The organism is Streptomyces flaveolus, from assembly GCF_000716535.1.
Taxonomy (GTDB): domain Bacteria; phylum Actinomycetota; class Actinomycetes; order Streptomycetales; family Streptomycetaceae; genus Streptomyces; species Streptomyces flaveolus_A.
In genome coordinates this window covers 172146-285340 of sequence record NZ_JNWV01000001.1, presented here as the reverse complement: position 1 = coordinate 285340, position 113195 = coordinate 172146, and the positions used below count along the sequence as shown (strand labels likewise).

The following is a 113195-nucleotide window of genomic DNA, read 5'->3' as shown; positions in this document are numbered from 1 at the left end:
GTGGCCGCCGAGACGGCCGAGCACGACGTCCTCGACACGCCGCTGCGGCCGCCCGCCCGCGCGATCCACCGGGCCGACGCGCCCGAGCGCCTCGCGCCCCTCCCCACCCCCGCGCCCGCCCGTCCGGCGGCCCGTCCGGGCCCCGGCGCGCCCCGGGCGCCGTACACCGCGCCCCTGCTGCGCACGGTGGTCCTGCGCTGCTGACAGACCCGCGTCCCCGTGAGGTCAGTCGGTTCGACGCAAGGAGCACAGCCATGCCCAAGGATCCCTACGCCGTCCTGCGTGCCCTGCTGCGCGCGGAGGCCCGGCGCGGTGCGGCCCCCCGGCCGGACCAGCGGACACCGGAACCCCAGCGGTCCCCCGAGGAACGGGACCGTTGACCCGGCACCGGCGGGGGCGGGCTACCGCCTCCGCCGGGCGGTGCCGAAGAGGGAACGGGTGATCTCGCGGCCGAGCTGGGTGCCGACCGAACGGGCCAGCGACTTGAACATCCCGCTGCTGACGACCTGTTCGACCAGCGACGGCTCCTCCTGGGGAGCGCGCGCGGCGGCCGGCTCCGGCGTCCGCGGCGCGGGCCGGGCGGCGCTCAGCCTCTCGTACGCCGACTCGCGGTCCACAGCCTGTGCATAACGGTCGTGGAGCGGGGAGTCCCGGACCGCCCGGTCGAGTTCACCGGGGTCCACCGGACCCATCAGGGACGCCGGGGCGCGCAGCCGCGTGGCGGCGACCGGGGTCGGCGCGCCGGCTTCGCCGAGCACGGTCACCACGGCCTCGCCGGTGCCCAGCCCGGTGAGCAGTTCCTCCAGGTCGTACGCCGATCTCGGGAAGGTCTGCACGGTCGCCCTCAGGGCCTTCTGGTCGTCCGGGGTGAAGGCGCGCAGGGCGTGCTGGACGCGGTTGCCGAGCTGGCCGAGGACGTCGCCGGGCACGTCCTTGGGGGTCTGGGTGACGAAGAAGACGCCGACGCCCTTGGAGCGGATCAGGCGGACGGTCTGGGTGATCGACTCCAGGAACGCCTTGGACGCGTCGTCGAACAGCAGGTGCGCCTCGTCGAAGAAGAACACCAGCCTGGGCTTGTCGGCGTCGCCGATCTCGGGCAGGTCGTGGAAGAGGTCGGCGAGCAGCCACATCAGGAACGTCGAGAAGAGCAGCGGTTTGTCCTGCACCGCCGCGAGTTCCAGGACCGAGACGATGCCCCGCCCGTCCTCCGCCGTGCGCAGGAAGTCCGCCGTGCGGAACTCCGGCTCGCCGAAGAAGTCCGTCATGCCCTGCGCCTCGAAGGCCGTCAGGGAGCGCAGGATCACCCCGGCCGTGGCGCTGGACAGGCCGCCGATGTTCCTGAGTTCGGCCCTGCCCTCGTCGGAGATGAGGAAGGCGACGACCGCCCGCAGGTCCTTGAGGTCGATCAGCTCCAGGCCCTTGGTGTCGGCGTAGTGGAAGATGAGGCCGAGGGACTGTTCCTGGGTCTGGTTCAGCCGGAGCACCTTGGCCAGCAGCACCGGGCCGAAACTGGTGACGGTGGCCCGCACGGGGATGCCGTGGCCGAGGCCGCCGAGCGCGAAGAACTCGGCCGGGAAGCCGGCCGGGGCCCACTCCTGGCCCACGTCGGCGGACCGCTTCCGCACCCGCTCGTTCGGCTGCCCCGGCCGCGCGATGCCGGACAGGTCGCCCTTGACGTCCGCGAGGAACACGGGCACGCCCTGCGCCGACAACTGCTCGGCGATGAGCTGGAGGGTCTTGGTCTTCCCGGTGCCGGTGGCGCCCGCGACCAGCCCGTGCCGGTTGAGCACGGGCAGTGGGATGCGGACCGGCGCGTCGGCGCGACACGCCCCGTCCCACAGGAGGGCGCCGAGATCGAGCGCGGGGCCGGCGAAGGCGTACCCGGAGGCGATCTTCCGGGCCTCTGCGGGAAGTGCGGGCGCCCCCTGCGGGCCGGCGGGCGGCGCGGTCTCGCTGTCACTCATCTCCGACCCCTGTCACCGTAGTAACCCGTATGCCCGATTTGATCCATCTTTTCAAGCGTCGCACTCCGCCGCCATGGCTGCGCCCGGAACGTCTTGACCGGTAGGCTTTCCGTGTGATCTTCAAGCGCATCGGAAACGGCCGGCCGTACCCCGACCACGGCCGGGAGAGCACCCGGCAGTGGGCGGACGTCGCGCCGCGCCCGGTCCGCCTCGATCAGCTCGTCACCACCAAGCAGCAGCTCGATCTGGAGACCCTGCTGGCGGAGGACTCGACGTTCTACGGCGACCTCTTCGCGCACGTCGTGAAGTGGCAGGGCGACCTCTACCTGGAGGACGGCCTGCACCGCGCGGTCCGCGCCGCCCTCCAGCAGCGCCAGGTGCTGCACGCGCGCGTGCTCGAACTCGACTGACCCGACGCACACGGCCGTTGGCCCTTTCGGGTTCGCTGAGCGGCATCGACTGATCATCTGATAGGCATCGCCGCTCGGGCGCACTACGCTGCGCCCATGAGCATGCTGACTCCCCCCGGCATGGGCGGCCAGTACCGCATCACGGGGGACAAATACCCTCGGATGCGTCCGCCCCGGCGGCGCGGCAGGCTCGTGGCCGTCGTGGTGGCGTCCGTCGCCGCACTCGGCCTGACCGGCTGGGGCACGCTCCAGCTCATCGACGTCTTCACCGGCGGCGGCGACAAGTACACGGCGAACGCCTCCGCGACAGGCTGCCGGACCAAGTCCGCGGCGGCCCCGGCCGCCCAGGTGCACGCCCTGCCGAAGCCCGGCCAGATCACCGTGAACGTCTACAACGCGACCAAGCGCACGGGGCTCGCCAAGACCACCGCGGACGAGCTGAAGAAGCGCGGCTTCAAAATCGGCAAGGTGGGCAACGCCTCGCAGCAGTACGACAAGAAGGTCAAGGGCACCGGGATACTCCTCGGCCCTCCCTCCGCTCAGGACACCTCGCTGCGCGTCCTCGGCACCCAGCTCGGCGGCGCCCAACTGCGCGCCGACGGCCGCAAGGGGGCCGACCTCGACCTCGTCATCGGCGACGCCTTCAAGGGCCTGTCGAAGCCGGCGGCCGCGGAGCAGGCGCTGACGACCCTGACCGAACCGAAGCCGACGGCCTCCCCGAAGAAGGGCTGCTGAGCGGCGCCCTGAAGCGGCGCGGTGGACCGCGCCGCCGGCCACGACGCACCCGTTCCCGCGGACGGCGCCCAGGCGGCGTCCCTCCGGGCGCGGAAACCTACTCGGCGGCTCCGTAGAGCCGGTCCCCCGCGTCCCCCAGCCCCGGCACGATGTACCCGAGCTCGTTGAGGTGGTCGTCGACAGCGGCCGTGACCACGGTGACCGGCGTCCCCGCCAGCTCCCGCTCCATGACCTCGACGCCCTCGGGGGCGGCCAGCAGGACCACCGCCGTGACGTCGTCGGCGCCGCGCTTGATCAGTTCCTGGATCGCCGCGACCAGGGTGCCGCCCGTGGCCAGCATCGGGTCCAGGACGTACACCTGGCGGCCCGAGAGGTCCTCCGGCATCCGCGAGGCGTACGTGGACGCCTGCAGCGTCTCCTCGTTGCGGATCATGCCCAGGAAGCCCACCTCGGCGGTCGGCAGCAGCCGGACCATGCCGTCCAGCATGCCGAGGCCGGCCCGCAGGATCGGCACCACCAGCGGGCGGGGGCGGGCGAGCTTGACGCCCGTGGTCGCCGCGACCGGCGTCTGGATGTCGACGGCCTCGGTGCGCACGTCCCGCGTGGCCTCGTAGGCGAGCAGGGTGACCAGTTCGTCGGCGAGTCGCCGGAAGGTCGCGGAGTCGGTGCGCTGGTCGCGCAGCGTGGTGAGCTTGTGGGCGACCAGGGGGTGGTCGACGACATGGAGACGCATGCCCCTAACGGTACCTGCGCCCCGGGCCGCCCTCGCGCTGGCGTCAAACCGGCCATCCGGGGGAAAGTGGGAGGGACGGACTGGGGTGGTGTGACGTGTCTGACCTGCCTGACCTGCCCGCGGACGCCTCCGGGCCCACCGGTGACACGACCGGCCCCGCTGCGCGGTCCGCGCGGACCGATTCCGACAAGCCCGAGAGCGAGAGCGAACGCCGGCGCCGGCGCGCGCAGTTCCTGCGTGATCTCGCCGAGGCCCGTGCGCTGCGCGCCCGGGTCCAGCCCCGACGCGCCAAGGCCGCACGGCTGCGCCACGCGATGCGCATGCGGACGTTCCGCTGGTAGTTCCGGGGCCAGTTCCCGGGACGGAGCAACCACGCTCGCGCCGGTGTTGGGAGGTGGGCGTGCGTGAGCGCCGGGAAAAGCCGCGTACGATCCGCAGGTGGCGGCAATGAGCGCGCTGGTGAGCCGATCACGGATCCACGATCGAAACAGCCAGACACAGGGAGCCGAAGACGTCCCCTGGAGGCCTTGTTTCTGCCACGATTCCGAGTGGGTGGGGCTCGGAGCCCAGCTCTCTCCGCCCAAGTACCTCCGCCGGGGGGACCCCCAACCGGCACGCCTATGACCAGTGGGAGAGTCACGGTGTACTTCGCCGCACTGCTCGCGCGCACCGAAGACGGGTGGGAAGCGAGCGACACAGAGCTCGACGATGTGGAGACCCTGTCGGATCTGGCCGACCTGGCCCGGGAAGCCTCTCCCGACGAGGACACGGTGCTCGTCCTGATCGAGCAGGAGGACGCCTGGTTCGGCGTCGTCCGCGTGGACGGCGAGGACGACCCTCGCATCTACGTGTCGGATGCCGCCGCCGCCCAGCGCAGCGCGTACGGGGAGCTGCTGCTCACCGACGAGCTGCTCGGCCGGGAGCCCGGCGCGGACGACGTCCCGGACCTGGACTCCCTGGACCTCGACGGCACCGAGGACGGCGAGTCCGAGGACGACGACGAGGAGGGTGCCGCCGGCGACGCGGTGCCGCACAGCCCGGTGGGCGACAGCGAGATCCTCGACGACCTGGGCATCAGCGAGAAGGAGCTGCGCGCCCTGGACGCCGACGACGCGCTGAACACGATCGCCGAGGCCCTGGGTGCCTCGGAGGTGCTGGAGACCGTCCGCTGACCACGCCACCGCGAGCGCAGGGCACGCCGGACCCGGTCCGGGACCCCTGGCGGGCCGCGATGCGGCTCGCGCTGGACGAGGCCGGGCTGGCCGTCCGGGGCGGGGACGTCCCGGTCGGCGCCGTCGTGCTGTCCCCGGACGGTACGACGGTGCTCGGTGCCGGGCACAACGAGCGTGAGGCCACCGGTGATCCCACGGCCCACGCCGAGGTCCTCGCGATCCGGCGGGCCGCCGCCCGGCTCGGGGAGTGGCGGCTGACCGGCTGCACGCTCGTCGTCACGCTGGAGCCGTGCACGATGTGCGCGGGCGCGCTCGTCCAGTCCCGGGTGGACCGGGTGGTCTACGGCGCCCGGGACGAGAAGGCGGGTGCGGCCGGTTCCCTGTGGGACGTGGTGCGCGACCGCCGGCTCAACCACCGGCCGGAGGTCATCGAGGGCGTGCTCGCGGCGGAGTGCGCGCGCCTGCTCACCGAGTTCTTCCGTGCCCGCTGAACCGCCGCCGGATACCGATTTCGAACCACGGCCCCCCGTGTTGTAGGGTCTCCCTCGGTAGCGTGTCCGAGCGGCCGAAGGAGCTCGCCTCGAAAGCGAGTGTGGCGCAAGTCACCGAGGGTTCAAATCCCTCCGCTACCGCAGAGAGAAGGGGCGCCCGGTTCATCGAACCGGGCGCCCCTTCGGTTCTCGGCGCGGGGACTCGGTGCCGCGGCGCGTGACCGGATGAGACGATCTTCCTTTACGGCAATCCCGGGGGGGACCGTGTCGGGGAGACCGCAGCAGGGTGGGGACGACGGGACGACCAACGACGTCGCGGGGTGCGGCTGCTCGGTCGTCCTGCTCGCGATCGGCTGCTTCACAGCCGCGCGCTTCGGCGACGATCCAGCGAACACGGGCAGGTCCGCCATCGCTCTGCTCGGCGGGTTCTGCATGCTTCTGGCGCTCATGGTGGCCCGGCAGACCTGGGCCGAACGCCGGGCACGCAGACGCACGTGGGTCGCGCCGGTGATCGGGCAACGAGCGGGCGTCAGCACGTGGCGCGATGCCGAGCTACTGGCTGTGCGGCACATGCGCGCCCTCGGCTTCCTCGACGCTCGTGACACCGGGCCCGGCAGTGACGGGGGCATCGACGCGATGGCCACGGGGGCGGTGGCGCAGGTGAAGATGCACAACAAGCCCGTCGGCCGTCCCGACGTTCAACGCCTCGTGGGCGCTGCCGGGGGCCAACCGGTGCTGTTGTTCTACAGCCTCAGCGGATTCACCAGCACAGCGCACACGTACGCCGACGAGCGGGGCATCCTGCTCTTCGGCTTCGACCGCGCCGGCACCGTGCGCGCCCTCAACGGTGCCGCGACACGAGCTCTCCGCTCCGTCTGACCAGCACCTCACAGCGTGGCGCAGGCCACCGGGGGTTCAAGTCGCTCCGCCGGCGCGGGGATACGAGTCGTGCGGCGTGGGAGCCGTGGCTGCGCGCCCCCACCACTGGACGCGACCCTTGTGCGATTATCAACAGCGCTTTCGGCAGTCACGACAGGGAGGCCGCGGTGGCGGTGAACGCCAAGAAGATCGCCGTGTACGTGCTCGTGGTCTTCGCGCTGTACGTGATCATCACGGATCCGGCCAAGGCGGCCGACTACGTGCAGATAGGCTTCGAGGGCATATCGGACGCCGCGAAGGCCATCGGCGACTTCATGACCTGGGTCGCCCACGGAGCAAAGAGCTGAGGTACACCCCATGATCCGCCACCTGGTCCTCTTCAGGCTCAACGAGGGCGTCGAGCGCGACGATCCGCGGGTCGTGGCGGGGGTGGAGGCCTTCCGGGCCCTCGGCGGCCAGATCGAGGAGCTGCGCTTCTGGGAGTGCGCCTGGAACATCAGCGACCGGCCGATCGCCTACGACTTCGCGATCAACTCGGCCGTCGAGGACGCCGACGCGCTCAAGCGCTACCTGGAGCACCCGGCCCACCAGGCGGGTGTCGCGCTGTGGCGCGAGTTCGCCACTTGGGTGATCGCCGACTACGAATTCTGAGCCCCGCGCCCGCCAGAACCCCTCGCCGTTCCGGCGAGGGGTTTTTCGTGCGATGCGTACCCAATTTGTCGGTGTTTGAACCACAACACGGGGTTATTGGGTGCTTGCACACAGTGCACATGTCTTGTGATGCTATGACCGCTTTTGACGGATGATTGACCGATGAAGAGGTGGCGTTGACCGTGTCGGCCAGTACTGCGCCGCCCCAGGAAGAGGCGCCCACTCCGACCCCGCCGGCCCCCGAGAAGCGCCGCGGCGCGGACACCCGGGCCCTGACCCAGGTGCTGTTCGCCGAACTGAAGGAGCTCACCCCCGGCACGCCGGAGCACAACCGGGTGCGGGGAGCGCTGATCGAGGCGAACCTCCCGCTCGTACGCTACGCCGCCGCCCGCTTCCGCTCCCGCAACGAGCCCATGGAGGACGTCGTCCAGGTCGGCACCATCGGACTGATCAACGCCATCGACCGCTTCGACCCCGACCGGGGCGTGCAGTTCCCGACCTTCGCGATGCCCACCGTGGTCGGCGAGATCAAGCGGTACTTCCGGGACAACGTCCGCACGGTCCACGTCCCGCGCCGGCTGCACGAGCTGTGGGTGCAGGTCAACAGCGCCACCGAGGACCTGACCACGCTCCACGGCCGCTCGCCGTCCACCGCCGAGATCGCCGACCGGCTCCGGATCAGCGAGGACGAGGTGCTCAGCTGCATCGAGGCGGGACGCTCGTACCACGCCACCTCGCTGGAGGCCGCCCAGGAGGGCGACGGGCTGCCCGGGCTCCTCGACCGCATCGGGTACGAGGACCCCGCTCTGGACGGCGTGGAGCACCGCGACCTGGTCCGCCATCTCCTCGTCCAACTCCCCGAGAGAGAACAGCGAATCCTTCTCCTGCGCTACTACAGCAATCTCACCCAGTCACAGATCAGCGCGGAACTCGGCGTCTCCCAGATGCATGTCTCCCGTCTCCTCGCCCGTAGCTTCCAGCGGCTGCGTTCCGCAAATCGGATCGACGCATAGCCGCAGCAGAGGCCGGGGCGCCTGATGCATAGCGGGCGCACGGAAGCACGCCCCGAACGCCATTGCATCGCAAACCCGATCGAGCGGTAACCGGCGCGAGCGAATCGCCCACCAGGGCTGTTGCCGACAGTTCCGTTCCGAAATGCCGTCAGACCCCTTGTTTGCAGGGCCGATTCGGATCTCACATGTCGACATGTCGGTACAGCGCGTTGCCGACATGTGACATTCTGCGGGAAGCGCGTTTGCCGTGGCTCCGGCTCCGGTATTCAGGTGAAGGCTGCGTTGCTCGAAAGAGACAGGCGCCGCCGCGACCGTCCCGCGACCCAAAGGGGGTGGCATGTCCGCAGACCAGGGCAGCTCGAAGGTGCTGACGCCCACGAAGAGCGAGGCAGCGCCCAAGGAGCTCGACGCTCTCGACGTCCTCGACGGCTTCGAGGGTGTCACGGCCCTCGAAGCCGTGCCGTCCCCGGCCGCCGAGCCGGCCGCCGAAGCTGTCCCGGCCGCGCAGGTCACGGCCAACATCGACACCCGCACCCTGTCCCGCTCGCTGTTCCTGCGCCTGGCCGCGCTGGGCGAGGACAGCCCCGAGCGGGCGTACGTCCGGGACACCCTGATCGAGCTGAACCTGCCGCTGGTCCGCTACGCGGCGGCGCGGTTCCGCTCGCGCAACGAACCGATGGAGGACATCGTCCAGGTCGGCACCATCGGCCTGATCAAGGCGATCGACCGGTTCGACTGCGAACGGGGCGTGGAGTTCCCGACGTTCGCGATGCCGACGGTCGTGGGCGAGATCAAGCGGTTCTTCCGCGACACCTCCTGGTCGGTGCGCGTCCCGCGCCGGCTCCAGGAGCTGCGCCTGGCCCTCACCAAGGCCAGCGACGAGCTGTCCCAGAAGCTGGACCGCTCCCCCACGGTGACCGAGCTCGCCACCGTGCTCGGTGTCTCCGAGGAGGACGTGGTCGACGGCCTCGCGGTCGGCAACGCCTACACCGCCTCCTCCCTCGACTCCCCGGCCCCCGAGGACGACGGCGGCGAGGGCTCGCTCGCCGACCGGCTCGGCTACGAGGACACGGCCCTGGAGGGAGTGGAGTACCGCGAGTCCCTCAAGCCGCTGCTGGCCAAGCTCCCGCCCCGGGAGCGCCGGATCATCATGCTGCGCTTCTTCGCCAACATGACCCAGTCGCAGATCGGCGAGGAGGTCGGCATCTCCCAGATGCACGTCTCCCGTCTGCTGACCCGGACGCTGGCGCAGCTGCGGGAGGGTCTGATCTCGGACTGAGGCTTCCCGGTCGCTTCCCATCTGACGAAGCGTCAGTCACCATGGCCGGATGCTTCGGGCCGGGATGCTTCGTACGACGACATGGACGCGTGGCCGCCGAGGCGCCGTTACGGCAGCGTCGGCGGCCGTCGTCTGTCTGGGCGGGGTGGTCGCCGCGTGCGCGGGCGGTGGTCCGGGCGGCGGCTACACCGCGGTCGGCGCGGGACCGGGCGGCCCGACGGCCGTGGCGCCGTCCGGGTCGGTGGTCCTCGTACCGCTCGACGGGGACAGGGGCCGCGGCGGACGCGACGGCGCCCCGCGCAGGGCCGGCTCCGCGGCGCACGCGCGGGGACCGACCCCGTCCGGTGATCCGCACTCCGCCACACCGGTACCGGCGCCGACGCCCACCGACGAGGACAGCCCCGGCACCTCGCGGCCCCGCGGCGGCCCGGACGGTCGTACGACTCCGCCGGCGGCCTCGCCGAGCCCGGCCCCCGCTCCGAGCCGTACGACGACCCCCGCCACACCCGCCGACCTCTCCTGGGGCGATCCGGCGACCGAGGACACCGACGAGCGGTGGTGCCAGAAGGTGACGGTCGCCTTCCACAACTCGGGCGGTACGGCGGTGCGCTCGGGGTCGGTGACCTTCGGCACGCACGTCACCGGCGCGCTCGGCACCGACTGGGGGACGGTCGAGTCGACCGTGGAACTGCCGGTGCCAATCGCGCCGGGTGCGCGCAGACGTCCCACGTGGGCGGTGTGCGTCGACGCCTGGCATGCGCCGATCGGCATGCACATCGAGACGCGGGACGTGTCCGTCCGGTGGGAGTGAGTCCTACCGCATCGCCAGCCAGGCGACGCCGGCCACCACCACGAGCGCCACGACGACGCCGATGATCAGACCGACCCGGGGGCCGGAGGAGGCCGCCTGCTGCTGGGGGCCCTGGGGGGCCTCGTCGACGAACGCGCGGAACATCTGGGTGCTGCCTGCGGGGTCGTAATTGCCCTGGGGGCCCTGGGTGTTAGCCATGGCCCGAGACCCTAGCGAATCCCGGTGACCGACCCAAGTGCGGGGCCACCGGGACAGACGGGGGCACGCCACCCGCAGCCACCTGCCTGTTTACGTTCGCAATACTTGCCTTTGCCAAGTTTTTGCGCCGCCGGACCCCTGTTTGTTTGCCTTCAGCAACCAAGCAGTCCTATGGTTGCCCCAAGCAACGAATACGGGAGGTGTGATGGCCGAGCAGGCGCAGTTCGAAGAGCTGGCGCGTCAGCTCAGTGCCGTCGGAGCCGTGAAACGGGACATGGGGCGGATCCTGCCGCCCGACTGTCCGGCCGGCTCGGCCGCCGTGCTGACTCTGCTCGGCCGCCACGGCGACATGCGCATGAGCAAGCTCGCGGAGCTGCTCGCCGTGGACATGTCGGTCACCAGCCGCCATGTCGCGCACGTCGCCGCGCGCGGCTGGATCGAACGGCACCCCGACCCGGCGGACAAGCGCTCGCGCATCCTGCGCCTGACGCCCGCGGGGTCGCACCAACTCGACGACCTGTCCCGGCGCACCACGCATCTGCTGGCCGAGCGGCTCGCGGACTGGACCGACGAGGACGTCGACGAGCTGATCCGGCTGATGACGCGTCTGCGCGCGTCCTTCGGCGACTGCCGGTCCGCCCCGCTGCGGCTCCCCGCTCCCGTAGACGCAGAGACCACCCGTACACCCGCAAGCACGTAAGAAAAGGAAGCCCATGGCAACGACCACACCAGCCGGTGTGCGGGCTCACGCCAAGCACGGGGGAGGCTCCCACGGCGACGCCCCGATGACCCACCGGCAGATCATGGAGGCACTGTCCGGGCTGCTGCTCGGCATGTTCGTGGCGATCCTGTCGTCCACGATCGTCTCCAACGCCCTGCCGCACATCATCGGGGACCTCGGCGGCGGCCAGTCCGCCTACACCTGGGTGGTCACCGCCGCCCTGCTGTCGATGACCGCGGCCACTCCCCTGTGGGGCAAGCTCGCCGACCTGTACAGCAAGAAGGCTCTCGTCCAGATAGCCCTGATCATCTACGTGGTCGCCTCGATGGCGGCCGGTCTGTCGCAGAACCCCGGCATGCTCATCACCTTCCGGGTGTTCCAGGGCATCGGCGTCGGCGGTCTGTCCGCCCTGGCGCAGATCGTCATGGCGGCGATGATCTCCCCGCGCGAGCGCGGCCGGTACTCCGGCTACCTGGGTGCCACCTTCGCCGTGGCCACCGTCGGCGGCCCGCTGCTCGGCGGTGTCATCACCGACACCTCCTGGCTGGGCTGGCGCTGGTGCTTCTACGTCGGCGTCCCCTTCGCCGTCGTCGCCCTGATCGTGCTGCAGAAGACCCTGCACCTGCCCGTGGTCAAGCGGGAGGTCAAGGTCGACTGGGGCGGCGCGACCCTCATCTCCGCCGCCGTCTCCCTGCTGCTGGTCTGGGTCACCTTCGCCGGTGACAAGTACGACTGGGTGTCCTGGCAGACCTACGCGATGGTCGGCGGTTCGATCGTCCTCGGCGCGCTGTTCGTGCTCGTCGAGTCCAAGGCGAGCGAGCCGATCATCCCGCTGCGCCTGTTCAGGAACCGCACGATCACGCTGGCGTCGCTCGCCTCGCTGTTCGTCGGTATCGCGATGTTCTCCGGCACCGTCTTCTTCAGCCAGTACTTCCAGCTCGCCCGCGACAAGTCCCCGACCATGTCGGGAGTCCTGACCATCCCGATGATCGGCGGTCTGTTCGTCTCCTCGACCGTCTCGGGTCAGTTCATCACCCGTACCGGCCGCTGGAAGGCGTGGCTGGTCAGCGGTGGCGTGCTGGTCACGGCCGGCCTGTTGCTGCTCGGCGGCATCCGGTACGACACGGACTACTGGAAGATGGCCGTCTTCATGGCGCTGCTGGGTCTCGGCATCGGCATGATGATGCAGAACCTGGTCCTCGCCACGCAGAACCAGGTCGCCCCCTCCGACCTCGGCTCGGCCAGCTCCACGGTCACCTTCTTCCGCTCCCTCGGCGGTGCGGTCGGCGTCTCCGCGCTGGGTGCCGTGATGTCCCGCCGGATCACCCACTACGTCCAGGACGGCATCGCCGACCTGAGCCCGAAGTACCAGAAGGCCCTGGCCGGCGGTTCCGGTTCGACCGACAGCATCCCGGACATGAACGCGCTCCCGAAGCCCATCCGGACGCTGCTGGAGAGCGCCTACGGCCACGGCATCGCCGACGTCTTCTTCATCGCCGGCTGCCTCGCCGCCGTCGCCTTCCTGATCACGCTGTTCATCAAGGAGGTCCCGCTGAAGACCAAGGGCGCGCTGGCGCAGGCCGCCGAGGGCGAGGCCCCCGTGACCGACCCGGCCGCCGCGCCGGCCGTCGCCGAGGCCCAGGTCCCGGCCGCCGCGCCGGTCCCGGCCGCGGTCGCCGCCAGCACCGAGGCCGCCGCCGACGGCACGGCCACCGCCACCCGGCCCATGGCGGCCGTCGCCACGATCGCCGAGCCCGGCGGCTCCGGCGGCACCCCGCTGCACGGCTTCGTCCGCGGCGCCGAGAGCGCCCCGGTCCCGCAGGCCGCGATCACCCTGATCTCGCTGTCCGGCCGGCAGCTCGGCCGCGCGGTCGCCCAGGCCGACGGTTCCTACGCGCTCGACGCCCCGGGCACCGGCAGCTACGTCCTGATCGCCTCCGCCGACGGCTACCAGCCGCAGGCCTCCACCGTCGTGGTGGGCGAGGAACCGCTGTCGTACGACATCCTGCTCAGCGGCACCAGCGGGCTGACCGGTGTCGTCCGGGCCGCCGGGAGCGCGCTGCCGGTCAAGGACGCGATGGTGATCGTCACCGATGTGCGCGGTGACCTGCTGGCCACCGCCGCCACCGGTGAGCAGGGCGACTTCGCCCTCACCGACCTGGTGCCCGGCACCGTGACCGTCGCGGTCAACGCGAGCGGGTTCCGGCCGCGCGCCCTGCCGGTCGAGGTCGGCGTCACCGGCGTCACCCGGATCGAGGTCGACCTGGACGCCGGCGCCCGGCTCCAGGGTGTCGTCCGGGCCCCGCACGGCCCGCTGGCCGACGCCCGGGTGACCCTGGTCGACCAGGCCGGCAACGTGGTCGGCACCGCCACCACCGGCACGGACGGGGCGTACGCCTTCACCGACCTGGACAGCGGCGAGTACACCGTCATCGCGACGGGTTACCCGCCGGTGGCGACGGCCCTGACCGTCTCCGGCACCGGAGTCGACGGCCACGACATCGAACTCGCCCACCCCGGCGAGTAGTTCACCCCGGCCCGTGGCGGCGCGCGCCCTGAGCGGAGGGCGCGCCCGCCACGGGCCGGTCTCATACGACCATTTTTTGAGCTTTTTTCAGGGAGAAACGGGATGGGACTGACCGCGAAGATCCGTACGCGGGACGGGTGGGCCGTGTCGCACGCGGTCGTCACGGTGACCGACATGACCGGCACGCAGGTGCTGCGGGCCGAGGCGGACGCCGAGGGGGCCGTACGGGACACCACCGAGCTGGCGCCGGGGGCGTACACCGTGATCGTGACGGCCGTCGGCTACGCGCCCACCGCCTCCAGCGCGATCGTCACCGCGAGCGGCCGGGCCGAGGTCGGCACGGTCACGCTGGCCCGGCAGGGCGGCACCGAGCTGCCGCCGCCCGGCCCCTGGACCATCGACCCGGCGCACTCCTCCGTCGCCGCGGTCGCCCAGCACCTGGGCATCTCCAGCGTGCACGGCCGGTTCACGCAGTTCGGCGGCACGATCGAGATCGCGCCCGACGACGTCACCAAGTCCCGGGTGGAGGCGGTGATCAAGGCCGCGTCCATCGACACCGGCAACGGCATGCGCGACACGCACCTGCGCTCCGCGGACTTCCTCGACGCCGAGAACAACCCCGAGATCGTCTACCGCTCGACGGGTCTGACGCAGGCCGGCTCCGACCGCTGGACCGTGCACGGCGAGCTGTCCCTGCACGGGGTCGTACGCCCCGTCGACCTGGACCTGGCCTACCTGGGCACCGGCGCCGACCCGTGGGGCGGCACCCGGGCCGCGTTCCGGGCCACCACCGAACTGCACCGCGAGGACTTCGCGATGAACTACAACCAGGTCCTCCAGGCCGGGATCACGGCGATCGGCACGACGCTGAAGGTGGAGCTGGACATCCAGGCCGTCCAGGGCGACTCGCTGCCCCAGGCGTAGACATAGGCACAGCAGGGTCAGCCACAGGGGCACCCGCTGCCCCTAGGCTGCCCCCATGGCACCGAACATCGCTACCAACACCCGTGTGTCGCTGGACGAGCTGCTGGACTTCGTACGTCCCCGGCACCGCGCCCTGCTGATCACGCGTCGGGCCGACGGCTCCCCCCAGGCGTCCCCGCTGACCTGCGGCGTCGACGACTCCGGCCGGATCGTCGTCTCGACCTACCCCGAGCGGGCCAAGACCCGCAACGCCAAGCGGGACCCCCGGGTCGCCCTGGTCGTCCTCAGCGACGACTGGAACGGCCCCTGGGTCCAGATCGACGGCACGGCCGAGGTCATCGACACGCCCGACTCGGTGGAACCGCTGGTCGAGTACTACCGCAACATCGCCGGCGAGCACCCCGACTGGGACGAGTACCGCCAGGCGATGGTCAAGCAGGGCAAGTCCATCATCCGGGTGACCCCGCAGCGGTGGGGCCCGGTCGCGACCGGCGGCTTCCCGGCGCGACTGGTGGCGGAGGGGTAGTCAGCCGCGGGCCACCATCGCCTCGATGCCGGCGACCAGCAGGTCCAGGGCGAAGGTGAAGTCGCGGTCCAGCATCTCGGCCACCGTGTCGCCGCCGCGCGCCGCCATGAGGTCCTTGGACTCCTTCATCACGTCGGCGGTTCCGGGGACCTCGTCCACCATGGACATGGCCTGCTCGAAGTACTCGTCGGGGCTCAGCCCGGTGTCCGCGATCCGGGTGCGGAAGTGCCCCTCGATCGTGCCGAAGCCGTACACGAACTGGAAGACGGCCGAGATCGCCCCGGTCACCCCGTGCGCGGGCAGCCCGGCCCGGCGGACGACCCGCTGGACCACCCGGGAGAACGCGAGGGAGTTCGGGCCGATGTTGAGGAAACGCCCGGCCAGCGGGGACAGCCAGGGGTGGCGGACCAGCAGCGCCCGGTACGCGGTGGCCAGCGCGCGCAGCTGCTCCCGCCAGTCCTCGTCCGCGTTCTCCGGGTCGGGCAGCCGCAGCTCGGCGTAGGTGGCGTCCAGGGCGAGTTCGAGCAGGTCGTCCTTGGTGTCGACGTACCAGTACAGGGACATCGCGGTGACGTTCAGCTCGGCCGCCAGCCGCCGCATGGAGAACTTGGCGAGGCCCTCGGCGTCCAGCAGCCGCACGGACGCCGCGGTGATCCGCTCCCGGTCCAGCCCGGACGGCTGCCCACTGCGGCCACCGCGCCGGGTCCTGCCCTCCAGCCACACGCTGTCCCGCGCCGACCGACCTGCTGCCTTCGCCACCGGCGGCCCTTCCTCGATTCCGCTCACGGTTCCAACCTAAGGGGCACGACTACCCACCGGCCCGGGCCATTAGGCGGACACCCGCTCCGCCCGTCGAAGCAACCCCGCTGCCACGAACCCGCCGACCAGCACGGCGACGGCCCCGACCAACTGGCCGGACCCCAGACCGGCGGACAAGGACTGCCCCGACGCGACCGAAGAGCTGAGCACCGCACCCAGTACGGCCACACCGAGCCCGTTCCCGAATTCGGCGAGGGTGCCGTTGATCCCGGCCCCCACCCCGGCCTTCTCCGGAGGGATGGCGCTCATGATGGCGTGCGCCATCGCCGGGTTCGCCACCGCGCACCCCGCGCCGATCAGCAACAGCCCGAGCAGCGTCCCCGGATACCCCCCGGAGTCCACCTCCGCGATGGACACCAGGCCCCCGGCCATGCACACCATTCCCAGCGCGATCGACACCGGCGTGCCCAGCCGTGCCGACCACTTCGCCGACAGCCCGCTGAAGTTGAGCGCCACCACGGTCAGCGCCAGCGGGGCGGTCCGCAGGCCGGCCTCCAGCGGCTCGTACCCGAGCACGAACTGGAGGTGCTGTGTCAGCAGGAACAACGCGCCGCCCATGCCGAACACGATGAGCACGGCCCCGGCGACCGCGCCCGTGAACCGCGGGTCCCGGAAGAAGTGGAGGTCGAGCATCGGCTCGTCGGCCCTGCTCTCCCACCAGGCGAAGGCGCCCAGCACCAGCACCGCCACGGCCGCCGTGCCGAGCACGCGCGCCGACGTCCAGCCGTGCTCCGGCCCGGAGATGATCGCGTACACCAGCGAGGCCATGCCGATGGTGGACAGCACCGCGCCCGGCAGGTCCGGGCGGTCGCCGCGCGGGTTCTTCGACTCCGGTACGAGAACCACCACCGCGACCAGGCCGAGCGCGGCGACCGGGATGTTGATCAGGAAGATCGCGCCCCACCAGAAGTGGTCGAGCACGAAGCCGCCGATCAGCGGGCCGCCGGCGAAGCCCAGCGCGTTGACCGCGCTCCAGATGCCGATCGCCTTCGGCTGCTCCTCGGGGGAGAAGATCTGCATCGCCACGGCCAGCGTGGTGGTCACCAGCAGCGCGCCGCCGATGCCCATCCCGGCCCGCGCGGCGATCAGTCGGCCGGTGCTGTCGGCGAGTCCGGCCACGAGCGAACCGACGCCGAACAGGGCGAGCCCCGCGATCAGCATCTTCTTGCGGCCGTAGCGGTCGGCGGCGCTGCCCGCGGTGAGCAGCAGGCCGGACTGCACGAGGGAGTACGCGTTGATCATCCACTGGATGTCGGAGGTCTCCGCGTGGAGTTCGCGGGTCAGGGAGGGGATGGCCACGTTCAGGACCGTGTTGTCGAGCAGCACGGTGAGCTGCGCGAGACAGATGACGCCGAGGATCAGCCAGCGTTGGGGGTGGCCTTGGGGGGTGGACATGCCGTACACCGTATAGCTGTCGCTATACGGTGTACAACGCGTTTGTCGGTCAGTCGCTCGCCTTCTGCGTGAGGTCGTAGAACGTCGCCGATCCCACCGTCACCTTCTTGAAGGTGCTCTGGATCCAGGAGCTGATCTGCGAGGCCGTGCCGCTGTTGCCGCCGCCCATGCCACCGCCGGCGATGAAGTAATGGATCCTCCCTTCCTCGACGTACTGCTTGAACTCGGCGAGCGTCGGTGACGGATCGGTGCCGTTGAAGCCGCCGATCGCCATCACCGGGTCGCCGGTGGCGAGCTGGTAGCCGGCCGCGTTCTGGGAACCGATGGACGCGGCCACCCACGTGTACGTCGAGGCGTCCTTCTCCAGCAGCTTCCTGGCCTCGGACGACACGCTCGCGCCGTTCAGCAGGCCACCGGCGCCACCGGCCCCGCCCATGCCGCCCTCACCCGTGCGGCCACCGCCGGGGAAGCCGAAGCCGTTGCCGTTCTGCTGCCCCTGCTGCCCCGGCTGACCCGGCTGTGTCGGGGTGCCCCCGCCGAAGCCGCCGCCCGGGAAGCCATCGCCCTGCTGACCCCGCTGGTTCTGCTGCCCCTGTCCGCCCGGCATGCCGCCGCCGAAGCCGCCTCGCACCCCGCCCCCGGCACCACCGGGACCTCGGCCGCCCATCATGCTCGCGCCCGCCGGGCCGGCCGTGACGATCGAGCCGGTGTGGCCCTCCTGGAGCGTGCTCAGGGTGTACGCCGTGGGCCCGGCCAGCGCGGCCACGAGTCCCACCGCCGCCGCGCCCAGGGCCAGTCGCCGGGAGATCCGGCCGGCGAAGACCAGGCCGAGCGCCGCGGACAGCCCGCCGACCAGAACCAGCCACTTCAGCCAGGGCAGATAGTCCGGGGTGCGGTTGAGCAGGACGTACCCCCAGGCCGCCGCCGCGACCACGGACGCGGCGAGCGTGACCGACGCCCACGGCTCCCGCCGCCGCTCCCACAGCAGCCCGGCACCCATGCCGACAACGGCCGCCAGATAAGGGGCGAGGGCCACGGTGTAGTACTGGTGGAAGATACCGGCCATGTAGCTGAAGACCACCATGGTCATCAGCAGCGAGCCGCCCCAGACCAGGAACGAGGCACGGGTGACGGACGTCCTGCCCGCCTTGCGCGTGGCCACCAGGCCGGCGACGAGCAGGAGCAGCCCGGCGGGCAGCAGCCAGGAGATCTGGCCGCCGATCTCGGAGTCGAACATCCGGTCCCAGCCGGTCTCGCCCCACATGCCGGTGCCGCCCGCGCCGCCACCGCCGCCGCCCACACTGCCGGTCTCCTCGCCGTTGAGGCGGCCGAGACCGTTGTAGCCGAAGGTCAGTTCCAGGAAGCTGTTGTTCTGCGAGCCGCCGATGTACGGGCGGGACGACGCCGGCCACAGCTCGACGATCGCGACCCACCAGCCACCCGAGACGACCAGCGCGAGCGTCGCCGCGGCCAGTTGCCCGAACCGCTTCCTGAGCGACACCGGCGCGCACACCGCGTACACGACTGCCAGCGCGGGCAGGATCAGGAACGCCTGGAGCGTCTTGGTGAGGAACGCGAAGCCGATCGCGACCCCGGCCCACACCAGCCACTTGGTCCGGCCGTCCTCCAGGCCCCGGACGACCAGGTAGCAGGCCACCGACATCAGCAGGGCCAGCATCGCGTCCGGGTTGTCGAACCGGAACATCAGCGCCGCGACCGGCGTGAGCGCCAGCACCGCGCCCGCGATCAGACCGGCCACCGGGCTGAACCGGCGGCGCACGGCCGCGTACACGACGGCGACCGTCGCCACGCCCATCAGCACCTCGGGGGCCAGGATCGCCCACGAGTTCAGGCCGAAGACCCGGACCGACAGCTCCATCGGCCACAGCGAGGCCGGCGGCTTGTCCACGGTGATGGCGTTGCCCGCGTCCAGCGAGCCGAAGAAGAACGCCTTCCACGACCTGCTGCCCGCCTGGACGGCCGCCGAGTAGAAGGAGTTGGCGTAACCGGAGGCGCTGAGGTCGTAGAGGTACAGCAGGAGGGTGGTGGCGAGCAGGCCGAGGAGGGCCGGGCGGACCCAGCGGGGGTCCTCGGGCCGGCCGCGCCACAGTCTGCGTACGAACGGCTGCCTGGGCTCACCGGCACCGGGGCCCCGCGGGGGCGCGGTCGGCGGCGGCCCCCAGTCGGCCGGGGTGCCGTGCTCTGTCGTCGACGGGTCGGAGTGGGTGGTCATCGGGCATTCCCCGGGTCGGTGTCATCAGGGCGCACCGGCTGCGACCGCACGGTCGCGTCGGTGACGCCGCTCCAGCGGCTGTCCGCGGCTTCACCGGCGCGGAACCGGGTGGTCTGGTACGGCTGCGGCGGCGCGACCGGCCGCCGCGGGAGCGGTGCGTACGGAGTCGTCGTGCGGTGGGCCGGCGCGTACGGAGCCGTCGTGCGCCGGCCCGGGACCGCCGGGGTGTGCGCGGTGGCCACCGGGGACAAGGCGGGCTCCCTCCGCTCCGGGAAGACCCAGGCACGGAAGAGCAGGAACCGCAGCACGGTCGCCGCCAGGTTGGCCGCGATGAGCACCGCAAGCTCGGTGGAGTGCGCCGGGCTGTCCGTGGCCGTGTTCAGGGCGGCGAGCGAACCGCTGGTCAGCGCGAGACCGATGCCGAACACGACCAGGCCCTGCGCCTGGTGCCGTACCGCTCCGCCCCGGCCGCGCACCCCGAAGGTGAGCCGGCGGTTGGCGGCCGTGTTGGCCACGGCCGAGACCAGCAGCGCGAGCGCGTTGGCGAGCTGCGAGCCGCAGAACTGCCGGAAGGCGCTGTACAGCAGCAGGTAGAAGAGCGTGGACAGGACGCCGACCACGCAGAAGCCGACGAGCTGACCGGCGAGCCCCCTGGGCACGCCGGTCAGTTCACGGTCGCGCGGGTCGTCACCGAAGGGCCGGGTCAGCCGGTCCAGCGGCAGCGAACCGGTGGTCAGCGCCCTGCCGATCCGCCACACGCCCTTCAGGTCGTCGGTCGCGGTCCGCACGATGTGCACGGTGGAGTCGGGGTCGTCGACCCAGTCGACCGGCACCTCGTGGATCCTGAGCCCGGCCCGCTCGGCGAGCACCAGCATCTCCGTGTCGAAGAACCACCCGGTGTCCTCCACCAGCGGCAGCAGCACCTGCGCCACATCGCGCCGGATCGCCTTGAACCCGCACTGCGCGTCCGAGAAGCGGGCCTGGAGCGAGCCGCGCAGGATCAGGTTGTAGGCCCGGCTGATGAACTCCCGCTTGGGGCCGCGCACGACCCGGGAGGTGCGGGCGAGCCGGGAGCCGATCGCCAGGTCGGAGTGACCGGAGATCAGCGGCGCCACCAGCGGCAGCAGGGCGTTGAGGTCGGTGGACAGGTCGACGTCCATGTAGGCGAGGACCGGGGCGTCCGACGCCGACCACACGGCCCGCAGCGCCCGCCCCCGCCCCTTCTGCTCCAGGCGGACGTTCCTGACCTCCGGGACCTCCGCCTCCAGCCGCGCCGCCACCAGCGGGGTGGTGTCCGTGGACGCGTTGTCCGCGACCGTGATGCGGAACGTGTACGGGAAGGTGCGCGTGAGGTGCTCGTGCAGTCTGCGGACGCACGGCTGGAGGTCCTTCTCCTCGTTGTAGACGGGGATCACTACGTCCAGGACAGGCGTTCCGGCGTCTCCGGCCGGGAGGTGCTCCCGCGCCGGCAGGGTGCCGGGAGAAGAGTCGGTTCGCATGGCACCGACTTTTCTCAAGTGCCCTGTCGCACCCATGTGGTGGCACTGTGCTGTGCCTGTGAGTCCGGTCGCCGGCTCGTTTCGGACGCCGGCCGGGGAACGGCCGGGCCGAGGGCGGGCAGATGCACGGTGAACACCGTGCGGCCGGGAGCGCTGTCCACCGTCACGGCACCGCCGTGGGCGGCGGCCACCGCCTGCACGATCGCCAGCCCGAGCCCCGTGGACCCGGTGGCGCGCGAACGCGCGGTGTCCCCGCGCGCGAACCGCTCGAAGACGTGCGGCAGCAGATCCGGCGGAATCCCCGGCCCGTTGTCCTCGACGTCCACGCACATCCACGGCCCGCGCCGCCGCACGCGCGCGGTGACGGTCGTACCGGGCGGCGTGTGCTTGCGGGCGTTGCCCAGCAGGTTGACCAGCACCTGCTGCAACCGGGCCGCGTCCGCCGGCACCGGCGCCGGCTCGTCGGGCAGGTCGAGCCGCCAGACGTGGTCCATGCCGGCCGCGCGGGCGTCGCTGACGGTGTCCACGACGAGCGGGACGAGATCGGTCTGCTCGAACTGCAAGGGCCGCCCGGCGTCCAGCCGGGCGAGCAGCAGCAGATCCTCCACCAGCAGGGTCATCCGCCCCGCCTCCGACTCGATCCGCCCCAGCGCGTGCCGTGTGTCGGGACCGACCTGCTCCCGCCCGCGCCGGGTCAGCTCGGCGTACCCCCGGATGGAGGCGAGCGGCGTCCGCAGCTCGTGGCTGGCGTCGGCGACGAACTGCCGTACCCGCGTCTCGCTCTGCTGCCGGGCGTGCAGGGCGCCGTGGACGTGGTCCAGCATGCGGTTGAGCGCAACGCCGACCCGCCCGACCTCTGTGTGCGGATCGCACTCCGACTCCGGGACCCGCTCGCTGAGGTTCACCTCTCCGGTGTGCAGCGTCAGTTCGGACACCCGGGTGGCGGTGGCGGCGACCTTGCGGAGCGGGCGGGTGGCGACGCCGACGAGTACGTACCCCGCGATGCCGGCGGCGACGAGACCGGCGGCGGTGACACTGATCTCCACCAGGATCAGGGTGTTGATGTTGTCGTCGGTGTCCTTGGTGGGCAGCGCGACGTAGAAGGCGTCGCTGCTGTCCCGGCTCGCCATGTACTTGGCGAGGTAGTTCCCGAGCCCCGGGATCTCCACGGTGTGCGCCTTGCCGTCCTTCGGCACCGTGTCGAGCGCCTTCTGCTGCGCCGTGCTCAGACCGACGGCCCGCGACTCCTTGAAGAGGCCGTTGTCGTCGTTCTGCATGCGGGCGACGGCCGCGTTCGTGATCGAGGAGTCGCGCACATAGGCGGCGACGGTCCCGAACGGCGTCGGCCCCTTCGTCAGCAGGTTCTCCACCTTGGTGCTCGGCGTGGTGGCCTCCGGCACTCCGGGCGGTCCCGGATCGGCGCCACCGCCCGGTTGCTGCCGCGTGTGCCCGACCCCCCGGAGGGCGATCTCGGTGACCTTGCCGTCCAGTTGTTCGTACAGATGCGAGCGCAGCGCCAGCGTGGTGACCGTGCCGATCACGGCACACACCACGGCGATCAGCGTCACGGACGCGACGACGAGCCGTGTCCGCAGCGTGCGCGGCTGTCCCGCTCGTCGCTTCCGCCGCCGCCGCGGACCCGGCCGTCGCCGCCCGCTCACGACACGGCGGGCTTGATCAGATAGCCGGCCCCACGCCGGGTGTGGATCATCGGCTCCCGCCCGGCGTCGATCTTCCGCCGCAGATAGGAGATGTACAGCTCGACCACATTGGCCTGACCGCCGAAGTCGTACGACCACACGCGGTCCAGGATCTGGGCCTTGCTGAGCACCCGCCGGGGGTTGCGCATGAGGAAGCGCAGCAGCTCGAACTCGGTGGCGGTCAGATGGATGTTCTCGCCGCCCCGCGACACCTCGTGACTGTCCTCGTCCAGGGTCAGATCGCCCACGACGAGCACGGAGTCGGAGCGGCGGTCGGCGGCCCCCGACCGCCGGATCAGCCCGCGCAGCCGCGCGACGACCTCTTCCAGACTGAACGGCTTGGTGACGTAGTCGTCCCCGCCGGCGGTGAGTCCGGCGATACGGTCCTCCACCGCGTCCTTGGCGGTGAGGAAGAGGACCGGCACATCGGGCAGTTCACGCCGCAGCCGGCCGAGGACGGCCAGCCCGTCCATGTCCGGCAGCATCATGTCGAGCACGACGGCGTCGGGCCGGAACTCACGGGCCGTCTGGACGGCCCCCTGTCCGTCCCCCGCGCTCCTGATCTGCCAGCCCTCGTAACGAAGAGCCATGCTCAGCAGTTCGGTGATCGACATCTCGTCGTCCACCACCAGCACGCGGACGGGGCTCCCGTCCGGCCTCAGCAGTTCGGTGCGCCCCTGGGGCGAGGTCGTGGTCATGGTGGACACCTTGTCGGGGCCCTCTGAGAACACGCTTTCCAGAGTCTGTGATTTCTCTGAGAAACACACAGGCGTCTCTCAGGGAACGCCCGGGTCAGAACAACCCGTCCGGTTCCCTCCTGAACTCCCGCACAGGGAAGGCACATCCATCCGCCGCCGACTCCGGCGGCACGAGCTCCCAGCCGGTCATCAGCCGCGTGTCCAGCACGACGACGCCACGACCGCCGGCCGACAGATGCAGATCGGGCCCGGCAACCGCGACCAGCTCACCGCCCACACCCCCGCCGGGAACGAGTTCGACCACCTCCCCGAACGCCTCCGGAGCCCCACCGAGCCCGAAAACCCCTAGGTGGTCGACCACTTCGCAGGGTTCGGGCCGCAGGGACTCCGGCCACCCGGCGAGCGCGACGGCCCGCGCGTGCAGCTCCCGCACCTCGGCGGCCCGCTCCGCCTCCGTCCCCGGCAGCGCCGACCGCACCGCCCGCTTCTCGGCGTACGGAATCCGGTCCGGCACCCGCAACGCGGCCCGCAACAGCTCCTCGGTGCGCCGGGCGGCCATCAGCGGACCGGTGCCGAGCCAGCTGAAACAGACCGCGCCCTGCTCCAGCAGCCGCGCCGGACCCCGCTCCACGGCGGTGATGCCGACCTTCACCATCCCCGGCCCGAACCACGCCAGATACACGCGGTACGGCCGTGGATCGTCCGCGATCGTGTCGGCGGCCACGGAGTGCGCCCGGTCCAGCCGCGCGCACTCCTCGCACCGGGCCCCCGTACTCCGCCCCGGCACGGCGGCCCGCACCGGACAGACATGGCCCCGCGCCCCCACGCACGTACGCCGTCCCTCCTCCGGCACCGCGAAGGCGACCCGCTTCCCCCGGGGCAGCGCACTGCGCCGCCCGCCGTCCCACTCCAGCACCGGACCGCCTGCCGCCCACCGCAGTCCCGCGCACTTCCAGACCTGTGCCATCACCCGTGAGGGTAAAGGGTGGCTCTGACAGCGGCTGTGGGTGATGAGCGGGGGTCCTCGGCTACGGCAGCACGTACACCGGCCCGCCCCCGGCCCCCACTCCCACCTGCCAGGTCGCGAGGAGCGGCTGAGAAGTGACCCTGAGCGGACGGGACGGGTCCATCGGCATGTGCCGGACCAACGACCACCTCGGTCGCGCCACCGACCATCTCGGTGCTCTCGCCGACCGCGCCGGTGGTGTGCACGACACCCTCGATCTCATCGCCGGCCGGCTGCGGCCCCCCGGGCCCGGCGGTGGACGTGGGAGTGCATCTCGGCTACGCGAACACGAAGTCGTTGATGTCGACCGCGTCCCGGTTCGCTCCCGTCGGCTGCTCCGACGGGGTGTCGTCCTGCTCGTTCATCGAGCAGCACCTCCACCCCGGAAGCCAGGGTCGGCGATCAGCAAGTGTCGTTCGAGGAAAGCTCGTTCACTCGACAGGGGACAGAGGGATCGATGCGGCAGGAATCGCACCCGGCGCCGAAGCCGAGAGCGAGGCCGGCGCCTCGGCCGGCCGCCCCCGCCCCGCCAGCCGGCACCCGACGCACCCCGGGTGCCCCTGCCGCGCCTGCGTGTCCCGGACCCGCATCCCCCACTGTTCGCGCGGCCGCACCCCGGGCGGCTTGCCCCAGCCGGACAGATGCAGGGCCCAGGTCACCAGGACGCTCAGCACCACCACGGCCAGGCCGGCGCCGACCAAGGGGAGGGAGGCCGTACACACTCCCAGCCCCACCACGGTGCCTCCCGCGGTCGCGATGGCGACGCCGGTCCAGCCGGCGATCGTGTGACCCTCGTCGTACAGACTCATTGGAACCGCCTCCAGGGGACGACCCAGTTCCCTCACGGGCTAAGAAATTTACAACCCGAATATCTCACGAACTAAGGGATTCCGAAAGATGCACGGCACGCCGCGCCCGCCCGCCACCCCGGCCCAGGCGCTGTCGGCGATGGACCACCTCATCGCCGCCCACCTCATCGGACAGCAGGAGCTGGCCCGGCGGCTGGGCCTGAACGTCACGGACCTGACCTGTTTCGCCTTCGTCCTGGAGGCCGGCGACGATCTGCTGACGGCGGGCGACCTCGCGGCCCGCGCCCACGTCACCACGGGCGCGGTGACCGGCATCCTCAACCGCCTCGAACGCGCCGGCTACGTCACCCGCCGCCCCGACCCCACCGACCGCCGCCGGGTCCGCGTGGCCGCCGTGCCGGACGCCGTCACCCGCGTCGAGGCGGTGTACGCGGGCCACTACAAGCGCCTGACGGCCCTCTTCTCCGACTACTCACCGGAGGAACTGGCGATCATCACCGACTGGTTCACCCGCGCCACGGCCCTGGCCCACGAATACCTGGAGAAGCTGAACCGCGACGACCCCGCCGAGGAGTGCTGACTCCCGGGGAGGCGCCGAAGGCACCGGAGTGATACGGGATCAGGCGCGTCCGTGTGCCGTCATTGCCGTGATCGGACGGCACGCCCGGCACGGGGCCGTCAGGAGGTGATGACGGAGATGCCGTCCCCGACTAGTTTCAGCCCGAGAACGAAGAACAGGACGGCCATCACGGCGACATTGTGCTGAGCTGCCCAGTCCTTCCAGTTCCCCAGCGTGGTCCTGGCCCGCTCTCCTCCGAGGAGGAAGACGCCGAGCGGGACCAGCAGGCCGAGCGTGGCGATCACGACGAAGATCGCCAGTGATGCGATCTGCTGCCCGACCGGAAGACCGGCCGAACCGATGGCGGCCCCCGCAGCGATGGTCAGCGGGGCGTTCTTGGCGTTGAGCGCGGCCAGGGCCGTGCCGAGTCCGAAGACCTTGACCGGCGTGAGGCGGTCGATCGCGCCCATCCACTTCGGCAGCTTCGCCTGCGAGGGATCCTTCGGACGCCGCCGCCACTGCCGGGCACCGAAGAAGAGGAGGAGCAGGCCGAGAGCGAGCTTGAGGGCCCCTACCCAGGTGGCCGGGTGCTTGTGCGCGGAAGCACCCGCTGGGGAGGCGACCGCCAGCATCACGGCGCCCAGTGCCGATAGTCCGAGGATCCAGCCGACGGTGAAGAGGATGCCGTTGAGACGTCCCCGTGGCGTGGCGAGGATGAGGATGACGGCGATGACCGGAAGCGGGCTGATCGCGACGCCGGCCGCGAAACCCAGCACGTCACCAAGAACTGCGCCCATGGCTGCCTCCAGCTGGGGGTCAGGGTGGCGGTCCCGTTGAGCAATGGTCCGGCGGGGGGAAGGAGTGCCCCGGCCGCCTGCCCGGCGCGGGGGTTCTCGTGCGAAAGGTTGCGCCGCGGCTTCACGGACGCGTGGGAACGGCAGACCGAGGAGGTGACGGCCCCGTGCTCGGCAGGCACGGCCCAGTCCCATCTTCCTGCGCCCGGCTCGATCTGTCCTCGGCAGCTTCGACTCGTACCGCGGTCATCGGCGGCCGAGATGCGAGGCTGCGCATCCGGTGGTGAGGATGGAAGGGTGAGGGCGATGGCGCCTTGGGTTCGGGTGCTTGGTGACCCTCACACCGATCCGTGGCAGGGGAGTCCCACGATGACTGCATCGGCACGAGCGAATCAGTCGGCTCACCCCGAGCGTCCGGGCAGGTCGGACGGGGTCTGCAGCGAGTTCACCGTGTACACCGAGATCAAGCCCGGTCATGCGGACGCGTTGCGAAAGGACCTCGCCGCAATGGCCGACGCGGCGGAGGCCGACAGGGTCCACGCGGCGGTGCGCCAGATCGGCACCCTGCATGACGCACGGCACGTGATCTTCGACAACGACACCCGGTTCATGTTCGCCAGCGTCTTCGACGGCTCGTGGGACGCGTACATCGACGACTTCGCCAAGACGGTGGTCGGAGAGCGCTTCGACAAGGTCTTCTCGCACAGCGTGGGATTCCCCGGTGTCAAAGATCCCCGGGTGAAGGACTGGTTCATCGCTCACCAGGCGCCCGCGAGTGTTTTCGTCAGCGCCTATCCCGACCTGACCGTTCAGCAGATCTACAAGGACCACCGCGTGGAGGAGGCGTTCGAAGAAGTACTGGACACCCCCGAGTTCCGCGCGGCGCTGGAGAACCCGGCCAACGAGGATCTGGTGAACACGCCTGCCTTCCGGAAGCTGCTGGAAGAAGCCTCGGCCTAGAAACCGGGCACAGCTGCCCCGCAGGCCTGTGCCCACCTCGGTAAAACAGCGTCGGCGAGCGCGAACCAGCCTCTGCGGAGCTGTCCGGACAGGAACCGATGCGGAGGCGCACACGATCATGAGCACGGCAGACAGCGGCAGCGCGACCGGTGTACGCGTCGAAATCGAGGACGTCCAGAGCGGGGCGCTGCGCCCGCGACCCGTCCCCTACGAGGGGAAGTTCGTCTTCCTGCGTGTCGACGACCGCCACGCCGGACGCGCCCTGCTGCGGCGGCTGCTGCCGCTGACCTCGGGCGGCCTGCCGAACGTGGACCGGAGCCGGGACGCCTGGGTGGCCGTGGCGCTCACCCATCAGGGACTGAGGGCCCTCGGGGTGCCCCAGGAGTCGCTGGACAGCTTTCCGCGGGCGTTCCGTGAGGGCATGGCCGCCCGGGCGGAACTGATCGGTGACGTGGGCGAAAATGCCCCGGCCCACTGGGAGAAACCTTTCGGGACGGGCGACGTCCACATCGCGTTGAGCGCCCTCGCCTCAGACACGGCGCAACTCGAACGGGAACTGGAGCAGGCCCAAGTCGCCTACCGGGAAACCCCCGGTGTCCAGGTGATCTGGGAACAGGACGTCCACCAGCTCCCGACCGGACGGACCACGTTCGGCTTCCGGGACGGCATCAGCCATCCGAACATCGAGGGTGTCGGGCTGCCGGGCTCCAATCCGCAGGAAGCCCCCATCAAGGCCGGCGAGTTCATCCTCGGCTATCCGGATGAAACCGGCAATGTGCCGCCCATGCCCAGCCCCGATGTGCTGGGGCGCAACGGAACCTACGTGGCCGTTCGCAAGATCCACACCAACGTGGCGGCCTGGCGGCGGTACCTGCGCGCCAACAGCTCCAACGCCGAGGAGGAAGCACTCCTGGCGGCGAAAATGGTCGGACGCTGGCCGAGTGGCGCGCCACTGACCCTGACGCCGGAGCACGACGACCCGGACCTGGCGGCGGACCCGCAGCGCGTCAACAACTTCCTGTACCGGGAGCACGACGACCGCGGCCTGCGCTGCCCCGCCGGCGCGCACATCCGTCGGAACAACCCCCGCGACGCCACCATCATCGGCGACGCACGGATGCACCGGATCATCCGCCGCGGCACCACCTACGGTCCGCCGCTCCCCGAGGGGGTGCTGGAGGACGACGGTGCCGACCGGGGCCTGGTGGGAGTCTTCATCGGGGCCCACCTCGAACGACAGTTTGAGTTCATCAAGTCCGAATGGGTCAACGACGGCAATTTCATCGGCTACCCCGGCGAGCAGGACCCGGTGGCCGGCCATCACGACGGGACCGGCAACGCCACCATTCCCGGCAAGCCGGTCCGGCGCCGCCTGCGGAACCTGCCCAGCTTCGTACTCACCCGCGGCGGTGAGTACTGCTTCGTACCGGGGTTGCGGGCCCTGCGCTGGCTCGCCGAACTGGAGGACTGAAGGGAAACCCCGTCCCTGAGGCCCGATCTCGCTCTCCGAGGAGAGGTCGAAGTCATGGCAGCACAGTTCGTCCGCTACACGCCTGACGTCGAGGTGCAGGACCCGGACTTCGACCAGCACGTGCAGACGGTGATCGAGAAGACCGAGAACTACGTCGCCGAGTCCGTCGAGGCCGGCGGCACCGGACAGGCCCTGCGCGACGCCCACGCCAAGGGATACGGACTGATCCGCGGGGAAGTCGAGATCCTGGACGGGCTGCCCCCCGAGTACGCCCAGGGCATCTACGCGACGCCCGGAACCCACGATGCGCTCATCCGCTTCTCCAACGGCTCGCCGCACGCCGGAGCCGACGCGCGACTGGGCGCCGCCACCGGACTGGCACTGAAGATGTTCGACATCCCCGGCCCGACCCTGCTGGAAGACGAACCGGACACGGGCACCTTCGATTACGCCAACATCAACGGACCGATCTTCTTCTGCAACACGGTCGAGCACTACCTCTTCATCCAGGAACTGTTCCTGGACGCGCCGGCCTACTTCTCCCAGGGCCGACCCGGCGCGCACCGCTTCTTCACCGAGTTCGTGACCGGCAAGGGGACACTGGACCAGGACAACTGGGCATGGGACGAGTTCCTGGCCTTCCTCCGCCTGTCGAAAACCCCTCCGGCGAACCTGCTCCTGTCGAGCTACTGGACGATGGGCGCCGTCAGGCACGGCGACTACATCGCCAAGGTGCGCATCACCCCCGACCCGGACTGTGCCGCCGCCGTGGTCCGACGCGCCATCGACCCGTCCTCCGCGCAGGAGGTCTTCCGACCGGCCCTCCAGGCCGAGTTGCAGGAGCGGCCCTACACCTTCGACATCCAGGTCCAGCTCTGCACCGACCTGGAACGCATGCCGGTGCAGGACACCACCGTGGAGTGGCCCGAGAAGCTGTCCCCGTCCGTCACCGTGGCCAGGCTGCGGCTCCCGCAGCAGGACATCTCCGGCCCGGAGAACCTGGCGAAGATGGACTCACTGTCCTTCACACCCTGGAGGGTCACCGCCGAGCACGCCCCCCTCGGCGAAATCATGCGGGCCCGCAAAGAGGTCTACCGCCACTCCTCCATCGCCCGCCACAAGCTCAACCAACAGCCGCGAACAGAGCCGCGCAGCGCCGACGAGGTACTTGGCCCGGCTCCCTGACAAGCAGGGCAGCCCGGCCGGCTCCCCCGCCGGAGGAATCGCGGCTCCGTGGATGCGTCCGAGATCGCCAGTCGTCAGTGACCACCGCGGACGCCGCAGGACAAGATCGCCGGGCTTGGGGGCATGCAGATCGTCGTGGTACTCGATCCGTGCATGATCACCCCTCCCGACGATGACGACGGCAGAGGCCCTGTGGAGTGATCCACAGGGCCTCTGGTGTGCTGCGCACTCGGCAGGATTCGAACCTGCAACCTTCTGATCCGTAGTCAGATGCTCTATCCGTTAAGCTACGAGTGCTTGTTCTTTTGTTTCGCCCCCGCTCCCGGTCCTTTCGGCCCGCTCGCGGCGACAGGAAGAACATTACATGACTGCCGCCGTCATGTGAAATCCGATCCGCACACCCCTTGCGACCTGCGAAAACGCCCCCGGAGTGCCGACGGGCGACAGAGTCCGGTGAACGCCGAAGCCCCGGTCCTGGGGACCGGGGCTTCGGGATCGGGGCGGAGGCGGAGGGATTTGAACCCTCGATGGGCTTTAAGACCCAAACCGCATTAGCAGTGCGGCGCCATAGACCGGACTAGGCGACGCCTCCAGCACAACCGCTCACGCGAGCGCGCGAGTGGTGCGTGCAGATGATGACACAGTCGAGCGCCGTGTCACCAATCGCCCCCCACGGTACTAGGCACTCGGGTCGCAGGGCAAAGAGGAAAACGAGGAGGGCAGGGGGCCGGGCGCAACGTCTGGGGCGCGGCCGCGTTGGAAGGGGCATGGATTCCGTGCTGCCGGGCGCCGGGCGGCGCCTTCTGTTCGCGTCGCTCTCCGCCGTCGCCTCCCTCGTCCCCCTCACCGCCGTGCCCGCCGCCGCGGCCGGCGCCGTGCCGCCGCCCGTCCGGCCGGAGGACCAGGGTGATCACCTCACCGTCGTGGTCCGGCACGCCGGGGCGGGGCGGGACGGGACGTACGAGGTGCGCTGCCATCCCAGCGCCGGGCGGCATCCGGACGTCGCCGAGGCCTGCCGGGTGCTCGACGCGAACACACGGTGGGGGCGGGACCCCTTCGCTCCGGTCGCTCCCGGCACCACCTGCACCATGCTCTACGGCGGCCCGGCCACCGCCCGGGTCACCGGGACCTGGGCCGGGCGCCCGGTCGACGCCTCCTACGACCGCAGCGACGGGTGCGAGACCGGGCGGTGGGACCGGATGGTGCCCCTGCTGCCGGGCATGGGCGGACCGGCGTAGCGAGGAGTGGGCGGACGCATTGGTTCCGTAAAGGTCCCGGGGAGGACTCGGGGAGCCGACGCATACGGTCACCCGTTCGCCGTCACTTCCTCGTGGGACCTCCCTCTCATCCGGCGCCGCCGACGCGACCCGTGCCCTTAGACTCCCTCGCGTGACACGTCGCGGGCCGGTTGGCAAGATGGCCCGAGCGGTCGGCAAGGTGCGGTAACAGGGAGGAAGGCGTCTCGTGAGCAGCAGGCCATCCCGAGGCGCTGCTCGCCTCGCAGCCATACTCGACGCGCTGCCGGACGCGTTGGTCCTGGTCAACGCCAACGGAACCGTCGTCAACGCCAACACCATCGCCCTGGAGGCCTTCGAGACGCCCGGCACGGCTCTCGTGGGACGCGGGCTGCTCGATCTGCTGCCCGAGTTCGACTCCCGGCTCATCCCCGGCTCCATGCGGCGGCCCGATCACATGGACCCGCGGGGCCGGACCAAGCCCACCCGGATGGTCGCGCGGCGGACCGACGGGACCGAGTTCCCGGTCGAGGTCACCAGCGCGAACCTGGAGAACGGGCAGCAGGCGTACGACGGTTACGGCTACACCGGCGACGAGCTGCTGATGATCGTGGTCCGGGACCTGTCCGGGACCGTGGACACCGAGGCCGAGCTGGCCCGGTCGCAGCGGCAGACCGAGATGATCCTGCGGGCGGCCGCGGAAGGTGTCGTGGGCACCGACACCGACGGACGGATCGTGCTCGTCAATCCGGCCGCCGCCCAGATACTGGGGTACCGGGCCGGTGAGCTGGGCGGCAAGGAACTGCACACGCTGGTGCTGCACTCCCGCGCCGACGGCTCGCCCTTCCCGTACGACGAGTCCCCGCTCGCCGACACCCTGCGCTCCGGGCGCAAGCACCGGGTGCGCGGGCAGGTGCTGTGGTCCAAGGGCGACCAGAAGGTGCCGGTCGATCTGACCACCGCGCCGGTGCGCGACGGCGACCAGCTCGTCGGCGCCGTGATGACCTTCACCGACCGGCGGCCGTACGACGCCCTGGTGGAGGAGAAGGCCGCGCTGGAGAAGGCGCACGCCGAGGAACTGGAGCGGCTCTCCGAGGAACACGCCTCCGACCTGACCGCGCTGCGCCAGCAGCACGTCACCGAGGTCGAGGAGCTGCGCGAGAAGCACGCGGAGGAACTGGCCTCGGGCGAGGAGCGGTACGCGGCGCTCGCCGAGCGGGAGAAGGACCGGTACGAGGCCCTCGCCGGGCGGCACGAACAGCTGCTCACGCTGCTCGGGCAGTCGCTGCGCGGGCCGCTGGACGAGCTGCGCCGCGAGCTGTCCGCGCTCGCCGCCGACGACGCGGGGCAGCTGTGGCCCGAGGCCAACCAGGTGCTCCACCACCTCTCGGCCGGCTACTCCCGCATCACGACCCTCATCGACAACGTCCTCGGGTACCAGCGGCTGGACGCGGGCGGCGAGGACATCACCCGTACGAAGGTGATGCTGGACGCCGTCGTCGCCGCGGGTGTGGACGGGGCCGTCGAGCTGATCGGGCCGGGTCGCGTGCAGTTCGCCGTCCACGCGCCGCCCATCGAGGCCGAGGTCGACCCGCAGCGGCTCGCCACCGCGCTCGCGCATCTGGTGGCGGACGTCGCCGGGGTCGACGCCACCGGCAACACGCCCGTCTCGGCGGGCGGTTACCTGGACAACACCGTGGTCGTGGCCGCGGCGCAGCGCGGTGAGGTCGCGCGGATCGAGGTGCGCGGCCCGTACGCCGGCGGGGACCCGGTGCACGAGCCGATCGTGCGCGGGATCGTGCGGGCCCACGGCGGTGTGCTCCAGACGCACGAGGTGCCGGGCATGAGCGGCAGCGCGTACGTGCTCGAAGTACCGCTCGGCGGCGGGGCGGGCGCGGTCGCGGCAGGAGCTGCCGGTGCCGCCGGGACGGCGGTCGCGGTGCGGGTGCCGGACGGCGGTGAGGGCGGCGCGGACGACACCGGTGCGGCCGGACAGGGTGCCGGTGCCGGCCGGCGGCGGGCCCGGCGGGCCTCCACGGACGCCTTCCTGGACAGTGACGCGGCCGGCGCGGGTGACACCGGTGAGGCGGAGGCGCCCGTGCCGACCGGACGGCGCCGGCGGCGTGCCGCCGCACCCGCCGAGGAGGGTGCCGCGGTTCCGGCCGAGGGCGCGGAGAGCGCGTCCGGCGGGACCGGACGCCGCCGCGGTCGGCCCGCGGGCAACGCCGAGGCCGGTGAGGGCAACGCCGAGGGTGTGTCCGAGGGGTCCGTGGTGACCTCGGCCGAGCAGGGCGCGGGGGCCGCCGCCTCGGGTACGGGACTCGGTGGCACCGTGCCGCCGCAGGGCGTACCCGCGCCGACGGGCCGACGCGCCCGCCGTGACTCCGGTGCCCCGCAGGCCGCGCTGCCTCCGGCGCTCCCGGCGGCAGGCGGCGAGCCGGGTGCGCCGGCCGTTCCGGCCGAGGGCGGCGCCTCCGTGGTTCCGGCGCAGGGTGGCGAGGCGGTTCCGGCCGACGGTGCGCAGCCGACCGGACGGCGCCGACGGGCGCTGGCCGCGGCGGCGGAGCGAGCCGCTGCGCAGGAAGCGGGCGGCGCGCGTACCGTCTTCGCCCTGCCGCCGGCCGAGGCGGACCGTTCCCCGGAGAGCCCGGACAGCCCGGACACCCCGGGCGCGGGCGCGGCTGTGCCGGTGCCGCCGGGTGGCGGCATGCCTGCGGGCCCGGGTGCCGGGGTTCCTGTCGTCCCCGAGACCGGGGTGCCCGTCGCCCCAGGTGCCAGTGCGCCCGTCGGCCCGCACGCCGGTGCCCCGGCCGGTGCTCCTGTCGCCCCCGGTGCCGTCGCGCCCACCGGCCCCGACGCCGGTGTGCCCGTGGCTCCCGGTGCCGTTGCCCCGGTCGTCCCCGGTGCCGGGCCGCTGCCCGGTCAGGTGCAGGTTCCGGCCCGGATGCCGGTGTCCGTCGAGGGCATCGCGGGTGACGACGGCCGGCACGACGCCGTACCGCTCGACCAGGCGGAGGACCACACCCCGCCGCAGCCGCATCCGACCAGCGCCCCGACCGGCCGCCGCCGCCGGGCCGTGACCCAGCCCGCCGAGGCCGCCCAGGCGATGGCGCCCGTGACCGGGCAGACCCCGTCGCAGCCCCTTCCGGCGCCGCCCGCTCCGGGCCAGGTCCCGCAGGGCGCGGCCGTACCGCCGGCCCCCGGCCAGGGGACCCCGGCGCACGGTGTTCCGGCGCAGGGCACGGCCGGGCAGGGCACCCCCGTCCAGGCCGGTCCCGGCGCACCGGCGGGGCAGCCGGCCGCTCAGCCACAGGGGGCCGTGCCCGCGGGCCCCGGCGCCCAGCCCGGTGCCGTCGCCCCGGGTACGCCGGGCCACCCCGCGCCCGCCGCCCACGGCACGCTTGGTCAGCCCACGCCCGCCCCGGCGGCACCGGCCTCGGCCACGCCTGCCCACGGCATGCCGGCGCAGGGCGCGCCCGCCCAGGCCGCCGTGGCGCAGCCCGTTCCGCCCACGCAGGCCCCGCAGCCCTCGGCCGTGTCCGGGCAGGGCACCGCTCCCCACCTCGTCCCGGGACAGCCGAGCACCCCGGCCGCCGGTACTCCGGTGGCGTCCCCGGGTGCGCTGCCGTTGCCCGCCGAGACCGGCACCGGTCAGGTGCCCGCCGGGGCGCGGGGGGCCCCAGCCACCCCGGTGCCGCCCGGTGGCAACCCCGCCGCCGGTGTCCCGCAGCAGTGGCCCGGCTCCGGCGACACCTCCGGCGCGGGGACTCCCGCCCCGGCCCCGGGCGCCCCGGCGGCCGCCGTTCCGCAGCAGTGGCCCGGTACCGGGGACACCTCCGGTGCGGGGACTCCCTCCGGTGGCCGGCCGCAGCGGGTCGCGATGCCGCTGCCCGCCGAAGCCGCCGGTGGCGCCCCCGCCGACCCGGACTCGACGCAGGGGCGGGCGATCAGCGTCCGTACGCTCGGGCAGGGCGTGCCGTTCTCGCGGCAGGCCGCCCAGGTGCAGCAGCCGACGGCGACCCCGCCGCCGCACGCGCCGGGCGGTTCGGGCCGGCGGCGCAAGCTGGGCACGCGTCCCGACGCGGGACCCACCGGCCAGGAGCCGCGGCCGGACCAGGCGGCCCGGCCGCACCCGTCCGCCGAAACCGCGCCCACGCACCCCGCGCCGACCGGACAACCGTCCCTCGGCGGCCAGAACTCGCTCGGCGGCCAGGCGTCCCTGCCGCACCCCTCACCCGCCGCCCCGGCGCCCGCGCCGCAGCCCTCGCTCGGTGGGCAGGCGCGGCCGGCGCAGGGCACCGAGGGGGGCGGGCGGTCGTACGCCATAGGCGCCCCGGAGCCCGATGCCGCCGAGGGTCCGGAGCCGCTGGACGGTCCCGGTGGGGCCGTGGAGGTGGCGGACACCCCGCGTCCGCAGCCGCTGGACGACGAGCTGCCCCCGGAGCCGCTGGACAACCCGCGCCGGCTGCTGGTGTGGCCCGCGCCGGACGTGACGACCCAGCAGGCGCTCAGCGACCGTGGCTACCGGCCGGTGATCGTGCACTCGCGCGAGGAGGTCGACGCCCAGATCGCGGCCTTCCCCGCCGCGCTGTTCGTGGACCCGCTGACCGGGCCGATCACGCGGACGGCGTTGCAGTCGCTGCGTCAGGCCGCGGTGGCCGCCGAGGTACCGGTGCTGGTCACGGCCGGGCTCGGACAGGCGACGCGCGAGGCGGCGTACGGCGCCGACCCCGCCGTACTGCTGAAGGCGCTGGCTCCCCGGGACAGCGAGCAGCATCCGCCGCGGGTGCTGCTCATCGAGGAGCACGCGGAGATCGCGCTGGCGCTGACCTCGACGCTGGAGCGGCGCGGGATGCAGGTGGCGCGGGCCGCGAACGACAACGACGCAGTGACGCTGGCGGGGCAGTTCCGGCCGAACCTGGTGGTGATGGACCTGATGCAGGTGCACCGCCGGCGGGCCGGGATCGTGGACTGGCTGCGGGCGAACGGGCAGCTCAACCGCACCCCGCTGGTCGTCTACACCGCCGCCGTGGACCCGGCCGACCTGCCCCGGCTGGCCTCCGGCGAGACCGTGCTGTTCCTCGCCGAGCGGTCGACCAGCGGTGAGGTGCAGTCGCGGATCGTGGACCTGCTGGCCCGGATCGGCACCAACTAGCGGTACCGGTCCGGCAGGCGATCAGTCCCCCGGGCCGCCTCCTTCCCGGGAGGCGGCCCGCGGGGGCCGTCAGAGCCGGGTGACGTCCAGCCGCCCGTCCGCGTACCGCCTGCGCAGCACCTTCTTGTCGAACTTGCCCACGCTCGTCTTCGGTACCGACTCGACGACCGTCCAGCGCTCGGGGAGCTGCCACTTGGCGATGCGGCCCTCCTCCAGGAGGAAGGTGCGCAGGGTCTCGAAGTCGGCGGTCGCGCCCGGCCGCAGGACGACCGTGGCCAGCGGGCGTTCGCCCCACTTCTCGTCCGGTACGGCGACCACCGCGGCCTCGGCGACGTCCGGGTGGGACATCAGCGCGTTCTCCAGCTCGACGGAGGAGATCCATTCACCGCCGGACTTGATGACGTCCTTGGCGCGGTCGGTGAGGGTGAGGAAGCCGTCGGGGGAGATGGTGCCGACGTCCCCCGTCTTCAGCCAGCCGTCCTCGCTGAACTTGTCGGCGGGGCGCAGGGGTTCGGCGTCGGGGCCGTTGTAGTACGCGCCCGCGATCCAGGGGCCGCGCACCTCCAGCTCACCCGCCGACGCGCCGTCCCAGGGCAGGCGTTCGCCGCCGGGGCCGGTGAGGCGGGCCTCGACGCCGGCCGGGAAGCGGCCCTGGGTGAGGCGGTAGGCGAACTCCTCGTCGGTGCCCGCCGCGTGGGCCGGCGGGCGGGCGACCGTGCCGAGCGGGGAGGTCTCCGTCATGCCCCAGGCGTGGCAGACCCGCATGCCCAGTGCGTCGAAGGCCTCCATCAGGGAGGGCGGGCAGGCCGAGCCGCCGATGGTGACCTGGGTGAGGGCGGAGACGTCGCGGGGTGTGGCGTGCAGCTCGCCGAGGAGGCCCTGCCAGATGGTCGGGACGGCCGCCGCGTGGGTGGGCCGTTCGCGTTCGATCATCTCGGCGAGCGGGGCGGGCTGGAGGAAGCGGTCCGGCATCAGCATGTTGACGCCGGTCATGAAGGTGGCGTGCGGCAGGCCCCAGGCGTTGACGTGGAACTGCGGGACGACGACGAGCGAGGTGTCCTGGTCGGTGAGGCCCATCGACTGGGCCATGTTGACCTGCATGGAGTGCAGGTAGATGGAACGGTGGCTGTAGACCACGCCCTTGGGGTCGCCGGTGGTGCCGGAGGTGTAGCACATGGCGGCGGCCCGGCGTTCGTCCAGCTCGGGCCAGTCGTAGCCGGCCGGCCGGCCGGCGATCAGTTCCTCGTACTCGTGCACCTGGGCGGTGGCGCCCTGGAGCGGGGTGCGGTCGCCGGGCCCGGACACGACGATGTGCTCGACGGTGGGCAGCTTGGGCAGCAGCGGCGCGAGCAGCGGGATGAGCGAGCCGTTGACGAGGACGACCTTGTCGGCCGCGTGGTTGACGATCCACACCAACTGCTCGGCGGGCAGGCGCAGGTTGAGCGTGTGCAGCACCGCGCCCATGGACGGGATCGCGAAGTAGGCCTCGACGTGCTCGGCGTTGTTCCACATGAGCGTGGCGACCCGGTCGTCGCCGGTCACGCCCAGTTCGTCCCGCAGGGCGTGCGCCAGTTGGGCGGCGCGGGCCCCGACCTCGGCGAAGGTGCGCCGGTGGGGCTCGGGTTCTCCGGTCCAGGTGGTCACCCGCGACGAGCCGTGGACCGTCGACCCGTGGGTCAGGATCCTGGAGATCAGCAGCGGTACGTCCTGCATGGTGGCCAGCACGGCGTTCCTCCCGGGCGACATTGCCTACGCGGTAGTAGGGGGGTGCGCTGATTCTGCGCACATACCGCGCGGTATGTCACTAGGGGGCGTGTCACTGAGGCAGGAAAATCCCGGCCGGTGGCGAGGAGATCCCGGCCGGCGGGCCGGTGACCGGACTGCGGCTAGCGGGCCAGCACCAGTTCGGGGTCCTCGCGCAGCTTGCCCAGCGCGCGCGACACCGCCGACTTCACCGTGCCCACCGACACGCCGAGCACCTCGGCGGTCTGGGCCTCGCTGAGGTCCTCGTAGTACCGCAGGACCACCATCGCCCGCTGCCGGGCCGGCAGCCGGAGGACCGCCCGCCACATCGCGTCGCGCAGCGCCTGCCGCTCGGCCGGGTCGTCGCCGCCGGGGGCGGGCTCCGGCTCGGGCAGTTCCTCGCAGGAGAACTCGTCCACCCTGCGCTTGCGCCACTGCGAGGTCCGGGTGTTCAGCAGCGCCCGGCGCACATAGCCGTCGAGCGCGCGCTGGTCCTCGATCCGCTCCCAGGCCACGTAGGTCTTGGCGAGCGCGGTCTGCAGCAGGTCCTCGGCATCGCTCGGGTTGGCGGTCAGCGAGCGCGCGGTGCGCAGCAGGACCGGCTGACGGGCCCGCACGTACGACGCGAACGACGGGTAGGCGGGAGTCTGCCGCCCGGGTGCGGCGGCGGCCGAGGCGCTGGTGCAGACGGGTGTGGTCATGACTCCACGCTAGGAGTGCGGCCCACGGCGGCGGATCGGCCGCAGGTCCCGGAGGCACGTCCCCCTCAGGTTGTAGGGGTGGGGCTGCCTCCACCTCCTGAAGGTGGAGTGCGGGTGTGCCCCGTCTGCGGGTACGACCCTGAGGAGGTCAGCCGTCCGCCGTCAGGACCAGCCCCGATGTCGGCACCCCGGTACCGGCCGTCACCAGGGTGCGGGCCGCCCCCGGGACCTGGTTCACGGCCGTGCCCCGCAGTTGGCGGACCGCCTCCGCGATGCCGTTCATGCCGTGCAGGTACGCCTCCCCGAGCTGGCCCCCGTGCGTGTTCAGCGGCAGTCTCCGCTCCGCCACGTGGTCCGCCGCTTCACCCCTCCCGCAGAACCCGAACTCCTCGAGCTGCATAAGCACGAACGGGGTGAAGTGGTCGTACAGGATGCCCACGTCGATGTCGTCCGGGCCGAGTCCGGAGGTGCGCCAGAGCTGGCGGGCCACCGCGCTCATCTCGGGCAGGCCGGTCAGGTCGCCCCGGTAGAAGCTGGTCATCTGCTCCTGCGCCCGGCCCGCGCCCTGGGCCGCCGCCGCGATCACGGCGGGCGGCCGCGGCAGGTCCCGGGCCCGCTCCACGGAGGTGACGACGACCGCCTGTCCGCCGTCGGTCTCCTGGCAGCAGTCCAGCAACCGCAGCGGCTCGGCGATCCAGCGGGAGGCGGCATGGTCGGCGAGCGTGATCGGGCGGCCGTGGAACCAGGCGGCCGGATTGGTCGCCGCGTACGCGCGGTCCACCACGGCCACGTGCCCGGACGCCTCCGGTGTCAGCCCGTACGCGTGCAGGTACCGCCTTGCCGCCATCGCCACCCAGGAGGCCGGGGTGAGCAGCCCGAACGGCAGCGTCCAGCCGAGCGCCGCCCCCTCCGCCGACGGCTCCCGGTGCTGCACCCCCGCGCCGAACCGGCGGCCCGACCGCTCGTTGAAGGCCCGGTAGCAGACCACCACCTCGGCCACGCCCGCGGCCACCGCGAGGGCCGCCTGCTGGACGGTGGCACAGGCCGCCCCGCCGCCGTAGTGCACCCGGGAGAAGAAGGACAGCTCGCCCATCCCGCAGGCCTGGGCGACGGTGATCTCCGGGCTGGTGTCCATCGTGAAGGTGACCATCCCGTCCACGTCGGCCGGGCCGAGCCCGGCGTCGTCGAGCGCGGCCCGTACGGCCTCCACCGCGAGCCGGAGTTCACTGCGGCCGGAGTCCTTGGAGAACTCGGTGGCGCCGATGCCGGCGATCGCCGCGCGTCCGCCGAGGGTGTCGCGGGTGCGCAGGCTCATGATCGCACCAGTGCCGGATCATCGGCGCGTTCACCGGGTCCTTGCCGACACCCGCGACGGCGGCGGGCAGGCCCTCGAACGCCTTGAGCCGCGCGCCCAGTTCGTCGTGCACCTGCTCGTCGCTCACCGGCACCCCCTGATCCCGTCGGACGCTTTCTGACTGTCCGTCAGATGTCGGGAGGTGTCAAGGTCGGCAGCGGTCGGACCGGACCGGGAACACGCCGACGCGGCGGCACCGAAGCACCGCCGCGCCGACGTGTGACGACCCCGAAGCACACCCCGCGAGCGCCCTCCTCATGAGGACACTCGCCCCCGGCTCACCAGAGCTGGGTGAAGTTGACGTCGATGTTCTCGTTGCCCTGCCGGATGGCCGTGAACGCGGAGCCGTTGACCTGGGCGGTGTTGCTCTGGTTCGAGGCACCGGAGCCGACCGCGTTCTGGTTCGTGGTGGACGAGTTGCCGTTGTTGTCGTCGCCGACCCCGCTGCCGAGGACGGCCGCCACGCCCGAGTTCGATCCGTCGTCCGCGAGAGCGCCGTTGTCCGCCGTCGCTACGCCGGCGAAGAGTGCGGCTGCGAGCGGGAGAGCGGAGACGGCGGCGAGAACGCGGGCGGTACGGATGCTTGCCATGTGTTCCTCCAGAACCAAGCACTCTGCGGCCCTAGGGCCGGAAGTACGTGAACTACGGCTGGCGTCAGGGCGGTTGGCCGACCGCCTTGACTGTCGTGGACGACGTCGCGCCTCCAGAGTTGCCCACCGAATCCCCGGCGAACCATCCCGGAAGCCGCGATTCGCACGCAAGCGTGATGACAAGTCGATAAACCCCTATCGCCACCTTTGGTCACATCGGCTCCGATGACAACGCCGACCCGGGCATCCCGGCCTCAAGCGACACAAGGGAGGAATCGTTTAGGCACCCTTCCGGCCAATCTCCCCCGTACCGGCACGCCACGCCTGCCCGCCCTTCCCATCTTCGAACGTGTGTACGAACATGGACGCATGGCCACCATCGACCGGCAGGCCACGACGCTGGCCCTCGCACACGCCCTGTCAGTCGCCGAACGCGGACTGGCCGTGATCCCCCTGTCCCGGACGAAGCTCCCGGCCCTGCGCTCCCCGCACCACGACGACCCGAGCCCGGCGGGGCGGCCCTGCCACGGCGAGTGCGGCCGCCTCGGCCACGGCGTGTACGACGCCACCACCGACCCCGTCCGCATCCGCGAGCTCTTCACCGCCGCGCCCTGGGCCACCGGCTACGGCATCGCCTGCGGGCTGCCCCCGTACCACCTGATCGGCGTCGACCTGGACACCAAGTCCGGGACGGACTCCTCGGCGGCCCTGCGGGAACTGGCCCTGCGCCATCTGTTCACGATCCCGGAGACGGTCGTCGTCCTCACCCCGAGCGGCGGCCGTCACCTGTGGCTGACCGGCCCGTCCGACACCGTCGTACCGAACTCGGCCGGCCGGCTCGCCCCCGGCATCGACATCCGGGGCGCCGGCGGCTACCTCGTCGGCCCCGGCTCCCGTACCGACCACGGCGTCTACACCGCCGCGCCCGGCACCGCCGACCTCGCCCCGGCCCCCTGCCCGCCGTCCCTCCTGCGGCTCCTGCTCCCCCCGCCCCGGACGCCCCACCCCACCCGTCCGGCGGTGGGCGGCCACGGGCAGGGGCTGGTCCAGTTCGTGCTCGCCGCGCACGAGGGGCAGCGCAACACCCGCCTCTTCTGGGCGGCCTGCCGCGCCTACGAGAACGGCATCGGACCCGCCCTGACGGACCCCCTCGTGGCCGCCGCCCGCGACACCGGGCTGACCGAACGCGAGGCCCGCGCCACGATCGCGTCGGCGGCCAGGCTGACCGGGCACCGGCCGTGAGAGGAGCGGCGCCGGCAGGACAGGGCGAGGGGCGGGGCCGGGAAGACCTTCACCCCACCGGCTAGGCGAGCAACGGCCAGAGGTAGACGACTCCCGCGATGCACCCCGTGGCCGACCAAGCCATCCAGTACAAGGAGAAGGTGTCGAGGGGCACCTTGGCCCAGGGTTTCTTCTCCTGTTCCGCGATCTCGGACGCGACCCGTTTCGCCACCGGCACCAGCATGACGACGAACATCAGCAGGGCACAGCTGTAGAAGTACAGGGTGTGCGAGACGGAATAGCCTTTCACCACGGCGTTGGGCAGCAGGAACACCCAGCCCGCCAGTGGGGCGATGACCATGCGCCGCTTCGCCTTCGGCGTCGGCATGCACCAGTACATCGCGGCCAGGTAGACGACGGTGACGCCGACCGCGATGAGCCACCAGTCGTCCGTGGTCAGGTGGGCGTGCATGATCGGGGCTCCTCCTGAGGCGGAACGTACGAGCACGGTCGCGGCGGTGGCCGGACGGGTCGCGATGCGGTGGCGAGGCCGGCCTCCTGCTTCGGACCACAGGCCGGCGTCTTCGGTTCCAGGCCGACGCCCGACGGAATCGCCGACGGGATCGGCCCCTGACCGTTTCACCCGGTCAGGGGCCGTTCACTGCGCGGTGGGTGTGGGATTTGAACCCACGGTGACTCGCGCCACGACGGTTTTCAAGACCGTTCCCTTAGGCCGCTCGGGCAACCCACCTCGTCCCCGTCCCACCTGGGGCGGAGCGGGTACAGCGTACCGGGCGCGGGACGGGGTGTGGGGGCATGGCCCCCACGGGTCGGTTGTGGCCCACGGGTCAGCTGTCGCCCACCCGGGACCCCAGCGTCAGTTCCACCGTGTGCTCCTGGCCGCCCCGCTTGTAGGTGACCGTCACCTTGTCGCCCGGCTTGTGGGTCCAGATCTCGCCGATCAGGGTCGGCCCGCTGTCGATCACGTGGTCGTCCAGCTTGGTGATGACGTCACCGGGCTTGAGGCCGGCCTTGTCCGCCGGACCGCCCGACTCGATCGCGGCGGAGCCGTCCGTGCCCTGGTCGGTGATCAGCGCGCCGTCGCCCGAGTCCTGCAGGGAGACGGAGGCGCCGATGCGCGCGTACACCGGCTTGCCGGTCTTGATCAGCTGCTGGGCGACGTACTTGGCCTGGTTGATCGGGATGGCGAAACCCAGGCCGATCGAGCCGGACTGGCCGGTGCCGAAGCCTCCGCTGCCGGTGGACTGGATCGCGGAGTTGATGCCGATGACCGCGCCGGAGGCGTCCAGCAGCGGGCCGCCGGAGTTGCCGGGGTTGATGGACGCGTCGGTCTGCAGGGCGCTCATGTACGACGCCTTGCTGTTGGAGCCGCCGTCGCTGGAGGCCACCGGGCGGTTCTTGGCGCTGATGATGCCCGTGGTGACCGTGTTGGACAGGCCGAAGGGGGCGCCGATGGCGATGGTCTCGTCGCCGACGGCCACCTTGTCGGAGTCGCCGAGGGCGAGCGGCTTGAGGTCGGAGGGGGCGTTCTTGAGCTTGATGACCGCGACGTCGTAGCCCCGCGCGTGGCCGACGATCTCGGCGTTGTACTTCTTGCCGTCCGGGAAGGTGGCCGTCAGCTTGCCGCCGTCCACGGCGTCCGCCACCACGTGGTTGTTGGTGACGATGTGGCCCTGGGTGTCGAAGACGAACCCGGTGCCCGTGCCGCCCTCGCCGTTGGTGCTCTCCGCCTCGATGGTCACCGTGCTGGGCAGCGCCCTGGCGGCCACGTTGGCGATCGTGCCCGGCGCGCGCTTGACCTGCGTGGCGCCGCTGTCGGACGCGGAGACCGTGGTGGAGCCGCTGTCGTCCCGGTCCTTGGCCAGGGTGTAGCCGAGCCCGCCGCCCAGGCCGCCCGCCACCAGAGCGGCCACCAGGACCGCCGCCACCAGACCGCCGCGTCCGCCGCGCGGCTTGGAGGCGGGCTGCTGGTAGGTGCTTCCCCAGCCGGTGCCCGCACCGCCGGAGGCGCCGTCCGCGTAGGCCGGGGTGGCCGGCGGCGGAGGCGGCCAGGAGCCGTCGGGGGCCGGGCCGGGCTGGTGCGCGGGGCCGTGGCCCGCCGCGGCGGAGGCCGCCGGGGCCTCGTGGGGCACGGGCGGGAGCGGAGCCGTCGGCTCGCTCCCCTCGGGCGCGGGGCCCTGCGGGGGAGCGGTCGGAGAGGCCATCGGCACGGGAGGTGCGGACGGCGCCGGGGGTACCGCGTTGCCCTCGTTCTCGGTGCTCACAGGTCTTCTCCTCGATCCACGCCTGGTGTCATCGGTCGCACTGGTCTGCAGTCAGCTTTTCCCACGGGCCGTCAGAGCACCATAAGCGGTGGCTGTGGGTCCGGCAGCCGTCTTTATATAGGTTTATATAGGATCTTCCGAGCAAAAGTTTTATAAGGTGCGCGCTGGATGCCCCCGTTCGTCGCACGGACGCGCCCGCGCCGCCACGTGTACCCGGCGACGGTGGCACCATGACGCGGTGACCCACGCACGACAGCACTCCCTCCAGGTCGTCGCCCACCGCGGCGCCTCCGACGACGCACCCGAACACACCCTCGCCGCCTACCGGAAGGCGATCGAGGACGGCGCGGACGCCCTGGAGTGCGACGTACGGCTGACCGCGGACGGCCATCTGGTCTGCGTCCACGACCGGCGGGTGAACCGTACCTCCAACGGCCGCGGCGCGGTCTCCGCGCTGGAACTGGCCGATCTGGCCGCCCTCGACTTCGGCTCCTGGAAGACGCGCGAGGCCTGGCGCGGGCGGGACGAGGAGCCCGACTGGGAGCACCGGCCGGAGGACCGCGAGGAGACCTCCGTGCTCACTCTGGAGCGGCTGCTGGAGCTGGTCGCGGACGCCGGGCGGCGGGTGGAGCTGGCAATCGAGACCAAGCACCCCACGCGCTGGGCGGGTCAGGTCGAGGAGCGGCTGTTGAGCCTGCTGAAACGGTTCGGGCTGGACGCGCCGGCCTCCGCCGCCGAGTCGCCGGTCCGGGTCATGAGCTTCTCGGCCCGTTCGCTGCACCGCGTGCGGGCCGCGGCGCCGACGCTGCCGACGGTGTATCTGATGCAGTTCGTCTCGCCCCGGCTGCGCGACGGGCGGCTGCCCGCGGGCGTGAGCATCGCCGGCCCCTCGATCCGCCTCGTGCGCGGTCACCCCGCCTACGTCGAGCGGTGGAAACGGGCCGGTCACCAGGTCCACGTGTGGACCGTGAACGAGCCCGAGGACGTCGACCTCTGTGCCGGGCTGGGCGTCGACGCCCTCATCACCAACCGCCCGCGCGCGGTGCTGCGGCAACTGGGCCGCTGAGCCGGCCGGTCCGCCACGCCGACGGCCCCTCGTCCCGTGCGGTCCCGTCACGGGGTGTGCTCCGGCGCGTTCGCTGCGTGTCCGCCCGTGTCGAATGCGTCACCGGAAGAGGATTGGCCGGTTTCCGGCACAGACCAAGAGGGCATCCACTCCGTGGCGTGGGGCGAAGGAGGTCTCGGGGGTGGCGTTGGTGGTGGCACAGGAGGTGCCCACGTCGTCGAGCATGGCCGTACCCCATGGCCCTGCGGGCGTGGGGAAGGCGCGGCACCGGATGCGGGCGCAGCTACGCAGCGGTGGCGTATCCGAATCGGTCATCGACGACGCCGTACTGATCCTTTCCGAACTGTTGAGCAACGCCTGCAAGCACGGGCGGCCCCTGGGGGACGCGCCGGCTGGGGACGGGGACGTCCGCGCCGCATGGCGGGTCGACGCGAGCGGGCGGCTCGTCGTGGAGGTCACGGACGGCGGCGGCCCGACCCGCCCGGCGCCGGCCACACCCTCGGTGACCGCGCACGGCGGTCGCGGGCTGAACATCATCACGGCCCTCGCCGACGACTGGGGCGTCCGGGACGACGTCCAGGGCGAGGTGACGGTCTGGGCACTGGTCCACGAGGACGTCCACGATCCCGATGCCGGGTGCCGCCGCGACGGTTTCGCTACGCGCGTCACCCGCTCCGCGCCGCTGCCCGGCCTGTCCGGCCTGGACTTCGCCGACGCGTTCGACGACCTGGACTGAACCGGGACGGCCGGCAGGCGTCGCCCCCGGGCATCCAGCTCCCCCGGATTCACCCGCCGGCGTCGAGCGCGCGTGCGTTGTCCACAGGTTCCCGTCGGGCATGGTCCGAACGGCTAGGCTCCCGACGTACGAGAAGAGCCGTAACCGGGAGACGCCCACCATGGCCAAAAAGCGACCCCAGACGAAGGCCAAGCCGCAGCTGATCGACGGGGAGATCCCGGTTGTCGGCGCCCGCGAACCCTGCCCCTGCGGCAGCGGCCGGCGCTACAAGGCCTGCCACGGCCGGGCCGCCGCGCACGCCGCGACCGAGCTGGTGCAGCGCCCGTTCGAGGGACTGCCCGGCGAGTGCGACTGGGTCGCCCTGCGCGAGCTGGTCCCGGCCGCGACGGCCGAACTGCCGCTTCGGGGCGGCCTGCCCGAGGGCGTCCCTTCGGTCACCCTCGCCACCGTGCTGCCGATGGCCTGGCCGGCGCTGCGCCGCGACGACGGCTCGGTCCTGCTCGGCCTGCAGAACGACACGGCGTCCGGCGACATCAGCCGCGACCTCGCCGACACGCTGCTGCGCGCGCTGGAAGCCGCGCCCGGCACCCCGGTGCAGGGCCGCCGGGCCCCCGCCGAGGGTCCGCGACTGCAGGATCTGCTCGACCCCGAGGGCGCGTTCGAGCCGGTTGTGCACAGCGGCTTCGAGTTCTGGGTGCCGGACGCGGAGAACGCCACCCCGGAGGTGGCGGCCTCCCTGGAGCGGGCCAACGCCGCCGCCATCCCGACCGTGAAGCTGTCCGGCGTGGACGCCGCCTACTGGTGCGAGACCCCGGAGAAGAACCACCTGCGCTGGGTCATGCCCCACCCGGAGGAGCAGCTTCTGGACGCCCTCGCGCGGTTGCACGCGGCGGGCCGGTCCAGCCTCGGCGAGGGCACCCGGCTCGTGGGCTCCTTCCGTGCCCACGGTCTCATCGTGCCGGTCTGGGACCTGCCGACCGGGGTCACCGCCGAGGACGTGGAGAAGCCGGCCGCCGAGTTCGCCGAGCGCCTCGCCGCCGCCCTCGCCGTCCAGGAGCCGCTGACTCCGGACGAGCGCCGGGCGCGCGGCGGCCTGACCAACCGGCAGGTCACGCTGAGCTGACGCCCGCGCGCCGGTGTCACGGCTGACCGGTCGGTCAGCCGTGGCACCGGACCGTGCGGCAGGTGACTCCTGTCACAACTCCCGGTTCCGACAGGGCAATCGATGTCCGAATAGCCAACCCGGAATTTGCGAACCGCCGATCTCTTGTTACCGTTCCAGTAGCCCGGTTGCTGGTGCATCCCCCGTCGCCAGCAACCGGGCCTTTCCATGCCCGCGTACGGCGGCCGCCGCGCAGCCGGTCGTCAACTCCGCCCGACGGCTCAGGAGTTGCTGCCGGAGCGGAGCAGCAGCGCCCCGTCCGGGTCGCGCTCGGCGAACTCGGTGACGGCCGTGTAGGAGTCCGGCCCGCCCCGGCTGCGCTCGCGCGGAGTCTCACAGGTGGCGGGCTCGTCGTCGGCCCCGGTCGCACAGCGCATCTGCACGGTCCGGTCGCCCGGTCCCATCAGGCTCAGCACCGAGTCCAGCGACCGGCCGGTGGCGTTGCGGTAGTAGGTACGCGCCCAGGTGTCCTCGCCCTGCGTCAGCACACAGGTCTGCGCCTCGATGCCGTCGGGCGAGGTGAGTTCGGGGCCGCAGCGGGAGGAGGTGGCGAGCCCCGGGCCGGGCAGCCGGGGGGAGCCGTGGCCGGTGTCCTGGCGGGCCTTGGCGTCGTGGCGGGGGGCGGCCGGTGCGGCGGCGCGGGCGGCGTCGCCAGCCTGCCGCGCGGAGGCCACGGCCAGCGGCAGCGCGACCATGGCCGCCACGAAGCCCGCGAGGGCGAGCAGACGGAGCTGCCGGGGGTCGGGCCGTCGGTGGTTGCGCCGACCGCGGTGCGGCCGTGGGGCGCGGTGGCCGCCGTGTTGACGCTGCATATGCGGACGATAACGAGCGAGCGGGGCTCGCCGGCCCCGCTCGCGCCCGACACCCCTACAACTCGGGCGCGCTCACACCCGTACGAGTGAGGGCGTCGACCACGGCGTCCACCACGGCCTCCACATCGGGCACCCAGGGCGCGGCCGAGCCGGGCAGCGGCGCCCGCTCCCAGCGGACGGCGCCCTGGCCGGTCTCGGACGGGGGCAGCGCGAGATAGCCGCCCTCGCCGTGGAAGCGCAGGGAGCCGGGGACGAAGTCCTTGGCGTAGAGCAGTTCGCCGAGCTGCTCCATGGAGTACGGCTTGACGAGCAGCGCCCAGCGGGTGGGCGCGGCGATCACCGGTCCGAGCCGCATGCCGCGCCGGTCGAGCAGGGCGAGGGCGCGGGAGGCGGCGAGCGCCGGCAGGCTGACCGCGCAGGGCGCCTTGCCTCCGGTGGCCAGGATGATCGGGGCGGCCGGCCGGTTGGTCCACCACCAGCGCACCATGCGCGCGTCGGTGGTGGCGGCGAGCAGGCCGGGGTCGAAGGGGTGCGCGCCGGGCACCGTGCACTCCGGGTCGGGGCAGGCGCACTGGGCCCGCCCCTGCGGGTCCGGCGCCACACCGGGGAGTACCGGCCACTGCCATTCCGTCGCGAAGCTCAGGGCCGCGCCGATCAGTTCAGGCCTCCCGCCGTTCCGCCTGGACAGAAGCCTGCGTCGCCTTCCGAGGATCTCGCGCATGAGCGCTCGTTCCTTTCCGTTGCACCGCTGGCAACACCGTGGGCCACATCACACCATGTGTCGATCACTTCACTGTGCGTACCTGTTGGCGCATCACACCCCCGCGCACGGCGGGGGGAACCCCAGGGGGTCGAGCGTTGGCCGCGTCCGCGTCCATAGTGCGTCTATCAAAAGCACGGCTGCGGCGCGGGGGTGGCGAAGTCTGGCGTTTTGCCGTCGCGCGTATTTCTCTCCGCCTCCGCCACGGGAGGATGGGGCTCGGCCGTCGGTGGCTATGACGCCCGGGTCCGTCGCCAGGTTCCGGGTGGCCCCCAACCACCCCTGGCCTTCTCCGAGTACGTACCCATCACGACCGCTGTGACGCTCTGTGGAGCAAGGCCAGTCGACCGCAATGAACCGATACCTAAGGCAGTTTTGAGCCAACTTGGCGGTAAGGCAAGGGGTTCGGGAAAAACCCTCACCAACCTCATGGACACCAGGAATCCCCGCAGGACAATGCTGGACATCCCCTTACGAGTGCGTGTACATGTGGAGACACTGCTAGCGGCGCAGAATGACATGGGGGTTTGCGATGCTTTTCAGCAATACGCACCGGTCTGAAGGCCGGACGCCATGAACGCCCCGCACCCTCCGAAAGTGGCTGGAATCGATCCCACGGTTCCCACATCAGCACACACTGCCGCACCCGCCTCCCCCGTCCCCGCGGTCCCCGCGCCGCACAGCCCCGCCCCCGGCACCCTGCTCCAGGACCGGCTGGCCGGATGGGTCTCCGATCTCACGACCCTCCACGAACTCACCGAGCGCCTCTCCCGCACCAGCGCCCTCGACCCCGCCCTGCACGAACTCCTGCGCGCCGGCGCCGCCCTGGTCGGCGCCCGCCGTGGCCTGGTCGTCCTGGAGCCCGCCGACGGCGACGGCCCCCGCACCACCCTCGGCCTCGGTCTGGGCCGCGCGGACCTCGGCCACATCGAGACCGTGCCGCGCGGCGCCCTGCCGTACGACACCGGCGGCACCGCCGAGATCGTCCATCCCGACCTGTTCGCCGAGGACGGCCTGGACCCGCGCCACCGGGAGGTGGCGGCCCGCCTCGGATACGCCGCCAGCTACGCCCTCCCGCTCGCCACCGAGTCCGCCGGCCGCCTCGGCGCCGCCGTCTGGCTCTACGACGAACCGGCCGAGCCGCACGAACGCCGGCGCCACCTCGCCGGCCTGTACATCCGGCACGCCACCGAGCACCTCGCCCGGCTGCTGGAGGTGGAGCGCACGCGCGCGTGCGTGGCGACCATCACCGACGAACTGCTGCCCGCCCGGCTGCCCCGGGTGGCCGGCGTCCAGCTCGCCGCCCGGCACCGCACCGGCCCGCGCGGGGGCGGCGACTGGTACGACGCCCTGCCGCTGCCGGAGGCCGCCCTCGGCCTCTCGGTCGGCTCGGTCACCGGCTCCGGGCCGAGCGCCGTGGCCGCCATGGGCCGGCTGCGCGCCTCCCTGCGCGCGTACGCCGTGATGGAGGGCGAGGATCCGGTCGCCGTCCTGTCCGACCTGGAGCTGCTGCTGCGGCTGACCGAGCCCGCCCGTTCGGCCACCGCGCTGTTCGCCTACTGCGAGCCCGCCGTGCGCAAGGTCACCCTGGCCGGTGCCGGGCACAGCCCCCCGCTGCTGATCGGCGAGCGGCGCACCGAGTTCGCCGAGACCTCCGTCTCCGCGCCGCTCGGCATGCTCGCCTGCTGGGAGGCGCCCAGCGTGGAGATCCAGGCGGAGGCCGGGGAGACGGTCCTGCTCTACACCGACGGGCTGCTGCACCGTACCGGTGACCCGATGGACCGGGCCTTCGCCCGGCTGCACGCCGCCGCCGCGGGGGTCCCGCGCGCGATGCGGCAGGATCCGGGAGCCGTCGCCGACCACGTCCTGCGCGCGGTCCTGCCGGACGGCCTGGACGCGGCCGACAGCGAGGAGGACGTGGTCCTGCTGGCGGCCCGCTTCGACTGATCCCCGCGCCCGGGCGGCTGGCATGACCGGGCATAACAGGTCATCCGCCCCCGCCCGCTCCTGGTACGACCGTACGATGATGGTGGTCCCCGCTCGGCCACAAGCAGGAGCGCCGCGGGCCCCCGGGGGAGATCAATGGCGTATCGAGGAGGATCACGTGTCCGACGAGCTCAACCCGGCTGTCCCCGACTCCGCTACCGCGGAGGGCCCGGAGACCGAGGCCGAGGAGACCGTCAAGCAGCGGAAGAACGGCCTGTACCCGGGCGTCTCCGACGAGCTTGCCGAGAACATGAAGTCCGGCTGGGCCGACACGGAGCTGCGTGACCTGAAGCCGATCCCGCAGGCCGCCGAGACCGCGCGCCGCCGTGCCGCGCTCTCCGCCCGCTTCCCGGGCGAGCGCCTGGTGATCCCGGCGGGCAACCTGAAGACCCGCTCGAACGACACCGAGTACCCCTTCCGCGCCTCCGTCGAGTACGCGTACCTCACCGGCAACCAGACCGAGGACGGCGTCCTGGTGCTGGAGCCCAGGGGCGACGGCCACGAGGCCACCATCTACCTGCTGCCGCGCTCCGACCGCGAGAACGGCGAGTTCTGGCTCTCCGGCCAGGGCGAGCTGTGGGTCGGCCGCCGGCACTCCCTCGCCGAGTCCGAGGCGCTGTACGGCATCCCGGCCGCCGACGTGCGCGAGCTGGCCGACAAGCTCCGCGAGGCCACCGGCCCGGTCCGCGTGGTGCGCGGCTACGACGCCGGCATCGAGGCGGCCCTCACCGACAAGGTCACCGCCGAGCGCGACGAGGAGCTGCGCGTCTTCCTCTCCGAGGCCCGTCTCGTCAAGGACGAGTTCGAGATCGGCGAGCTGCAGAAGGCCGTCGACTCGACGGTCCGCGGCTTCGAGGACGTCGTCAAGGTCCTCGACAAGGCCGAGGCGACGAGCGAGCGCTACATCGAGGGCACGTTCTTCCTCCGCGCGCGCGTGGAGGGCAACGACGTCGGCTACGGCTCCATCTGCGCGGCCGGCCCGCACGCCTGCACCCTGCACTGGGTCCGCAACGACGGCCCGGTCCGCTCCGGCGACCTGCTGCTGCTCGACGCCGGCGTGGAGACCCACACGCTGTACACCGCCGACGTCACGCGCACGCTGCCCGTCAACGGCACGTACAGCGAGATCCAGAAGAAGATCTACGACGCCGTGTACGAGGCCCAGGAGGCCGGTATCGCGGCCGTGAAGCCGGGTGCCAAGTACCGCGACTTCCACGACGCCGCGCAGCGCGTGCTGGCCGAGAGGCTCGTCGAGTGGGGCCTGGTCGAGGGCCCGGTCGAGCGGGTCCTGGAGCTGGGCCTGCAGCGCCGCTGGACCCTGCACGGCACCGGGCACATGCTCGGCATGGACGTGCACGACTGCGCCGCCGCGCGGACCGAGACGTACGTGGACGGCACGCTGGAGCCGGGCATGGTGCTCACCGTCGAGCCGGGGCTGTACTTCCAGGCCGACGACCTGACCGTGCCGGAGGAGTACCGGGGCATCGGCGTCCGGATCGAGGACGACATCCTCGTGACGGAGGACGGCAACCGGAACCTCTCCGGGGGTCTGCCGCGTCGCTCCGACGAGGTCGAATCGTGGATGGCCTCTCTGAAGGGCTGATCTGCGTTTGAATGGCCGGGCACCGGGGAGGTGCCCGGCCGTTTCGTCTGCGGGTGGAACCGTGGCCGGTCGCGCTGTTCCCCGCGCCCGCTCGGGGCGCGTGCAGTGACGGGGGTGGAAACGTGGACGACTTCTGGTCGGGCGTCGGTGTCGACCTGCACCTCGAACCCGACTCGGCCGACGGGCGGCGGGTCGGGCTCGAACGGGCCCTCAGGGACGCCGTACGCGACGGGCGGCTCGCGCCCGGTACCCGGCTGCCCGCCACCCGGCGGCTCGCGGCCGACCTCGGGATCTCGCGCGGCACCGCGAAGGCCGCCTACGACCAGCTCGTCGCCGAGGGATATCTGACGGCACGGCAGGGCTCGGGCACCCGGGTCGCCGAACTGCCGTCCGTCCAGGCGGAGGAGCCGGGGACGGACACGCGCGCGCGTGCGCCGCGTCTCGATCTGCGTCCCGGCAGCCCGGACGTCGGCGCGTTCCCGGCGGCGGCCTGGCTGCGCGCGCTGCGCCGCGCCATAGCGACGGCGCCCTCGCTGGCGTACGACTACGGCGACCCGCGCGGCCGGATCGAGCTGCGCACCGCGCTCTCCGGCTATCTGGGGCGGGCGCGCGGGGTGCTGGCGCCGCCGGAGCGGATCGTCATCACCTCGGGCTACGTGCAGGGCCTGGCGCTGCTCACGCGGGTGCTGGACGGCGCCGCCGTCGCCATGGAGGACCCGGGGCTGCCCTTCCACCGGGAGGTGGTGCGGCACAACGGCGGAACGGTCCTGCCGGTGCCGGTCGACGCGCGCGGGGTGCGCCCCGAGGAACTGGGCGGAGCGGCGGCCGTGGTGGTCACGCCGGCCCACCAGTACCCGACCGGGGCGACCCTGCACCCCGAGCGGCGCCGGGCGCTCACCGACTGGGCACGCGCGCGGGGCGGACTGATCGTGGAGGACGACTACGACGGCGAGTTCCGCTACGACCGCCAGCCCGTGGGCGCGGTGCAGGGGATGGCGCCGGGCCAGGTGGTGTACCTGGGCACCGCCTCCAAGACGCTGGGCCCGGCGCTGCGGCTCGGCTGGATGGTGCTGCCGCCGCACCTGGTCGACGCGGTCGCCGACGCCAAACTGCACAGCGACCACCACACCGAGACCATCGGCCAGCTCGCGCTCGCCGAGCTGATCGACAGCCACGCCTACGACCGCCATGTGCGCGCGTGCCGGCTGCGCTACCGGCGGCGCCGGGACCAGCTGCTGGACCGGCTGGGGGCGCGGCGGAGCGTGCGCGGGATCGCGGCCGGGCTGCACGCGCTGATCGAGGTGCCGGACGAGGCCGCGGTCCTGGCCCGCGCGGAGGCGGAGGGCCTGGCGCTGGGCGGACTCGGCGACCACTGGCACACCCCGGGTCCCGGCCGGCCCCAGGGCCTGGTCGTCGGCTACGGCACCCCCAGGGAGCGGGTGTACCCGGAAGCCCTGGAGGCCCTCGCGAAGGTCCTCGGACAGCTCGGCGGCACCGGCAGGGCGGCGGCTAGGCCGTGAGGAGGGACGGGTCCTTACGCCATTTGAGGATCTTGTCGAAGCTGACCACCGTCCCTCCCCGGCCCGGCTTCGGGCCGATGTGGACGTGGTCGGCCAGTTCGCGGATCAGACACAGGCCGCGGCCGTGTTCGGCGTCGGGGCGGGCCGGCCGGGGGTCCTGCGGGCGGGCGAAGCCGGGACCGGCATCGGTCACTTCGATACGGCACTTCTCGCCGTCGAGATAGGCGGTCACCCGGTACGCCTCCGAGGCGCCGCGGGCGGTGTCCCCGCCGTGCTCGACGGCGTTCGCGCAGGCCTCGCTCAGGGCGACGGACAGGTCGTAGGAGATCTCCGGGTCGACCCCCGCCGTCTCCATCGTGCCGATCAGCAGCCGCCGGGCCAGCGGCACGCTGGCGGCCTCGCGCCGCAGATGGAGTGACCACCAGATGCTCATGCTCCAGCCTCCTGGCCGCGGCTCGACATACCGTTACGTATTGCCGCCCGTAGGCGGCCGTAAGCACTCCGTCGACGTGAGTCCGCCCATACAGCCGATGCGCCGGGGGAGGAATCGGTGTATGAGGGACGCCTCAGGCGCCCTGCCGTATGCGCGCGGTAAGGGCAGTGCGATGATGACCCCGCCATGACTGCCCCCCACCCACGCACGGCGCACTCCGGAGCCGGGCTGCGGATTCTGCGGGCCGCGGTGTTCGCCGCGGTCTGCGTCGCGCTGGCCGCGGGCGGGCACTCCCTGGCCTCCTGCGCGCGCGTGCCGCTGTGGACGCTCGGCGCGGGCTTCCTCGGCGTTCTGCTGCTCGCGGCACCGCTCGCCGGGCGGGTCCGCTCGCTGCCGGGCATCGCCGTGCTCCTCGCCCTCGGCCAGACCGTGCTGCACACGCTGTTCGGGCTGGGCCAGCACGGGATGACGACGGCCTCCGCCGGAATGCCGATGGGCTCGATGGGCTCGATGGCGGCCGGCGGGTCGACGGGCGCCGTGCTGAGCGACAACGCGCTGGTCGAGCAGGCCACGCGGCTCGTGTGCGGCTCGACCGCCGCGTCCCTCACTCCAGGGCACGCCTTCCGGCTGCTGCTCGACGCGCGTCTCATCGACCGCACCGGCCGGCCGACATCCGCCCTGGGCACCTTCGAGCACGCGCACGACGCCACCGGCGCCTCGGCCGGCCTGCTGCCCTCGCTGCCGATGCTGCTCGGCCATGTGCTCGCGGCCGTCGCCGCCGGCTGGCTGCTGCGCCGCGGCGATCTCGCCGTGCTGCGGCTGATCGAGCTATCGGCGCATGGAGTCGCGGAGGGGGCGCTCGTACGGTCCCTGCGCGCGGCTCTCGCGCTGACGCGCGCCCTGTGCGCCGGGCTGCTCCCCGCCACCGAACCCGGCCCGCGCGGCCCGCGCCCCGACCGGGACCAGGCACCGGCCCCGCACACCGCCGTACTCCAGCACACGGTGATCCGGCGCGGCCCGCCCGCCGCCGCCTTCCTCCTCGCCGCCTGACGCGGCCACCGCTCCCCCGACACGGACCCGGTGCGCCGCCGTAGCGCGGCACGCGCGCGTGCGCGTTCTTCCGAGCCGTACGGCCGATTTTCTCCGCCGTACCGCCACAACACCGTCGCGCGCGCGTATCCCTCTTCATCACCGGTTCTCACTCAGAGTGGAGTGCTTCCTTCCATGAAGGCTTCTCGTCTCGCCGCCGCCGCTGCCGTCGCTGGTACGGCCGTCCTCGCCCTGTCCGCCCCCGCCTTCGCTCACGTCTCCGTGCAGCCGGAGGGCCCCGCGGCCAAGGGCGGTTACGCGGTCGTGGACTTCAAGGTCCCGAACGAGCGTGACAACGCCTCGACCACCAAGGTCGAGGTGAACTTCCCGGCCGACCACCCGATCGCCTCGGTGATGACGGAGGCGATCCCGGGCTGGAAGATCGACGTCACCAAGTCCAAGCTGGCCGAGCCGATGACCCTGCACGGCGAGAAGATCGACGAGGCCGTCACCAAGGTCACCTGGACCGCCGACGGCAAGGGCATCGAGCCCGGCTACTTCCAGAAGTTCCCGCTCTCCCTGGGCGCGCTGCCCGAGAACACCGACCAGCTGGTGTTCAAGGCGATCCAGACGTACTCCAACAAGGAGGTCGTGCGCTGGATCGAGGTGCCCCAGGAGGGCCAGGACGAGCCGGAGAACCCGGCCCCGGTCCTGGAGCTGTCCGCCGCCACCGACGACCACCACGGCACGTCGAGCGCCGAGAACACCGCCGAGAAGACCGAGAAGACGGCCGCCGCCGAGGATTCCGGCGACGGCAGTGACACCACCGCGCGCGTGCTCGGCGTGGTCGGCATCGTCGTCGGCGTCGCGGGCGTGGCCTACGGCGTCCTCGCGGGCCGCCGCCGGACCGCCGCCTGAGCCCTTCGTTCCGCAGCGCGCGCCGGGCGCCGTGCGACCCCGTCACCCGGGCCCGTCGCACGACCCCGGTGCGCGCCGGAGTTCACACATCTGGGACATTTCTCTATGCGCAAGAAGACGTTCGCCGCGGCCGTACTGCTCGCCGCCGCCACCCTGACCCTCTCCGCCTGCGGCAGCGACGACGACAGCAAGTCGCCGGTCGCCGTGGTCTCGGGAGGATCCGGCGCGGGCAAGGTCGCCACCGTGCTCGACCAGCCGTTCACCAAGCCGGACCTGGTCCTCACCGACACCCACGGCAAGAAGTACGACCTCCGCAAGGAGACCGAGGGACATCCGACCCTGGTCTACTTCGGCTACACGCACTGCCCCGACATCTGCCCCACGACGATGAGCAACATCGCCGTCGCCAAGAAGGCGCTGCCCAAGGCCGAGCAGGACGACCTCCGGGTCGTGTTCGTCACCACCGACCCCGGCCGCGACACCCCGGCCGAGCTGGGCAAATGGCTCAAGGGCATCGACCCGCAGTTCATCGGCCTGACCGGCGACTTCGCCAGGATCCAGGCCGGCGCCCGGTCCGTCGGCATCTCCGTGGAGCCGACGACGAAGGACAAGAACGGCAAGCTGGTCTCCGTCCACGGCACCCAGGTCGTCGCCTTCTCGCCGAAGACCGACGCCGGATACGTCCTCTACGGCGAGGACGCCACGGTCGACGACTACACCAAGGACCTGCCCAAGCTCGTCGAGGGAGCCAACCCGTGAGGCGCCGTGCCGCCGTCCTGGCCGCGGGCGCGCTCGCCGGAGCACTGGCCCTCACCGGCTGCTCCGGGTCCGGCACGGGGTCGGACAAGGCCGAGCTGTCCGTCGGCTCCTCCTACATGCCCCAGCCCGTCTCCGCCGACATGGCCGCCGGGTTCCTGACGATCACCAACAAGGGCGGGGCCGGGGACGAGCTGACCTCGGTCACCAGTGACGTCGCCGGCGAGGTGACCATGCACAGCACGGTCGGCGGCGCCATGACGGAGAAGTCCTCCTTCGCGATACCGGCCCACGGACGTCTCGTGTTCAAGAGCGGTGGCAACCACCTGATGTTCGAGAAGCTGAAGCGCGCGCCGAAGCAGGGCCAGACGGTCACGGTGAAGCTCACCTTCGACAAGTCCGGGCCGCTCACCGTCGAGATGCCCGTGAAGTCCGCCACGTACAACCCGTCGACCGGCCACTGAGGGAGGGATCACCGTGACCCGGACCATCGCCCCCCGCGTGCGGATCCTGGTGCTGCTGTTCATCGCCGTGACCGGCGCGCTGCTGGCGGGCGCCGGACCGGCCTCCGCCCACGCGGCGCTGACCGGCAGCGACCCCGCGCAGGGGGTGGTGGCCGACAAGGCACCCACCCAGGTGTCGCTCACCTTCTCCGAGAAGGTGGCGCTCAACGACGACTCCCTGCGCGTCCTCGACCCGAAGGGCAAGCCGGTCCAGACCGGCAGCCCGGCCAACGTGAGCGGGACGACGTACGCCGTGCGGCTCAAGAGCGGCCTGGGCAAGGGCACGTACACCGTCACCTACCAGGTCGTCTCCGCGGACAGCCACCCCGTCGCCGGCGCCTACACCTTCTCCGTCGGGGCGCCCTCGCAGACCGTCGTCTCCGGCACCGGCCCGGCCGCGGGCGGCGGGGTCGTGGGCGGGCTCTACGCGTTCGGGCGGTACGTGTCGTACGCCGGCTTCATCGTGCTGACCGGCGGCGCGGCCTTCGTGCTCGCCTGCTGGCGGCGCGGCGCGGGCGTCCGGCCCCTGCAGCGGCTGGTCGTCGGCGGCTGGCTCGCGCTGACGGCGGCCACCCTGTGGCTGCTGCTCCTGCGCGGCGCGTACACCGGATCCGGAAAGTTCGCCGACGTCTTCGACCTCGACCTGCTCGGCCAGGTGCTGCAGACCAAGACCGGTGCCGCGCTGGTCTCCCGGCTCCTGCTGCTCGCCGCCGCCGCACTGTTCGTCGCCGTCCTCTTCGGTAGCTACGCCCGCCCGTCACCCACCACCACCCTGAACGACGGCGCTGCGCGCCGACTGCCTGATCCGCGGGAGGACGGCGAGGAGAAGCGCGACCTGACCTTCGGGCTCGCCGTCGGCGGGGCGGTCGTCGCCGCCGGGCTCGCCACCAGCTGGGCCATGGCCGAGCACGCCTCGACCGGACTCCAGCCGGGTATCGCCATGCCGGTCGACGTCGTCCACCTGCTGGCCGTCGCCGCCTGGCTCGGCGGCCTCACCGCCCTGCTGACCGCGCTGTACCGGGCACCCGCCGAGACCCCGGTGGAGGCCGCCGCCGTACAGCGCTTCTCCCGGGTGGCCTTCGGTTCCGTCCTCGCCCTCGTGGTCACCGGCGTCTACCAGTCCTGGCGGCAGCTCGGCTCCTGGTCGGCGTTCACCGAGACCCGGTACGGGCAGTTGCTGCTGGTCAAGATCGGGCTGGTGGCGGTGCTGGTCGGCATCGCGGCCGTGTCCCGGCGGTGGACGGGACGGCTCACGGACCCGGTCGTCCGCACCGGGAAGGCGAGGAAGGGGGAGGCCCAGCAGGCCCAGGCCCGAAAGGAACAGGCCGAGGCGCAGAAGGAGCAGGTCGCCGCGTCGAGGGCGGCCGGCGCGGGCAAGGCGGCCGGCGGGGACGAGGGCACCGGCGCAGGTGCGTCCCAGCGTGCCGCCCAGCTCGCCCGGCAGCGCGCGGCCGTCGACGCCGCCCGGAAGAAGCGACTGCGGGACGGCGACCCGAACCGCTTCGGCCTGCGCCGCTCGGTGCTCGCCGAGGCCGGCGTCGCCATCGTGCTGCTCGCCGTCACCACCGCGCTGACGCAGACCGAGCCGGGCCGCACCGAGCAGGAGGCCAAGGCGGCCACCTCCGCGTCGGAGGGCTCCGGCACCTCGACGCCGTCCGGCGCGCTCACCCTGGACATGCCGTTCGACACCGGCGGCACCGACGGCAAGGGCGTCGTCAGCATCGACCTGGACCCCGCGCGCGTGGGCGGCAACGAGATGCACGTGTACGTCCAGCGCCCCAACGGCCGGGCCTTCGACGTCCCGGAGGTGAAGGTCTCCTTCACCCTGGAGGCGAAGAAGATCGGCCCGCTTCCCGTGAACCCCGACCACATCGCCACCGGCCACTGGTCGGCGAACGGAGTGCAGATCCCCGTGGCCGGCGACTGGAAGATCGCCGTCACGGTCCGCACCTCCGACATCGACCAGGTGACCGTCTCCAAGAACGCGCAGATCGGCTGAACCACACCATGCCCGAACAGTCCATCCCTCAGGCCCGTACCCCCGACGCGCCGACGGCGGAGCCCGTGTCCCGGGCGAGCGGCATCTCGCGGCGCGCCCTGCTCGGCACCGCCGGCGCCACCGGGCTCGTGCTCGGCGCGGCCGGCGGGGCCGTGGGCTACGCCTCCGCGCCCGCCGGGGCCACCCCGCTCACCTCGGTGGGCGAGGGGCGGGCGATGTTTCACGGGAAACATCAGCCCGGCATCACCGAGGGCCTCCAGGCGCGCGGCCATCTCGTGGCCTTCGACCTGGCGGCGGGCGCGGGCCGCAAGGAGGCGGCGGCCCTGCTGCGCCGCTGGTCCACGACCGCCGAGCGGCTGATGGCGGGCGAGGCGGCCCCGCACGGCGACACCGATGTGGCCCGGGACGCGGGACCGTCCTCGCTGACCATCACCTTCGGCTTCGGGTACAGCTTCTTCGGCAGGACGGGTCTGGAGAACCAGCGGCCCGGCGCGCTCGACCCGCTGCCGGACTTCTCCTCCGACCACCTCGACAAGTCCCGCAGCGACGGCGATCTGTGGGTGCAGATCGGCGCGAACGACGCCCTGGTCGCCTTCCACGCCCTGCGCGCGCTCCAGAAGGACGCGGGCTCGGCCGCGCGGGTGCGCTGGCAGATGAACGGCTTCAACCGCAGTCCGGGCGCCACCGCCCACCCCATGACGGCCCGCAACCTCATGGGCCAGCTCGACGGCACCCGCAATCCGAAGCCCGCCGACGCCGACTTCGACCAGCGGATCTTCGTGCCGGCCTCGGGCGAGCCGGCGTGGATGGCACACGGCTCCTACGCGGTCGTACGCCGTATCCGCATGCTCCTGGACGACTGGGAGAAGCTGTCGCTCGCCGCCCAGGAGCAGGTCATCGGGCGCCGCAAGGCCGATGGGGCGCCGCTGTCCGGCGGCGACGAGACGACCCCGATGGACCTGGAGAAGACCGACGCCCACGGCGGCTACGTCGTCCCGCTCAACGCGCACGCCCGGATCACCCGGCCCGACAAGAACGGCGGTGCGGCCATGCTGCGGCGCCCGTTCTCCTACCACGACGGCATCGACGCGGACGGCACGCCCGACGCCGGTCTCCTCTTCATCTGCTGGCAGGCGGACCCGCTGCGCGGCTTCGTCCCGGTGCAGCGCAAGCTCGACCGGGGCGACGCGCTGTCGAAGTACATCCGGCACGAGGCCAGCGGCCTGTTCGCGGTGCCGGGCGGGGCGGCGAAGGGGGAGTACGTGGGGCAGCGGCTGCTGGAGGGGTGACCCACAAAACCAGGCGCGTGCGGGGTGAACCGGGTTCAAACCACCCGGTCGAGTGGTTGTCGTCAGACGCCTCAGCCGACCCGGCCCGCGGCCATTAGGGTGAGGACATGCCAGCGAGCTATGCCTATCTCGGCCCGGAGGGCACCTTCACGGAGGTCGCCCTGCGCACGCTTCCGGAGGCGGCCACCCGGGAGCTGATCCCGTACGTCTCGGTGCAGTCCGCGCTGGACGTGGTCCGGGCCGGCGAGGCCGAGGCCGCGTTCGTGCCGATCGAGAACTCCGTCGAGGGCGGCATCACCACTACCCTGGACGAGCTGGTCGCGGGCGAGCCGCTGATGATCTACCGCGAGGTGCTGCTGTCGATCACCTTCGCGCTGCTGGTCCGCCCCGGCACGAAGCTCACGGACATCAAGACGGTCTCCGCCCACCCGGCGGCCCAGCCCCAGGTCCGCAACTGGCTGAGCGCGAACCTCCCGACCGCCACCTGGGAGTCGGCGGCGTCCAACGCGGACGCCGCCCGCCTGGTCCAGGAGGGCCGCTACGACGCCGCCTTCGCCGGCGAGTTCGCCGCCGCCCGGTACGGCCTCGAGGCGCTGGAGACCGGGATCCACGACGCGGAGAACGCGCAGACCCGGTTCGTGCTGGTCGGCCGACCGGCCCGGCCGGCCGCGCCCAGCGGAGCCGACAAGACCTCCGTGGTGCTGTGGCAGCGGGACGACCACCCCGGCGGCCTGCGCGACCTGCTCGGCGAGTTCGCCTCGCGCGGCATCAACCTCATGCTGCTCCAGTCCCGGCCGACGGGCGCCGGCATCGGCAACTACTGCTTCTGCATCGACGCCGAGGGGCACATCGCCGACCGGCGGATGGCGGAGGCGCTGATGGGGCTGCGGCGGATCTGTCTCCAGGTGCGCTTCCTCGGCTCCTATCCGCGCGCGGACATCGGCCCGGGCGCCGCCCAGCCGACGCTGCCGGGGACGTCGGACGAGGAGTTCATGGCGGCGGCGGACTGGGTGGCGCGCTGCCAGGACGGCCGGTTCTAGCCGGTCGTACGTGCGGACGGCGACCGGTCGCACCTGCGAGCGAGCGTTATCCACAGAAGTTATCCACAGGTGCTCTTCTCGACCTGGGGACAAGTCGACAGAGCGGCGCCATCGGGTCGACAAATCGCCCTGGGGGACCCGGTGGAAGCCGCCGGGGCCTGACTCACCCTTCGTCCACCCGTTTCCTTTGGTTCATCTTTTGGGGCGACCGTTTTCCACCCGAAAGTGGGTGTCGATGCGGTTTGACCCGGGAATTCTTCAGTCCGTTCGCGCATTCCGGAGTGATCAATTCCGAAGTCCACAGATCTTCCACACAGCCTGTGGATAACTCTTCGGGAGGTGTGGATCGCTGTGGACAACCGGGCCGCCAAATCCCGTTCTCCACAAGGAAATCGAGTCAACCGGGCGCCCGGAGCGTGCCCCGTCCCAGGGAGTGAGACACTTTTCCCTTGACGCCCCGGGTGGCGTACGGCCGACACAGCGGAACACGCTCGGCAATTAGCGCATAACGCAACGTATGCCGCGAATCAGAACTCCCCGGATTAGTGATTCGTGAGCCGCGACCCCGCACCGGTAGCCTTGCCCTCGTGATTGACCTTCGCCTGCTCCGTGAGGACCCCGACCGTGTGCGCGCGTCCCAGCGCGCCCGTGGAGAGGACGTCGCGCTCGTCGACGCCCTCCTGTCTGCCGACGAGCGGCGCAGGTCCTCCGGCGTCCGCTTCGACGAGCTGCGCGCCGAGCAGAAGCAGCTCGGCAAGCTGATCCCCAAGGCCACCGCCGAGGAGAAGGCCGAGCTGCTGGGCCGCGCCGAGCAGCTCAAGGCGGACGTGAAGGCCGCCGACGCCGAGCGCGACGCGGCCGACGCCGAGACCCAGGAGCTGCTGCTCAAGCTCGGCAACCTCGTCCACCCCGACGTGCCCGTCGGCGGCGAGGAGGACTTCGCCACGCTGGAGACGCACGGCACGATCCGCGACTTCGGCGCCGAGGGCTTCGAGCCCAAGGACCACCTGGAGCTGGGCCAGCTGCTCGGCGCGATCGACGTCGAGCGGGGCGCCAAGGTCTCCGGCTCCCGCTTCTACTTCCTCACCGGTGTCGGCGCCCTGCTGGAGCTTGCCCTGGTGAACGCGGCGATCGCCCAGGCCACCGCCGCCGGCTTCACGCCGATGCTCACCCCGGCGCTGGTCCGCCCGCAGTCCATGGCCGGCACCGGCTTCCTCGGCCAGGCCGCCCAGGACGTCTACCACCTCGACAAGGACGACCTCTACCTGGTCGGCACCTCCGAGGTCCCGCTGGCGGCCTACCACATGGACGAGATCATCGACGCGGACCGGCTGCCGCTGCGGTACGCGGGCTTCTCCCCGTGCTTCCGCCGCGAGGCCGGCTCGCACGGCAAGGACACCCGGGGCATCTTCCGGGTGCACCAGTTCGACAAGGTCGAGATGTTCTCGTACGTCGCTCCCGAGGACTCGCAGGCCGAGCACCAGCGCCTGCTGGAGTGGGAGAAGCAGTGGCTGACCTCGCTGGAGCTGCCGTTCCGCGTCATCGACGTCGCCTCCGGTGACCTCGGCTCCTCGGCCGCCCGCAAGTTCGACTGCGAGGCGTGGATCCCGACCCAGGGCAAGTACCGCGAGCTGACCTCGACCTCGGACTGCACCGAGTTCCAGTCCCGCCGGCTGTCCATCCGGGTCCGCGACGGCAAGCAGGTCAAGCCGCTCGCCACCCTCAACGGCACGCTGTGCGCCGTACCGCGCACGATCGTGGCGATCCTGGAGAACCACCAGCAGGCCGACGGCTCCGTCCGGGTCCCCGAGGTGCTGCGCCCCTACCTGGGCGGCCGTGAGGTGCTGGAGCCGGTCGCCAAGTGACCGCCTTCCCGTACCGACTGATCGCCACCGATCTCGACGGGACGCTCCTGCGCTCCGACGAGTCGGTCTCCCAGCGCACCCGGGACGCGCTCGCCGCGGCCACCGCGGCGGGCGCCGCGCACATCGTCGTCACCGGCCGCGCGGTCCCCTGGACCCGGCACATCCTGGACGACCTCGGCTACGACGGCCTCGCCGTCTGCGGCCAGGGCGCCCAGGTGTACGACGCCGGCTCCCACCGCCTGCTGACCTCGGTCACCCTGGACCGGCAGCTCGCGGGCGTGGCCCTGGCCAAGATCGAGGCCGAGGTGGGCCCGCTGTACCTGGCGGCCAGCCGGGACGGCCTGGACGGCGAGGTGCTGGTGGGCCCGGGCTACGCGGTCACCGGCAAGCTGCCCGGCACCCCCTTCACGGACGCCTCCGACCTCTGGACGGCGCCCCTGAACAAGATCTACATACAGCATCCGACGATGGGCGACGACGAGCTGGCGGAGGCGGCCCGGCAGGCGGCCGGCGGCTTCGTCACGGTGGCCATGGCGGGCGAGGGCATCGTGGAGCTGCTCCCGCTCGGCCTGTCGAAGGCCACCGGCCTCTCCCTGGCGGCCCGCCGCCTGGGAGTGAAGGCCGCCGACACGATCGCCTTCGGCGACATGCCCAACGACATCCCGATGTTCGCTTGGGCCGCCCGCGGCGTGGCCATGGCCAACGCCCACGCGGAACTGAGGGCGGTGGCCGACGAGATCACGTCCTCCAACGAGGAGGACGGGATCGCGGTCGTCCTGGAGCGGCTGCTCGGCTAGCGGGCCGCCGCGTCAGGGCAGGTAGCGGGCCAGGGCCAGGTACGTATCGGCGTCGCCGGCGGCCACGATCCTGCCGTCGGCCTGGACCACGACGTCGCGCGCGTGGTCGGCGACCCCGGGGGTGAAGTCGGTGACCACCTTGCCGTCACCGTCGAATCCGGTGTCCAGGCTGCCGTTCGTGTTGTAGCGCGCCAGGGCCCAGTCACCGCCGCGGCTGCCGGCGGCGACCAGCTTGCCGTCGGACTGGAGTGCCACGTCATGAGCGCGTGCGCCGCCCGCGAACGTCGTCGTCACCTTGCCGTCACCGTCGAATCCGGTGTCCAGGGAGCCGTCGGCGTTGAGCCGGGCCAGGGCGAACCGGCTGCTGGTGCCGCCGGAGGGAGTGACGTAACCGGCGACCGCCATGTCACCGCCCGGGATGAGCACCAGTCCGTACCCCTGGGCCTCTCCGCTGAAGCCGACGACCCGCTTGCCGTCGCCGTCGAATCCGGTGTCCAGGCTCCCGTTGGGGTTGTAGCGGACCAGTGCGAAGGCCGGCGTGTAGCCGGGATTGCCGAGTCCGACACCGCCGGCGACGACGATCCTGCCGTCGGACTGAAGCGCCACGTCCTGGGCGGTCGAGATGCCTCCCGCCGAGAAGTGCGTGGTCAGCTGGCCGTCGCCGCTGAAGGTGGGGTCCGGGTCGCCGGCGGAGTCGTAGCGGGCCACCACGATGTCACCGCCGGACTGGCCGACGGCGACGATCCGGCCGTCGGGCTGCACGGTGACCGCGTAGGCGTCGGCGGAGCCGTCCGAACCGAAGTCGGTGATCGTACGGCCGCCGTCGCCGAAGCCGGTGTCCAGATCCCCGTCGGGCTGGTAGCGGGCCACCGTGAACCAGCAGCAGCCCTCGGACCCGGGCCGTTGCGTGGTGCCCACGACGACGATCTTCCCGTCGGGTTGCAGCGCGAGCCCGTGGGCCGCTTCCTCGCCCTGGCCGAAGTCGGTGGTGACGACGCCCTCGTTGCCGAAGCCGCTGTCCAGCGTCCCGTCGGGGTTGTACCGCACCACCACGAAGTCGGGGCCGGTGCCCTCGCCGTAGAAGCTGCCGAGCGCGACCAGCTTGCCGTCGTCCTGCACGGCGAGACCGTGCCCCTCGATCCCGGCGGAGACGTCGAGGTCGACCACCTTGCCGTTGCCGCCGAAGGACGAGTCGAGGTCGCCGGAGGCGGCATGGGCGGAACCGGGCGAGGCGAGCAGGAGCGCCAATGCCGCGGTGGCCGCGGCGCCGCCCCGGACCGGCAGCCGCCGGAGGCCGTGGAGAAGACCACGAAGAGGGCCGTGAAGAAGGCCGTGGAGGAGGGAGAACATGGCCGCACATGCTAGGAGCGACGAAACGGCCTGTATCAGGACACGCTGACCGTACGGCCGTCCGGGTGCTCTATCGCCCGACATGCCTCGGCCAGGTGACTCCGCGCCGGAAATACGCTCATACTTCGGTCCGACTCGGGCGCCCCGACCAGTGCGAGTCCCGCCTCTTCTCTCCGTCCCGCTCTCCCTCGCCGACGCCAGGGGGGCTCGACCACCATGGGTGGCCGAGCCCCCCGTGGCCGCGGCTGGGTGGGCGGCCCACGCGAGAGCGACATCGCGTGCTCGAAGCGGCCGCCCCGGGCAGCCCCCGTGGCTCCACGGAGGGGTGGCGCATCACTCCGGAGCCGGCCTCGGGCTGCCCTGTCGGGAGCTGGGCGCACTGCCGTGCATGGGCATCGCCCACCTCCGCTCCCAGTCGGTGACGCCGGGACGATCCCGGCAGATGGGGCACAACCACTGTGCCCGGCGCCGGAGTTGGACGCCACCGAATAAAACGAACAAACGGACGAGGGCTATCGGCGCCGCCGTCTGCGGCGCCGCGCCTTGCTGAAGAACCAGCCGGCCGGTGGCTCGTCGGAGCGCCAGGGCTGCGGCTCGGGTGCCTCGGACCGCCAGCGGGCGGCGAGCATCCGCGCCCGGGCCGACGGCTCGGAGGTCTCGGCCGCCCGGACGAACGTCTCGTCCAGGACGACGTCGTCCCACACGTCCTCGCCGGCCCGCTCCCGGCCTTCGTGCTGTGGCGTCTCCTCAGCCATCTCCGGCCTCCCAGCCGTTCATCCGCTCCGCCCAGTGTGCCCGGGCCGGGGTGAAGCCCCCGTCAAGTCCGGGACCCGTCACTCCTCGCCCGCGAGCGTCAGCGACCGCAGCTTCTGCCCGGCGTACCAGGTGGCCAGGACGGTGACCGCCACCAGCAGCACGGTGGCCGTCGGCAGGCCCACCTCGGAGGTCACCAGGTCCCCGCCGGCCATCTTGTGGGCGACGGCCAGCGACCACTGCTGGACGCTCAGCGTGCGCGCGCCCGGCACCAGGGAGCCGAACAGCGCCTCCCAGACCAGGGCGTAGACGAGCCCGAAGACCACCGCGTGCCGGGAGACCGTGCCCAGCAGCAGGAACAGCGCCGAGTAGGCGATGGAGGAGACGAGCGCGGCGACCGTGTAGGCGACGGCGATCTGCTGGCCGTTGCCGTTCAGGATCAGGCCGGCGATCAGGGTCGGCACCGCCGAGAAGACCATGGTCACGGCGATGGCGACGATCAGCTTGGTGAGGATGATCGTGGGCCGCTTGAGCGGCTTGGACAGCAGGTAGACGACGGAGCCGTCGTCGATCTCCGGGCCGATCGCGCCGGTGCCGGCGATGACACCGATGATCGGCACCATGGTGGCGAGCGCGAAGCCGCCGAGGACGTCCGAGGCCGTCTGGTCGTCGGCCCCGGTCAGGGCGCGGACGGCCACGGAGATCACGATGAGCAGCAGTGGCAGCGCGCCGAGGATGAGGGCCCTGCGGCGGCCGAGCAGGGCCCGGTAGGTGAGCCGGGCGACGGTGGGGTCGTACATCTTCGGCCTCCTACGCCGCGACCAGGTACGAGAAGACGGACTCCAGGGACTCGTCGGACGGCGAGACCGTGAGGAGCCGGATGCCGTGGTCCCTGGCGACCTTCGGCAGCAGGGCGGTGAAACGGCCGAAGTCGACGGCCTGGATGCGCAGGGCGCCCTCGGCGTGGTCGACCTCGATGCCGGCCGTGGACGGGTCGGCGATCAGCGCGGCCGCGAGGGCGCGGTCGTCGCTGGAGCGGACGAGGTAGCGGTGCGGGCGGTCGGTCATCAGGCGGCGGATCCTGCGGAAGTCGCCGCTGGCCGCGTGCCGTCCGGCGACGACGACCTCGATGTGCCGGGCGAGCTGCTCGACCTCTTCGAGGATGTGCGAGGAGAACAGCACCGTGCGGCCCTCGTCGCCCATCTTCCGCAGCAGGTCCATGAGCTGCATGCGCTGGCGCGGGTCCATGCCGTTGAACGGCTCGTCCAGCAGGAGCAGCGACGGGTCGTGGACCAGGGCGCTCGCCATCTTCACGCGCTGCCGCATGCCCTTGGAGTACGTGGAGATCTTCCGGTCCTGGGCGTACTCCATCTCGACCGTGGCGAGCGCGCGCTGGGCGGCCTTGTCGCCGAGGCCGTGCAGTTCGGCGTTGGCGAAGACGAATTCGCGGCCCGTGAGGAAGTCGTACATCGCCTCCCGCTCGGGGACGATGCCGATGTGCCGGTAGATGGTCTCGTTGCGCCACACCGGCTGTCCGTCGAGGGTGACCGTGCCGGTGGAGGGGGCGAGGAAGCCGCCCATCATGTTGATGAGGGTGGACTTTCCGGCGCCGTTGGGGCCGAGCAGGCCGGTGACGCCGGGGCCGATGGTCATGGTGATGTCGTTGACGGCGACCACGTTGCCGAACCAGCGGGAGACGTGGTCGATGGTGAGAGTGCTCATGGGCGCAGCCCGTTCCTTGGAAGGGTGGTGGCGGTGGACGGGCTGGGCGCGGTCACAGTCCCACCTTCCGGTAGCGGCGGTTCAGGAGGCCGTAGCAGGCGGCGATCAGGCCGAGGACGAACAGGACGTAGACCACGCCCTCGCCGTTGGACGGGCCCACCCCGCCGGGGAAGGCGGAGCCGGCGCCGAGGAACGCGGACTGCAGGCCGTCGATCAGCGTGATCGGCGAGAACAGGCCGATCCACGGGATGGCGCTGTTGCTGTCCTGCGTGTAGGCGATGGCCTGGAGGGTGGAGACCGCCCCGTAGGAGATGGTCAGTACGGCGATCACGGCGGCGATGCCGAAGCCGCGGCGCGGGGTGAACGCGGCGATGACCAGGCCGATGCCGGCGAAGAGCAGTGAGAGCAGGGCCACGGAGACCAGTCCCTGGGCGAATTCCTTGGTCTGGTGGGCGAAGTCCAGCTTGGCCAGCAGCGCACCCACGTAGAGCACGATCAGCGGTGCGGCGGTCAGGATGAACAGCGCCGAGGCGAGCGCCGCGAACTTGGCGCGGACGTAGTCGGCGGTCTCGATGGGCCGCGAGAAGTACAGCGGTACGGTCTTGAAGCGCAGGTCGCGGGAGACCGCCTGGGGCGCCTGGGAGGCGACGTACAGGCTGATCACGGCCTGCATGATGATCGCGTACCGGGTGTAGGACACCGGCAGCTCGTGCGCCTTGGTGGCGACGGCGACGGCCACCATGATGGCGGCGGGCACGCACATCACCGCGAACAGCAGCATCGGCAGCACCTTGGACTTCACCGAGCGGCCGAGGCCGTAGGCGCCGCGCAGGGACTGCGAGTACAGCGAGCGGCGGGCGTAGGCGCGGCCGAGGCGGGGGCCGTCGTAGCCGCGGTAGCCGATGTCGTGGATGCGGGACTGGTCGGCGCCGGCCATCGCCGGCGTGGGCTGCTCAACCGCCATGGCCGACGGCCTCCTTCCGCTGTTCGTCGCTGCTGGTGAACACCTCGGAGATGTGGTGCCGGCGCTGCTCCATGCGCACCAGGCCGAGGCCGAGGTCGGCCACCACGTCCCGGACGAGGTCGTAGGTCTCGTCGCCCGTGGCGGTCAGCAGCAGGATGTGTCCGGCGCCGGGCAGTCCGCCGGCCTCCGCGTGCGTGTCCACCCCGCGCGCGTGCAGCGCCTCGCGGACCGCGCGGGTGCCGTCCGGGTGGGTGTCGCTGTCGGTGACCTCGATCGCGAGGGTGGTCGTGGTCTGGGTGAAGTCGGTGGTGGAGCTGGCGCGCAGGAGCTTGCCGCCGTCGATGACGACGACGTGGTCGCAGGTGCGTTCCAGCTCGCCGAGCAGGTGGGAGGTGACGAGCACCGAGATGCCGAAGTCGGTGTGGATGCGGCGGATCAGGCCGAGCATCTCGTCGCGGCCGACCGGGTCGAGGCCGTTGGTCGGCTCGTCCAGGAAGACCAGCTGCGGGTCGTGCACCAGCGCCTGGGCGAGCTTCACCCGCTGCTTCATGCCGGTCGAGTAGCCGCCGATGGGGCGGTAGCGCTCCTCGTACAGCCCGACGTGGCGCAGGGTGTCGGCGGTGCGCTCGCGGGCGGCGGCGGGCGGCAGGCCGGACATGCGGGCCATGTGGACGACGAACTCGGTGGCCGAGACGTCCGGCGGCAGGCAGTCGTGCTCCGGCATGTACCCGACGCGCTCGCGGATGGCGGCGCCCTTGGTGGCGACGTCGAGGCCGAGCACCTCGGCGCGGCCCTCCGTGGCGGGGGACAGCCCCAGCAGGATCTTGATCAGGGTGGACTTGCCGGCGCCGTTGGCCCCGACGAGTCCGGTCACACCGGGTCCGATGTCCACGGACAGGCGGTCGAGCGCGGTCACCCGGGGGAACCGCTTGCTCAGGCTTTCGGTCGCGATCACAGTCACGCAGTCGACGGTAGTGACACGGACCACGTCCGTCGTCAGACCGAAGAGCCGTCTTCGAGTCCGCCTCCAGGTGTAGGGGTTCCGTAAGGGACCCCCTCCTTGAGAGGTACGGGCACCACTGTTGACGCTGGGTCTAACAAATGCGAGATTCTCCGGTGTCAAGTTACGAGCACGTACCGCGACGGTGGGGCGAGGTGGGCATGGCGACGACGTCGACCGGTGAACGCTCGGCGGAGCTGGAGGGTTTCCGGACCGTGCAGCGCCTCGCCTACGAGTGCGCGGAGGCGGTCGCGGCCCGTCTGGAGCCGGGGGTGACCGAGCGCGAGGCGGCCCGGATGCAGCGCGCGTGGCTGCGCCAGCGCGGGGTGCGGGACTGGTTCCACCTGCCCTTCGCCTGGTTCGGGGACCGCACGGCGTTCGTGGGCTTCCGCGTGCCGTTGCAGTTCTTCCCGACCGGCCGCGCTCTGGAGCCCGGAATGCCGTTCATCCTCGACCTGGCGCCGGTGTACGAGGGGTACACGGCGGACATCGGCTACTCGGGCTCGCTGGGCGTGAACCCGGTGCAGGACCGGCTGATGGCCGACCTGGCGGCACACCGCGAGCTGATCCTGCGCGAGGTGCGCGAGCGGCGTCCGCTGCGGGAGATCTACCAGGACGTGGACCGGCTCATGGTCCGCCAGGGTTACGCCAACCGGCACCGGGCCTACCCCTTCGGGGTGATCGCCCACAAGGTGGACCGGGTACGGCAGCGCCGCTGGTCACCCCATCTGTTCGGGTTCGGCACGCAGTCCCTGAAGGGCCTGGCCGCCGACGCGCTGCACGGCCACCGCCAGGGCTGGTCGCCGCTGTGGTCGCCGTACCGCTTCTCGGACCACCCGCCGCGGCCGGGCCTCTGGGCGGTCGAACCCCACCTCGGCTTCCGGGGGACAGGCGCGAAGTTCGAGGAGATCCTGGTGGTCACCGACTCCCGGGACCCCGAGGAGAGCGCGTTCTGGCTGGACGACGATCTGCCGCACACGCGGCGCTGGGCGGAGGAGAAGTGACCTTGGAAGGTGCACGCGAGCGCCGAGTGCGCACGGGCGGGATCGAACTGTGCGTCGCCGAGCTGGGCGACCCGGACCAGCCGACGATGGTGCTGGTGCACGGCTACCCGGACAGCAAGGAGGTCTGGTCGGAGGTCGCCGTCCGGCTCGCCGGCCGCTTCCACGTGGTCCTCTACGACGTCCGGGGCCACGGCCGCTCCACGGCACCCCGGCCCCTGCGCGGCGGCTACACCCTGCCCAAGCTCACCGACGACTTCCTGGCCGTCGTGGACGCGGTCAGCCCGGACCGGCCGGTGCACCTCGTCGGGCACGACTGGGGCTCGACGCAGTCCTGGGAGTTCGTCACCGTCGGCCGCACGGAGGGCCGTGTCGCCTCCTTCACCTCGATCTCCGGGCCGTCCCTCGACCACCTCGGGCACTGGATCAACGCGCGCGTGAAGCGCCCCACTCCCCGCCGGGTGGGCCAGCTCCTCGGCCAGGGCGCCAAGTCCTGGTACGTGTACCTGCTGCACACGCCGGCCCTGCCGGAGCTCGCCTGGCGCGGGCCGCTCGGCAAGTACTGGCCGAAGATCCTGGAGCGGCTCGAGCGGGTCCGGGACCGCGACTACCCGACCGCCTCGCTCCGCACCGACGCCGCGCACGGCGCCTGGCTGTACCGGGACAACGTCCGCGCACGGCTGCGCAGGCCGCGTCCGGACGCGTACGCACACGCGCCCGTGCAGCTCATCACGCCCCAGGACGACCCGTTCCTCTCCGAGCGGCTCTACGACGACCTGGACCGGTGGGTGCCCCGGCTGACCCGCCGCACCCTCCCGGCCGGCCACTGGGTCCCGCGCACGCGACCCGACCAGGTCGCCGCCTGGATCAGGGAGTTCGCGACCTCCGTCGAGGGCGGCCGTCCCTCCCCGCAGGCCACCGGGCGCCACGCCGACCGGTTCGCCGGCCAGCTCGTGCTGGTCACCGGCGCGGGCAGCGGGATCGGCCGGGCCACCGCGTTCGCCTTCGCCGAGGCCGGCGCGCGGGTGATCGCCGTCGACCGTGACACCGAGGCCGCCGCCCGCACCGCCGAACTGTCCCGGCTGGCCGGCGCGCCCGAGGCCTGGGCGGAGCCGGCCGACGTCTCCGACGAGCAGGCGATGGAGAAGCTCGCGGAGAAGGTCCACCACACGTACGGCGTGCTGGACGTGCTGGTCAACAACGCGGGCATCGGTCTGTCGGGCTCCTTCTTCACCACGACGACCGACGACTGGCGCAAGGTGCTGGACGTGAACCTGTGGGGCGTCATCCACGGCTGCCGGCTCTTCGGCGCACGGATGGCCGAACGCGGCCAGGGCGGCCACATCGTCAACGTCGCGTCGGCCGCCGCCTACCAGCCCTCGCGCGCGCTGCCCGCCTACAGCACCTCCAAGGCGGCGGTCCTGATGCTCTCCGAGTGCCTGCGCGCCGAGCTGGCCGCCGGGGACATCGGCGTCACGGCGGTCTGCCCGGGCTTCGTCAACACCGACATCACCTCGACGGCGCACTTCGCCGGTGTCGACGAGGCGGAACAACGCCGCCGCCGGCAGAGGACGGCTCGCCTGTACGGCCTGCGCAACTACCCACCGGAGAAGGTGGCCGACGCCGTCCTGGACGCGGTGGCCGACAACAGGGCGGTGGTACCCGTGACCCCGGAGGCCCGCGGCGCCCATCTGCTGGCCCGCTTCGCGCCGGGCCTGCTGAGGAGGATCGCGCGGGTCGAGCCGAGGTTGTGACGCCGAACGCCGCACAGGGCGCGCCAGTTGTCCACAGCTCTGTCAATTCCCCTGTGGATAACCCCACTTGGTTGTGGATCAAACCTCGGAAGGAAAACCACCTGCGTGATCCGCGTCTCTCCCGCACGCTGGACCCATGGACGAACGCCGCACCGTGAAGGTGTCGAAGTACCTCTCCAAACACCTGCGCCACCAGCCCGAAAGGATCGGGCTCACGCCGGACCCGGGCGGCTGGGTGGAGATCGACACCCTGATCACCGCGGCCGCCGCCCATGGGTTCCCGTTCACCCGCGAGGAACTGGACCACGTGGTCGCCGCGAACGACAAGCGGCGTTTCGCCGTCGAGGACGGCAGGATCCGCGCCAGCCAGGGCCACAGCATCGAGGTCGACCTCGGCCTGCCCCCGGCGACCCCACCGCCGTACCTGTACCACGGCACGGTCGCCCGTCACCTGGACGCGATCCGCGCGGAGGGCCTGCGGCCCATGAACCGGCACGCCGTGCACCTCTCCGCCGACCGGGAGACCGCCACCCGCGTCGGCGCCCGCCGGGGCAGACCCGTGGTGCTGTCCGTGGACTCCGGCGCGATGCACCGGGACGGCCATGTGTTCCACATCAGCGCCAACGGCGTCTGGCTGACCGCGACCGTGCCGCCGCGCTACCTGCGCTTCCCGGGCCCGCGCTGAGCATCCCGCGGCCGACTGAGCGCTCCGCGCCCGGACGGACGCAGACCGTGACCGTTTCGTCCCCTGCCCGTGGTGCCGCTTACGCTCGGACGCATGAGTCTGCGTCTGAGCACCGTGATCCTGCCGTACCGCCGCTGGCACGAGGGTGGCCGTTCGGCCTGGACGCGCGCCGAGCAGCTCGGCTTCCACACCGCGTACACCTACGACCACCTGTCCTGGCGCAGCTTCCGTGACGGCCCCTGGTTCGGCGCCGTTCCGACGCTGACGGCGGCCGCGGCGGCCACCGACCGGCTGCGCCTCGGCACGCTGGTCACCTCGCCGAACTTCCGCCACCCGGTGACCCTCGCCAAGGAACTGATCTCGCTGGACGACATCTCCGGCGGCCGGGTCACCCTCGGCATCGGCGCGGGCGGCACCGGTTTCGACGCCACCGCCCTCGGCCAGGAGCCGTGGACCCCGCGGGAGCGTGCCGACCGGTTCGCCGAGTTCGTGCCCCTGCTCGACCGGCTCCTCACCGAGGACGCGGTGTCGTCCGAGGGCCGCTTCTACTCGGCCCACGAGGCCCGGAACATCCCGGGCTGTGTGCAGCGGCCCCGGCTGCCGTTCGCGGTGGCGGCCACCGGCCCGCGCGGCCTGAGGCTCGCCGCGCGGTACGGCCAGGCGTGGGTGACGACCGGCGACCCGAAGCTGTACGAGACCGGCACGCCGGAGCAGTCCGTCGCGGCCCTGCGCGGCCAGATCGGCAAGCTGACCGAGGCCTGCGAGGCCGCCGGACGGGACCTGGCCGAGCTGGACAAGATCCTGCTCACCGGCTTCACCCCGGACCGCGCCCGGCCGCTCGCGTCCCTGGACGCCTTCGTGGACTTCGCCGGCCGCCACCAGGAGCTGGGCTTCACCGAGATCGTGATCCACTGGCCCATCCCGGACTCCGACTTCGCCACCGACGAGAAGGTCTTCGAGCGGATCGCCATGGAAGCCCTCGCCCAGCTCGACTGACCCCCGGACCAACCGTCCGCGCCGGCCGCTCCGAGCGTCGCCTGTGTCTCATCTGTGCGGACTCGCGCACGGTCGTGCGGATGCCTGGGTGAGAATGGCCGGGTGACCTCAGCGACCAGACAGCCCGGGACCCCTGCCGCCGCCGCCCTGCCACCGCGGCTGATCGCCACCGACCTGGACGGCACTCTGCTGCGCGACGACAAGTCGGTCTCCCCACGGACCGTCGCCGCGCTGGCCGCCGCCGAGGAGGCCGGGATCGAGGTCTTCTTCGTCACCGGCCGGCCGGCCCGCTGGATGGACGTGGTCAGCGACCACGTCCACGGCCACGGACTGGCGATCTGCGGCAACGGCGCCGCCGTGGTCGACCTGCACGGCGGCCCCGGCGCCCACCGGTTCGTGAAGGTCCGCGAGCTGGCCCGGGACAACGCCCTGAAGGCCGTCCAGCTCATGCGCGAGGCGGCGCCCGGCACGGTGTTCGCGGTCGAGCAGACGTACGGCTTCCACCAGGAGCCGGACTACCCCAAGCTGCACATGGAGATACCCGACCATCTCCTGCCCGCCGAGAAGCTGCTGGCACCCGACGGCCCCGACGCCGACCAGCCCGTGCTCAAGATCCTCGCCTACCACCCGTCCCTCGACCCCGACGCGTTCCTCACCCTCGCCCGGCTGGCCGTCGGCGAGCACGCCAACGTCACCCGTTCCAGCCCCAGCGCCCTGCTGGAACTCAGCGGCCCCGGCGTCTCCAAGGCCAGCACCCTCGCCCTGTGCTGCGCCGAGCGCGGCATCTCGCACGAGGAGGTCGTGGCCTTCGGGGACATGCCCAACGACGTCGAGATGCTGACCTGGGCCGGCCAGTCGTACGCCATGGGCAACGCCCACCCGGACGTCATCGCCGCCGCGTCGGGCCGCACGGTCGCCAACAACGACGACGGCGTGGCCGTGGTGATCGAGCACCTGCTCGCCGACCGGGTGCGGTAGCGCTCCGCGCGGGTTCCGGTACGGCCCGCGCCGACGATCCCCGGGAGGCGACCGCGCCCACGCAGCCCCCGCCGAGTCCCGAGGGCCACAGCCCTCGAACCCCGGCACGCCGACGGCGACGGCCCCGCTCGAAACGGCCGGACCCGATGCCCCGCCCGGACCGCGGGGCGGCCGGCGCTCAGCCCACCGCCACCAACGACTCCGCCTCCGCCTCCCGGCGCGCCATCTCCCACAGCGGTCCGTCCTCGGTGACCAGCCGCTCGTACGGGCCCCGCTGCACCACCCGGCCCGCGTCGAGCACGATCACCTCGTCCACCGCGTCGAGTCCCGCCAGCCGGTGGGTGATCAGCAGTGTCGTACGCCCCTCGGTGGCGGCCAGCAGATCGGCGGTCAGCGCGTCGGCCGTCGGCAGATCCAGGTGCTCGGCGGGCTCGTCCAGCACCAGCACGGGGAAACCGGCCAGCAGCGCGCGGGCCAGCGCCAGCCGCTGCCGCTGCCCGCCGGACAGCCGCGCGCCGTGCTCGCCGACGAGCGTGTCCAGGCCGTCGGGCAGCGCGTCCACCCAGTCCAGCAGCCGGGCCCGGTCCAGTGCTGCGCGCAGGTCGGCCTCGGTGGCGTCCTTCCTGGCCAGCAGCAGGTTCTCGCGCACCGAGCTGTCGAAGAGATGCGCGTCCTGCGCGCACAGCCCGACGAACCGCCGCACGTCGTCACCGTCCAGCGCGCACGCGTCCACACCGGCGAGCGTGTAAGAGCCCGCCTCCGGGTCGAGGAACCGCAGCAGCACCTGCGCGAGGGTCGTCTTGCCCGAGCCGGACGCCCCCACCACCGCGACCCGGCGCCCCTCCTCCAGCGTCAGATCCAGCCCGGCGAGCGCCTCCCGCCGCTGCCCCGCGTACCGAGCGGTCACGCCCTTGACCACCACGGGGAACGGCGACGCGGGCGCCTGCCGGGGCGCGACGGGCTCGCGCACGGGCTCGGGTGCGTCCAGGACCTCGTACACCCGCTCCGCGCTGCGCCGCACCCGCTGCCGGTACCGCGCGGCGAGCGGCAGCCCCAGTACGGCCTCGAAGGCGGCCAGTGGGGTGAGGACGACCACGGCCATCGCCACGCCGCTCAGCCGCCCGGCCGCCACCGCTTGCGCACCGAACGCCGCGGTGCCCGTGACGGTCAGCCCGGAGACGAGCGCGGTGAGCCCGTCCCCGAGCCCGGTGACGGCGGCGGCGCGCGCGGCGATCCGGGTGAGGGCGCCGTCGGCCCGCCGGGCCGCGTCCGTACGGGCCGGCAGCGCACCGGAGACGGTCAGCTCGGCCGTGCCGGTGAGCAGGTCGGTCACACGGGTCGCGAGCACCCCCCGGGCGGGCGCCAGCCGCCGCTCGGTCCGCCGGGCCGCGGTAGCGGTCAGCAGGGGGACACCGGCACCGGCGGCCAGCAGGCCCGCCGCGAGAACGGCACCGGCCTCGGGCAGCAGCCAGGCCGTGAAGCCGACGGAGGCTGCGGACACGGTGAGGGCCACCCCGGCGGGCAGCAGCCAGCGCAGCCAGTAGTCCTGGAACGCGTCCACGTCGGCGACCAGGCGGGTGAGCAGATCACCGCGCCGGGTGCCGCGCAGCCCCGCGGGAGCCAGGCGCTCCAGCCGCCGGTAGACCGCGACCCGGGTGTCGGCCAGCATCCGCAGGACGGCGTCGTGCGACACCAGCCGCTCGGCGTACCGGAAGACGGCCCGCCCGATCCCGAACGCCCGGGTCGCGGTCACGGCCACCATCAGGTACAGCACCGGGGGCTGCTGAGAGGCCCGCGAGATGAGCCAGCCGGAGGTGGCCATGAGCCCCACGGCACTCCCCAGGGCAAGACTCCCCAGTCCCAGTGCCCCCAGCAACCGCCCCCGCCGCCCACCATCCCCCCGAACCCGCCGCAACACGCTCCCCGCGCCCCGCCGCACGGCCCCGTGCTCCACGCCACGGACCCGGTCCCCCACCGGCTCACCATCCAGCCGACCCGCCGCCGGCCCACCGAACCGACCCGCCGCCGGCTCACCATCCAGCCCATCGAGCCGGGGCCCCGTCCCCTCGCCTTCCAGCCGGCCGAGTCGGGTGACGGGTGGCCGAGGACCGGGGTCCAGGGGGCGGAGCCTCCTGGTGGGCCCACCGCACCCCTGGGACGGCACAGAAGCCGTACCTCCCAGCCGTACCACACGGTCAGCCACCCCCAGCAGCGCAGGCCGATGCACGACGAGCACCACGGTCCGACCAGCCGCGAGCCTCCGCACCGCAGCCACGACCTCCCCCTCGGTCCCCCCGTCCAACGCAGCCGTCGGCTCATCCAGCAACAGCACAGGCCGATCCGCGAGAAACGCCCGAGCCAACGCCAACCGTTGCCGCTGCCCCGCCGACAAGCCCGCCCCGTCCTCCCCGAGCACGGTGTCGACGCCGTCCGGCAGCGCCGCCACGAACTCCCACGCACCCGCGTCCCGCAACGCCCGCCGCACGGCACCCTCGTCGGCGTCGGGCCGAGCCAGCCGCACGTTCTCCGCGATCGTCCCGGCGTACAGATGCGGCCTCTGCGGCACCCACGCGACCCGTGCCCGCCACTCGGCCACATCCAGCCCGGCGAGATCCGCGCCCCCGATCCGCACCCGCCCCTCGGTGGGCCGTACGAACCCCAGCAACACGCTCAGCAGCGTCGACTTGCCCACCCCGCTCGGCCCGACCAGCGCAACGGTCTCTCCGGGCTCGACGGTGAACGACACATCGGTGACCGCATCCGAGGACCGCCCCGGATACCGAACGGTGACCCCCTCGAAGGCCACACCACCCGTCGGCACCGCCCCGGTCCCCGACTCCGGCACCGGCGTCTCCAGCACGGTGAAGATCTCCTCCGCCGCGGCGAGCCCCTCCGCTGCCGCGTGGTACTGCGCACCCACCTGCCGCAGCGGCAGATATGCCTCGGGCGCCAGCACCAGGATCACCAGACCGATGTAGAGGTCCATGTCTCCGTGGACGAGCCGCATCCCGATCGTCACGGCGACCAGCGCGACCGACAGCGTGGCCAGCAACTCCAGCGCGAACGAGGACAGGAAGGCGATCCGCAGCGTCCGCAGGGTGGCCTGCCGGTACTCGCCGGTGATCCGCCGAATGGAGTCCGCCTGCGCCTTGGCCCGGCCGAACACCTTCAGCGTCGGCAGTCCCGCGACCACGTCCAGGAAGTGGCCGGACAGCCGGGACAGCAACCGCCACTGACGCTCCATCCGGGACTGGGCCGCCCAGCCGATCAGCATCATGAAGACCGGAATCAGCGGCAGGGTGCAGACGATGATCGCCGCCGACACCCAGTCCTCGGTGACGATCCGGGCCAGCACCGCCACGGGCACGACCACGGCGAGCCCCAACTGCGGGAGGTAGCGCGAGAAGTAGTCGTCCAGGGCGTCGACCCCGCGCGTGGCCAGGGTGACCAGCGAACCGGTCTGCTGACCGCTCAGCCACCCCGGGCCGAGCGCCGCCGCCCGGTCGAGCAGCCGCCCGCGCAGCTCCGACTTCACGGCCGCGCTCGCGCGATGGGCCGCGAGTTCGGTGAGCCACGCGACCATCGATCGCCCGACGGCCACGGCGGCCAACAACAGCAGGGGAGTACGCAGTTCGGCGACCGACTGCCCATGCAGGAACGCGCCGACGACGATCTCGGCGACGAGCATGGCCTGGGCGATGACCAGTCCGGCCCCCACGGCCCCCAGACCGATGACCGCGATGAGGAAGAGACGGGTGGCGCGCGCGTACCGCAGCAGGCGGGGATCGATTGGTTTCACGTGAAACATGCCCTTCGGTACCGAGGGTGGTGTTTCACGTGAAACAGCACCCTCGGCGGACTCAGTGCGCGGTGCCGGCCGCAGCGTCAGGAGCGATGTGCTGCGTGCCGATCCGCTTACGGAAGACCCAGTAGGTCCAGCCCTGGTAGAGCAGGACGAGCGGTGTGGCGATCGCCGCGCACCACGTCATGATCTTCAGGGTGTAGGGGCTCGACGAGGCGTTGGTGACCGTCAGGCTCCAGTCCGCGTTCAGGGTGGACGGCATGACGTTCGGGAAGAGCGACAGGAAGAGCATCGCCATGGCGGCCACGATGGTGACGCCGGACAGTGCGAACGACCATCCCTCCCGACCGGCCTGGTTCGCCACGAGAGCCGCCGCCAGGGCGACGACGGCTACGACCAGAGCCACCAGACTCTTGCCGTCACCGCTGTCGGCCTGCGTCCACAGCAGGAAGGCGAGGGCCACGACGGCCGCGACCAGACCGACCCACCGGGCCAGCTTCCGGGCCCGCACCCGGATCTCCCCGACCGTCTTGAGCGCGGTGAACACCGCTCCGTGGAAGGTGAAGAGCGTGAGCGTCACCAGGCCGCCGAGCAGGGCGTAGGGGTTGAGCAGGTCCCAGAGGTTGCCGACGTACTCGAAGTTCCGGTCGAGTTTCACCCCCTGCGCGATGTTCCCGAAGGCCACGCCCCACAGGAACGCCGGGAGCAGTGAGGTCCAGAAGATCGCCGTCTCCCAGTTGCGCTGCCAGTTCTCCTCCGGCCGCTTGGCCCGGTACTCGAAGGCGACACCCCGGACGATCAGGCAGACCAGGATGAGCAGCAGGGGCAGGTAGAAGCCGGAGAAGAGGGTGGCGTACCACTCGGGGAACGCGGCGAAGGTCGCGCCGCCCGCGGTGAGCAGCCACACCTCGTTGCCGTCCCAGACCGGGCCGATGGTGTTGATCAGCACCCGGCGCTCGGGCCGGTTGCGGGCCAGCAGCTTGGTGAGGATGCCGACCCCGAAGTCGAAGCCCTCCAGGAAGAAGTAGCCGGTCCACAGGACGGCGATCAGGACGAACCAGACGTCGTGAAGTTCCATGACTGTTCCCTCGGCCTAGTACGAGAAGGCCATCGGCTTGTCGGCGTCACGGGTGTCGCCGCCGATCTTCGTGGGCGGGTTGAGGTCGGCCTCGGTCAGTTCGGGCGGGCCGGCCTTGACGTACTTCGCGAGCAGCTTGACCTCGACCACGGCGAGGATGGCGTACAGCGCGGTGAAGACGGTCATCGAGGTGAGGACCTCGCCCTGGGAGACACCGGGGGAGACCGCGTCCCGGGTCTGCAGGACGCCGTAGACGACCCACGGCTGACGGCCCATCTCGGTGAAGATCCAGCCCCACGAGTTGGCGATCAGGGGGAAGGCGAGCGTCCAGGTGGCGATGCGCCAGTACCAGGGGGTGAGCTTCGGGCTGAGCGCCTTGTTCTTGAACAGCACCAGGTGTGGCACCTCGTCCTCGCCGACCCTCAGGGCTTGCGGCAGCATGAACTTCCTGCGGGTCAGCCAGAGCCCGGCCAGCCCGATGGCGAAGGAGGCCATGCCGAAGCCGATCATCCAGCGGAAGCCCCAGAAGGCGACGGGGATGTTGGGCCGGTAGTCACCGGGCCCGAACTTCTGCTGCTCGGCCTTGTTGACGTCGTTGATGCCGGGCACGTACGAGGTGAAGCTGTCGTCGGCGAGGAAGGACAGCAGGCCCGGGATCTCGATGGCCACGCTGTTGTGGCCCTTGTCCACGTCGCCATAGGCGAAGATCGAGAACGGCGCCGGTTTCTGGCCGTCCCACAGCGCCTCGGCGGCGGCCATCTTCATCGGCTGCTGCTTGAACATCACCTTGCCGAGGGTGTCGCCGCTGACCGCGGTGAGCAGGCCGGCGATGACCACGGTGATCAGACCGAGCCGCAGCGAGGTCTTCATCTCACGGATGTGCTTCTTGCGGGCCAGGTGGTAGGCGGAGATGCCCACCATGAAGGCGCCACCCGTCAGGAAGGCCGCGGACAGGGTGTGGAAGGCCTGGCTGAGGGCGGTGTTCTGGGTCAGTACGGCCCAGAAGTCGGTCAGCTCGGCCCGCCCCCTGGCCTTGTCGATCTTGTAGCCGACCGGGTGCTGCATCCAGGAGTTCGCCGCGAGGATGAAGTACGCCGACAGGATCGTGCCGATCGAGACCATCCAGATGCAGGCCAGGTGGATCTTCTTGGGCAGCTTGTCCCAGCCGAAGATCCACAGACCGATGAAGGTGGACTCGAAGAAGAACGCGATCAGCGCCTCGAAGGCGAGCGGGGCGCCGAAGATGTCACCGACGAAGCGCGAGTAGTCGGACCAGTTCATGCCGAACTGGAACTCCTGCACGATGCCGGTGACCACGCCCATCGCGATGTTGATCAAGAAGAGCTTGCCCCAGAACTTCGTCGCCCTGAGGTACTTCTCCTTCTCCGTACGCACCCAGGCCGTCTGCAGCCCGGCCGTGAGCGCGGCCAGGGAGATCGTCAGCGGAACGAACAGGAAGTGGTAGACGGTGGTGATGCCGAACTGCCAGCGCGCCAGTGTCTCCGGCGCCAGAGCCAGGTACACGTCGTCACCCTCCTTACTACGCCGCACTACAGCGGCGATCTGCCCCTTTTGTTGCACACATACGGAGCAAACGGGACGCGCTTGTGAACGCGTTCACATTCACAAGCCATTATGACGCACTGATTTTCAGCCTGCGCCAGGGGGTCCCCCCTTCGCCGTCGCGTCAAGACCTTGGCAGCGACTTCAACATCTTGTTGAATTGCGCGCCATGCAGATACGCGTCTCCTGGCCGACGGGCATCATCACCGCGACCCTCGACGCAAGCACTCCGACAGTCCAGGCACTCGCCAAGGCGCTGCCGCTCACTTCGACCGCGCGCACATGGGGTGAGGAGGTGTATTTCGGCACAGGCGTCTGTGTTTCACGTGAAACGGACGCCCGGCAGATCGTGGCACCGGTCACGGTGGCCTTCTGGACGGACGGCGACGCACTCGCCCTCCCCTACGGCCCCACGCCGATCTCGCGAGGCGAGGAGTGCCGCCTCGCGAGCCCGTGCAATGTCCTCGGCAGCGTGGACGGGGACGCAAGCCTCCTGGCGACCGTACGCGACGGCGCCCCCGTCCGGGTGGAACTGATCGACGAGTAGAGCTGCCGCCGGACTACAGCTCCTTGCGGTACGCCTCCGTGACCTTCAGGAAGATGTCGTTCGCCTCGGCCTCCCCGACCGTCACCCGCACACCCTCGCCCGGGAACGGCCGGACCACCACCCCGTGCTCCTCACAGGCCTGCGCGAACGGGACCGTACGCTCCCCCAGCCGCAGCCACACGAAGTTGGCCTGCGTCTCCGGCACCGTCCAGCCCTGGGCCCGCAGCGCCTTGACCACGCGCGTGCGCTCGCACACCAGCGAGCCCACCCGGCCCAGCAGCTCGTCCTCGGCCCGCAGCGAAGCGATCGCAGCCTCCTGAGCCAGCTGGCTCACCCCGAACGGCACCGCCGTCTTGCGCAGCGCCGCCGCCACCGGCTCATGGGCGATCGCGAATCCGACGCGCAGCCCGGCCAGCCCGTACGCCTTGGAGAAGGTCCGCAGGACGCAGACGTTGGACCGCTTCCGGTACAGCTCGACGCCGTCGGGCACTTCGGGGTCCCGGATGAACTCCCGGTAGGCCTCGTCCAGCACCACCAGCACATCAGCGGGCACCCGGTCGAGGAACCGCTCCAGCTCGGCCCGCCGCACCACCGTGCCGGTCGGGTTGTTGGGGTTGCAGACGAAGATCAGTCGGGTTCGGTCGGTGATCGCGTCCGCCATCGCGTCCAGGTCGTGCACATCGCCCGGAGTCAGCGGCACCTGCACCGCGCGGGCGCCGCTGATCTGCGTGATGATCGGGTACGCCTCGAACGACCGCCAGGCGTAGATCACCTCGTCGCCGGGGCCGCTGGTGGCCTGGACGAGCTGCTGGGCGACACCCACCGAGCCGGTACCGGTGGCCAGGTCGGAGAGCGGCACACCGAAGCGTTCGGACAGTTCGTTCATCAGCCCGGTGCAGGCCATGTCCGGGTAGCGGTTGAAGTCGCAGGCCGCCGCGGTCACGCTCTCCATCACGCCGGGCAGCGGCGGGTACGGGTTCTCGTTGGAGGACAGCTTGTAGGCGACCGGTCCGCCGGCCGCGGCCGGCTTGCCCGGCTTGTAGGTGGGGATCCCCTCCAGCTCTGCGCGCAGCTTGGGGCTCGTCTCGCTCACCGCAGTCCTCCTCGCGACCACCGGCGGCCCGTCGGCACCGCCGGCATCCAATACTTCTCACCTTAAGAGGATTCGGTGCCGCTGCGAACAGGTCCGGAACGCCCATCAGCGCGGACGCCGTCCCGAAAGGACGTGAGGTCTTCCACCGGCACAAAGGGCATCCTCGTACGAAGGCGTACGTTTCGGGGGGCGCGCCGTACATATATCTATGCGCCGGTGGCTTGCGCCGTGGCGCGCGTCCCCCGTGAAGGTGAGTTGAGACCTCTTCGAGACATCGGGGACTTGGTAGGTCCATCCGCGTCGACAAGTCACGTCCTACTATTGGATCGGTCAACAACCTTGGTTTCCAAGGAAGTTGACCTCCAATGACCATGCAGAAACGTGCCTGTCAACGCGTGCATATGCGTCCGCACTACCCCACCTCATGAGCCCTACTATCGGCTCGCCATGACAGCAGCACGGAAGCACCAGGTGAGCCGCGCGGAAACCTCACGTCGAGGCAGCCGGCCGGGTCGGGCGGGCATCAGAGACGTCGCCGCCGCCGCCGGGGTCTCCATCACGACCGTGTCCGACGCCCTCAACGGCAAGGGCCGGCTCCCGGATGCCACCCGGCGCCATGTCCGCGAGGTCGCCGACCGGCTGGGGTACCGGCCCTCGGCCGCCGCCCGCACCCTCCGTACCGGCAAGTCGGGTCTGATCGGCCTGACCGTGACGACATACGGGGATGAACCTTTCACCTTCACGGAGTTCGCCTACTTCGCCGAGATGGCCCGGGCCGCGACCTCGGCCGCGCTCGCCCGCGGCTACGCCCTGGTCATCCTGCCCGCGACCTCCCGCCACGACGTCTGGTCCAACGTCGCCCTGGACGGCACGGTCGTCATCGACCCCTCCGATCAGGACCCGGTGGTCAGCGAGCTGGTCCGGCAGGGACTGCCGGTCGTCTCGGACGGCCGCCCGGCCGGCGCGCTCCCCGTCACCGCCTGGGTCGACAACGACCACGAGGCCGCCGTACTCGGCATCCTCGACCACCTCGCCGCCGCCGGCGCCCGCCGCATCGGCCTGCTCACGGGCACCACGACGGACACGTACACCCACCTGTCGACCACCGCGTACCTGCGCTGGTGCGAGCGGGTCGGCCAGGACCCCGTCTACGAGGCCTACCCGGCGCACGACCCGTGCGCGGGCGCCGTCGCCGCCGACCGGCTGCTCGCCCGCCCCGACCGGCCCGACGCGGTCTATGGACTGTTCGACCCGAACGGCACCGACCTGCTCGCCGCCGCACGCCGCTACGGCCTGCGCGTCCCCGACGACCTGCTGCTGGTGTGCTGCAGCGAGTCCACCGTGTACGCCAGCACCGAGCCGCCCATCACCACCCTGTCCCTGAAGCCGCGCCGCATCGGCACCGCCGTCGTCCAGCTCCTCATCGACGCCATCGAGGGCGTCGAGTCGGACCAGCCGGTCGAGCAGGTGATACCGACCGAGCTGATCGTGCGCACCTCCTCCCAGCGGCGGTCCCCGCGCACGACGGTCAGTCCGCCGCGGACACCGGACGAGAAGTAGCACCGGCCGCCGCACCGACCCGCGCGGGGCCCGGCCGGTGCGGCACAGGGGGCCGGCCGGCGCGACGCGCGCGGGGGCGAACCCGGTGGACCGGGGGCTCGGCCGGTCGGCAACCGGTCGAACATCTGCCCAAACGGGGCGAAAGCCACGGCGAACTGGAGTCTTGTTCCGATTCACCACCCCTGGGTCATCACACGGCGCTACGCGCATTCCTATGATGGGCCCACGACACCGCGGACCGCTGCGACCAGGCAGTCCGAAGCGGTGCAGATGCGGCGCGATGGTGGAGGGGTCTGATGACTCAGGGGGCCGGTCAGGGACCCGAGGCGGAGCGGACGGCGACGCTGCGCGACTTCCGGGTACCCGCGTACGTCCACGAGACCGGTCCGTACGTCCAGCACGTCCACCCCGGCGACGTCGTACCGCCCGCCGACGAGGCGTACCCCGAGGGCTACACGCCCACTCAGCGCGACCTGCCCGTCATCAACCGCGGCGACACCCTCCAGGTCCCCGTCGAGCCCGCCTCCGCCGCCCCGGCCCCGCAGCCCGCGACCGGGCCCGGCCCGCTCTATGTCGTCGGTGACGTCCACGGCTACCTGGACGAGCTGGTGGCGGCCCTGCAGGAGCAGGGCCTGATCGACGCCTCGGGCCAGTGGTGCGCAGGCACCGCCCGGCTGTGGTTCCTCGGCGACTTCACCGACCGCGGCCCGGACGGCATCGGCGTCATCGACCTGGTCATGCGGCTGTCCGCGGAGGCCGCGGCGGCCGGCGGCTACTGCAAGGCCCTCATGGGCAACCACGAACTGCTGCTCCTCGGCGCCAAACGGTTCGGCGACACCCCCGTCAACTCCGGCGCGGGCACCGCCACCTTCCAGGCGGCCTGGCTGCTCAACGGCGGCCAGAAGACCGACATGGACCGCCTCCAGGACCATCATCTGCAGTGGATGGCCCGCCTCGACGCCGTCGAGGAGGTCGACGGCTATCTGCTGCTCCACTCCGACACCACCGCCTACCTCGACTACGGCGACTCCATCGAGGCGGTCAACGACACCGTCCGCGAGGCGCTGACCCGCAACGACGCCGACGAGGTCTGGGACCTGTTCCGCAAGTTCACCAAGCGCTTCTCCTTCCGCGACGAGGGCGGCGCCGACGCCGTGCGCTCGCTCCTCGATACGTACGGCGGCACCCGGGTCGTTCACGGGCACAGCCCCATTCCCTATCTCCTCGGCCAAGTCGGCTCCGAGGACGGCGAGGAGAGCAGCGGCCCCGTCGTCGAGGGACCGCACGTCTACGCCGATGGGCTCGCCATCGCCATGGACGGCGGCGTGACCATGGCCGGGAAGCTGCTGGTCCGGCAACTTCCCCTGAACGCCTGACCGTTCGTCGAGCAGGCGTCCCCCAGCCGCGTACACGCAGGCCGGACCGCAATTTCCGGCAATCCCCTGTCAACGTGCGCAGTCACGGCTCTACCATCGGCTTATCCGTAGCAGGCTCCCCTCCGTTTCTGCCCGACGGCTCGCCGGCGTGTGAGCCCCAAGCCCTACGGAGCATCGGGGGATGCACATGAACAGCGTTCCGCAGCACCTGCAGAGCGAGGACCGCCAGGAATTCGAGCGGCTCCTCGATGAGGCGCTGCGCTCCGCACCGCACCGACCGGAACTGGCCGCTGTCGGTCAGCGGCTCAACTCCGAACAACTGCGCACCATGGCGCTCAACGCCTCAGCCCTGATCACGGCAGCGGCGGCCGCCGAGTACCAGCACTATGTCGAGCTGCGCGACCAACTGCGTCACCCGACACCGTCCGGCCCGCCGACCGTCGACGACTCCGAGGAAACGGATCCTGGTTCGGCCGCCTCGGGCCTCGCCACCACCCTCGGCGAAGCCGCCGAGAGCAACGGCGCGGGCGCCATCGCGGTCATCGCCGTCCTGGCACCCGTCCTCTCCGGGACCGCCGCGGTGATCTTCCTGCTCGTCGGCTACATCCTGAAGATGCTCGACCCCGGCCAGACCTTCGCCCACACCATGCTCACCGCCGGCTGGGTGTTCGGCGCCATCACCGCGGCGGCGATCCTCGTCGCCGCGGTCGGACTGCTGCTCACCGCCCTGCGCAACAGCACCCCGGCGGACGACCGGGCACGGGACGCGGCCATCGAGGAGCTGGCCAGGGCCAAGGAGACCTGGCGGGACGCCCTGCTGGAGCGCGGCATCCTGCCCTTCCTCCAGGCGGCACTCATCGACCCCGGCACGAGCGCCGGACACCCGCCGACCCCGTCCGCACCGACCGGCCGCATACCCCGCCTCGGCTACGACCGTCCCGGCTTCAGCAGCCCCGACGACGGCACCGAGACCGGCCGCCCGAGCTTCACCAGCCCCGACTACACGAGCCCGGACTTCGGCGGCCCGGAACACCAGCCCGAGTGACCCGGGCGGCCCACCGGTGTGCTGCCGGCACCCCGGTCGGCCGCGAGCCCTGCTGCCCCGCCGCACCAGCCGGCCGTCAGGGGACCGGCCGGCGCGGCGAGTTCGCGTGCGTCGGTCAGTCCGCGATCGGCAGGTACACCCGGTTGCCGGCGGCCGCGAACTCCTTCGACTTCTGGGCCATGCCCTCCTCGATCTCGGCCCGGCTGCCGCCGTGCTCACGCCGGATGTCCTGCGAGATCTTCATGCTGCAGAACTTCGGGCCGCACATCGAGCAGAAGTGGGCCGTCTTGGCGGGCTCGGCCGGCAGGGTCTCGTCGTGGAACTCCCGTGCCGTGTCCGGGTCCAGGGCGAGGTTGAACTGGTCCTCCCACCGGAACTCGAAGCGGGCGTCGGACAGGGCGTCGTCCCACTCCTGGGCGCCGGGGTGCCCCTTGGCGAGGTCCGCCGCGTGTGCGGCGATCTTGTAGGTGATGACGCCGGTCTTGACGTCGTCCCGGTTGGGCAGGCCCAGGTGCTCCTTGGGCGTGACGTAGCAGAGCATCGCCGTGCCCCACCAGGCGATCATCGCGGCACCGATGCCGGAGGTGATGTGGTCGTACGCCGGCGCGACGTCCGTGGTCAGCGGGCCGAGCGTATAGAACGGAGCTTCATCGCAGATCTCCTGCTGAAGGTCGATGTTCTCCTTGATCTTGTGCATCGGAACGTGTCCCGGGCCCTCGATCATGGTCTGTACGTGGAAACGCTTGGCGATCCGGTTGAGTTCCCCGAGCGTCCTCAACTCCGCGAACTGCGCCTCGTCATTGGCGTCGGCGATCGAGCCCGGCCGCAGGCCGTCGCCCAGCGAGTACGTGACGTCGTAGGCGGCGAGGATCTCGCACAGCTCCTCGAAGTTCTCGTACAGGAACGATTCCTTGTGGTGGGCCAGGCACCACGCGGCCATGATCGAACCGCCACGCGAGACGATGCCGGTCTTGCGGTTGGCGGTGAGCGGGACGTACGGCAGCCGGACGCCCGCGTGGACCGTCATGTAGTCCACGCCCTGCTCGGCCTGCTCGATGACGGTGTCCTTGTAGATCTCCCAGGTCAGTTCCTCGGCCTTGCCGTCGACCTTCTCCAGGGCCTGGTAGAGCGGCACGGTGCCGATGGGGACGGGGGAGTTGCGCAGGACCCACTCGCGGGTGGTGTGGATGTTGCGGCCGGTGGACAGGTCCATGACCGTGTCGGCGCCCCAGCGGGTCGCCCAGGTCATCTTCTCGACCTCCTCCTCGATGGAGGACGTCACCGCGGAGTTGCCGATGTTGGCGTTCACCTTCACCAGGAACCGCTTGCCGATGATCATCGGCTCGATCTCCGGGTGGTTGACGTTGGCCGGCAGCACGGCCCGGCCCGCCGCGATCTCCTCGCGGACCACCTCGGGAGACACATTCTCCCGGAGGGCCACGAACTCCATCTCCGGCGTGATTTCGCCCCGGCGGGCGTACGCGAGCTGCGTCACCGCCTCGCCGTTGCGGCCCCGCCGCGGCTGGCGCGGGCGTCCGGGGAAGACCGCGTCCAGATTCCGCAGCCCGCCCCGCGGCGAGGTGTGCTTGATCCCGTCGTCCTCGGGACGGACCGGACGGCCCGCGTACTCCTCGGTGTCGCCGCGGGCGATGATCCAGTTCTCCCGCAGCGGCGGCAGGCCCCGGCGGACGTCCGTGTCGACGAGTGGATCGGTGTACGGGCCTGATGTGTCGTACAGCGTGACCGACTGCCCGTTGGTGAGGTGCACCTGACGGACCGGCACGCGCAGATCGGGGCGCGAGCCCTCGACGTACGCCTTGTGCCAGCCGATGGACTTCCCGGCCTCCTGGGACTTCTCGTCCTGGATGGAGGCAGGCGTGCGTGCGTCCTTGTTGGCCATGAGACCTACTCCCTACGCCGGCATTACCCGGTAACAGGTTCGGCGGTCGACGCAGCGGCTTCCGTCTGCCGACATTCCTCGTGGAACACCTTCTGTTCCACGTGAAACATCGCGTCTACGGAGGTCAGCGCCCTCTCAGCCCGGTGCTCCGAGCTCCCGCGTGTGCAAAGGTGCCTCCACGCTAGCGTCATGTGTGGCGCGGTGAACAGTGGGCCCCCCGCTGTTCTTGCGATGATCGGGCGGTGACCAGGATGGAGCAGTACCCCTACCAGCCGCCCGAGCCACCCCGCCGAGACGGCTCCGAACAGGGCGACGGACACGGCCACGGCCCACGCGACCACGGTCACTCACACGGCAACAGCCACTCGCACGGCCACAGCCACAGCCACGGCCCCGCCGCCCCCGTCTCCCGGCACCTGCGCAAGGTCATCGCGGCGATCCTGGTCCCCTTCACCGCGGCGGTCCTGGTGGGCCTCGTGGTCCTCTGGCCCGGGGAGGCACCCTCCCACAAACGCACCGGCGTCGGCTTCGACCGGCAGACCCAGCAGGCCACGGTCGCCCGGGTCGTCGAAGTCAGTTGCAAGTCGGTGAACGCGTCCGGCGGCACTCCGACCGGCGACACCTCCACCGCCGAGGGCACGTCGGCGGAGGCGGAGGCCAACGGAACCTGCAAGAAGGCCACCATCCGGGTCGACACCGGCAAGGACGAGGGCCGTACCTTCACCGAGATCGTGCAGCCGGACCAGTCGCGGCAGTTGCACCAGGGCGAGAAGGTCGTGGTCGCCTACGAGCCCTCGGCCCCCAAGGACCTGCAGTACTCGGTGACCGATGTGAACCGGAAGTTCCCCATGGCACTGCTCGCGGGGATCTTCGCGGTGGCCGTCGTGGTGGTGGGCCGCTTGCGCGGTGTCATGGCCCTGGTCGCACTGGCCGTGAGTTTCCTCGTGCTGACGCTGTTCATCCTGCCGGCGATCCTCGAGGGGTCGAACCCGCTGCTGGTGGCCGTGGTCGGATCGAGCGCCATCATGCTGATCGCCCTGTACATGTGCCACGGTCTGTCGGCACGTACGTCGGTGGCGGTGCTCGGCACGCTGATCTCGCTCTCCCTGATCGGCGTGCTCGGCTCGTTGTTCATCGGCTGGGCCGCGCTGACCGGCAACACGGACGACAACACCGGCCTGATCCACGGCCTGTACCCGTCGATCGACATGAGTGGTCTGCTGCTGGCCGGCGTCATCATCGGTTCGCTGGGCGTCCTGGACGACGTGACGGTGACGCAGACCTCGGCCGTCTGGGAGCTGCACGAGGCCAACCCGTCGATGGGCTGGCGCGGGCTGTACCGAGCGGGCATCCGCATCGGCCGCGACCACATCGCGTCCGTGGTCAACACCCTCGTGCTCGCCTACGCCGGTGCCGCACTGCCGTTGCTACTGCTGTTCTCGATCGCGCAGAGCAGCGTCGGCACCGTGGCCAACAGCGAGCTGGTGGCCGAGGAGATCGTGCGCACGCTGGTGGGCTCGATCGGTCTGGTCGCCTCGGTCCCGGTCACCACCGCGCTGGCCGCGCTCGTCGTGGCGGCCGACCGGCCCGGACCCGGTGTCACGGCGCCCGCCGGGGCACAGCCCGCACCGGCACGCGGCGGCCGGGGCCGACGGCGGAAGCGGTGACCCGGACGGGGTGACGCCGAGGAAATGACCACGGAGGGCTGACGCCGGAAGCGGCCAGCCCTGCCGGGGGGTGGGCACCGCGGAGAGGTGGGCCCGCCGGAACGGGCCCCCGCCGCAGAAGCGTTCCTGCACAGGTCCACGCGGCAGTGCGGATCGCCCGCCGTCCCTTGCCGTAACGCTTCAGCCGGCGCTCTGTTCCTCGGCCAGGATGCGGTCCAGGGCCTCGTCGAGATGCGCGTCGAAGTCGGCGAGCGCACCCTCCTGGCCGAGCGGCACGAGCTTGTCCGTACGGTCGAGGAAGGCCACGAGCGGTGGCGCCGACGAGCGGAACAGGGCCTGGTCGCCACCGACCTGAAGCCGGATCAGCACCTCACCCAGTACCTCGGACTCGACGGGGGCGATGTGCACGTCCCCCTCCCCGCACGGACGGCCGACCCCGTCGATCAGCAGCTCCCGCCCGAAGGCCCAGGTCACCGGTGCATCGCCCGGCAGATGAAAGGTGAGGCGTACGGCATACGGATCACAGGTCTCGTAGCGCAACTCCACCGGGATGCGGAAGGAGAGCTCCTCCGACACGAGAAAGCTCATCATGACTTCTGCCTGTACGGACTCGCGCATCGCCTATCCCGTCATATGACATCGACTGGCCGGGATTGATCCCTATGACCGTGGTCAAATCTTGCTGAAAGTACACAAGAGATCACAAGGAGTAAGTTTTCAGATACTGATAGAGAGCGTGAGCGACCCCAGATGCCGCCCGATCTCCGCCTGCAGCCGCTGTGCCGCGGGCATCAGCCGATCGGCCTGGTGGACGGGCAGGGAGATGGCCATGGTGGCCGCGGTGGTGCCGACCGTGATCGGGACCGCCGCGCACACGGTGCCGACCGCGTACTCCTGGCGTTCCACCACCGGTTCCATGCGCCGCATCCGGGCCAGCCGCCGCAGCAGCGCGTCGTTGTCCCGCACGGTGTACGGCGTGACGGGCCGCACGGGATACCGGGCGAGGTGGTCGCGTCGCGCGTCCTCGTCGAGCTGGGAGAGCAGGCACTGTCCGATCGCGTGCGCATGGCCGGTCTCGCGGAAGTCCGCCCACTCTTCCACCGCGGGCGCCTGACGGGAGGCGGAGACGCACATGACCTCGATCTCGCCGTCCCGGTACATCGCGTAGTACACCGGCACACCGATGGAATCGCGCCAGTGCGCGAGTGTGTCCGCCACCGTGCTGCGACGTTTCTGCCGCGCTCCACTGCGGCCCAGTCGCTCCGCCGCGTCACCGAGGAAGAACAGTCCCTTCTCGCGGCGCAGATAGCCCTCGTGGACGAGGGTGCGCAGCAGGTGGTACGTCGTGGGCAGCGCGAGGCCGGTCTCGCGGGCGAGCTGTTTGGCGGGGGCGCCGTACGCGTGCGCGGCCACGGTCTCCAGCAGGCGCATGGCGCGCTGGACGGACCCGATGAGCGTGGCGGTGGGTGTGGGGGCGGCCGGTGGACCCGGCCGGCCGGCGGAGGGCGGGGGTCCGGAGCGGTCCGCGGCGCGCGGGGGTCCGGGGATGTCCGCCGCCTGTGGCTGACCCGGGACGGCCAGGGGCACCGGTCGCTGGACGGAGGGCGCGCACGAGCGCAGTGGGGCGGGGGGTGCGTGGGGTTCTGCCGGTGCGGTGTCAACCGTGGCCAAGGGTCACTCCCGGAGCGCGAGGGGCAGCCCGTGCGGGGAAGAGCACGGAGGGGGGTCTGCGCCGCCCACGGGGCCGGACCCCGTGGGGAGTTCCGGACTTTAACCGCCCACCACCGCCCGGAGGCGGCTCCACGGGGAAACTTCCCTCCCCCGAGGGAACCGGCCCTCCGTCACGGGTGACCGGCTCCCGGGTGCCTCACCAGTCGCTGCGCGACGAGGAGTTCCCCATGAACTTGCGGACGATGTAGATCAGCCCGCCCACCAGGGCGACGAAGACCAGCGCCTTGAACAGCAGGCCGATCACGAACCCGACCACCGTCGCTATCAGGCCGCCGAACACGACCAGGGCGATGACCGGCACCGCGACCCACTTCACCCACCACGGCAGCCCCGCGAAGATCTCTCGCATCGCCCTCGTCCTTTGCGTTCTCGTGCGTTGTCGATGTTCCGCACTCGATGCTAGGGCCGCGGGGGGCCCTCACGGGGGCCTCGCATCCCTTGTCCTCCCCTGACCCGTCCCCTAGGGAACCCGGGGCTCCAGGGTCAGGCCTCGGGTGGAGAGAACACGACGAGCACCCTGAGGTCCTCGCTGATGTGGTGGAACTTGTGGGCGACCCCGGCGGGCACGTACACGACGCTGCCCCGCGCCACCTGGGTCGTCTCCAGACCGACGGTGATCGACGCCCGGCCGCTGACCACGAAGTACACCTCGTCCTGGCCGTGCGGCTTCTGCGGGTCGTGCTCGCCCGCGTTGAGGGCGTACAGGCCGACCGACATGTTCCGCTCGCGCAGGAACTGCAGGTAGGCGCCCTCGTTGGCGGCGCGTTCCGCCTCCAGATCGTCCAGCCGGAATGCCTTCATAGCCGCTGCCGCCCTCGCCTTACTGCTCACTGTTCCGCTGCCCGCCGTCGCACCGCTCGCCATCCGTCCGGCCAGGGTCCGCCCGGTCTGCCACGATCAGACACATGAAGAATTTCGTAGTCAAGACGATCGCCAACGCGGGCGCCCTGGCGGTTGCGGTGTGGCTGCTCGACAAGATCACCCTGACGGGTGACAACACCGCCAAGAAGGCCGGCACGCTGATCGTCGTCGCGTTGATCTTCGGCCTGGTGAACTGGTTGGTCAAGCCGATCGTGAAGGTGCTCACCTTCCCGCTGTTCATCCTGACCCTGGGCCTGATCACCCTGGTCGTGAACGCGCTGATGCTGCTGCTGACCTCCTGGGTGTGCGGCAAGCTCGACCTGAGTTTCCATGTGGAGGGCTTCTGGACGGCCGTCGTCGGCGGTCTGATCGTTTCCGTCGTCTCCTGGGCGCTGCACGTCGTCCTGCCCGACGAGGACTGAGCGCATGACCTACCGCGTCTGTTTCGTGTGCACCGGCAACATCTGCCGCTCCCCTATGGCCGAGTCCGTCTTCCGCGCGCGTGTGGCGGAGGCCGGGCTGGAGGACCTGGTGGCGGTCGACAGCGCCGGCACCGGCGGCTGGCACGAGGGCGAGCCCGCCGACCCGCGTACCGTCTCGGTCCTGGAGGAGCACGGCTACGACAGCGAGCACGTCGCCCGACAGTTCCCGCCGTCGTGGTTCGCCCGCCTCGACCTGGTGATAGCCCTCGACACCGGCCATCTCAAGGCCCTGCGCCGCCTCGCGCCCACCCAGGAGGACGCGCGCAAGATACGCCTGCTGCGCTCCTACGACCCCGCCGCCGGTGACGACCTCGACGTGCCGGACCCGTACTACGGGGGCCGCGACGGCTTCGAGGAGTGCCTTGAGATGGTGGAGGCGGCGAGCACCGGTCTGCTCGCCGCCGTACGGCACGAACTGGAAGGACGGGCGGCATGAGCGACGCCACGAAGAACGAGGGCCCTGGCGACGGCACGCGCGCGGTACGGGCGGGACTGCCCGAGCCGGCCAAGAACGAGCCGACCCTGCCCGGACCGGTGTTCGCGGCCCACTTCCACCTGCCCGGCGAGGTCTCGGGACCGTACGCGTACGGCCGGGACGACAACCCGACCTGGACGCTGCTGGAGCGGGCCGTCAGCGAGCTGGAGGCACCCGGGCGGGAGGACACCGAGACGCTGGTCTTCGCCTCCGGCATGGCGGCGATCTCCGCCGTGCTGTTCTCGCAGCTGCGCGCCGGGGACGCGGTCGTGCTGCCGTCCGACGGCTACCAGGTGCTGCCGCTGGTCGGTGCCCAGCTCGAGGCGTACGGCGTCGAGGTGCGGACCGCGCCGACCGGCGGGGACGCCCAGCTGGAGGTGCTCGACGGAGCGCGGCTGCTGTGGATCGAGTCGCCGTCCAACCCTGGACTCGATGTCTGCGACATCCGGCGCCTGGCCGAGGCGGCCCATGCGCGTGGCGCCCTGGTGGCCGTCGACAACACCCTCGCCACCCCGCTCGGCCAGCGTCCGCTGGAGCTGGGCGCCGACTTCTCCGTGGCCAGCGGTACCAAGCAGCTCACCGGCCATGGCGATGTCCTGTTGGGTTACGTCACCGGTCGCGACGCCGAGGCGATGGCCGCCGTGCGCCGCTGGCGGAAGATCGTCGGCGCGATCTCCGGTCCCATGGAGGCCTGGCTGGCACACCGGTCCATCGCCACGCTCCAGTTGCGCGTCGACCGGCAGAACGCCACCGCCCTCGCCGTCGCGGAAGCGCTCCGGCAGCGGCCCGAGATCTCCGGCCTGCGCTACCCGGGCCTGCCCGACGACCCCTCGCACAAGATCGCCGCGCAGCAGATGCGCCGCTATGGCTCCGTCGTCTCCTTCACCCTGCCCACGCGCACGCGTGCCGAGCGTTTTCTGGCTGCCCTGCGGCTGGTGGAGGACGCGACGAGCTTCGGCGGGGTGCGGTCCACGGCCGAACGCCGCCGCCGCTGGGGCGGGGACGCCGTCCCGGAGGGCTTCATCCGTATGTCCGTCGGCGCGGAGGACCCCGAGGACCTGGTGGCCGACGTGCTGCGCGCCCTGGACGAGTCCGCCGAGTAGCGTCCGCGTCTCCCGCCACTGTCACCAGGACGGTCCGAGCCTCCCCCCTCGTGGCTCGGACCGCCTGCGGCTTTCCTGGGAAAGACCGTGCGAACCAGGCTAGTTGACTCTGCGTCAGTGTCCAATCACGCTAACGACAGAGACCTATCGACTTATTTATAGTTGGTGCCTGCCTGGGGGCCGGAGGAGGCAGCGACAGGGGAGGGCGTGCCATGGATCTGGCCTTGCTGCGGACCTTCGTCACCGTGCACAGAGCCGGCTCCTTCACCCGCGCCGCCGCTCTGCTCGGCCTCTCCCAGCCTGCCGTCACCTCGCAGATCCGCACGCTGGAGCGTCAGCTCGGCAGACCGCTGTTCCTCCGCCAGGCTCGCGGAGTGACCCCGACGAGCGTCGGCGACGAACTCGCGCACAGGGCCGCACCGCATCTCGACGCCTTGGTGGAGATAGCGGAGAGCGGCCTGGACGACGAGTCCTCGGCACGGACGCTGCACCTGGCCGGGCCTCCGGAGTTCACCGCCGAACGTGCTCTGCCGGCGCTCAGCGAGCCGACCGACGACGACAGCCGGAGCTTCACGCTACGGGCCTCCTTCGGGACGACCGAGGAGGTGCTGGAGGGGCTGGCCAGCGGCCTTCATGATCTGGCCATCAGCACGGCATGGCCGCGCGGTGCGCTGCTCACCGCCACCCCGCTCTGCGACGAGGAGCATGTGCTGGTCGCCGCCCCACGCTGGGCGGCGCGGATCGGCTCGGACGCGCTGCGGCTGAAGGGCGCCACGGCCCTGGAGCGCCTGCCGCTCGTCGAGGTCCACGAGTCGCTGCCGTTCGTCTCGCGCTACTGGGCCTCCGTCTTCGACTCCCGCCCGGCCGCCACGGGCACGGTCATCGTCCCGGATCTGCGGGCCGTGCTCTCGTGCGTCATCGCCGGGGCCGGACTGGCGGTGCTGCCCCGCTACCTGTGTGCCCCGGCACTGGAGAACGGCACGATCGTCACCCTGCACGATCCGGTGGTCCCGCCACTGCGCACGTACTTCCTGGTGGTGCGGACCGGCACGCTCGCCCTTGCCCATATCGCCCGGGCCCATGAGTGGCTCCAGCGCGCCGCCACGGCCTGGGGCTGACGCCGTCCGTCGGGGGTGCACGCGCTGCGGTCATGTCGTGGCACTTTGCGATGTTTCACGTGGAACCAGCCGGGCCACATTTCTCCCATGACCGTCCGACCCGTGGTCAAGCGCACCGCCCGTGCCGTTCTTCTGGACGGTGACGACCTGATCCTGATCAAGCGCACCAAGCCTGGTGTCGATCCCTACTGGGTCACCCCCGGTGGCGGAGTCGAACCCGGGGACTCGACCGTCGTGGACGCCCTGCACCGGGAGGTGTACGAGGAACTCGGCGCCAAGATCACCGACGTGGTGCCGTGTTTCGTGGACACGGTGGAGCACATCGGTGAAGACGGCGGCGCGACCGGGGTGAAGGTGCAGCACTTCTTCGTCTGTCGGCTGGAGTCCATGGACCCGGCCCTGCGTCACGGCCCCGAAGTGGACGAGCCGGCCGGTGAGTACGAGATCGTCCGCGTCCCGTTCACCCGCGTCGGCATCGCTTCCGTCCATCTCGTCCCGCTGTCACTGCGCCACTACCTGGACGGGAACATCGAGGGGGTACGGGCCATGCACGCCCCCGACCTCGGCTAGGCGCGGTCAGCCGACGAGCAGTCCTTCCACCGCGTCATGCCGTATGCGGTGCGACGGGATGCCGATGTCCCGGAGGGTGTCGATGCCGCTGCGGATCATTCCGGGCGGGCCCGAGAGATAGGCGTCGTACCCGGCCCACGGGCCGTAGGCGCGTATGGCGTCGGGCAACCGAGGGTGCGCCTGCTGGTCCGTGACAGGCCGGACCGACAGCCACGGGTGGCTCTGCTGGAGCCTGAGCATCGTGCCGATGTCGTACAGGTCGTGATCGGTGCGCGCCCCGTAGAACACCTCCACCGGGCGACGCTCTCCGCGTACTGCGACGTCCTCCACCAGGGCCTTGATGGGCGCTATGCCGGTGCCGCCGCCCAGGCAGAGCAGCCCGCTGTCGGTGGTGTGGTCGACGGTCATCGAGCCGGCCGGCGGGCCGAGGCGTATGACGTCCCCGGGCCGGGCACGGTGGACCAGCGCGTTCGAGACCCAGCCGGCCGGGACGGCTTTCACGTGGAACGTCAGCAGTCCGTCCGAGCGGGGCGCGGACGCGAAGGAGTAGTGCCGCCACACCCGGGGCCACCAGGGTGTCTCCACGCTCGTGTACTGGCCGGCGAGGAAGGGATAGGGCTGGTCGGGGCGGACGGTGAGGATCGCGACGTCCCGGGTCCGCAGATCGTGCGTGACGATCTCCGCCTGCCACCAGGCCGGGGCACGCAGCTCGTCGGCAGCCGCCGCATCGATCATGACCTGGGACATCGTCGTGTAGGCCCGCACCCAGGCGGCCTCCGTCTCCCGGTTCCAGACGGTGGCGTACCTGCTCAACGCGCCGATGAGGCATTCACCCACGGCCGGGTAGTGCTCGGCACGCGTCCCGTACTTGCGGTGTCCCCGGCCCAGGCTCTTCAGGTAGTCCACGAGGACCGGGGTGTTGTCCAGGTACTCGGCCGCCGTGAGCAGTGCCTTCAGCAGGCGGTCCCGCTGGGTGTCCATCGCGGCCGGGAACAGGGACCGCAGTTCGGGATGGCGGACGAAGAGGAGAGCGTAGAAGTAGGAGGTGACCTTGTCGGCGTCGGGGCCGATCTCGGTCATCGTGCGGCGGATGAGAAGGGCATCCGGTGAGCCCTCCTCGGCAGCCGGGGCCGACCGCTGCGCGGGCACGCGTAGCGACGCCTCGGACGTGTCCTGATCGCCGATCGGTGGCCGAGCCGATGCCCCCTGGCTCGGCATGAACCAGCCGCCCTCACCCGGCGTGGCGTTCTCCCCCGGTGCGGCGGTCGGAGCGTCCATGGTGTGCCCTCGCATCGAACGTCTTGCGGTCGGTCTGCGCACCCTCCCTCCGGAAGGCGCATGCTTTCCCCCGGCGGCGTCCAGCCATGGCGCTTCGTCCGCACCTTCTCATCCCCGGCGCTGCCAGGGGCTCGGGAACCCGGAAATGCGGTTCTTGGCCTCTCCGCACCACGAGGCTGCATGCCCTGCTCTCGCCCGAACGGGAGACCTGCGCTCCAGCCCGGACGTGAACCGGAGTCGACCCTACCGGCCGCTGCCACGCGCACAAGCCTCTCCTCTCTCGGTCGCGAGGACAGCACGGGGCGAGCGGTGATGTCGATCAACTACCGGGCCGGCCCGACCAATTCATAGGCTTCCCACAGATCCCGTCCCGTGTACGAGTGGGTCGCCAGTCCGGCCAGGTGCGCATCGGCGTTGACCGCCACGGAAACCGGTACGGCAGCAAACAAGTCCTTGTCCGACGACGAGTCGCCGTATGCCACACAGTCGGCACGTGCCACCCCGAACTCCACGCAGAGCCGGTCCGCGATGGTCACCTTGGCCGCTGCGCTGAGCGCCCCGGAGGGATCCACAGGCTCGGTGAACGGCACGGCCGGGAAGCGCGAACCGTGCGCAGCGTGGGCACCCCAGTCGAGGAGGCGTTCCACGAAGAAGGAGGGCGAGAGAGACACCACCGCGCAGTACTCGCCCGCGCTTCTGATCGTCGCCCAGACCTCGCGGATCCGGGTCAGCCAGGGAGCCGCCTCGAACGCGGTCCGCACATGCTCCTCGGTCAGGTCCGCCCACAGGTCGTACACCTGCGCCGCGTACTCCGGCGGACCGATCCGGCCCTGCGCGATCGCCCGGTCCAGCGCCACGGCCTCCGCCTCCACGTCCAGCTGGCGTGAAATCTCCACTGGAGCGGTCGTTCCGTGCAGCAAGGTGCCGTCGAGATCGAAGAGATGAAGTCTCGCCATGGCCCGAGGCTAGTGGGCTGCCGATGTTTCACGTGAAACAGGCAGAGCTGTCGATGGGCTGTGCCCAGGGCCACGGGATGGCCAAAAGCACGTGCGTCTGCGTCGAAACGGGTGGACGGCAGGGGTGCCGGTCGGACAGCCTGACCTGCGTGCCAACTCCTTCCCTCACCGCTCTGCCCATTCGCCGCCTGACGCTTCGCGATCTCACCGCCTGCGCCGACCTGTCCGAGGACCGGGGGTGGCCACGCGAGGAACACAAGTGGGGCTTCCTCCTCACAGCAGGGAAGGGCTTCGGCATCGACGACCCCGAGGGCGGTCTCGTCGCGGCGTGCGTGGTCACGGAGTACGGCGCGTGGGGACGGCCGGATCTCGGCGCCATCGGCATGGTTCTGGTGGCCGAACGCCACGCCCGCCGCGGCGTCGGGCGCCGCCTGATGCGGCACGTCCTGTCGAGCATGGGGACCACTCCGCTGACCCTGCACGCCACGCCGTACGGCCGTCCTCTCTACGAGGAGCTGGGATTCAAGGTGGCGGGCCGGGCGGAGATGCTGACGGGTCGCTTCACCCCCGGCGGCCCGGAATCCGGGGTCGCCACGCGTGCCGCCACCGCAGAGGACCTCCCGGCGATCCTTCGCCTCGACGAAGAGGTGTTCGGTACCGATCGCACTCCCCTCATCACCCGCTTGCCCGCCTTCGCCGATCACCTACGGGTGGCCGAGGAGGACGGCCGGCTCATCGGCTACACCGCCGCGTGGCCCAACATGGACACCCACGTCGTCGGCCCGCTGATCGCCCGGGACACGGAGACCGCCAAGGCGCTGATCGCCTCGCTGGCGGCCGGTACGGACCGTCCCCTGCGGACCGACATCGACGTGCGCCATGAAGAGCTGCTGGCCTGGGCGAAGGAGCGGGGCCTGGCCTCCGTGGCCTTCAACTCGGTGATGACCTATGGCATCACGGATCTGCCGGGGGACTGGACCCGGCGGTTCGCACCGCTGACGGTCGCCGCGGGCTGACCCCCGTACGACAGGCACCGGCCCCGCCGCTCGGAGCGGCGGGGCCGGTGTCATGAGGTCCGGGTTGTAGCTGTTGCTCAGACGAGCGCCTGCACGGCCGCGATGGCGAAGCCGTGGTCCTGGTCCGGAGCACCGCCGCCGACGCCGATCGCGCCGACCAGTCGGCCGTCGCGGTGAAGCGGGATACCGCCCGCGATGAACAGCAGGGGCCGGTCGAGCGCCGTGGGCAGGGTGTGGAAGAGGCCGCCGGGCTGGACGGCGTCGACGAGGTCGGCGGTGGGCGCGTTCAGCTGGAGAGCCGTGTAGGCCTTGCGGGTGCTGGTCTCGCCGGAGATCAGCACGGCGCGGTCGTCCCGGCGGAAGGCGAGCAGGTGGCCGCCGGCGTCCAGGACGGTGACGCTGACGGCGACTCCGGCGTCCTCGGCCGCCCGGCGGGCGGTGGCGACCAGCAGCTCGGCGTCCTCGATGGTGAGCGGGGCGACGGCGGTGGTGGTCATGGAGATGTCTCCTCGGGTCGTGCTGTGGCGAGTACTGGTGGGTGATTGCCGCGCCGGGAGAGCCCCGGCACGGAGGTCTTCGGGTGTGAGGTGCCCGGGGGCGCTCAGTGGTGGACGGGCGTCCGCTGCTCCGCCGGCGTCCCGGAGGCGGTCACGGTGCCGTGGGCGCCGTCGCGGCGCTCCAGGGCCGCCGAGAGGAAGGCGAGGACCAGGGCAGCGGCGGCGAGAGCGGCGCCGACCCAGTTGGGGGACGTGTAGCCGAAGCCAGCCGCGATCACGAGGCCGCCGAGCCAGGCGGACAGGGCGTTGCCCAGGTTGAAGGCGCCGATGTTGACGGCCGAGGCGAGCGTCGGAGCGCCGTGCGCCTGGTCGAGGACGCGCTTCTGCAGCGGCGGCACGGTGGCGAAGCCGAGGGCGCCGATCAGGGCGATGGTCACCGCGGCCGCGATCTTGTTGTGGGCGGTGAGGGTGAAGAGCGCCAGGACGACGGCCAGGGCGCCCAGGGAGACGTACAGCATCGGCATCAGGGCACGGTCGGCGAACTTGCCGCCGACGAGGTTGCCGCCGACCATGCCGAGGCCGAACAGGACCAGCAGCCAGGTGACCGAGCCGTCGGCGAAGCCGGCGATGTGGGTCATCATCGGAGCGATGTAGGTGATGGCCGCGAAGACACCACCGAAGCCGAGGACGGTCATCGCCATGGCCAGCAGGACCTGGGCGTTCTTGAAGGCGGCCAGCTCATGGCGCAGGTGGACGCCCTCCGGCCGCGGCAGCTCGGGAACGAGCTTGGCGATGCCGACCAGGCCGACGACACCGAGGGCGGCGACGACGGCGAAGGTGACGCGCCAGCCGGCGCTCTGCCCGATGAACGTGCCCAGCGGGACGCCGACGACGTTGGCGATGGTCAGACCGGTGAACATCATGGCGATGGCACCGGCCTTCTTGTGGGGTGCGACCAGCTCGGCGGCGACGACCGAGCCGATGCCGAAGAAGGCACCGTGGGCGAGCGAGGCGACCACTCGTCCGATCAGCATGACCGCGAAGGCCGGGGCGACGGCCGAGAGCAGGTTGCCGGCGATGAACAGGCCCATCAGCAGCATCAGCATCCGCTTGCGCGGGACCTTGGTGCCGAGCACGGTCATCAGCGGGGCGCCGATGACCACGCCGAGCGCGTAGCCGGTCACGAGCAGGCCCGCCGTGGGGATGGAGACCCCGAAGTCGCCCGCGACCTCGGGCAGCAAGCCCATGATCACGAACTCGGTCGTTCCGATTCCGAAGGCCCCGATCGCGAGGGCCAGAAGCGCGAGAGGCATGAGGGGGGTACACCTTCCCAGACGATTGCAGGAGCGCTTTGCGTTCGCCCACAATAGTTGCAGACGCGGGCTAAGTGCAAGCGATGACTATTGCGGTGGTGCTCTACTCTTGTGGTGCAGCCACTCCGGGACGGAGGAAAACGCCAATGACAGCGACGGACCCCGCGCTCACAGCCCTCGCACAGGGCTGGTGCGCCCTTTCTGCGCTGCACGGACGGATCGAGGCGCACATCGAGCGTGCCCTGCAGGCCAAGCACGACTTGAGCGTCCGCGAGTACTCACTGCTGGACGTTCTCAGCAGACAGCACGACGGCGAGGGCGGGCATCTGCAGATGAAGCAGGTCGCCGACGCGGTGGTGCTCAGCCAGAGCGCCACCACCCGCCTCGTGACCCGGCTGGAGGACCGCGGTCTGCTGGAGCGCTATCTGTGCCCCACCGACCGGCGCGGCATCTACACCAACGTCACCCCGGCGGGCCTGCGGCTGCTGGAGGAGGCTCGGCCCACCAATGACGCCGCCCTGCGCGAGGCCCTGGACAGCGCCGCCTTGAACCCCGAACTGGCACCGCTGGTGCGCGTGGTGGAGTCCCTGAACGTGCCCGCGTAGGGTGCGCTCATGGGAGATCTTGAGATACGAGCCGCGACCGCCGACGACCTCCCGGCGATCGTGGCGATGCTCGCCGACGATCCGCTCGGGGCCCAGCGGGAGTCGCCCGGCGATCTCACGCCGTACCGGAACGCGCTGGAACGCCTCGCCGCCGACCCCAACCAGCATGTCGTCGTCGCCGTGCGCGAAGGCCGCGTGATCGGGACTCTCCAGCTCACGATCATCCCTGGGCTCTCACACAAGGGGGCCACTCGTGCGCTCATCGAGGCCGTACGCATCCACGCCGACGAGCGGGGCAGCGGGCTGGGCGGCCGGCTGGTCGAGTGGGCGATCGACACCTCCCGACGGCTCGACTGCCAGCTGGTGCAGCTCACGTCCGACAAGACACGGACCGATGCCCACCGTTTCTACGAGCGGCTGGGCTTCACCGCCTCACACGAAGGTTTCAAGCTGCGCCTTTGACCGCAGCCCGAGAACGGAACCGGGGCGTGTTTCACGTGAAACACACCCCTTGTGCATGTTCCGGCTAGCCGATGCCCCGCCATCCCTCCGGGTCCACGCCACCGGGCACCGGGGCCTCAGGGTCGTACGGCTGTCGGGTGAACACGAACGAGCCGAGATCGAGGTGGCTCACCGACCCGTCCGGGCGTCGTTCGGGCCGCAGCAGCTCACCGGCGTAGTAACCCTCCAGCCCCGTCCAGGTGCCGTCGCCGTTGGCACGGAAGCGAGCCCTGCGTCCGCCACCCGCCAGTGGTGCCAGCGCGAGCAGACCGTCGGCGGTCGCCCGCAGGCCGAAGCCATGGGTGCCCCAGTACCACTGCCCCACCAGCTCCAGCACCGCCGGGTCGACCTCGCGCAGCGGCCGCCAGGGCTCGGGGATGCGCGGCTCCGCCTCCGCGACGATCCGGACGAGGTCCGCTCCCACGGCACCCAGCAGCGGGCCGCTGGTGCAGTTGGCGAGGACCACCGCCGCCACGTCGTCCTCCACGCTGATCGTGAGGTTCGCCAGAAAGCCCGGCAGGGAACCGGAGTGCCCGACGAGCAGCCGGCCGTCACGGCGCTGGATCTGCATGCCCAGGCCGTACGTGACCCCGTCCATCACATCCGCGGCTTCGGCGGGCGCCGCCGGAGTACGCATCTCCCGGACGGACTCCGCGCTCAGGACCCGGTCGTCTCCCCGGGCCAGAAACGCGGCGAACCGCGCCAGGTCCCCGGTGGTCGACCAGAGTTGGCCGGCCGGCGCCATCCGGCCCAGGTCCTCCGTCGGCTCGGGCAGCATCGCGTCGGCCCACGGATGCACCGCCCATCCGCCCGCGTGCGGGGGTTCCGGCTGCGTGCTCGTCCGGCGCAGGCCCAGCGGCTCCAGGATCTCCTCGCGCAGCACGTCCTCCCAGGGGGCACCGCGTAGTTCTTCCACCAGGGCACCGAGAACCGTGTAGCCGGGGTTGGAGTAGTGGTGCCGTCGGCCGACGGGATGCAGGAGGGGCTGGTCCCCGAGCACATCGCTCAGTTCGGGCCGCAGGGAGCCGGGCGTCCGTTCCCACCAGGGCGCGGGCGATTCGGCCGCCAACCCCGCGGTGTGGGCGAGCAGTTCCGCGATCGTCGCCTCCCCCGCGCCGGTGCCCGGCAGATGTTTCTCCAACGGGTCACCGAGATCGAGGACGCCCTCGTCCCGCAGCCGCATCACCAGTACGGCGGTGAAGGTCTTGGTGATGGATCCGATCCGGTACTGCACGGTCTCGTCCGGTCCGTGCCCGTCCACCGAGGTCCGCGCCCCGTGCCACACGGCCTGTCCGTCCCGCACCACGGCGGCGACCAGCGACGGAGCCCGTCCTTCGGCCTGCGCGACGGCGATCCGGTGCAGCAAGGCCCTGCGGGTGGCGGGGAGCAGCGCTTCCTGAGTTCTCGTCATGGGCCCAGTCCACCTGGTGGGGAGGCGGGCGTCGAATGCATTTGCCGTGCGCCCCCGGCCGTACCCGCCCGCACTCCCGCCCGTAACCGCGGCCGTGCCCGGTGGATCAGGTCTGGGCCATGTCCACGAAACGCGAGTAGTGGCCCTGGAAGGCGACCGTGATGGTGGCCGTCGGGCCGTTTCGGTGCTTGGCGACGATCAGGTCCGCCTCGCCCGCGCGCGGGGACTCCTTCTCGTACGCGTCCTCACGGTGCAGCAGGATGACCATGTCGGCGTCCTGCTCGATGGAGCCGGACTCACGCAGGTCGGAGACCATCGGCTTCTTGTCGGTGCGTTGCTCGGGACCACGGTTGAGCTGCGAGAGCGCGATGACCGGGATCTCCAGCTCCTTCGCGAGCAGCTTGAGGTTACGGGACATGTCCGACACCTCCTGCTGACGGCTCTCGGCGCGCTTGGAGCCACCGGACTGCATCAGCTGGAGGTAGTCGATGACCACCAGCTTCAGGTCGTTGCGCTGCTTCAGGCGCCGGCACTTCGCGCGGATCTCCATCATGGACAGGTTCGGGGAGTCGTCGATGTACAGCGGCGCGGCCGACACGTCCGGCATGCGGCGGGCGAGCCGCGTCCAGTCCTCGTCGGTCATCGTGCCGGACCGCATGTGGTGCAGGGCGACCCGGGCCTCGGCGGACAGCAGACGCATCGCGATCTCGTTGCGGCCCATTTCGAGCGAGAAGATGACGCTCGGGAGGTTGTGCTTGATGGAGGCGGCCCGCGCGAAGTCCAGGGCGAGGGTCGACTTACCCATGGCGGGACGGGCCGCGATGACGATCATCTGGCCCGGGTGGAGACCGTTCGTCAGCGAGTCGAAGTCGGTGAACCCCGTGGGCACACCCGTCATCTCGCCGCTGCGCGAGCCGATCGCCTCGATCTCGTCGAGGGCACCCTCCATGATGTCGCCGAGCGGGAGGTAGTCCTCGCTGGTGCGCTGCTCGGTGACGGCGTAGATCTCGGCCTGGGCGCGGTTGACGATCTCGTCCACGTCTCCGTCGGCCGCGTATCCCATCTGCGTGATGCGCGTACCGGCTTCGACCAGGCGGCGCAGGACGGCCCGCTCGTGGACGATCTCCGCGTAGTACTCGGCGTTGGCCGCCGTCGGCACGGTCTGGACGAGGCTGTGCAGATACGCGGCGCCGCCGACCTTGTTGATCTCGCCACGCTTGGTGAGTTCGGCGGCGATGGTGATCGGGTCGGCCGGCTCGCCCTTGGCGTAGACGTCCAGGATGGCCTGGTAGATCGTCTCGTGCGCGGGCTTGTAGAAATCGTGGCCCTTGAGGATCTCGACCACATCGGCGATGGCGTCCTTGGACAGCAGCATGCCGCCCAGCACGGACTGTTCGGCGTCCAGATCCTGCGGCGGCACGCGCTCGAAGGACGAACCCCCGCCGTCCCAGGCGCCGTTCTCCCGGCCCCGGTCGTGCTGCTCGTCACGACCCCGGCCGACGTCACCGCGCCGACGGGAGGCCGGCAGACGATCACTGGGCCCGCTGTCGGCCCACGGATCGTCCAAGGGCTCGGAAATGCTCACCGAGCCACCTCCTCCCGTCCGCACGGCGGACCTCGCCGTGTCCTCTGTTGTACGGCACGACACTGACAAATAAGACGCCCAACTCCGGTTCTGGCGCGTCGGGTTTGTGACGCTTCCCAGGCCCGACGAAGGACGTCTTCGGGGCTCGGGGAAGGAGCGGGCGCCGGACCACCGTAGGCCCGTCGGCACCGTCAGCCAATCTGGTTATCCACAGGCCATGTGGACGACGGCCCGGATGCTGTGGAGAACTCGCCGAAACCTGTGCACGACCCGGTGGAAAGCCCTGTGAACAAGCCCTCTCTCCCTCCGAGACCAGGTCTCTGACCTGCGCCTTTATGATCCACCGGCTGTGCAGAGAAAAAACTTCCCCAGTCGGGCCAAGATCGCTTCGAACGGCACCCGAAAGGACACGGCCCGCGGCCCAAGGTAAGGGCCACTCGACGCTTGCGTCACTTACCTGTGGACGATTACATTGATGCTCATGACACAGGCTCCAGACATCCCCAAGGCCACCCGGCGCCGGCACGACCGAGAAATCGTCGCGCTGGCCGTCCCGGCCTTCGGCGCCCTCGTCGCCGAGCCTCTCTTCGTCATGGCGGACAGTGCGATCGTCGGCCATCTCGGGACCGCTCAACTCGCCGGTCTCGCCGTGGCCTCGGCGCTCCTCACCACCGCCGTGAGTGTCTTCGTCTTCCTCGCCTACGCCACCACGGCCGGCGTCGCCCGCCGCGTCGGCGCCGGCGATCTCCCGGCAGCCATCCGGCAGGGCATGGACGGAATCTGGCTGGCTCTGCTGCTCGGCGTCGCCGTCATCGCCATCGTCCTGCCCTTCGCGCCCGGCATCGTGGACCTCTTCGGGGCCTCCCCGACCGCCGCCCCCTACGCCATCACCTATCTGCGCATCTCGGCTCTGGGCATCCCGGCCATGCTCATCGTCCTGGCCGCGACCGGAGTGCTGCGCGGTCTGCAGGACACCAGAACCCCGCTCTACGTCGCCGTCGCGGGATTCATCGCCAACGCCGCCCTCAACGCTGGACTCGTCTACGGCGCCGAGCTCGGTGTCGCCGGTTCGGCCTGGGGCACGGTCATCGCACAGTGCGGAATGGCGGCCGTCTACCTGACCGTCGTCGTTCGCGGCGCCCGCCGGTACGGCGCCTCTCTCCGGCCGGACGCCGCCGGTATCCGGGCCTCGGCCCAGGCCGGTGTCCCCCTGCTGGTCCGCACGTTGTCCCTGCGGGCGATCCTCATCATCGCCACAGCGGTCGCGGCCCGTCTCGGTGACGCCGACATCGCCGCACACCAGATCGTCCTGTCCCTGTGGAGCCTGTTGGCGTTCGCGCTCGACGCGATAGCGATCGCAGGACAGGCCATCATCGGCCGCTACCTCGGAGCGGACGACGCTCAGGGAGCTCGCGAAGCCTGCCGCCGCATGGTCCAGTGGGGTGTCGCGGCCGGTGTCGTGCTGGGCCTCCTCGTGGTGGCCACACGACCGCTCTTCCTGCCGCTGTTCACCAGCGACTCCCTGGTGAAGGATGCCGCCCTGCCGGCCCTGCTGCTCGTGGCGCTGTCGCAGCCCATCTGCGGGATCGTCTTCATCCTCGACGGGGTCCTCATGGGCGCTGGGGACGGCCCGTATCTTGCCTGGGCCATGGTCGTCACCTTGGCGGTGTTCGCTCCGGCAGCTCTGTTCGTGCCCACGGTCGGCGGCGGCCTCACCGCCCTGTGGGGCGCGATGACGTTGATGATGACGGTCCGCATGCTGACCCTGTGGCTGCGGACCCGCTCGGGCCGCTGGATCGTGACGGGTGCGACCCGCTGACCGTTTCACGTGAAACATGCCGTCCCGATGACGGGTAACCCGGTCGCGGAGGCATGGGAAAGGGGCCGCACCCAATGAAGGGTGCGGCCCCTTTCACCAGCTCAAGCGAGCACGGCGATCACGCGGCGATCAGGCCGCGACGACCTCGACGTTGACCTTGGCGGCAACCTCGGGGTGCAGACGCACGGACGTCTCGTGGGCGCCCAGGGTCTTGATCGGAGCGGACAGCTCGATGCGGCGCTTGTCGACCTCGGGGCCACCGGAAGCCTTGATCGCGGACGCGATGTCGGCCGGGGTGACAGAACCGAAGAGACGGCCGGCGTCGCCGGAGCGGACGGCCAGACGGACCTTCACGCCTTCCAGCTGAGCCTTGACCTGGTTGGCCTGCTCGATGGTCTGGATCTCGTGGATCTTGCGAGCGCGGCGGATCTGCTCGACGTCCTTCTCGCCACCCTTGGTCCAGCGGATAGCGAACTTCCGCGGGATCAGGTAGTTGCGAGCGTAACCGTCCTTGACGTCGACGACGTCGCCCGCGGCACCGAGGCCGGAGACCTCGTGGGTGAGGATGATCTTCATGAGTCGGTCACCCTTCCCTTAGCGAGCGGTGGACGTGTAGGGCAGCAGCGCCATCTCACGGCTGTTCTTGACGGCCGTGGCGACGTCACGCTGGTGCTGCGTGCAGTTGCCGGTCACGCGGCGGGCACGGATCTTGCCGCGGTCGGAAATGAACTTCCGCAGCATGTTCGTGTCCTTGTAGTCCACGTACGTGACCTTGTCCTTGCAGAAAGCGCAGACCTTCTTCTTCGGCTTGCGCACAGGCGGCTTCGCCATGGTGTTTCTCCTGTGTGATCAAGAAGTTGGGATACGACCCGCCCTCGATCCGGACCGGCCCGGAAGGCCTGGCCCGAAGTTCTAGAAGGGGGGCTCGTCCGAGTAGCCGCCACCGCCGCCGGAGCCTCCGCCCCAGCCGCCGCCACCCTGCTGGCCACCGGCGGGAGCGCCGGTCGCCCACGGGTCGTCGGCCGGAGCGCCGCCGCCCTGCTGGCCGCCACCGGGGCCACCGCCCCAGCCGCCGCCACCCTGGCCGCCACCGCCGCCGTAACCACCCTGGCCACCGCGAGCGCCACCTGCGGTCTTGGTGACCTTGGCCGTGGCGTTGCGCAGACTGGGGCCGACTTCCTCGACGTCCAGCTCGTAGACCGTGCGCTTGACGCCCTCACGGTCCTCGTAGGACCGCTGCTTCAGCCGGCCCTGCACGATGACGCGCATGCCTCGCTGGAGCGACTCGGCGACGTTCTCCGCCGCCTGACGCCAGACCGAGCAGGTCAGGAAGAGGCTCTCGCCGTCCTTCCACTCGTTCGTCTGGCGGTCGAAGGTGCGGGGAGTGGACGCGACGCGGAACTTCGCGACCGCCGCACCGGACGGGGTGAAGCGCAGCTCGGGGTCGTCGACAAGATTGCCGATGACCGTGATGACGGTCTCGCCTGCCATGGGGGAACCTCTCGGCGGGTTTGCTGCTCTGGCTGCTTGTTGCTGCTACTCGAATCCCGAGATCAGCTGAGCGGGAGAGCTCAGTGGGTCTCGGGACGGAGGACCTTGGTCCGGAGGACCGACTCGTTCAGGTTCATCTGGCGGTCGAGCTCCTTGACGACCGCAGGCTCGGCCTGCAGGTCGATGACCGAGTAGATGCCCTCGGGCTTCTTCTTGATCTCGTAGGCGAGACGACGACGGCCCCAGGTGTCGACCTTCTCAACCTTGCCGCCGCCGTCACGGACGACGGACAGGAAGTTCTCGATCAGCGGGGAGACAGCGCGCTCCTCGAGATCGGGGTCGAGGATGACCATCACCTCGTAGTGACGCATGTGGAACCCACCTCCTTTGGACTCAGCGGCCACGGTCGTTCCGTGGCAGGAGGGTTGTGATGCGTACGCAACGGTATCGGCCGCCACTGACAATCGGGGTTCCCTCAGGGAAGCCGGCAGTGTGACCTGGGCAGGTCTGGGCAGACACCAGTGCAGACGGTACAGACTACCCGCACACACGCTTCCGGTTGAAATCCGGCCGTCGTCCCCGACAATCTGTACACATCGGGTGTGTACGGCGCTACGATGCGCCGCCTTCCGCAGGAGGTGCCCATGGCACAGGCATTGCGACCCAACACCGCCGGTTCCCTCTTCGCCACGGACGGCAAGCCCCATCCGCTTCAGGACGCCCTGATGGCGGTGACGCTCGTCCTGGGCCTGCTGTCCTTCATCACGTGCTTCTTCCACAGCCTTCACCTGCTGACCTCGTGGGCGGGCCTGGTGGCACTGGCCACGGGCGTGTACGGACAGTGGATCTCGGTGACCACGCGGCAGCGGTTCGGCCTGATCCTGGGTCTGGGTGCCGCCGGCGTCGGTTTCCTGATCGGCATGGCTCACGGCGGCCTGTTCGGCGGGGTCATCAGCTGACCCCACCGGGCTCAAAGGCCCGTACGCCCAGTCGGGGCGCTCGAAAGGCGCAGTAGGCTTCGCGCGAGAGCCGGAGCCCCTGTACCCATGGGGACACACCAGCCCGAGGAGCGCCCCGAATGAGCCTGACCCTGAGGACCATCAGTCGCGAGCAGCATCTGGCCTTCATCCAGAGCCTGCCGGCGGCGAGCCACATGCAGGTCCCGGCCTGGGCAGATGTGAAGGCGGAGTGGCGTTCGGAGAACCTCGGCTGGTTCGACAGGAGCGGCCAGCTGGTCGGCGTGGGCCTGGTGCTCTACCGCCAGCTGCCCAAGATCAAGCGCTACCTCGCCTATCTGCCCGAGGGCCCGGTCATCAACTGGTACGCGCCGAACCTGGACGACTGGATCCAGCCGATGCTGGCGCACCTGAAGCAGCAGGGTGCCTTCTCCGTGAAGATGGGCCCCCCGGTGATCATCCGTCGCTGGAACGCCGACACGATCAAGAGGGGCATCCAGGACCCGGACGTCAAGCGTCTGCGCGATCTGGAGGCCGACTACATCGAGCCGCGCGCCTTCGAGGTGGCCGACAAGCTGCGCCGCATGGGCTGGCAGCAGGGCGAGGACGGCGGCGCCGGCTTCGGCGACGTGCAGCCCCGCTACGTCTACCAGGTGCCGCTGGCGAACCGCTCCCTGGAAGAGGTCCACAAGAACTTCAACCAGCTGTGGCGCCGCAACATCAAGAAGGCCGAGAAGGCAGGCGTCGAGGTCGTCCAGGGCGGCTACCAGGACCTGCCCGAGTGGCAGCGGCTGTACGAGATCACGGCCGTCCGCGACCACTTCCGGCCCCGGCCGCTGTCGTACTTCCAGCGCATGTGGACGGCCCTCAACACCGAGGACCCCAACCGGATGCGGCTGTACTTCGCCCGCCACAACGGGGTGAACCTTTCCGCGGCGACCATGCTGATCGTCGGCGGGCACGTCTGGTACTCCTACGGCGCCTCCGACAACATCGGCCGCGAGGTGCGGCCGTCCAACGCCATGCAGTGGCGGATGCTGCGCGACGCCTACGCGCTCGGCGCCACCGTCTACGACCTGCGCGGCATCTCCGACTCGCTGGACGAGACCGACCACCTCTTCGGCCTCATCCAGTTCAAGGTCGGCACCGGCGGCCAGGCCGCCGAGTACCTCGGCGAGTGGGACTTCCCGCTGAACAAGCTGCTCCACAAGGCGCTCGACATCTACATGTCGCGCCGCTGAGCCGCGCGGGCGTTTGATTCCATAGCCTTCACAGCTCACACACCTCTGATCCACCGCAGCCACGAGAAAGGTTCCGGGTCCGGCCATGGCGCTCACGCTCTACGTCGACACCGCGCGCTGGCGGGCGCACCACAAGCACGTGCAGGAGCAGTTCCCGGGACTCGTCCCGGTCTGCAAGGGCAACGGCTACGGCTTCGGGCACGAACGGCTGTCGGAGGAGGCCACACGGCTCGGTGCCGACCTGCTCGCCGTCGGCACGACCTACGAGGCCGCGCGCATCAAGGACTTCTTCAGCGGTGACCTGCTGGTGCTGACGCCGTACCGGCGTGGCGAGGAGCCCGTGCCGCTGCCCGACCGGGTCGTCCGCTCCGTCTCGTCCATCGACGGTGTCTACGGCCTCGTGGGCGCCCGTGTCGTCATCGAGGTGATGTCCTCGATGAAGCGGCACGGCATCAGCGAGCACGATCTGCCGCAGCTGCACCAGGCCATAGAGAACGTCCGGCTGGAAGGCTTCGCCATCCACCTGCCGCTGGACCGCACCGACGGCTCGGACGCCGTCGAGGAGGTCATCGGCTGGATGGACCGGCTGCGCGCGGCACGGCTGCCGCTGCACACGATGTTCGTCAGCCACC

108 protein-coding genes and 4 tRNA genes (2 of these 112 cut by a window edge) are annotated in these 113195 nt (G+C 71.4%); 63 read left to right on the top strand and 49 right to left on the bottom strand.

Annotated elements, in window-relative coordinates; all coding sequences use genetic code 11:
* Positions 1-204, top strand: the 3' portion of a protein-coding gene (locus tag OO52_RS01305; RefSeq protein WP_030639913.1) for a hypothetical protein. The gene continues 117 nt to the left of window position 1, outside the view; only the last 204 of its 321 coding nucleotides appear in the window; the start codon falls outside the window, past its left edge; it ends in the stop codon at positions 202-204.
* 50 nt (positions 205-254) lie between these two features.
* Positions 255-380 carry a hypothetical protein gene (locus tag OO52_RS53905; protein WP_267881530.1) on the top strand — a complete coding sequence of 42 codons (126 nt, stop codon included), beginning with the start codon at positions 255-257 and terminating at the stop codon, positions 378-380.
* Between the two features lie 21 nt (positions 381-401).
* On the opposite strand, the gene OO52_RS01300 is transcribed toward OO52_RS53905, so the two are convergent.
* On the bottom strand, positions 402-1964 hold the full coding sequence (locus OO52_RS01300) for a helicase HerA-like domain-containing protein (protein WP_030639915.1): 1563 nt from the start codon (positions 1962-1964) through the stop codon (positions 402-404).
* A 113-nt stretch (positions 1965-2077) separates the two neighbouring features.
* Here OO52_RS01300 and OO52_RS01295 point away from each other — a divergent pair, with 113 nt between their 5' ends.
* Positions 2078-2374 (top strand): type II toxin-antitoxin system VapB family antitoxin, encoded by a 297-nt coding sequence (locus OO52_RS01295; protein ID WP_004943146.1) that lies wholly within the window; start codon positions 2078-2080, stop codon positions 2372-2374.
* A 96-nt stretch (positions 2375-2470) separates the two neighbouring features.
* The gene (locus tag OO52_RS01290) at positions 2471-3109 is read left to right on the top strand and encodes a LytR C-terminal domain-containing protein (RefSeq protein ID WP_234328843.1); all 639 of its coding nucleotides are present in this window, start codon (positions 2471-2473) and stop codon (positions 3107-3109) included.
* A gap of 97 nt (positions 3110-3206) precedes the next feature.
* Here OO52_RS01290 and upp read toward each other — a convergent pair whose 3' ends face one another.
* Positions 3207-3842, bottom strand: coding sequence for a uracil phosphoribosyltransferase (upp, locus tag OO52_RS01285; protein WP_030639918.1), 636 nt, complete (start codon positions 3840-3842; stop codon positions 3207-3209).
* Between the two features lie 95 nt (positions 3843-3937).
* Here upp and OO52_RS01280 point away from each other — a divergent pair, with 95 nt between their 5' ends.
* The 10 genes from OO52_RS01280 to OO52_RS01235 all read left to right on the top strand — a co-directional run bounded on the left by OO52_RS01280 (position 3938) and on the right by OO52_RS01235 (position 10138).
* On the top strand, positions 3938-4183 hold the full coding sequence (locus tag OO52_RS01280) for a hypothetical protein (protein ID WP_030639920.1): 246 nt from the start codon (positions 3938-3940) through the stop codon (positions 4181-4183).
* A gap of 300 nt (positions 4184-4483) precedes the next feature.
* The gene (locus tag OO52_RS01275; RefSeq protein WP_030639922.1) at positions 4484-5014 is read left to right on the top strand and encodes a hypothetical protein; all 531 of its coding nucleotides are present in this window, start codon (positions 4484-4486) and stop codon (positions 5012-5014) included.
* 59 nt (positions 5015-5073) lie between these two features.
* The gene (tadA, locus tag OO52_RS01270; protein WP_015493289.1) at positions 5074-5505 is read left to right on the top strand and encodes a tRNA adenosine(34) deaminase TadA; all 432 of its coding nucleotides are present in this window, start codon (positions 5074-5076) and stop codon (positions 5503-5505) included.
* A gap of 56 nt (positions 5506-5561) precedes the next feature.
* Positions 5562-5646, top strand: a tRNA-Ser gene (locus OO52_RS01265).
* A 123-nt stretch (positions 5647-5769) separates the two neighbouring features.
* Positions 5770-6384: a restriction endonuclease gene (locus OO52_RS45975; protein ID WP_051818153.1), complete on the top strand. Its 615-nt coding sequence runs from the start codon at positions 5770-5772 to the stop codon at positions 6382-6384.
* A gap of 167 nt (positions 6385-6551) precedes the next feature.
* Positions 6552-6731, top strand: a complete 180-nt coding sequence (locus tag OO52_RS01255) for a hypothetical protein (protein ID WP_030639927.1) — start codon at positions 6552-6554, stop codon at positions 6729-6731.
* 10 nt (positions 6732-6741) lie between these two features.
* Positions 6742-7035, top strand: a complete 294-nt coding sequence (locus OO52_RS01250) for a Dabb family protein (RefSeq protein WP_030639929.1) — start codon at positions 6742-6744, stop codon at positions 7033-7035.
* A gap of 176 nt (positions 7036-7211) precedes the next feature.
* Positions 7212-8048: an RNA polymerase sigma factor SigF gene (locus OO52_RS01245; protein ID WP_037628446.1), complete on the top strand. Its 837-nt coding sequence runs from the start codon at positions 7212-7214 to the stop codon at positions 8046-8048.
* Positions 8049-8385: 337 nt separating this feature from the next.
* Positions 8386-9327, top strand: coding sequence for an RNA polymerase sigma factor SigF (locus tag OO52_RS01240; RefSeq protein ID WP_030639933.1), 942 nt, complete (start codon positions 8386-8388; stop codon positions 9325-9327).
* 49 nt (positions 9328-9376) lie between these two features.
* Positions 9377-10138 carry a hypothetical protein gene (locus OO52_RS01235; RefSeq protein WP_234337824.1) on the top strand — a complete coding sequence of 254 codons (762 nt, stop codon included), beginning with the start codon at positions 9377-9379 and terminating at the stop codon, positions 10136-10138.
* A 3-nt stretch (positions 10139-10141) separates the two neighbouring features.
* On the opposite strand, the gene OO52_RS46740 is transcribed toward OO52_RS01235, so the two are convergent.
* On the bottom strand, positions 10142-10336 hold the full coding sequence (locus OO52_RS46740; protein ID WP_030639936.1) for a hypothetical protein: 195 nt from the start codon (positions 10334-10336) through the stop codon (positions 10142-10144).
* Positions 10337-10541: 205 nt separating this feature from the next.
* Here OO52_RS46740 and OO52_RS01230 point away from each other — a divergent pair, with 205 nt between their 5' ends.
* The 4 genes from OO52_RS01230 (at position 10542) to OO52_RS01215 (ending at position 15034) form a co-directional block, all read left to right on the top strand.
* Positions 10542-11036, top strand: a complete 495-nt coding sequence (locus OO52_RS01230; protein ID WP_030639938.1) for a MarR family winged helix-turn-helix transcriptional regulator — start codon at positions 10542-10544, stop codon at positions 11034-11036.
* A 13-nt stretch (positions 11037-11049) separates the two neighbouring features.
* Complete coding sequence (locus tag OO52_RS01225) at positions 11050-13584, top strand: MFS transporter (protein WP_030639940.1); 2535 nt, start codon at positions 11050-11052, stop codon at positions 13582-13584.
* A gap of 102 nt (positions 13585-13686) precedes the next feature.
* Entirely contained in the window at positions 13687-14508 is an 822-nt protein-coding gene (locus tag OO52_RS01220) for a YceI family protein (protein WP_030639942.1), read from the top strand.
* A 55-nt stretch (positions 14509-14563) separates the two neighbouring features.
* Complete coding sequence (locus tag OO52_RS01215) at positions 14564-15034, top strand: PPOX class F420-dependent oxidoreductase (RefSeq protein ID WP_030639944.1); 471 nt, start codon at positions 14564-14566, stop codon at positions 15032-15034.
* On the opposite strand, the gene OO52_RS01210 is transcribed toward OO52_RS01215, so the two are convergent.
* From OO52_RS01210 to OO52_RS01175, 8 genes are all read right to left on the bottom strand, one after another.
* Positions 15035-15793, bottom strand: coding sequence for a TetR/AcrR family transcriptional regulator (locus tag OO52_RS01210; RefSeq protein WP_030639946.1), 759 nt, complete (start codon positions 15791-15793; stop codon positions 15035-15037).
* Between the two features lie 69 nt (positions 15794-15862).
* A complete protein-coding gene (locus tag OO52_RS01205; protein WP_106971923.1) occupies positions 15863-17248 on the bottom strand; it encodes an MFS transporter in 1386 nt (461 codons plus the stop codon).
* Between the two features lie 49 nt (positions 17249-17297).
* Positions 17298-19481, bottom strand: a complete 2184-nt coding sequence (locus tag OO52_RS01200; protein WP_030639951.1) for an ArnT family glycosyltransferase — start codon at positions 19479-19481, stop codon at positions 17298-17300.
* Positions 19478-20980, bottom strand: coding sequence for a bifunctional glycosyltransferase family 2/GtrA family protein (locus OO52_RS01195; protein WP_030639953.1), 1503 nt, complete (start codon positions 20978-20980; stop codon positions 19478-19480). Before OO52_RS01195 ends, OO52_RS01200 begins: the two co-directional genes overlap by 4 nt.
* Positions 20981-20994: 14 nt before the next feature.
* Positions 20995-22641, bottom strand: a complete 1647-nt coding sequence (locus OO52_RS01190; RefSeq protein ID WP_078877274.1) for a sensor histidine kinase — start codon at positions 22639-22641, stop codon at positions 20995-20997.
* Positions 22638-23378 carry a response regulator transcription factor gene (locus OO52_RS01185; protein WP_030639957.1) on the bottom strand — a complete coding sequence of 247 codons (741 nt, stop codon included), beginning with the start codon at positions 23376-23378 and terminating at the stop codon, positions 22638-22640. Before OO52_RS01185 ends, OO52_RS01190 begins: the two co-directional genes overlap by 4 nt.
* A 94-nt stretch (positions 23379-23472) precedes the next feature.
* Positions 23473-24345, bottom strand: coding sequence for a DUF2797 domain-containing protein (locus OO52_RS01180; protein ID WP_030639959.1), 873 nt, complete (start codon positions 24343-24345; stop codon positions 23473-23475).
* Positions 24346-24815: 470 nt separating this feature from the next.
* On the bottom strand, positions 24816-25193 hold the full coding sequence (locus OO52_RS01175; RefSeq protein WP_030639961.1) for an HGxxPAAW family protein: 378 nt from the start codon (positions 25191-25193) through the stop codon (positions 24816-24818).
* A gap of 88 nt (positions 25194-25281) precedes the next feature.
* Here OO52_RS01175 and OO52_RS01170 point away from each other — a divergent pair, with 88 nt between their 5' ends.
* Positions 25282-25773: a MarR family winged helix-turn-helix transcriptional regulator gene (locus OO52_RS01170; protein WP_030639963.1), complete on the top strand. Its 492-nt coding sequence runs from the start codon at positions 25282-25284 to the stop codon at positions 25771-25773.
* Positions 25774-25871: 98 nt separating this feature from the next.
* Here the strand turns inward: OO52_RS01170 and OO52_RS01165 are convergent, their stop codons facing one another.
* Positions 25872-26549, bottom strand: coding sequence for a GAP family protein (locus OO52_RS01165; protein ID WP_030639965.1), 678 nt, complete (start codon positions 26547-26549; stop codon positions 25872-25874).
* 447 nt (positions 26550-26996) lie between these two features.
* Here OO52_RS01165 and OO52_RS01160 point away from each other — a divergent pair, with 447 nt between their 5' ends.
* The 3 genes from OO52_RS01160 to OO52_RS01150 all read left to right on the top strand — a co-directional run bounded on the left by OO52_RS01160 (position 26997) and on the right by OO52_RS01150 (position 30162).
* Complete coding sequence (locus OO52_RS01160) at positions 26997-27506, top strand: hypothetical protein (protein ID WP_037628450.1); 510 nt, start codon at positions 26997-26999, stop codon at positions 27504-27506.
* A gap of 118 nt (positions 27507-27624) precedes the next feature.
* On the top strand, positions 27625-28977 hold the full coding sequence (locus OO52_RS01155) for a Dyp-type peroxidase (protein WP_030639969.1): 1353 nt from the start codon (positions 27625-27627) through the stop codon (positions 28975-28977).
* A gap of 54 nt (positions 28978-29031) precedes the next feature.
* Positions 29032-30162, top strand: coding sequence for a catalase family protein (locus OO52_RS01150; RefSeq protein ID WP_030639971.1), 1131 nt, complete (start codon positions 29032-29034; stop codon positions 30160-30162).
* Positions 30163-30386: 224 nt separating this feature from the next.
* Here the strand turns inward: OO52_RS01150 and OO52_RS01145 are convergent.
* Positions 30387-30459: transfer RNA gene (locus tag OO52_RS01145), tRNA-Arg, on the bottom strand.
* A 204-nt stretch (positions 30460-30663) separates the two neighbouring features.
* Positions 30664-30754: transfer RNA gene (locus tag OO52_RS01140), tRNA-Ser, on the bottom strand.
* Positions 30755-30929: 175 nt separating this feature from the next.
* Between OO52_RS01140 and OO52_RS01135 the strand changes: the two genes are divergently transcribed.
* Positions 30930-31400: an SSI family serine proteinase inhibitor gene (locus tag OO52_RS01135; RefSeq protein ID WP_030639973.1), complete on the top strand. Its 471-nt coding sequence runs from the start codon at positions 30930-30932 to the stop codon at positions 31398-31400.
* Positions 31401-31626: 226 nt separating this feature from the next.
* Positions 31627-36552: a response regulator gene (locus OO52_RS01130; RefSeq protein ID WP_234339862.1), complete on the top strand. Its 4926-nt coding sequence runs from the start codon at positions 31627-31629 to the stop codon at positions 36550-36552.
* A 69-nt stretch (positions 36553-36621) separates the two neighbouring features.
* Here OO52_RS01130 and OO52_RS01125 read toward each other — a convergent pair whose 3' ends face one another.
* From OO52_RS01125 to OO52_RS01115, 3 genes are all read right to left on the bottom strand, one after another.
* A complete protein-coding gene (locus OO52_RS01125) occupies positions 36622-38277 on the bottom strand; it encodes a long-chain fatty acid--CoA ligase (protein WP_030639976.1) in 1656 nt (551 codons plus the stop codon).
* Between the two features lie 161 nt (positions 38278-38438).
* Positions 38439-38996 (bottom strand): SigE family RNA polymerase sigma factor, encoded by a 558-nt coding sequence (locus OO52_RS01120; protein WP_030639977.1) that lies wholly within the window; start codon positions 38994-38996, stop codon positions 38439-38441.
* A 148-nt stretch (positions 38997-39144) separates the two neighbouring features.
* The gene (locus OO52_RS01115) at positions 39145-40311 is read right to left on the bottom strand and encodes a lipid-transfer protein (RefSeq protein WP_030639979.1); all 1167 of its coding nucleotides are present in this window, start codon (positions 40309-40311) and stop codon (positions 39145-39147) included.
* Here OO52_RS01115 and OO52_RS50660 point away from each other — a divergent pair.
* On the top strand, positions 40310-40471 hold the full coding sequence (locus OO52_RS50660) for a hypothetical protein (protein WP_158712465.1): 162 nt from the start codon (positions 40310-40312) through the stop codon (positions 40469-40471). The genes OO52_RS01115 and OO52_RS50660 overlap by 2 nt on opposite strands.
* Before the next feature lie 157 nt (positions 40472-40628).
* Here OO52_RS50660 and OO52_RS01110 read toward each other — a convergent pair whose 3' ends face one another.
* A complete protein-coding gene (locus tag OO52_RS01110; RefSeq protein WP_030639981.1) occupies positions 40629-40940 on the bottom strand; it encodes a hypothetical protein in 312 nt (103 codons plus the stop codon).
* 369 nt (positions 40941-41309) lie between these two features.
* Here OO52_RS01110 and OO52_RS01105 point away from each other — a divergent pair, with 369 nt between their 5' ends.
* Positions 41310-42182 (top strand): bifunctional DNA primase/polymerase, encoded by an 873-nt coding sequence (locus OO52_RS01105; RefSeq protein ID WP_030639983.1) that lies wholly within the window; start codon positions 41310-41312, stop codon positions 42180-42182.
* Positions 42183-42243: 61 nt separating this feature from the next.
* Here OO52_RS01105 and OO52_RS01100 read toward each other — a convergent pair whose 3' ends face one another.
* From OO52_RS01100 to OO52_RS01090, 3 genes are all read right to left on the bottom strand, one after another.
* Positions 42244-42633 (bottom strand): hypothetical protein, encoded by a 390-nt coding sequence (locus OO52_RS01100; RefSeq protein ID WP_234317004.1) that lies wholly within the window; start codon positions 42631-42633, stop codon positions 42244-42246.
* Between the two features lie 194 nt (positions 42634-42827).
* Positions 42828-42912 (bottom strand) — tRNA-Ser (locus OO52_RS01095).
* 97 nt (positions 42913-43009) lie between these two features.
* The gene (locus OO52_RS01090) at positions 43010-44446 is read right to left on the bottom strand and encodes a S1C family serine protease (protein WP_030639987.1); all 1437 of its coding nucleotides are present in this window, start codon (positions 44444-44446) and stop codon (positions 43010-43012) included.
* 238 nt (positions 44447-44684) lie between these two features.
* Between OO52_RS01090 and OO52_RS01085 the strand changes: the two genes are divergently transcribed.
* The 3 genes from OO52_RS01085 to OO52_RS01075 all read left to right on the top strand — a co-directional run bounded on the left by OO52_RS01085 (position 44685) and on the right by OO52_RS01075 (position 47371).
* Positions 44685-45512, top strand: a complete 828-nt coding sequence (locus tag OO52_RS01085; RefSeq protein ID WP_030639989.1) for a glycerophosphodiester phosphodiesterase — start codon at positions 44685-44687, stop codon at positions 45510-45512.
* Between the two features lie 94 nt (positions 45513-45606).
* Positions 45607-46248: an ATP-binding protein gene (locus OO52_RS01080; protein WP_063738763.1), complete on the top strand. Its 642-nt coding sequence runs from the start codon at positions 45607-45609 to the stop codon at positions 46246-46248.
* Between the two features lie 160 nt (positions 46249-46408).
* Positions 46409-47371 carry a DUF5926 family protein gene (locus OO52_RS01075; RefSeq protein WP_030639993.1) on the top strand — a complete coding sequence of 321 codons (963 nt, stop codon included), beginning with the start codon at positions 46409-46411 and terminating at the stop codon, positions 47369-47371.
* 260 nt (positions 47372-47631) lie between these two features.
* Here OO52_RS01075 and OO52_RS01070 read toward each other — a convergent pair whose 3' ends face one another.
* On the bottom strand, positions 47632-48105 hold the full coding sequence (locus tag OO52_RS01070; RefSeq protein WP_030639996.1) for a hypothetical protein: 474 nt from the start codon (positions 48103-48105) through the stop codon (positions 47632-47634).
* Between the two features lie 172 nt (positions 48106-48277).
* On the bottom strand, positions 48278-48943 hold the full coding sequence (locus tag OO52_RS01065; protein ID WP_030639999.1) for a bifunctional DNA primase/polymerase: 666 nt from the start codon (positions 48941-48943) through the stop codon (positions 48278-48280).
* A gap of 612 nt (positions 48944-49555) precedes the next feature.
* Here OO52_RS01065 and OO52_RS01060 point away from each other — a divergent pair.
* The 3 genes from OO52_RS01060 (at position 49556) to OO52_RS01050 (ending at position 54091) form a co-directional block, all read left to right on the top strand.
* Positions 49556-50929, top strand: coding sequence for a PP2C family protein-serine/threonine phosphatase (locus OO52_RS01060; RefSeq protein ID WP_030640000.1), 1374 nt, complete (start codon positions 49556-49558; stop codon positions 50927-50929).
* Positions 50930-51086: 157 nt separating this feature from the next.
* On the top strand, positions 51087-52571 hold the full coding sequence (locus OO52_RS01055; RefSeq protein WP_030640004.1) for an aminopeptidase P family protein: 1485 nt from the start codon (positions 51087-51089) through the stop codon (positions 52569-52571).
* Positions 52572-52693: 122 nt separating this feature from the next.
* On the top strand, positions 52694-54091 hold the full coding sequence (locus OO52_RS01050) for a PLP-dependent aminotransferase family protein (protein WP_030640006.1): 1398 nt from the start codon (positions 52694-52696) through the stop codon (positions 54089-54091).
* On the opposite strand, the gene OO52_RS01045 is transcribed toward OO52_RS01050, so the two are convergent.
* Positions 54081-54524 carry an ATP-binding protein gene (locus OO52_RS01045; RefSeq protein WP_030640008.1) on the bottom strand — a complete coding sequence of 148 codons (444 nt, stop codon included), beginning with the start codon at positions 54522-54524 and terminating at the stop codon, positions 54081-54083. The two genes, OO52_RS01050 and OO52_RS01045, sit on opposite strands and share 11 nt — an antisense overlap.
* Before the next feature lie 186 nt (positions 54525-54710).
* Here OO52_RS01045 and OO52_RS01040 point away from each other — a divergent pair, with 186 nt between their 5' ends.
* The 9 genes from OO52_RS01040 to OO52_RS01000 all read left to right on the top strand — a co-directional run bounded on the left by OO52_RS01040 (position 54711) and on the right by OO52_RS01000 (position 64720).
* The gene (locus OO52_RS01040; protein ID WP_030640010.1) at positions 54711-55574 is read left to right on the top strand and encodes a hypothetical protein; all 864 of its coding nucleotides are present in this window, start codon (positions 54711-54713) and stop codon (positions 55572-55574) included.
* Positions 55575-55748: 174 nt separating this feature from the next.
* Positions 55749-56471, top strand: coding sequence for a YcnI family copper-binding membrane protein (locus OO52_RS01035; protein WP_030640012.1), 723 nt, complete (start codon positions 55749-55751; stop codon positions 56469-56471).
* 105 nt (positions 56472-56576) lie between these two features.
* Positions 56577-57230 carry an SCO family protein gene (locus tag OO52_RS01030; protein ID WP_030640014.1) on the top strand — a complete coding sequence of 218 codons (654 nt, stop codon included), beginning with the start codon at positions 56577-56579 and terminating at the stop codon, positions 57228-57230.
* Positions 57227-57691, top strand: a complete 465-nt coding sequence (locus OO52_RS01025) for a copper chaperone PCu(A)C (protein ID WP_030640016.1) — start codon at positions 57227-57229, stop codon at positions 57689-57691. The genes OO52_RS01030 and OO52_RS01025 overlap by 4 nt, the downstream gene beginning before the upstream one ends.
* A 13-nt stretch (positions 57692-57704) precedes the next feature.
* Entirely contained in the window at positions 57705-59729 is a 2025-nt protein-coding gene (locus OO52_RS01020) for a copper resistance CopC/CopD family protein (RefSeq protein ID WP_030640018.1), read from the top strand.
* 8 nt (positions 59730-59737) lie between these two features.
* Positions 59738-61018 carry an iron uptake transporter deferrochelatase/peroxidase subunit gene (gene efeB, locus OO52_RS01015; protein ID WP_030640020.1) on the top strand — a complete coding sequence of 427 codons (1281 nt, stop codon included), beginning with the start codon at positions 59738-59740 and terminating at the stop codon, positions 61016-61018.
* Between the two features lie 107 nt (positions 61019-61125).
* On the top strand, positions 61126-62058 hold the full coding sequence (pheA, locus tag OO52_RS01010) for a prephenate dehydratase (RefSeq protein ID WP_030640022.1): 933 nt from the start codon (positions 61126-61128) through the stop codon (positions 62056-62058).
* A 587-nt stretch (positions 62059-62645) separates the two neighbouring features.
* Complete coding sequence (gene serS / locus OO52_RS01005; RefSeq protein ID WP_048910581.1) at positions 62646-63923, top strand: serine--tRNA ligase; 1278 nt, start codon at positions 62646-62648, stop codon at positions 63921-63923.
* Entirely contained in the window at positions 63920-64720 is an 801-nt protein-coding gene (locus tag OO52_RS01000; protein ID WP_030640027.1) for an HAD family hydrolase, read from the top strand. The genes serS and OO52_RS01000 overlap by 4 nt, the downstream gene beginning before the upstream one ends.
* Before the next feature lie 12 nt (positions 64721-64732).
* Here OO52_RS01000 and OO52_RS00995 read toward each other — a convergent pair whose 3' ends face one another.
* The 6 genes from OO52_RS00995 to OO52_RS00970 form a co-directional block, all read right to left on the bottom strand.
* On the bottom strand, positions 64733-66070 hold the full coding sequence (locus OO52_RS00995; protein ID WP_051818155.1) for a delta-60 repeat domain-containing protein: 1338 nt from the start codon (positions 66068-66070) through the stop codon (positions 64733-64735).
* Positions 66071-66582: 512 nt separating this feature from the next.
* Positions 66583-66825: a hypothetical protein gene (locus tag OO52_RS00990; RefSeq protein ID WP_030640031.1), complete on the bottom strand. Its 243-nt coding sequence runs from the start codon at positions 66823-66825 to the stop codon at positions 66583-66585.
* 78 nt (positions 66826-66903) lie between these two features.
* The gene (locus OO52_RS00985) at positions 66904-67623 is read right to left on the bottom strand and encodes an ABC transporter permease (RefSeq protein ID WP_030640033.1); all 720 of its coding nucleotides are present in this window, start codon (positions 67621-67623) and stop codon (positions 66904-66906) included.
* Between the two features lie 10 nt (positions 67624-67633).
* The gene (locus OO52_RS00980) at positions 67634-68545 is read right to left on the bottom strand and encodes an ABC transporter ATP-binding protein (RefSeq protein WP_030640035.1); all 912 of its coding nucleotides are present in this window, start codon (positions 68543-68545) and stop codon (positions 67634-67636) included.
* A 52-nt stretch (positions 68546-68597) separates the two neighbouring features.
* Positions 68598-69509, bottom strand: coding sequence for a membrane protein (locus OO52_RS00975; protein ID WP_030640037.1), 912 nt, complete (start codon positions 69507-69509; stop codon positions 68598-68600).
* Positions 69499-70464 carry an ABC transporter ATP-binding protein gene (locus tag OO52_RS00970; RefSeq protein WP_030640039.1) on the bottom strand — a complete coding sequence of 322 codons (966 nt, stop codon included), beginning with the start codon at positions 70462-70464 and terminating at the stop codon, positions 69499-69501. Before OO52_RS00970 ends, OO52_RS00975 begins: the two co-directional genes overlap by 11 nt.
* Positions 70465-70670: 206 nt before the next feature.
* Between OO52_RS00970 and OO52_RS00965 the strand changes: the two genes are divergently transcribed.
* From OO52_RS00965 to OO52_RS00945, 5 genes are all read left to right on the top strand, one after another.
* Positions 70671-71513 (top strand): M24 family metallopeptidase, encoded by an 843-nt coding sequence (locus OO52_RS00965; protein ID WP_030640041.1) that lies wholly within the window; start codon positions 70671-70673, stop codon positions 71511-71513.
* A 2-nt stretch (positions 71514-71515) separates the two neighbouring features.
* A complete protein-coding gene (locus tag OO52_RS00960; protein ID WP_037628454.1) occupies positions 71516-73264 on the top strand; it encodes an SDR family oxidoreductase in 1749 nt (582 codons plus the stop codon).
* Positions 73265-73400: 136 nt separating this feature from the next.
* Positions 73401-73949 (top strand): RNA 2'-phosphotransferase, encoded by a 549-nt coding sequence (locus tag OO52_RS00955; RefSeq protein WP_030640045.1) that lies wholly within the window; start codon positions 73401-73403, stop codon positions 73947-73949.
* Positions 73950-74042: 93 nt separating this feature from the next.
* The gene (locus OO52_RS00950) at positions 74043-74945 is read left to right on the top strand and encodes an LLM class flavin-dependent oxidoreductase (protein WP_030640047.1); all 903 of its coding nucleotides are present in this window, start codon (positions 74043-74045) and stop codon (positions 74943-74945) included.
* Between the two features lie 102 nt (positions 74946-75047).
* A complete protein-coding gene (locus OO52_RS00945; protein WP_030640049.1) occupies positions 75048-75923 on the top strand; it encodes a Cof-type HAD-IIB family hydrolase in 876 nt (291 codons plus the stop codon).
* Positions 75924-76101: 178 nt separating this feature from the next.
* On the opposite strand, the gene cydD is transcribed toward OO52_RS00945, so the two are convergent.
* The 3 genes from cydD to OO52_RS00930 all read right to left on the bottom strand — a co-directional run bounded on the left by cydD (position 76102) and on the right by OO52_RS00930 (position 82327).
* Entirely contained in the window at positions 76102-79722 is a 3621-nt protein-coding gene (gene cydD / locus OO52_RS00940) for a thiol reductant ABC exporter subunit CydD (protein WP_030640051.1), read from the bottom strand.
* A gap of 61 nt (positions 79723-79783) precedes the next feature.
* Positions 79784-80803, bottom strand: coding sequence for a cytochrome d ubiquinol oxidase subunit II (gene cydB, locus OO52_RS00935; protein WP_030640053.1), 1020 nt, complete (start codon positions 80801-80803; stop codon positions 79784-79786).
* 15 nt (positions 80804-80818) lie between these two features.
* A complete protein-coding gene (locus tag OO52_RS00930) occupies positions 80819-82327 on the bottom strand; it encodes a cytochrome ubiquinol oxidase subunit I (RefSeq protein WP_030640055.1) in 1509 nt (502 codons plus the stop codon).
* Positions 82328-82535: 208 nt separating this feature from the next.
* Between OO52_RS00930 and OO52_RS00925 the strand changes: the two genes are divergently transcribed.
* The gene (locus tag OO52_RS00925) at positions 82536-82913 is read left to right on the top strand and encodes a cyclophilin-like family protein (RefSeq protein WP_030640057.1); all 378 of its coding nucleotides are present in this window, start codon (positions 82536-82538) and stop codon (positions 82911-82913) included.
* A gap of 13 nt (positions 82914-82926) precedes the next feature.
* Here the strand turns inward: OO52_RS00925 and hisC are convergent, their stop codons facing one another.
* Positions 82927-84006: a histidinol-phosphate transaminase gene (hisC, locus tag OO52_RS00920; protein WP_030640060.1), complete on the bottom strand. Its 1080-nt coding sequence runs from the start codon at positions 84004-84006 to the stop codon at positions 82927-82929.
* 447 nt (positions 84007-84453) lie between these two features.
* Here hisC and OO52_RS00915 point away from each other — a divergent pair, with 447 nt between their 5' ends.
* The 3 genes from OO52_RS00915 to OO52_RS00905 all read left to right on the top strand — a co-directional run bounded on the left by OO52_RS00915 (position 84454) and on the right by OO52_RS00905 (position 87987).
* Entirely contained in the window at positions 84454-85566 is a 1113-nt protein-coding gene (locus tag OO52_RS00915) for a LacI family DNA-binding transcriptional regulator (protein WP_030640062.1), read from the top strand.
* Between the two features lie 296 nt (positions 85567-85862).
* Positions 85863-86942 carry a metallophosphoesterase gene (locus OO52_RS00910; protein ID WP_030640064.1) on the top strand — a complete coding sequence of 360 codons (1080 nt, stop codon included), beginning with the start codon at positions 85863-85865 and terminating at the stop codon, positions 86940-86942.
* A gap of 181 nt (positions 86943-87123) precedes the next feature.
* Positions 87124-87987, top strand: coding sequence for a membrane protein (locus tag OO52_RS00905; RefSeq protein ID WP_030640073.1), 864 nt, complete (start codon positions 87124-87126; stop codon positions 87985-87987).
* 115 nt (positions 87988-88102) lie between these two features.
* Here OO52_RS00905 and thiC read toward each other — a convergent pair whose 3' ends face one another.
* Complete coding sequence (thiC, locus tag OO52_RS00900; RefSeq protein WP_030640075.1) at positions 88103-89887, bottom strand: phosphomethylpyrimidine synthase ThiC; 1785 nt, start codon at positions 89885-89887, stop codon at positions 88103-88105.
* A 251-nt stretch (positions 89888-90138) separates the two neighbouring features.
* On the opposite strand from thiC, the gene OO52_RS00895 reads away from it, so the two are divergent.
* A complete protein-coding gene (locus tag OO52_RS00895) occupies positions 90139-91554 on the top strand; it encodes a YibE/F family protein (RefSeq protein ID WP_030937549.1) in 1416 nt (471 codons plus the stop codon).
* A 180-nt stretch (positions 91555-91734) separates the two neighbouring features.
* Here the strand turns inward: OO52_RS00895 and OO52_RS00890 are convergent, their stop codons facing one another.
* The 4 genes from OO52_RS00890 to OO52_RS00875 form a co-directional block, all read right to left on the bottom strand.
* Complete coding sequence (locus OO52_RS00890) at positions 91735-92172, bottom strand: SsgA family sporulation/cell division regulator (RefSeq protein ID WP_030640078.1); 438 nt, start codon at positions 92170-92172, stop codon at positions 91735-91737.
* Positions 92173-92271: 99 nt separating this feature from the next.
* Entirely contained in the window at positions 92272-93102 is an 831-nt protein-coding gene (locus tag OO52_RS00885) for an IclR family transcriptional regulator (protein ID WP_420711397.1), read from the bottom strand.
* A 319-nt stretch (positions 93103-93421) separates the two neighbouring features.
* Entirely contained in the window at positions 93422-93634 is a 213-nt protein-coding gene (locus tag OO52_RS00880; protein ID WP_030640080.1) for a DUF5326 family protein, read from the bottom strand.
* A gap of 134 nt (positions 93635-93768) precedes the next feature.
* Positions 93769-94086, bottom strand: a complete 318-nt coding sequence (locus OO52_RS00875; protein ID WP_030640081.1) for a cupin domain-containing protein — start codon at positions 94084-94086, stop codon at positions 93769-93771.
* A gap of 104 nt (positions 94087-94190) precedes the next feature.
* Between OO52_RS00875 and OO52_RS00870 the strand changes: the two genes are divergently transcribed.
* The 5 genes from OO52_RS00870 to OO52_RS00850 all read left to right on the top strand — a co-directional run bounded on the left by OO52_RS00870 (position 94191) and on the right by OO52_RS00850 (position 97894).
* Positions 94191-94568, top strand: coding sequence for a phage holin family protein (locus OO52_RS00870; protein ID WP_030640082.1), 378 nt, complete (start codon positions 94191-94193; stop codon positions 94566-94568).
* Between the two features lie 4 nt (positions 94569-94572).
* Positions 94573-95064: a low molecular weight protein-tyrosine-phosphatase gene (locus tag OO52_RS00865; protein WP_030640084.1), complete on the top strand. Its 492-nt coding sequence runs from the start codon at positions 94573-94575 to the stop codon at positions 95062-95064.
* Positions 95061-96206 (top strand): cystathionine gamma-lyase, encoded by a 1146-nt coding sequence (locus OO52_RS00860; RefSeq protein WP_030640086.1) that lies wholly within the window; start codon positions 95061-95063, stop codon positions 96204-96206. The genes OO52_RS00865 and OO52_RS00860 overlap by 4 nt, the downstream gene beginning before the upstream one ends.
* A 212-nt stretch (positions 96207-96418) precedes the next feature.
* Positions 96419-97324 (top strand): LysR family transcriptional regulator, encoded by a 906-nt coding sequence (locus tag OO52_RS00855; protein WP_030640088.1) that lies wholly within the window; start codon positions 96419-96421, stop codon positions 97322-97324.
* Positions 97325-97411: 87 nt separating this feature from the next.
* Positions 97412-97894: an NUDIX domain-containing protein gene (locus OO52_RS00850; RefSeq protein WP_030640089.1), complete on the top strand. Its 483-nt coding sequence runs from the start codon at positions 97412-97414 to the stop codon at positions 97892-97894.
* Positions 97895-97900: 6 nt separating this feature from the next.
* Here the strand turns inward: OO52_RS00850 and OO52_RS00845 are convergent, their stop codons facing one another.
* On the bottom strand, positions 97901-99172 hold the full coding sequence (locus OO52_RS00845) for a globin domain-containing protein (RefSeq protein WP_234339572.1): 1272 nt from the start codon (positions 99170-99172) through the stop codon (positions 97901-97903).
* Positions 99173-99495: 323 nt separating this feature from the next.
* The gene (locus tag OO52_RS00840) at positions 99496-100128 is read right to left on the bottom strand and encodes an HAD family hydrolase (protein WP_030640091.1); all 633 of its coding nucleotides are present in this window, start codon (positions 100126-100128) and stop codon (positions 99496-99498) included.
* A 149-nt stretch (positions 100129-100277) separates the two neighbouring features.
* On the opposite strand from OO52_RS00840, the gene OO52_RS00835 reads away from it, so the two are divergent.
* Complete coding sequence (locus tag OO52_RS00835; protein ID WP_030640092.1) at positions 100278-101144, top strand: GNAT family N-acetyltransferase; 867 nt, start codon at positions 100278-100280, stop codon at positions 101142-101144.
* 77 nt (positions 101145-101221) lie between these two features.
* On the opposite strand, the gene OO52_RS00830 is transcribed toward OO52_RS00835, so the two are convergent.
* Both OO52_RS00830 and OO52_RS00825 read right to left on the bottom strand, forming a co-directional pair.
* Positions 101222-101641 carry a GlcG/HbpS family heme-binding protein gene (locus tag OO52_RS00830; protein ID WP_030640093.1) on the bottom strand — a complete coding sequence of 140 codons (420 nt, stop codon included), beginning with the start codon at positions 101639-101641 and terminating at the stop codon, positions 101222-101224.
* A gap of 104 nt (positions 101642-101745) precedes the next feature.
* The gene (locus OO52_RS00825) at positions 101746-102954 is read right to left on the bottom strand and encodes an MFS transporter (RefSeq protein ID WP_030640095.1); all 1209 of its coding nucleotides are present in this window, start codon (positions 102952-102954) and stop codon (positions 101746-101748) included.
* 146 nt (positions 102955-103100) lie between these two features.
* Between OO52_RS00825 and OO52_RS00820 the strand changes: the two genes are divergently transcribed.
* On the top strand, positions 103101-103559 hold the full coding sequence (locus OO52_RS00820) for a MarR family winged helix-turn-helix transcriptional regulator (protein ID WP_030640097.1): 459 nt from the start codon (positions 103101-103103) through the stop codon (positions 103557-103559).
* A 9-nt stretch (positions 103560-103568) separates the two neighbouring features.
* Entirely contained in the window at positions 103569-104021 is a 453-nt protein-coding gene (locus tag OO52_RS00815) for a GNAT family N-acetyltransferase (RefSeq protein ID WP_030640099.1), read from the top strand.
* Positions 104022-104085: 64 nt separating this feature from the next.
* Here the strand turns inward: OO52_RS00815 and OO52_RS00810 are convergent, their stop codons facing one another.
* Entirely contained in the window at positions 104086-105471 is a 1386-nt protein-coding gene (locus tag OO52_RS00810; RefSeq protein WP_030640101.1) for a serine hydrolase domain-containing protein, read from the bottom strand.
* A gap of 106 nt (positions 105472-105577) precedes the next feature.
* The gene (gene dnaB, locus OO52_RS00805; protein ID WP_014673746.1) at positions 105578-107056 is read right to left on the bottom strand and encodes a replicative DNA helicase; all 1479 of its coding nucleotides are present in this window, start codon (positions 107054-107056) and stop codon (positions 105578-105580) included.
* A gap of 475 nt (positions 107057-107531) precedes the next feature.
* On the opposite strand from dnaB, the gene OO52_RS00800 reads away from it, so the two are divergent.
* Positions 107532-108875 (top strand): MATE family efflux transporter, encoded by a 1344-nt coding sequence (locus OO52_RS00800; protein ID WP_030640104.1) that lies wholly within the window; start codon positions 107532-107534, stop codon positions 108873-108875.
* A gap of 129 nt (positions 108876-109004) precedes the next feature.
* Here the strand turns inward: OO52_RS00800 and rplI are convergent, their stop codons facing one another.
* The 4 genes from rplI to rpsF form a co-directional block, all read right to left on the bottom strand.
* Positions 109005-109451 (bottom strand): 50S ribosomal protein L9, encoded by a 447-nt coding sequence (gene rplI / locus OO52_RS00795; RefSeq protein ID WP_030640106.1) that lies wholly within the window; start codon positions 109449-109451, stop codon positions 109005-109007.
* Between the two features lie 18 nt (positions 109452-109469).
* On the bottom strand, positions 109470-109706 hold the full coding sequence (rpsR, locus tag OO52_RS00790; RefSeq protein WP_003949403.1) for a 30S ribosomal protein S18: 237 nt from the start codon (positions 109704-109706) through the stop codon (positions 109470-109472).
* Between the two features lie 81 nt (positions 109707-109787).
* Positions 109788-110366 carry a single-stranded DNA-binding protein gene (locus tag OO52_RS00785; RefSeq protein WP_030640108.1) on the bottom strand — a complete coding sequence of 193 codons (579 nt, stop codon included), beginning with the start codon at positions 110364-110366 and terminating at the stop codon, positions 109788-109790.
* An 80-nt stretch (positions 110367-110446) separates the two neighbouring features.
* Positions 110447-110737, bottom strand: a complete 291-nt coding sequence (gene rpsF / locus OO52_RS00780) for a 30S ribosomal protein S6 (RefSeq protein ID WP_014673750.1) — start codon at positions 110735-110737, stop codon at positions 110447-110449.
* Positions 110738-111010: 273 nt separating this feature from the next.
* Here rpsF and OO52_RS00775 point away from each other — a divergent pair, with 273 nt between their 5' ends.
* The 3 genes from OO52_RS00775 to OO52_RS00765 all read left to right on the top strand — a co-directional run.
* Positions 111011-111325 carry a hypothetical protein gene (locus tag OO52_RS00775; protein WP_030640111.1) on the top strand — a complete coding sequence of 105 codons (315 nt, stop codon included), beginning with the start codon at positions 111011-111013 and terminating at the stop codon, positions 111323-111325.
* A 119-nt stretch (positions 111326-111444) separates the two neighbouring features.
* On the top strand, positions 111445-112563 hold the full coding sequence (locus OO52_RS00770) for a lipid II:glycine glycyltransferase FemX (protein WP_030640113.1): 1119 nt from the start codon (positions 111445-111447) through the stop codon (positions 112561-112563).
* Positions 112564-112648: 85 nt separating this feature from the next.
* A protein-coding gene (locus tag OO52_RS00765) for an alanine racemase (protein WP_030640115.1) crosses the window boundary here: on the top strand, positions 112649-113195 show its 5' portion. 485 nt of this gene lie beyond the right edge of the window; 547 of the gene's 1032 nt are visible here — the first part of the coding sequence; the start codon lies at positions 112649-112651; its stop codon lies beyond the right edge, outside the window.

Excerpts from the sequence above, each read along its gene's own strand:
- OO52_RS00985 (WP_030640033.1), bottom strand. The coding sequence starts at position 67,623 with ATGTACGACCCCACCGTCGCCCGGCTCACCTACCGGGCCCTGCTCGGC.
- OO52_RS00965 (WP_030640041.1), top strand. The coding sequence starts at position 70,671 with ATGGCGACGACGTCGACCGGTGAACGCTCGGCGGAGCTGGAGGGTTTC.
- OO52_RS01205 (WP_106971923.1), bottom strand. The coding sequence starts at position 17,248 with ATGTCCACCCCCCAAGGCCACCCCCAACGCTGGCTGATCCTCGGCGTC.
- upp (WP_030639918.1), bottom strand. The coding sequence starts at position 3,842 with ATGCGTCTCCATGTCGTCGACCACCCCCTGGTCGCCCACAAGCTCACC.
- OO52_RS01105 (WP_030639983.1), top strand. The coding sequence starts at position 41,310 with ATGGCCACCATCGACCGGCAGGCCACGACGCTGGCCCTCGCACACGCC.
- OO52_RS00950 (WP_030640047.1), top strand. The coding sequence starts at position 74,043 with ATGAGTCTGCGTCTGAGCACCGTGATCCTGCCGTACCGCCGCTGGCAC.
- OO52_RS00995 (WP_051818155.1), bottom strand. The coding sequence starts at position 66,070 with ATGTTCTCCCTCCTCCACGGCCTTCTTCACGGCCCTCTTCGTGGTCTT.
- OO52_RS53905 (WP_267881530.1), top strand. The coding sequence starts at position 255 with ATGCCCAAGGATCCCTACGCCGTCCTGCGTGCCCTGCTGCGCGCGGAG.
- OO52_RS00845 (WP_234339572.1), bottom strand. The coding sequence starts at position 99,172 with ATGGACGCTCCGACCGCCGCACCGGGGGAGAACGCCACGCCGGGTGAG.
- cydB (WP_030640053.1), bottom strand. The coding sequence starts at position 80,803 with ATGGAACTTCACGACGTCTGGTTCGTCCTGATCGCCGTCCTGTGGACC.
- OO52_RS50660 (WP_158712465.1), top strand. The coding sequence starts at position 40,310 with ATGATCGCACCAGTGCCGGATCATCGGCGCGTTCACCGGGTCCTTGCC.
- OO52_RS01300 (WP_030639915.1), bottom strand. The coding sequence starts at position 1,964 with ATGAGTGACAGCGAGACCGCGCCGCCCGCCGGCCCGCAGGGGGCGCCC.
- OO52_RS00860 (WP_030640086.1), top strand. The coding sequence starts at position 95,061 with ATGAGCGACGCCACGAAGAACGAGGGCCCTGGCGACGGCACGCGCGCG.
- OO52_RS00980 (WP_030640035.1), bottom strand. The coding sequence starts at position 68,545 with ATGAGCACTCTCACCATCGACCACGTCTCCCGCTGGTTCGGCAACGTG.
- OO52_RS00855 (WP_030640088.1), top strand. The coding sequence starts at position 96,419 with ATGGATCTGGCCTTGCTGCGGACCTTCGTCACCGTGCACAGAGCCGGC.
- rpsR (WP_003949403.1), bottom strand. The coding sequence starts at position 109,706 with ATGGCGAAGCCGCCTGTGCGCAAGCCGAAGAAGAAGGTCTGCGCTTTC.
- OO52_RS00910 (WP_030640064.1), top strand. The coding sequence starts at position 85,863 with ATGACTCAGGGGGCCGGTCAGGGACCCGAGGCGGAGCGGACGGCGACG.
- OO52_RS00830 (WP_030640093.1), bottom strand. The coding sequence starts at position 101,641 with ATGACCACCACCGCCGTCGCCCCGCTCACCATCGAGGACGCCGAGCTG.
- OO52_RS01045 (WP_030640008.1), bottom strand. The coding sequence starts at position 54,524 with ATGAGCATCTGGTGGTCACTCCATCTGCGGCGCGAGGCCGCCAGCGTG.
- OO52_RS46740 (WP_030639936.1), bottom strand. The coding sequence starts at position 10,336 with ATGGCTAACACCCAGGGCCCCCAGGGCAATTACGACCCCGCAGGCAGC.
- OO52_RS00810 (WP_030640101.1), bottom strand. The coding sequence starts at position 105,471 with ATGACGAGAACTCAGGAAGCGCTGCTCCCCGCCACCCGCAGGGCCTTG.
- OO52_RS00905 (WP_030640073.1), top strand. The coding sequence starts at position 87,124 with ATGCACATGAACAGCGTTCCGCAGCACCTGCAGAGCGAGGACCGCCAG.
- OO52_RS01030 (WP_030640014.1), top strand. The coding sequence starts at position 56,577 with ATGCGCAAGAAGACGTTCGCCGCGGCCGTACTGCTCGCCGCCGCCACC.
- OO52_RS01065 (WP_030639999.1), bottom strand. The coding sequence starts at position 48,943 with ATGCGCGAGATCCTCGGAAGGCGACGCAGGCTTCTGTCCAGGCGGAAC.
- OO52_RS00815 (WP_030640099.1), top strand. The coding sequence starts at position 103,569 with ATGGGAGATCTTGAGATACGAGCCGCGACCGCCGACGACCTCCCGGCG.
- rplI (WP_030640106.1), bottom strand. The coding sequence starts at position 109,451 with ATGAAGATCATCCTCACCCACGAGGTCTCCGGCCTCGGTGCCGCGGGC.
- OO52_RS01080 (WP_063738763.1), top strand. The coding sequence starts at position 45,607 with ATGCGTCACCGGAAGAGGATTGGCCGGTTTCCGGCACAGACCAAGAGG.
- OO52_RS00870 (WP_030640082.1), top strand. The coding sequence starts at position 94,191 with ATGAAGAATTTCGTAGTCAAGACGATCGCCAACGCGGGCGCCCTGGCG.
- rpsF (WP_014673750.1), bottom strand. The coding sequence starts at position 110,737 with ATGCGTCACTACGAGGTGATGGTCATCCTCGACCCCGATCTCGAGGAG.
- OO52_RS00895 (WP_030937549.1), top strand. The coding sequence starts at position 90,139 with ATGGAGCAGTACCCCTACCAGCCGCCCGAGCCACCCCGCCGAGACGGC.
- OO52_RS01225 (WP_030639940.1), top strand. The coding sequence starts at position 11,050 with ATGGCAACGACCACACCAGCCGGTGTGCGGGCTCACGCCAAGCACGGG.
- tadA (WP_015493289.1), top strand. The coding sequence starts at position 5,074 with ATGCGGCTCGCGCTGGACGAGGCCGGGCTGGCCGTCCGGGGCGGGGAC.
- OO52_RS00875 (WP_030640081.1), bottom strand. The coding sequence starts at position 94,086 with ATGAAGGCATTCCGGCTGGACGATCTGGAGGCGGAACGCGCCGCCAAC.
- OO52_RS01290 (WP_234328843.1), top strand. The coding sequence starts at position 2,471 with ATGAGCATGCTGACTCCCCCCGGCATGGGCGGCCAGTACCGCATCACG.
- pheA (WP_030640022.1), top strand. The coding sequence starts at position 61,126 with ATGCCAGCGAGCTATGCCTATCTCGGCCCGGAGGGCACCTTCACGGAG.
- OO52_RS01235 (WP_234337824.1), top strand. The coding sequence starts at position 9,377 with ATGCTTCGGGCCGGGATGCTTCGTACGACGACATGGACGCGTGGCCGC.
- OO52_RS00975 (WP_030640037.1), bottom strand. The coding sequence starts at position 69,509 with ATGGCGGTTGAGCAGCCCACGCCGGCGATGGCCGGCGCCGACCAGTCC.
- OO52_RS01155 (WP_030639969.1), top strand. The coding sequence starts at position 27,625 with ATGAGCACGGCAGACAGCGGCAGCGCGACCGGTGTACGCGTCGAAATC.
- OO52_RS01070 (WP_030639996.1), bottom strand. The coding sequence starts at position 48,105 with ATGGTCGCGCTGCCGCTGGCCGTGGCCTCCGCGCGGCAGGCTGGCGAC.
- OO52_RS00820 (WP_030640097.1), top strand. The coding sequence starts at position 103,101 with ATGACAGCGACGGACCCCGCGCTCACAGCCCTCGCACAGGGCTGGTGC.
- OO52_RS00770 (WP_030640113.1), top strand. The coding sequence starts at position 111,445 with ATGAGCCTGACCCTGAGGACCATCAGTCGCGAGCAGCATCTGGCCTTC.
- OO52_RS01240 (WP_030639933.1), top strand. The coding sequence starts at position 8,386 with ATGTCCGCAGACCAGGGCAGCTCGAAGGTGCTGACGCCCACGAAGAGC.
- OO52_RS01175 (WP_030639961.1), bottom strand. The coding sequence starts at position 25,193 with ATGAGTCTGTACGACGAGGGTCACACGATCGCCGGCTGGACCGGCGTC.
- OO52_RS00840 (WP_030640091.1), bottom strand. The coding sequence starts at position 100,128 with ATGGCGAGACTTCATCTCTTCGATCTCGACGGCACCTTGCTGCACGGA.
- OO52_RS01150 (WP_030639971.1), top strand. The coding sequence starts at position 29,032 with ATGGCAGCACAGTTCGTCCGCTACACGCCTGACGTCGAGGTGCAGGAC.
- OO52_RS01035 (WP_030640012.1), top strand. The coding sequence starts at position 55,749 with ATGAAGGCTTCTCGTCTCGCCGCCGCCGCTGCCGTCGCTGGTACGGCC.
- OO52_RS01040 (WP_030640010.1), top strand. The coding sequence starts at position 54,711 with ATGACTGCCCCCCACCCACGCACGGCGCACTCCGGAGCCGGGCTGCGG.
- OO52_RS00800 (WP_030640104.1), top strand. The coding sequence starts at position 107,532 with ATGCTCATGACACAGGCTCCAGACATCCCCAAGGCCACCCGGCGCCGG.
- OO52_RS01230 (WP_030639938.1), top strand. The coding sequence starts at position 10,542 with ATGGCCGAGCAGGCGCAGTTCGAAGAGCTGGCGCGTCAGCTCAGTGCC.
- thiC (WP_030640075.1), bottom strand. The coding sequence starts at position 89,887 with ATGGCCAACAAGGACGCACGCACGCCTGCCTCCATCCAGGACGAGAAG.
- OO52_RS01135 (WP_030639973.1), top strand. The coding sequence starts at position 30,930 with ATGGATTCCGTGCTGCCGGGCGCCGGGCGGCGCCTTCTGTTCGCGTCG.
- OO52_RS00915 (WP_030640062.1), top strand. The coding sequence starts at position 84,454 with ATGACAGCAGCACGGAAGCACCAGGTGAGCCGCGCGGAAACCTCACGT.
- OO52_RS00955 (WP_030640045.1), top strand. The coding sequence starts at position 73,401 with ATGGACGAACGCCGCACCGTGAAGGTGTCGAAGTACCTCTCCAAACAC.
- OO52_RS00865 (WP_030640084.1), top strand. The coding sequence starts at position 94,573 with ATGACCTACCGCGTCTGTTTCGTGTGCACCGGCAACATCTGCCGCTCC.
- OO52_RS01250 (WP_030639929.1), top strand. The coding sequence starts at position 6,742 with ATGATCCGCCACCTGGTCCTCTTCAGGCTCAACGAGGGCGTCGAGCGC.
- OO52_RS01195 (WP_030639953.1), bottom strand. The coding sequence starts at position 20,980 with ATGCGAACCGACTCTTCTCCCGGCACCCTGCCGGCGCGGGAGCACCTC.
- OO52_RS00880 (WP_030640080.1), bottom strand. The coding sequence starts at position 93,634 with ATGCGAGAGATCTTCGCGGGGCTGCCGTGGTGGGTGAAGTGGGTCGCG.
- OO52_RS01185 (WP_030639957.1), bottom strand. The coding sequence starts at position 23,378 with ATGACCACGACCTCGCCCCAGGGGCGCACCGAACTGCTGAGGCCGGAC.
- OO52_RS01180 (WP_030639959.1), bottom strand. The coding sequence starts at position 24,345 with ATGGCACAGGTCTGGAAGTGCGCGGGACTGCGGTGGGCGGCAGGCGGT.
- OO52_RS00785 (WP_030640108.1), bottom strand. The coding sequence starts at position 110,366 with ATGGCAGGCGAGACCGTCATCACGGTCATCGGCAATCTTGTCGACGAC.
- OO52_RS00775 (WP_030640111.1), top strand. The coding sequence starts at position 111,011 with ATGGCACAGGCATTGCGACCCAACACCGCCGGTTCCCTCTTCGCCACG.
- OO52_RS01075 (WP_030639993.1), top strand. The coding sequence starts at position 46,409 with ATGGCCAAAAAGCGACCCCAGACGAAGGCCAAGCCGCAGCTGATCGAC.
- OO52_RS00990 (WP_030640031.1), bottom strand. The coding sequence starts at position 66,825 with ATGGCTGAGGAGACGCCACAGCACGAAGGCCGGGAGCGGGCCGGCGAG.
- OO52_RS01120 (WP_030639977.1), bottom strand. The coding sequence starts at position 38,996 with ATGACCACACCCGTCTGCACCAGCGCCTCGGCCGCCGCCGCACCCGGG.
- OO52_RS01115 (WP_030639979.1), bottom strand. The coding sequence starts at position 40,311 with ATGAGCCTGCGCACCCGCGACACCCTCGGCGGACGCGCGGCGATCGCC.
- OO52_RS01100 (WP_234317004.1), bottom strand. The coding sequence starts at position 42,633 with ATGCACGCCCACCTGACCACGGACGACTGGTGGCTCATCGCGGTCGGC.
- OO52_RS01215 (WP_030639944.1), top strand. The coding sequence starts at position 14,564 with ATGGCACCGAACATCGCTACCAACACCCGTGTGTCGCTGGACGAGCTG.
- OO52_RS01165 (WP_030639965.1), bottom strand. The coding sequence starts at position 26,549 with ATGGGCGCAGTTCTTGGTGACGTGCTGGGTTTCGCGGCCGGCGTCGCG.
- OO52_RS01060 (WP_030640000.1), top strand. The coding sequence starts at position 49,556 with ATGAACGCCCCGCACCCTCCGAAAGTGGCTGGAATCGATCCCACGGTT.
- OO52_RS00825 (WP_030640095.1), bottom strand. The coding sequence starts at position 102,954 with ATGCCTCTCGCGCTTCTGGCCCTCGCGATCGGGGCCTTCGGAATCGGA.
- OO52_RS00850 (WP_030640089.1), top strand. The coding sequence starts at position 97,412 with ATGACCGTCCGACCCGTGGTCAAGCGCACCGCCCGTGCCGTTCTTCTG.
- efeB (WP_030640020.1), top strand. The coding sequence starts at position 59,738 with ATGCCCGAACAGTCCATCCCTCAGGCCCGTACCCCCGACGCGCCGACG.
- OO52_RS00925 (WP_030640057.1), top strand. The coding sequence starts at position 82,536 with ATGCAGATACGCGTCTCCTGGCCGACGGGCATCATCACCGCGACCCTC.
- OO52_RS00890 (WP_030640078.1), bottom strand. The coding sequence starts at position 92,172 with ATGCGCGAGTCCGTACAGGCAGAAGTCATGATGAGCTTTCTCGTGTCG.
- OO52_RS01170 (WP_030639963.1), top strand. The coding sequence starts at position 25,282 with ATGCACGGCACGCCGCGCCCGCCCGCCACCCCGGCCCAGGCGCTGTCG.
- OO52_RS01220 (WP_030639942.1), top strand. The coding sequence starts at position 13,687 with ATGGGACTGACCGCGAAGATCCGTACGCGGGACGGGTGGGCCGTGTCG.
- OO52_RS01200 (WP_030639951.1), bottom strand. The coding sequence starts at position 19,481 with ATGACCACCCACTCCGACCCGTCGACGACAGAGCACGGCACCCCGGCC.
- OO52_RS01110 (WP_030639981.1), bottom strand. The coding sequence starts at position 40,940 with ATGGCAAGCATCCGTACCGCCCGCGTTCTCGCCGCCGTCTCCGCTCTC.